We start from the raw sequence: 110521 nt of genomic DNA, 5'->3' as shown, positions 1-110521 counted from the left end.
GCGCGGCTGACGTCCATCCCGATCAACTCGCGCTCGACCGCCGCAGTCGAGAGCCGCTCGTCCCACAGCCCGATCGCTAGCGCTGTGAGGTTTGAGAGGTTGCGGGCAAAGGCCCGGGTCGATTGCGCGCGCGGGCCTTCGCTGCCGTCCATGTTGATCGGCAGGCCCAGCACGAAACCGACCGCGTTGCGCTCGGCCGCGATCGCGAGCAGCCGCGCCGCGTCGGCCTTGAACTGCTTGCGCTGGATGGTCTCGACGCCGGTCGCGAGCCGCCGGTCCGGATCGGAGACGGCGACGCCGATGGTCTTGGTGCCGAGGTCGAGGCCGACCAGCGCGCCGCGGTCGGGCCAATGCGGCGCGGCTTCGATCAGGGGAAGGATAGGGGCGGGCATGACCCTGCGCTTAGCACGCAGCCGCGCGCCGAGGCAAAGCCTGCCGGCGGGCGGGCCTCCATGCGAAAATGCCGATCAGGCGGCGATCACCCGATCGTCGCCGCCGAGGCACGCGACAAGGCCCTGCAACGGACTGTATTGGTGCGCGGAGCGGCGCTGGATGAACAGCGTCTGGACCTGCGCATGCTTCGGATTGAGCTTGTGGATATTGATGTCGCGCTGGACGTGGTCGCGTTCGACGACCGCGCGCGGCAACAGCGTCACGCCCATGTCGGCGGCGACGCAGCCGACCATGCCGTCGAGCGTGCCGAGTTCGAAACGCGCGGCCGACGGCCAGCCGAACTCGGTGAATACCTGTTCGAGGCGCTGCCGGTAGGTGCAGCCGGTGCGGAACACCAGTGCGGTCGGGCCCGATTCCGATGTGCCGGCGCGCAACGCGGCAAGCGATTTCCAGCGCTGCGCGGTGACGAGCACCAGTTCCTCGGTGAAGGCCGATGTTGCGGACAGCTCGGCATGCTCGATCGGACCGGCGACGAAGGCGCCATCGAGCGAGCCGTCAAGCACGGCGGCCACGAGATCGGCGGTCGGCGCGGTGCGCAAGGTCAGGCGCACCGCCGGATAGCGGCGGTGAAACTCGGCAAGCAGCGTCGGCAACCGCACCGCTGCGGTGGTCTCCATCGACCCGATCGACAGCGGGCCCTTCGGCTCGCCGTCGTCGCGCGCGGCGAGCACGGCTTCGCGCGACAGCGCTGCCATGCGCTGCGCATACGGCAACAGCCGGCGGCCGGCGCCGGTCAGCGACATGCCGCGGCTGTGACGCTCGAACAGCGCTGTACCGATCTCGGCCTCCAGCGCCTTGATGCGCTGGGTGACGTTGGACTGCACGGTATTCAGCTCTTCGGCGGCCCGGGTGATGCCGCCGAGCCGGGCGACCGTGGAAAAGGTGAGCAGGTCGGTCAATTCCATCAGGGACCACCGTTTCAATTTAGAGATGGCAGCGTTCTCTAGTATTCATTTTGACAGAATGTTAGGCCCGCTTAGGCTTGGAGTCCAGAACAGCAAGTCCAGAACAGGGAGCAAGCGCATGCCGATCAGCACCGAATTGACGGCGCGTCTGGGCACAGAACATCCGATCCTGGCGGCGCCGATGGCGATGATCACGGGGAGCCGGCTGGTGAAGGCGGTGAGCGAGGCCGGCGGCTTCGGCATTCTGGGCGGCGGCTACGGAGACAAGGCCTGGCTCGCGGCGGAGACCGCGGCGCTCAGGGGATTTCGCCGTCCGTTCGGCATCGGCTTCATCACCTGGAGTCTCGCCAAGCAACCCGAGCTGATGGACATCGCGCTGGAGGCGCGGCCGCGCGCGGTGATGCTGTCGTTCGGCGATCCCGCGCCGTTCGCGCCTGGTATCAAAGCCGCCGGCGCGCTGCTGATCTGCCAGGTGCAGAATGAGGAGATGGCGCAAGCGGCGCTCGATTGCGGCGCCGATATCCTGATCGCGCAGGGAACGGAGGCGGGTGGTCACGGCGCGTCGCGCACCACGCTCGACATTGTGCCTGCGATCATCGATTTCGCGGCAGGACGTGTGCCTGTGGTCGCGGCCGGCGGCATCGCTGATGGCCGCGGCTTGGCTGCGATGATGATGCTCGGCGCCTCCGGCGTGCTGATGGGCACGCGCTTCTATGCCAGCGTCGAGGCCGACGCGCCCGAGCAGGCGAAGCAGTTGATCCGCGCGGCCAAGAGCGGCGAGACGGTGCGCGGCGTGGTGATGGACTGGTCGCGCAAGCTGATGTGGCCGGCGCCGTTCACCGCGCGTTCACTTGCCAACGATCATTTGCGGCGCTGGTCCGGTCGCGAGATCGAGCTGATGCAGCGCGCGGACGAGATCGCGGTGGAGTATGCCGCCGCGAGGGAAGCAGGCAATTTCGACACTGCCGCGGTGTTTGCCGGCGAGTCCGTCGGCCTGATCCATGATATCGTTCCCGCGGCCGAGATCGTCGGCCGCATCGTCGCCGAAGCCGAGCAGTCGCTGCAGGGGCGGCGCAACTTTCTCTCCTCTTTGACCTGAACAAACGCGAGACACACCATGTGGCCGGACCGTCGATTGATCGATCGCTTCAAGACCGAATTCCCGATCGTGCTGGCACCGATGGCCGGCGTGATGGACGCGGAGCTGGTGATCGCGGTGGCGCAGGGCGGCGGGCTCGGCTCGCTGCCATGCGCGATGCTGTCGGCCGAGAAGGCGCGCGAGCAGGTCAACATCATCCGCCAGCGCGTGTCTGCGCCGGTCAACCTCAATTTCTTCTGCCACAAGGCGGTCGATGCCGATCCGGCGCGCGAGGCACAATGGCGGCAGCGGCTCGCGCCTTACTACCGCGAGCACGGCCTCGATCCTAACGCACCGATCAACGGGGCGAACCGTGCGCCGTTCGATGCGGCATTCTGCGCGGTGGTCGAGGAGCTGAAGCCCGAGGTCGTCAGCTTCCACTTCGGCCTGCCGGAGCCAACACTGTTGCAACGGGTGAAGGGGACGGGCGCCATCGTGATGTCGTCGGCGACGACCGTGAAGGAGGCGATCTGGCTCGAGGAGAACGGCGCCGACGTCATCATTGCGCAGGGCGCCGACGCCGGCGGCCATCGCGCCATGTTCCTGACCGATGATATTGCCGAGCAGCCGGGGACATTCTCGCTGCTGCCGCAGGTGGTGGATGCGGTGAAGGTGCCGGTCGTCGCGGCCGGCGGCATCGCCGATGGGCGTGGGATCGCGGCGGCCTTCGCGCTTGGCGCCTCGGCCGTGCAGGTCGGCACAGCCTATCTACGCTGCCCGGAATCCAAGGTGAGCGCGCAGGGCCGTGTTGCGCTGGCGCAGGCCAGCGATGAATCGACCGTCATCACCAATGTGATGACCGGCCGTCCTGCACGCGGCGTCGCCAATCGTGTGATGCGCGAAGTCGGCCCGATCTCGCCTGACGCGCCGGCGTTCCCGCACGCGGCCACTGCGCTCGGGCCGCTCAAGGCGGCTGCCGAAAAACAGGGCAAGGTCGATTTCACCAATCTGTGGGCCGGGCAGGCGGTTCGGATGGGCAAGGAGATGCCGGCCGCCGAGCTGACCCGCGCACTGGCGGGCGCGGCGCTGGCGCGGATGGGGGCGCTGTCTCAGGCCTGACGCGCGGCCTCGTCCCGGCTGATGTCCAGGTGCTCGGTCGCGAGCCTGCGATAATGCGCGGCCATTTCCTTGTAATGCTGCCGGGAAATCGGATCCGCGGCGCTTTCGGCGCGGCGTTCGAACATCTCGGCCTTTTCCTGCAGAGCCTTTGCCTGGGACATGGCTATTGCTCGCCCCGCTCAGACCAGGCAGGCCACGTATACGATTGCGATCCCGAGCACTGTGCCGATCGACCACAGAGCGGGGTCCCAGCCCTCCGACCGGGGGCGGCTTTCGAGCATTGACATGACGCGCTCCGAACTTTTCTGTTTGGAGGGAGTAGGCGCCGGCAATGTTTCCGGACAACTTCGTGGCGAGCACGAAGTGGTTTCGTCGCGGGGTTTTGCAGCCCCAATGCCCGCCCGGAAACGTCTCGACGGGGACAGCCGGGGGGCGGAAGCCCAGAAGGCGCGGAATTGGCGCGGTTGCGGCGCAAAACCGGCCTCTGCTATACGGCAGGCTGACCTTTCAGCCTGACCACCCGAGGCCCTATATAATGTCCGTAGATGCCACGACCGTCCGCCGCATCGCGCATCTGGCGCGGATCGCGGTCAGCGACGCCGAAGTTCCCCATCTCCAGGGCGAGCTGAACGCGATGCTGGCCTTTGTCGAGCAGCTGTCGGAGGTGAATATCGAGGGCGTCGAGCCGATGACCTCGGTGACGCCGATGGAGATGAAGAAGCGCGCCGACGTGGTCAATGACGGCGAGATCGCCGATGTCATCGTCCGCAATGCGCCCGATGCCGTGAACGACTTCTTCCTGGTGCCGAAGGTGGTCGAGTAAACAGCCCGATCGGATAAGTCCAATGTGTCTGCTCTGCGACGATGAGAAGGCCTACAAGGCCTATATGGACTTCCTCGATGCGATGGAGCGCAAGGGTAAGGTCGCCGATCCCAATGCGGCGATGGACGCCGTGCTCGACCATCTCGAGGCGCTCGATGCCGCCCGCGCCAAGGAAAATGCCAACAACCGGGCGCGCCAAGACGACCCCGCCAACGACAAAACCCTGTCTCCGTTCTTCTGCAGCCCGATCAATAAATGACCGATTTGACATCGCTGACGATCGCCGAGGCCCGCGAGGGCCTGGCGAGCAAGTCCTTCACCGCCGCTGAGCTGGCCGATGCGCATCTCGCCGCTATCGAGGCCGCGCGGGTGCTCAATGCCTATGTGCTCGAAACGCCTGACCGTGCCCGCGAGATGGCGAGGGCCGCCGACGAGAAGATAGCCAAGGGCGAGGGCGGACCGCTGGCCGGCATCCCGCTCGGCATCAAGGACCTGTTCGCGACCCGCGATATCAGGACCACGGCGTGCTCGAAGATCCTCGGCAACTTCATCCCGCCCTACGAGTCGACGGTGACCTCGCAGCTCTGGCGCGACGGCGCGGTGCTGCTCGGCAAGCTCAACAATGACGAGTTCGCGATGGGCTCGTCGAACGAAACCTCGTGCTTCGGACCGGTCACCAATCCGTGGCGCCGTGAAGGCAGCAACACCACGCTGGTGCCGGGCGGCTCGTCCGGCGGTTCGGCCTCGGCGGTGGCGGCGCTGCTCTGCATGGGCGCGACGGCGACCGACACCGGCGGCTCGATCCGCCAACCGGCCGCGTTTACCGCGACCGTCGGCATCAAGCCGACCTACGGCCGCTGCTCGCGCTGGGGCATCGTGGCGTTCGCGTCTTCGCTCGACCAGGCCGGCCCGATCGCGCGCACCACGCGCGACGCCGCGATCCTGATGCGCTCGATGGCCGGGCACGATCCGAAGGACACCACGTCGGTCGACATCGCGGTGCCGGACTACGAGGCCGCGATCGGCAAGTCCGTGAAGGGCATGAAGATCGGCATCCCCAGGGAGTATCGGCTCGACGGCATGCCTGCCGAGATCGAAAAGCTCTGGAGCGAGGGCGCGCGATGGCTGAAGGCGGCCGGCGCCGAGCTCGTCGAGGTGTCGCTGCCGCACACCAAATACGCGCTGCCGGCCTACTACATCGTGGCGCCGGCGGAGGCCTCGTCGAACCTCGCGCGCTATGACGGCGTGCGCTACGGACTGCGCGATCCCGGCAAGAACATCATCGAGATGTACGAGAACACTCGCGCCGACGGCTTTGGCGACGAGGTCCGCCGCCGCGTGCTGATCGGCACCTATGTGCTCTCGGCCGGCTATTACGATGCCTATTATCTGCGTGCGCAGAAGGTGCGGACGCTGATCAAGAAGGATTTCGAGGACTGCTTCGCCAAGGGCGTGAATGCGATCCTGACGCCGGCGACGCCGTCGGCGGCGTTCGGCATCGGCGAGAAGGGCGGGGCCGATCCGGTCGAGATGTATCTCAACGACATCTTCACGGTGACCGTGAACATGGCAGGCCTGCCCGGCATCGCTGTGCCCGCCGGCAAGGACAGCCAGGGCTTGCCGCTCGGCCTGCAACTGATCGGCCGTCCGTTCGACGAGGAGACGCTGTTCTCGCTCGGCGAGGTGATCGAGCAGGCGGCCGGCCGGTTCACCGCGCCAAAATGGTGGTGAACGATGGCGGATTTCCGCACCAGTCTCGCTGACGCTGCGCCTGACGACGCGTTGCCGCCACCGCTCGCGGCGCTGTGGTGGGCGAAGAAGGGCGATTGGGACCAGGCGCACCGCATCGTGATGAATGAGAGCGACGCCAATTCGGCCTGGGTGCATGCCTATCTGCATCGCGTCGAGGGCGACCTCGGCAATGCCGGCTATTGGTATCGCCAGGCCGGCCAGCCGGTCGCAAAGGACACGCTCGAGGCCGAGTGGGAGCGGATTGTTTCCGCGCTTTCGGCCTCGTGAGCGCGAGGCGCGGTGCTGAGGCACCGCGAGCATTAACCGTGTTTCGGCCGCCATGCCGCCGCCCAGATTGGCCGTGATAGGCTGGTGGAACCGGGCGGGGGCCAGTGGCAAAAGAGAGTATTCGTGCGTGGGTCGGGCATAGGGGGATGGCTGTCAGCACTGCTGGTGGCCGTGGTGGCAGCGGGCCTTGCCGGCTGCGCCTCCGTCTACAATCTGCCCGGCAATGTGCCGCTCGGTGCCGCGCTCGCTGACAACAGCAGCGCCCGCGAAATTCCACCTTACGAAGATGATCTGCTGCTCGCGCTGTCGTTCTCCGGCGGCGGCACGCGCGCCGCGGCGTTCTCGTTCGGCGTGCTGGAAGAACTCGACCGGGTGCGCTCCAGCGCCGCCGGCACCAAGACGCTGCTCGATCGCGTCGACTTCGTCTCCGGCGTCTCCGGCGGCTCGGTCACCGCCGCCTATTTCGGATTGAAGCGGCGCGCGGCGCTCGCCGATTTCCGCGAACGCTTCCTGCTGCGCAATGCCGAGGAGGGACTGAAGACCAAGATCTCGCTCGGCAATATCGGGCGCGCGCTGGGCGGCGGCGTCAACGACAGCCAGTTCACCGACTGGCTCGACCAGAACCTGTTCGACGGCGCGCGGTTCGAGGCATTGCCCGACGACCGCCGGCCGCGGGTGTGGATCAACGCCTCCGACATCTACAACCGCACGCCGTTCGTGTTCGGCAAGACCTCGTTCGACGCGTTGTGCAGCGACATCCGCTCCTATCGTGTCGCCGAAGCGGTGGCGGCATCCGCCGCGGTGCCGCTGGCATTCGCCCCGATCGTGCTGCAAACCTATCCCGGCGGCTGCGCCGCGCCGCTGCCGCCCTGGTACGATCGGGTGCGCAACGATCCGAACGCGCAACCGTTGCTGCGATCCTATGCCGAGGCCCAGGCCCGCTACCGCGACGGCTCGATGCGCTACGTCAAGCTGCTCGATGGCGGACTGGTCGACAATTACGGGCTGTCCGCGCTCAGCATCGGCTTGCTCGCCGCGCAGCGTCCTTACGAGCCGCTCGACGAGCGACAGGCGGCCAAGCTGAAGCGCATCCTGTTCCTGGTGGTCGATGCCGGCCGCGGCGTCTCCGGCGATTTCGTGCAGACGCTCGAAGGACCGAACGGCGTCGAGCTGGTGTCCGCGGCCGCCGACACCGCGATCGATTCCAGCGTGCGTTCGAGCTACGCCGCCTTCACGTCACTCGCCGGCGACTGGTCGGGCAAGCTGAAGCGCTGGCGCTGCGGCCTGTCGGCGGCGGATCGGAGCCGGCTCGGCGTCGGCCCCGGCTGGAAGTGCGGCGACGTCGCGATCTATGTCGAGCGGCTCGGCTTCGACCGGCTGGGACCGGAACGCGCCGGGATCCTGAACGCCATCCCGACCCGGCTGTCGCTGCCGCCGGAGCAGGTCGACCAGTTGATCGCGGGCGGCGCGGACGCGCTTCGCTCGAGCAAGGCCTACCAGCAGTTCCGGCGCGGGCTCTGATCCGCGTTCATGCGCTGGCGCCGGGCCCCAAGGGACTGCAAGGGGATAGGAAGCCGGCTTGACTGGCGCGGTTGGTTGCGCGAAGCCCAATCCATCCCAGATATCACCTATCCGGAAACCGAGATCCATGACCGCAGCTGCCGCCCCGCATAGACTGATCAAGAGCGCCACCGGCGATTGGGAGGTCGTGATCGGCATGGAAGTCCATGCCCAGGTCACCTCGAACTCAAAGCTGTTCTCCGGCGCGTCGACCGCGTTCGGCGGCGAGCCCAATTCCCATGTCTCGCTGGTCGATGCCGCGATGCCGGGCATGCTGCCTGTGATCAACGAGGAGTGCGTCCGCCAGGCGGTGCTCACCGGTCTCGGGCTGAATGCGAAGATCAACCTGCGCTCGGTGTTCGACCGCAAGAACTATTTCTATCCGGACTCGCCACAGGGCTACCAGATCAGCCAGTACAAGTCGCCGATCGTGGGCGAGGGCGAGGTATCGCTCGAGCTCGACGGCGGCCGCAGCGTCACCATCGGGATCGAGCGGCTGCACCTGGAACAGGACGCCGGCAAGTTGCTGCACGATCAGTCGCCGACGATGTCCTATGTCGACCTCAACCGGTGCGGCGTCGCGCTGATGGAGATCGTCTCCAAGCCCGACATCCGCGATGCCGAGCAGGCCAAGGCCTATGTCACCAAGCTGCGCTCGATCCTGCGCTACCTCGGCACCTGCGACGGCGACATGGAGAAGGGCAATCTGCGCGCCGACGTCAACGTCTCGGTGCGCCGCTACGGCGAGACCGCGTTCGGTACCCGCTGCGAAATCAAGAACATGAACTCGGTCAACTTCATCGGCCAGGCGATCGAGTACGAGGCGCGGCGTCAGATCGAGATCATCGAGGACGGCGGCACCATCGACCAGGAAACCCGGCTGTTCGATCCGAACAAGGGCGAGACGCGCTCGATGCGCTCCAAGGAAGAGGCGCACGACTACCGTTACTTCCCGGATCCCGATCTCCTGCCGCTTGAGTTCACCCAGTCCTTCGTCGACGGCCTCAAGGCGCAGCTGCCGGAACTGCCTGATCAGAAGCGGTCCCGTTTTATTACGGGCTTTGGCCTGTCGCCCTATGATGCGAGCGTGCTGGTCGCCGAGCGCGAGAGCGCAGAGTTCTACGAGACGGTGCTGTCGGGTCTTGCCGACAAGGCGCGCGACGGCAAGCTCGCCGCCAACTGGGTGATCAACGAGCTGTTCGGCCGGCTGAACAAGGAGAGCGTTGCGATCGCGGCCTCGCCGGTATCGGCACAACAGCTCGCCGCGATCGTCGATCTGATCGGCGAGGGAACGATTTCCGGCAAGATCGCCAAGGACTTGTTCGAGATCGTCTGGCAGGAAGGCGGCGATCCGCGCGCGCTCGTCGAGACGCGCGGCATGAAGCAGGTCACCGACCTCGGCGCGATCGAGAAGGTGGTCGACGACATCATCGCGGCCAATCCCGACAAGGTCGAGCAGGCCAAGGCGAAGCCGCAACTGGTCGGCTGGTTCGTCGGCCAGGTGATGAAGTCGTCGGGCGGCAAGGCGAACCCGCAGGCGGTCAACGACCTCTTGAAGTCGAAGCTCGGCATCTGACCGAACAGGACAATGATGTTGTCCTTGGCGCATGATCCAACCGGATCATGCTCTCGCGCGATCGCCTTTCGCCTCGTCGCGCGCGCGTGAACGCGGCGTGATCCCAGCTCACAGCCTCCCTCGACGGTCGCACTGACGCCCTCGGCGCCGAATCGGCGAAGCTGCGATTCGTTCGCGAAACCGGCTCGGATGACCGCAAACGAGGCAAAAGCCGTCTTTCCCACGAAAATTTTTTCGTTGCCAAAAATTACGACTCGGCGTCGGCGACGCGCCGCTTTTCGTCGCCGCCCGCGACTCAGCGCAACGACGATCGCGCATCGATCGCTTCAATGCGAATTCAATGAAAGCCTACAATACAAGGCATTTCCCGCAACGTTGACAAATGCCGATGTCGACAGCTGTTGCACTTCTTGCATCGTCGCGCGAATGCGTCGTCGATTTGAACGGCGGCGCGCGCTGTGCGCACTGCCACCGCTGCGTCAACACTTCCTTAAGCGGGACACTGTTTTTTTCGATCTGTTGGTGTATTCGGGAAGTAGTGCATATCGATTCCCGAGTGCACGCAGCGAAGTAGAGCCATCTCACATACTGGAGGGCAACATGGCTAAGAAGGCAAAGAAGGCGAAGAAGGTTAAGAAGGCGAAGAGCGCAGTGAAGAAGACTGCGAAGAAGACCCGCAAGGTCGCCAAGAAGAAGTAAGCCTCTCGCCTTGAGAGGATTGCCGGCGGCTTGACGCCGGCACGTCGCGAGAGCCAGCGGACGGACTGCTGAGAGGCACATCCCACCCAAGGCTCTGGCTGACGAAAGAGGGTGTCGGCGAGACATCAGGTCAAACGGCTGGATCGAATTTCGGAGAGGGCAACCTTCCCAAAACCGGTCCGGCAGAAGAAACAGAGATTTCTTCGTTCGGTGCGGGACCGGCTTGGTTCCGCAATTTCACCGGCGAGAATGCCGACTGAAATCTGGTCCTGACGTGTTCGCCGACCCCCTCGTTCCGGCGGCCTGCGCAGTCCGCGCCCCGCCAACCATTTTCCCATTTCCAGTTCTGGACCGACGTCAGGCTTTACGGCCTCGCGTTGCATGCGCGCGTGCACCCGGCTGCGCGCCGTTCGGTGGATCGCTCGCGGTCGTGCCACCCGTCCGTCAATCTCGAGACTGAGTGCGCGCCAGGGCCGTCGCGCGCCCGCGGGCCATTGTCCGCCATGGTTATCGTTGTCCGAAGCACCAGGGTAAACCGGCGTTTACGAATACGCAGAAGTGCCTGCGGCACAGGCACTTCTGCGATTCCGCCGGGCGCCCCCGGCGGCGCCGGTTTACATCCCGTTCATCGCGATACTTAAACCGCTCTTCAAATTTGATGGGCCATGATCATCCCAACAAGCCGGCAACCGGCGAGCGGTGATCCCTCGGGATCAACGCGGGGCATGATCAAGAGATCAGCCCGGGGATATCAGGGTAGTTGAACAGTGGACGGGGGCCGCGCTCGGGGGAGGGCGGCCAACAAGAAAAGGGGAATGACGACAATGTTTCAGGGGGTCATCGATCAGGATAGCGCTGTCCCGGTTGCCGCGACTGCAATCCAGGATGTGCTGTTCGAGCGCGGCATGTATTGGGCGAGCGGCCGCTCCGGCGTGGTCAACCTCGTCGCGGCGCACAAATGGTTCAACCTGGCGGCGCTCAAGGGACGTACCGACGCGATCGCGCACCGCCGCGAAGTCGCCGAGCAGATGTCCGATGTCGAGATCGCGGCTGCCCAGCGCGAAGCCCGCGCCTGGATGACGACGCATTAGGTTTCGTTTGGCGCGTTTTCTCCCCGCGAACCGGTAACCGCTCGCGCGAGAACGCTCAAGCTCAACAGCCATCGAGCCGGGAGCCTCGGCTCCCTTCGCTCCATCTAGAACCAGTATCGCGCAGCGTAGATCACGGTCATCACCGCTCCGGCCACGATCACGAACTGCCGGACGATATTGGCGGGAAGAACCCGGATCAGGTGACCTCCCGCGTAGCCGCCGGCCATGGCGCCGAGCAGCATCGCCAACGTCTCCGGCCATCGCACCGCTCCCTGCACGATGAAGATCAATGTGGCGGCGAGCGACACGCAGGTCGCGAGCAGGTTCTTCAACGCCTTGATCGCCCTGATGTCGTTGGGCTCCGTGACCGACAGCACCGCGGTCAGGATGACGCCGAGCCCGGCGCCGAAGAACCCTCCATAGACACATGCCAGTCCCAGCACGGCCGCGCTCGCGCGGGTCGAGGGCAGGGTCGCGGTCTTCTGCTGCCCGATGGTCCGGCTCTGGATCTGCGGCGCGAAGGCAAACAACAGCGTCGCGAAGCCGATCAGGGCCGGCACCGGCAGCACGAATAGCCGCTCGGGAAGCAGCAGCAGGACGCCGGCGCCGATCGCGCCGCTGAGCGTCGAGACGAGGACGAAGCTGATCGTGCGCGGTGTCGGCGGCGGCAGCTTGCCGCGATCGGCGAGCGCTGCGATCAGATGCCCCGGCGAGATCGCCACCGCATTCGATGCGTTGGCGATGACGGCCGGCAAGCCCGCCGCGAGCATCGCCGGAAACGTGATCAGCGTCGCGCCGCCCGCCAGGGCGTTGATGATGCCTCCGGCGATACCGGCGGCGAGCAGCAGAAGACTTGTCTGGATATCCATGCGTCACCCAATTCGAGGGTGAGCAGGCTAGCGGGCGGAGCCGCGGTCCGTCTGGAACGTCTGTGACGCCGCTTCAGTCGCGCCAATAGACGCCCGGTGTCGTGCCAAAGGTGCGGCGGAACAGCCGGGTGAGGTGGCTCTGGTCGGAGAAGCCCGCATCGGCCGCAACCGCAGCGATCGGCTCGCCCGCGCGCAGCAACTGCCGGGCAAGATTGAGCCGGGCGAGCAGGCGGAACGCATGCGGCGCGACGCCGAGTTCGCGCCTCACCATGCGGCTGAACCCTTCGCGGCTTCGCCCGAAGCCTGCGGCAACCGCGCCGATCGGCTCGAGGCTCTGCGTCAGGGCGGCGCCGAGCCTGGACCGGTTGACGAGCCCGGCTGATGGAGACGGCGTGCGCGAAAGCATGTCGTCGGCGATCTCGAGGATGTGCTCGGGCGATATCTCGCCGACGCGCTGCCAGCGCGCTCCGATGCCGATGACCCGGAGTGACGAGCAGGCGCGGCTCGCCGGAACATAGGCGTTCAGGCAAACCGTCTCCTCGTCCGGCATCGGCAGCGGTGCGTGCAACAGGCCCGCCGGGATGAGCGCCGCATGGCCGGCCGGTACCGTCACCGTTGCGCCATCGATGCGAAAGGCGCGTGAGCCCGACAGCACCAGCACGATTTGGCTTTCATCATGGAAGTGCGGCCTGAGGCCGAGCGAGCCGGCGCCGCGCCACGAAGCCAGCTCGACGATGTCGTCACGGTCTGCTCGCCGATAGTTCCAGGCATTGGTCATGGCGAAGCGGGGGGCACGGAGGTCTCGAACCGAGGAGGCGGTGATCCCCAAGCCTAGCACTGATGTCACCGACCGTCATGAGGCGTCACGGCCGTGCGATCGAGGCGATCGGCGAGGCCGTTCGCATCGTCGCGGCAGCGATCAGGGCCGCGACGAGGTTGGCGGCGGCGCTGATCACCACCGGAATGAAATAGCTGTGGCTGATGTCGAACGCGAAGCCCGCGGCGCTCGGACCGAGCAGCGTCCCGAACGCGACGCTGGTGTAGAGGATGCCGATGATGCCGCCGACATTGCGGCCGCCGAAATGGTCGGTGACCACGGCGGGCAGGATCGCCACCCAGCCGCCATAGAACACGCCGAACAGCAGCGCGAACACCGTGAGCGACCAGAAGCTGCCGGCCATCGCCCAGATCGCCAGCGAGACCGCCATGCCGAGATACATCGCGATCAGGAACGCATCGCGGCCGACCCGGTCGGCGATGCCGCCGAGGAAGAAGCGGCCGGCGGTGCTGCCGACGCCGATCATCCCAAGCAGCAGCACGGCGAGTGCCGGCGCCACCCGATGATCAACCGCAAACGGCACCAGGTGCACGAACGGCACGAACACCCCGAACGCGCTGATCAGGCAGGCTGCATAGAGCCCGGCGAAGCGCGCGGTCTTGACCGCGCCGCGGATCGAGACGCCGTGACGAAGCGGCGCGCCGGAGATTGCCTCAAGCGGATCGCCGTCCGGTCCGGTGCCGTAGCGGCGCGGGTCGTCGGCGATCAGCAGCGATGCGCCGATCCCGGCGACGGCGGCGACCACGCCCAGCACCACGTAGGCATCGCGCCAGCCGAGGCTCGTGATCAGCCAGGTCGCGAGCGGCGGCATCACCAGCGTCCCGACCCCGATCCCGCTGACCGCGAGGCCCGACGCAAAACCGCGCCGCTTGACGAACCAGCGCTGCACGGCGCCGAGCGTCGGGACATAGGCGCAGCCGACCCCGGCGCCGATCCCGATGCTATAGGCGGCATAGACCTGAAGGTTGGTCTGCGCCTGTCCCGCCAGCACCATGCCGAGACCGACGAGGGCCATTCCGAGGACGGCGAGCCTGCGTGCGCCCCAGCGATCCGCAAGCGGACCGGAGACGATGCCGAGACCGAAATACAGGAAGCCCGCGAAGGAGAACACCAGCGACACCGAGCCGCGCGAGGCGCCGAACTCCCGCTGCAGGGACTCGACAAAGGACGAGAACGTGTAGGCGCTGCCGAAGCCGATGAACGTCAGGACGAAAGCCGCTGCGACGACGACCCAGCCGTAGAACGGCTTTGCTCTTTGATAACCGGCGTGCATGACGGCGTTCCTCACGATCGTTCTCCCTTTGGTGTGCGACCGCCTGCCTTGGCGGGCGGATAGAGCAGCATCTGCGTGCAGCGAAACAGCGCGATGGTCTTGCCCGTCGCCTCGCTGCGGATCTCGGCATCCCAGACCTGGGTGGTGCGGCCGGCGTGAACGAGGTGCGCATCGCAGCTCACGACGCCTTCGCGCGCGGCGCCGATGAAGTTCGTCTTCAACTCTCCGGTGGCGAAGCCGATCGCGCCATCCGGCAAGGAGGCGAGGCAGCCGAAGCCGCATGCGGTGTCCGCCAACGCGACGATGCTTGCGCCATGCAGCAGGCCGTGCGGCGAGAAGTGCTTCGCGGCAATCTCGAAGCGGCCGCTGATGTGGCCGCGTCCGGCTTCGAGCCACCGGAAGTCGAGCAGTCCGGGCAGGCTGCCGACTTGCGATGCATTGATGCGATCGACGAGTTGGTTGGGATGGCCGTCTGCACCGGTCTCATGCAGAGCGAGTGTGTTTGGGGCCTCAATCATGTCCTGGTTCCATCAGTCCTGGCTTCATCAAGGAACCGAAAGCCGCTGGCGGGTGCCGGAACGAAAGATTAGATAATCTAATCTTCTTGGTTCGACTTTCTCTGCGTTGACGCGGCTTTCAGCATTAAGTTAGGCTGATTGAGCGCCTAGGCCCTCGGATTGGCAAACCAGATTTACTGCGCGATCGAGATTAGAAAATCTAAATCATGGAAAACCGGCTTCCGCCCCTGAACGCACTCAAGGCGTTCGAATCCGCGGCCCGCCATCTCTCGGTGAAGCTCGCGGCCGAGGAGCTGTACGTGACGCCGGGCGCGGTCAGCCAGATGCTCAAGACGCTGGAGGCCCATCTCGGCGTCAAGCTGTTCGAGCGGGTGCCACGCGGCATCTATCTCACCGACGCCGGACGCGACTATCTGCCGTCGATCCGCAACGCGTTTCGCCAGATCGCGGAGGCATCGCGCCGCGTCGCTGCATCCGTTGATGTCGGCACGCTGACGGTCAGCGTCACGCCGTTCTTTGCGTCGGCCTGGCTGGTGCCGCGCATGGCGTCGTTTCAGAGCACGCATCCGGAGATCGACCTGCAGATCGTCACCAGCAACACGCTGGTCGATTTCTCGCGCAGCGGCATCGACGTCGCGGTGCGCCATGGCCTCGGCCGTTATCCGGGACTGCGCAGCGACCGCGTCGTCACCGTCGAGATGGTGGCCGTCGCATCGCCCTCGCTGGTCGCGCGTCTCGGGCGGCCGCCGTCTCCCGGCGATCTTGCGACCTGGCCGCAGGTGCATGACGCCGATCGCAAGGGCTGGAGCCTGTGGTTTCAGGCCAACGGGATTGCCGAGGTGCGCACGCCGCGCGGACCCTCGTTCGACGACAGCGGTCTGCTGCTGAAGGCCGTGCTGACCGGGCAGGGCGCTGGGCTGCTGCCGGCGGCGATGGTCGCCAACGAGATCGAGAGCGGCGAGCTGGTCCAGCTGCTGGCGACCGCACATCTGGAGGAGTTCGCCTACTATCTCGTGTGCCCCGACAACCGCCAGGGGCTGCCGAAGATCGCAGCATTCCGGGAGTGGATCCTGGGGCCGATGGCGCAGTCGGCGCTTGCGGAGCGCTAGCTCTTCGCCCCGATGCCCTACCGATAGAACGCGTTGGGCGGTACGCCAAAATGCCTGCGGAACATCGCAGTGAAGGCGCTCTGGCTGGCATAGCCGGCATCGAGCGCGACATCGACCACCCGCGCGCCGCGTGCGAGCCGTTCAAGCGCGAACAGCAGGCGCGCCTGCTGACGCCATTCGCCGAACGTCATGCCGGTTTCCCTGGCGAACAGACGGTGGATCGTCTTCGACGTCAACCTCAAGCGGCGTGCCCACTGCTCGGCGGTCGAGGCATCGTCCGGACGAGCCAGCAGCGCCGCGCAGATCCGTGCGAGCCTTTGGTCGCGCGGCATCGGCAGGTGCAGCGGCAGCACGTCGACTTCGCGCAGCTGATCGAGCAGCACCCGCATCAGGCGCTCGTCTGAAGTCCCGGGCGCATAGTCCAGCGGCACTCGCATCGCGGCGACGAACAATTCGCGCAGCAGCGGCGAGACCGTGAACACGCAGCTGGTCTGCGGCAGGTTGGGCGCCACGGCGGCGTCGACGAACACGGTGCGGATCTTGACCGCGCCGCACATGCGGACCTCGTGCTCGAGATCGGCCACCAGCCACACCGCGCGATTGGGCGGCACCACCCAGGTGCCCTCGGCGCAGCGGACGATCATCACGCCTTCGATCGCGTAGAGCAGCTGGCCGCGCGGGTGCGCATGCAGGCCGGTCGACGCGCCGCTCGGGTAGTCGATCTCCATCGCCGCCATCGGCCGGGCCGTGGCGTGATAGTCGAGGTGCCGTGTGATGAGCTCGTCCAACACGTCTTAATCTCGCATGTCCCAATCTCGCTAGGTGCGGTCATTCTAGCGTGAGACGGACCACGGCGCGACGGGTAGTTGCTGGAGTCTCCTTCACCAACGCTCCGTCAGGTCATGCTCAAGAAGAATGCCGCACTTCTCTATCCCTTCGTTGCCATCGTGCTGTGGGCGGGCAACGTCATCGTCTCCCGTCTGTCGGCGCACACCATCGGTCCGCAGGCGATCACCTTCTATCGTCTGTTGGTCGCGGTCCTCCTGATGTCTCCGTTCGTGGCGCGCGCCGCCTGGCGCGATCGCGGCGCGATCTGGCCCCATCTCGGGCCGCTCGCGATCCTCGGCTTCCTGGCGATGTGCCTGTTCCAGAGCCTGTCGTATCTGGCGGCGGAGACCACGACTGCGACCAACATGGCTGTCTTCACCGCGCTGACGCCGCTCCTGACCGTCGGCCTCAGTGCAGCGCTGCTCGGCGAGCGGCCGACGCTCGGCATGATTTGCGGCGCTCCCCTGTCGTTTGCGGGCCTCGTCTATCTCGTCAGCGGCGGCGACTTGTCGTCGTTGCTGCAAAACGGCGTGCATGCGGGCGACGCCCTGATGCTGCTGGCCGCGATCGTCTACGCGCTGTACGGCGTGCTGCTGAAGCGCTGGAATCTGCCGATCACCGGCTGGCAGTCCACCTACATGCAGGCGCTGTGCGCGCTGGCCGTGATGTTTCCCGCCTTCCTTGCGACGCCGGCGCCGCTACGTCAGATCAACGCCGAGACGTGGCCGCTGATCGTCTATGCCGGTGGGCTGGCGTCGGTGGTGCTGCCGTTCCTGTGGATTCGCGGTGTCGCCCAGCTCGGTCCGAACCGCTGCGCGATTTTCATGAACCTGCTGCCAGTGCTGACCGCCGCGGCCGCGATCGTGATGCTGGGCGAGCCGGTGAGGTCATTCCATGTCATCGGCGGCGGCCTAGCGTTGCTCGGTGTCGCCTGCGCACAGGCGTTTCCCCGACCGCTGTTGCGAGCGGAGCGTGCTTGAGCGCGATGGAACGATTCTCCCGTCGATGTGACCGATCGTCACAGCAATGACTGATCGTGCCGGCCCAACTCACCGGTTCCAGACGCGGGAATGTTTCTAATCATTGCTGATTGATGTTCGATCACCGACGAATCGGCGTGCCCATAGCTCGCTTGGATGATGAGCTCTGCGTCGAGCGCGATCAAACTAAAGGATATCTAGCTTCTCACTTCGAGTCGTGAGGGTTTCCTGGTTTCATCGGTGGTCGTCTCGAGCGAGGCATGAACAAGAAGATCGCATATGGCACGCTTCTGGTTGGCGCGATCGTCCTGGTTTTGTTCGCGCACAAGATCAGAACCGCCGCGAATCTCCTGACGGAGACGCTGCTGTTCAGCGGTCAACGCACGGCTATGATCATCAACCGCCTGGACGCGCAGGAGCAGACCGCGAGCAAGCAAGAGCAGATTGCAAGCAAGCAGGAGCAGGCTGCAGGCAGGCAAGAGCAAGCTGTGGGCAGACAGGAGCAAGCTGCAAGCAGGCAAGAGCAGGCTGTGGGCAGGCAGGAGCAGGCCGCGGGCAGGCTTGAGCAGACTGCAAGTCGGCAAGAACAGATTGCTAGCAAGCAGGAGCAGACCGCAGGCAAGCAGGGGGAGGCTGCAAACAGGCTGGAGCAGACTGCAAGTCAGCTCGAGGAGACCGCAAAGAGGCTACGGGCGGACCTTGGTGTGGCGATCGATCGGCAGAAGCGCGGTCGGCCCGCGCCCGATCTGCAGGGCAACTCAATTCGCGTTTCGCTGCTCAAGAGCGAAGATGGACCGATGACGCCGGTCTCCATGACGAAAATCTCAGCGCGAGAGTTTCTCATCGCCAATTATCGGGACGTTTATCTGTTTGACCAGGATCAGCGCACCGCGGTCCCGCTCGAGATCGACCTCGAGCTCCCCGTCTGGAATCCGACGGCCGTGTTCTACTCGGCCTTCTATGATCGGATCTTCATCGCGAACTACGCCGGAGGCGACATCATCGTCGCGCAGCTTGAGCATACCGCGACCGGTGCGAGGCTTCGGGTCACCGAGCGCATTGCGGATATCGGAATCAAGGGCGCGGAGGGAGTGGCGATTTCGCGAGGAGGTCGATTTATGGGCGTGGCGGACTACGACGGCAACGTGGTCTCCATGTTCGAACGAGTGGATGATAAATGGGTTCCGCGCTGGAAGCGGGATCTGCTGGCCTCTCACGGCATCACGATCATCGGAGAAGAGGTCTTCGCCTCGGGCCAGGGGAGCATCGTCAAGCTGTCAATTGAAACCGGGCAAGAGCTCGCCAGGATTGCGAATATCGGCACTGAATCGATTCAATTCGCCACTTGCATCAACGAAGACGAGAGCTCGGGCGATCTGATAGGTTCGGATCCAATGGCCGGCGTCGTTTTCACGATGACGAAGGGCCTTCAGTTGAAGGACATATACGGCGCGAACGGTCCGACGTTTGCCAATCTGTCGGCGCCGTTCTGCGCCTATCGGGACAAAGACGCAGCTTATGTCTTGTCAACTTACCAGGACAGGATCGTCGCCATCGGCAACGCGGCTACGACGTCTTTCGAGTTCGGGTTGCCGCGATGGAAATACATCGCTGATCAATCGAGGTTTCGATATCCCTTCGTTGCCTCGCACGGATCCGTCCGGTTCGATGCGCCGAGCTACCAGATGTTCGATAAGACGGTGCGTGCTGCCTATGGTGCGTTGGCGGCGAGCGATGGCACGCTGCTGATGATGCCTGGCCGCGGAGACCTGTTCGGCGGCGAGTGGCCGTTCTACGCGACCGGCATAGCCAGCGATCCAAATTGGCTTGTCATCGTCTCCAATTCATCACCTAATGCAATTCTCTATAACCGCAAGACGGGTGCGCTCGGAGGCGTCACGATTGGCGAGTGGGACTGCTGGGCGCAAGCGAGTGAAATCCTGTGTCCATCGCGGCGCTATTCGATCGGCGAACTCTCTGCTGCCGGCGGCATGCTGGATCAGGAGGAAGAGGCTAAGATGGCGGGAGGTTGGGTTGGAAGTGCGATCCCGCTCCTGAAGTACTGGGCGGAATGGACACCGGCTCGCCCGGCTAAGGCAAATCATTAGACATCGCTCGCACTGCCGGCTCGCAGGAGCTGCGCGTGATCACTCGCAGGCGATACCTTGCTGATCTCGTGGTTTTGATCCCGTGTGAAAGGTCGGACGAGAATAGGGTGCCGCGGTCCGCGATCACTTGTTCGCGGAAACGGAGTGATCGCCATGCGTGTTGCCTTCCGAATTTCGTTACCTATTTCCCTGGCCTTGATGCTGCCCCTCGTGACCCTGTGCAGTGCGGCTGACGCCGCAACCGGGCATCACCGGCGCGTGCGACAGCACCTCATCTTCCATCCAAGCGAACAGGTCGTGCCGCCGGAGCGTTACGTCTATCCAGGCTTCGGGCCGATCCCGCCGGGCGAGAACAGGAATCTCGATCCATCGACCCGCGGCAGCGGCTGACGTCGGTCAGCGCTGCACCGACGCATCCAGCTGAAGGCCTGAGTGACCCGCCTCACATCGGTTGAGGAACAGTTCGACGAGAGTTCCGGCTAGGGCGATGCAATGGTGTGTCGGCCCAATGTGGAGGAGGGTAAATCATGCGTTCAATTACACTGAGCTTCGCCGTTGCAACTGCGATTGCTCTGTTCATGTTCGGTCAGTCCGCGTCTGCCGCCCCGATCGGAGCAGTCGTGAAGGCGTGCGACAGAACCGCAGGGTGCAACTACACCCTGAACAAGGCTGGAGACTTGTCGGGTTGCTCTTCGAAGGCCTGCTTCTACTGCCCCAATGACGGTAAGCGGCAGTGCATCGGGATCCAGTAAGGAAACAGGGGCCTGCTTGCAGCGGGCCCCTTCGTTTCCAAGACTCGGTGCCGCCCGGCCGGCGGAGATGGTGGGATACCTTCTCCGTCGAGCAGGACGCAGTCAAATGATCGGCTATGCTGCGTCGGTGACCGGCATGTGCTGAGAACTCCCGGTGACACGCTGCTCGAGCGTGGCGATGGTCCCCTTGAGATTGGCGTACCGCTCATTGAGCGACCTTGCCAAAATCGGGTACCTGGCGTCCGAGCGGTCATGAATTCCCGCGCGCGCCTCTTCGGTCGCGATGTCGGTTTCGATCTGCCGGCAAGCGAGGACAAGATCGGACAGCATCTTGCTGATCGTCGACTCCCGTCCGGCGCGTCCGCGAACTGTCTCATAACGATGGTGCATGTTCATGTGCGTGCTCCGAATGTCTGAGTTCGGCACACCGGGAACAGCCGGCGTCGAACCATTGACGGATGCATCGCAAATAGCCTGCCAATCGCGGCCCCGTAACAATACGGTTGGGTCTGGCACGGGAGTCGCTGCCGGGTGGCGTCGGTCTGACGGGCCGTAGACTAGTCTTTCCGCCACGCCGGAATGCAGGCGCCGAGCCTGGCGCGCTTGTAGTCGCGGGCCGCATCCTGATCTCCGGTCTGCTCGGCAAACCTGACCGCGGCGTCCATGTCTTGCGCGGCGGATGCGCTGTCGCAGAACAGGCTGTGAATTTCAGCCCGGTATCGATAGGCCCTGTAGTTCATCGGGTTGTACGAGAGCGCCAGATTGTAGTTGTTCTGCTCCTCACTGGCCACCCGGCGGGCCTCATCCGACTGGCTGTTGAAGTTGGCGAGGCGATTGAGCGACTGGAGTGATCCGAGCTCCATGTAACGCAGAGACATCGCGCCAAAACTTGCAGGCAGTGCTTCGTCCGACGATGAAGGTTGCTTCGCCGCGCTGTTCGCGCGCTCGATCTCGATCTTTTTGTACTTGATGGCGTTGTCGTAGTCCCGCAAGCTCTGGAACGTGCTCGATATCTCGCCGTTGATCGGCGCAAGGTAGGCGGTCGAGAGCCGTTGATCGCTCAGCAGGTTGAGGCACGCACGTATCTTTGCCTGCGCAGGCAAGACATCGCGACATTCCTTGTCAACGACGCGCCACTCGTCCCGTGAATGCAGCTTTGGCGGCGTCTGCGCAGCAGGCAGGACGATCGCCAGCGCGCAGCAGACCGCCAACCTGAGACTGCAAGTTCGGCCATCCATCTTGTTTCTTCGCCTTCAGCCCGATCTCGCTAGCCGGTGGCTTCTTCGTACAGGCTCCGTGACGATTTGATGCCAAATAATCGACCCGAGGGGAAGCCTGCTGCTTTCCACCTGGGCGTTACTCAAAGATGAGGCCGTCCGAGACTGGGAAAGACCGAACGGCCCCAGCCGGCCCGTAGGACCAAAATGGAAGAAATGGGCCGGCGCTCCAGCTACGGAGCTGCAGGGCTCGTGGTTTCACGGGCGACGTTCCCTGAAGGAAGCGGCCGCTTGCTACGAGCGCGCAGAGCCGTATTGACGACAGGTCGTCAATACAAACGCCGCCTTGCTGCATTGCCACTCGCTGCCAAGCGCAGCGCTGGAGACTTGCCGTGGAGCAGCAATGATCGCCAGCACAACAACCATGCAAGCCAGCGAAGTTGCGATGAGGAACCTGCCTGCCTTGGATGCGAAGCGCTGTCCCAGCAGCGGGCTCAAGTCGGCGGAGCGCCGAAGCTGGGCGTTACGCAAAACCTGGTCGAGATCCTGGAATTGAATGCCATCGTCGTGCTGCATGGCTTTACCCCGGAAATGTTCAGGTGAAAAACAGTGCGGCGATGCTGGGCGCGATTTGTTGCGTGCTCGCTTCGCGGCGCCGGGAATGATGTTTCATTCACGCGGAGGTGACTGCCGGCTCACACCCGGCGGGCCGAAGCCCGCATTTCTCCACGGAGATACTTGGACACCGTCGTTGGGCAGCCGGTTGTGTGGCTGGCGGAGAGGGAGGGATTCGAACCCTCGATACAGCTTGAGACCGTATGACGCTTTAGCAAAGCGTTGCCTTCAGCCACTCGGCCACCTCTCCGGTCGCGCCGATATGCCCGACTGGGCGCTGAGCCGCAAGCGGCAGATTCAGATTGCGACAAGGTGATTTAGGGGCAACTCGGCCGCCAGTCAGCCCGGAGCGGGCGCAGAGCCTCTATATAGAGCCGCGATTTGGCGGTGTAGGTCCGCCTGAGTGGAATAAATCGAAGACATAACAATGGGTTAGGTTGAATTTAGCGGAGCCTGCATGCTGCCGGTCGCAAGGCTGTTGAAAACCGGCCGCGCTGGCTCACTCCGCGCTGGTGCCGCGGTGCAGGTCGGCCTCGATCTGCAACCTGGTGCCGCCGCCGAAGCGGGCGCGGTAGACCTGCAGGTTCTCCATGATCCGCTGGACGTAGTTCCGCGTCTCCGAGAACGGAATCAGCTCGACCCAGTCGACCGCGTCGACCTTGGGGTCGCGCGGGTCGCCGTAGCGCTCGATCCACTTCTTCACGCTGCCGCGGCCGGCATTGTAGGCGGCGAAGGTCAGGATGTAGGAGCCGCGATAGTCCTCGAGCAGGCCGCCGAGCTCGGCCGCGCCGAGCATCGCATTGTAGACCGGGTCGGTCTTCATCCGGTTGAGGTCGAAGCCGATGCCGGCGCGCTTGCATACATAGCGCCCGGCGTCCGGCGTCACCTGCATCAGGCCGTAGGCCTGCGCCGGCGACACCACGGCCGGATTGAACGCGCTTTCCTGGCGCGCGATCGCGTAGACGACGCTCTGTTCGACTTCCGGCCCGACCTGGCGGAACGACGGAATGCCGTTCACCGGATAAGCATAGTGGTCGAACGGCAGCCCGCGGTTGAGCGCCGACTTGCCCATCAGCAGCATGCCGCGCGCATCGCCATGGCGTGCGGTGAGCTCGCCGAGACCGGCCAGCGCTTCCGGATCGCCATTATCGCCCATGTCGCCGAAGATCGGGATCGCGAGCTCGCGCGCGTCGATTTCATAGAGCAGTCCGACCGCACGCACGATTTCCAGCCGGTCGGCGCCGCGGCCGCGCGGCGCGCTGTTCAGCTCGATCTGCGGCAGGCCGAGTTTTGCGCGGGCGAGCTGGCCGTAATAGCTGGTGGATTGCTCGGCCGCGCGTGCATAGGCCGCGCGCGCCTCCTGGCCGCGGCCGGCGGCTTCCGCGGCGCGGCCCTGCCAATAGCCGGCACGCGCGAGCGCCGTCGGGTTGGTGCTGCCGACGCCGATCCGCGCGAAATGCTGGGAGGCGAGGGCGGGATCGTTGAGGAAGCGCAGCGCGATCCAGCCCGAGGTGAACTCCTGCTCGGTTTTGTAGATGTCGCGGGCCGGCAGCGCCGCGTCGCGCGCGATCAGATAGGCGGTACGAAACTCGTTGACGTCGATCATCTTGCGCGCCAGCAGGCGGCGCTCGACCCACCATTCGTCGGCATTGTAGAGCCGCGCGGGGTCCTTCGGCGCGCTCAGCATCAGCCGCGCGGCGTCCGTGAACTTCTCCTCGCGGCGGAGCAGCTGGATCTTGGCGAACAGATAGCCGGTGTCGCCGGACAGTTCGCTCGGCACCGCTTCGAGCAGCGCGCGCAGGTTCGAGCCCTTGCGGTTGGCGGCGATGCGCGCCCTGGCGAGCGCCAGATAGCCGGAGCCGAGGCGCTTGGCCTCGCGGATGCCGGCTGCCTCGTTGTCGGTGCCGTAGAGCATCGTATCCATGCGCGCCTTGTGGTCGGCGGCGGTCAGGAACGAGCCAAACATTTCGAGCGCGGTGGTTTCAGTCTCCTCGCTCATCCCGTCATTGCGCCAGGCTTCGCGGACCAGGCGCTCGGCGTTGCCGCGGTCGCCGCGTCCGAGCATGACCTTGGCGAGTGCAAGCCGGCCCTTGGCCGAGACCGGCGATTCATTCTGGAACCAGGCCCAGACCGTCGAGTCGTCGCGATGGTCGTCCCATAGCGAGGCCTCGATGCGGCGGCGCAGGAAGGTCTGCGAGGGCCAACTCGGATTGGCATCGAGGAAGGCGCGGTAGCGCTCGACCGAGGCGCCATTGTCCTCGCTGCGCAGGATCAGCCATTCGGCAAGCTTGCGCGCCACCGGATCGGAGATCGAAGCCTCGGCCTCGGTCGCGTCGGAGGGCCTGCGCTTGCGCAACAGCTCGACGACGCTGGCGAGCGCTTCCTTGTCCGACTGCGACGTCGACGATGTCGCGGCCACCGCCGCAGGCAGCACCGGCTTGCGCGCGATCGGCGCGGCATGCTGGCGGGTTGCCGGAACCAGCGCGGGGGCTGCAGTGCGGGCGGGGGCCGGCTTGTTGGTCGGCAGACTTCCTGTTGCAGCAGGAGTGGCCGGCTTGGATGCTGTGGTCTTGGATGCTGTGGTCTTGGGCGCCGTGCTCTTGGACTCGGTGGTCTTCGGAGCCGCTGCCTTGTGAGTGTCGCTCTTGGAAGCCGTGGCCTTGGAAGCCGCGGCCTTGCCGCCGGTCTTGGCACCGTCGCTCTTGGCCGCGCCGGACTTGGAAGAAGTCGTCTTAGTGGTGTCCGTCTTGGCTGCGCCGTGCTTGGTTTCGCCCTTCTTGGCGTCGCCGGTCTTGGGTGCAGCCGCCTTGGAAGCCGTGGTCTTCGGCGCTGTGGTCTTTGAAGCTGTGTCTTGCGCAGCCGGCTTTGCGGCTGGAGCATCCTCGGCGGCCCGGGCATCGGGCGTGATGGAGGCAAGGCCGATCATGAGCGCCAGGCTCGTCGCCAGCGCCGTCGACCGCAATGTGCCTGCGCGAACGGAACGGATCACAGAAGTCCTCTGCGGCCCCGAATCATCTGGTCGTTTGGGCCATGGGTTCTTATTTGATTGAAAACGTAGACAAAATACTAAGAAGCCTGCCGGTGCGGCTGTTTGCGCCAGCACAACGGCAAAATCGCGGCTGGAAGCGGTTTCGCGCGCCGCGGATTACCGTTGGGAATAGGTACGGTACGGCCCTTTCGCCTGTCGGCCAGACCCGATATGAATTGCCTTTCATGGCGTTTCGCATCAACCGGGTGCCGGTTGCACGGACGTAAAGCACGACAACAACAAGGGTCCGTCGACCTAGCCTTTAGCCTGAAGCGTTTGGAGGAAGTCCATGGCAGCCAAGACAAAATTCCGGGGATCATTCACTGCCTTGGTGACGCCCTTCAAAAACGGCTCGGTCGATGAGGCGGCGTTCCGCGGCCTTGTGAACTGGCAGATCGCCGAGGGCACGCACGGCCTGGTGCCGGTCGGCACCACGGGTGAGAGCCCGACGCTGAGCCACGACGAGCACAAGCGCGTGGTCGAGTGGTGCATCGAGGAGGCCAAGGGCCGGGTGCCGGTGATCGCCGGCGCCGGGTCGAATTCGACCAAGGAGGCGATCGAGCTCGCCGAGCATGCCGAGAAGGCCGGCGCCAACGCGGTGCTGGTGGTGACGCCCTACTACAATAAGCCGACCCAGGAAGGCATGTACCAGCACTTCAAGGCGATCAACGATGCGATCGGCATTCCGATCATCATCTACAACATCCCGCCGCGCTCGGTGATCGACATGTCGGTCGACACCATGAAGCGGCTGTTCGAGCTGAAGAACATCGCCGGCGTCAAGGACGCGACCGCCAGCATGGTGCGGGTCTCGCAGCAGCGCGCCGCGATGGGCGAGGACTTCAACCAGCTGTCCGGCGAGGACGCGACCATCATCGGCTACATGGCGCATGGCGGCCATGGCTGCATCTCGGTCACCTCGAACGTCGCGCCGCGGCTGTGCTCCGAGTTCCAGACCGCCTGGCAGAAGGGCGACGTCGCCACCGCGTTGAAGATCCACGACAAGCTGATGCCGCTGCATACCAACCTGTTCATCGAGAGCAATCCGGCGCCGGTGAAGTATGCGATGTCGCTGCTCGGCAAGCTCGAGGAGAAGCTGCGCCTGCCGATGGTGCCGGTCACCGAATCCACCCGCCAGGCCGTCCGCAGCGCCATGGTGCATGCCGGACTGATCAACTGAGCCGGGACGGTGCTGCCGTAAACAATGCCGTGCGCAATGTCGAACAGAAGGGAATGGGGATGCTGAAGGAATTCCGCGATTTCGCCATGAAAGGCAATGTCGTCGACCTCGCCGTCGGCGTGATCATCGGTGCGGCCTTCGGCGGCATCGTCACGTCATTGGTCAACGACATCATCATGCCGATCGTCGGCATGCTGGGCGGTCTCGACTTCTCCAACTATTTCATCCCGCTCTCCAAGAACGTGGTCGCCACCAACCTCGCCGATGCCAAGAAGCAGGGCGCGGTGCTGGCTTACGGCAGCTTCATCACACTGATCGTGAATTTCATCATCGTCGCGTTCGTGCTGTTCATGGTCATTCGCTCCATGAACCAGTTCAAGCGCAAGGAGGCGGCTGCGCCCGCCGAGCCGCCGAAGCCGTCCGCCGAGGTCGTGCTGCTGACGGAAATCCGCGACCTCCTCAAGAAGAGCTAAAGTGGCCGACAAGAACGAACGCCCAATCAAGGTTGTCGCCGAAAACCGAAAGGCCCGCTTCAACTACGCCATCGAGGACACCATCGAGGCCGGCATTTCGCTGACCGGCACCGAGGTGAAGTCGATCCGCAGCGGCAAGAGCACGATTGCGGAATCCTATGCGGATTCCAAGAACGGTGAGATCTGGCTGATCAACGCCAACATCCCGGAATATCTCCAGGCCAACCGCTTCAACCACGAGCCGAAGCGGCCGCGAAAGCTGCTGCTGCATCGCAAGCAGATCAACAAGCTGCTCGGGGCGGTCGACCGCGAGGGCATGACGCTCATTCCGCTAAAACTGTACTTCAACGAGCGCGGCCGTGCCAAACTGCTGCTCGCGGTCGCCAAGGGCAAGAAGCTGCACGACAAGCGCGAGAGCGAGAAGAAGCGTGACTGGTCCCGCGAAAAGGGCCGCCTGATGCGGGCGCGGGGGTAGCGTTCAAGTCGTCATTGCGATGACGACGGATGGAGATGGGCCGATGAGCCAAGGCAGCCTCACCGACGTCGACTGGAGCAAGATCCCGGCGCCGAAGGACGATGGTGGCGCGGCGCACCTTTCCGGCATGACGATTCCGCCTGTGACGTTGCGAGCGACCAACGACACGTCCGTGACGCTGTCGGCGCTTGCGGGCCGCACCGTGGTGTTCGCCTATCCGCGAACCGGCGAGCCCGGCAAGATCGGGCTGGTCGACGATTGGGACATGATCCCCGGCGCCCGTGGCTGTACGCCGCAGACCTGCGCCTTCCGCGACCTGTTCGCCGACCTGAAGGCGGCCGGTGCCGCCCAGGTGTTCGGACTGTCGACCCAAAGCAATGACTATCAGATCGAGATGGCGTCGCGCCTGCATTTGCCGTTCCCGGTGCTGTCGGACGAAGCGCTCGAACTCACGCACGCGCTGAAGTTGCCGACGATGTCGGTGGCGGGCCTGACCCTGATCAAGCGGCTCGCGCTTGTGATCGACGATGCGCGCATCACGCACGTGTTCTATCCGGTGTTTCCGCCCGACCGGAACGCGAGCGACGTGCTGGAATGGCTGAAGGACAATCCGCGGTAAGGACTAGCTGGAGCGGCCGTCGCAGGGAGCGCTGCTAAAATCTCGAAAACAACCCCATGCAAAGCAGCCGGCGGCGGCCGGCGTTCGGCCAGGCAACTTGACACGTCGGGCAACTCAGGGGTAGTTTTCTATTATTCCGAAAGTCGTGCGCGTCTGTCCCGCTGCATTTGCGGGCTTCGGATAGCGGTTTCGCGAAGCGGATGCCGGAGCAGGCGCTAGCCGAGTTCCTTGCGCACGGTCGCGAACACCTTGCGGAACATGTCGGTTGTCAGCACGCCGGTGTTCGTGTTGTAGCGCGAGCAGTGGTAGCTGTCGTAGAGCTTGTACTTGCCGATGCTATGCACGGCACCATGCACAAACGGCGCCGCGGCCAAGCGAACCCCCAGTGCCTTCAGGGTCGATTCGTGGGCGATGCGCCCCAGCAGCACGATGGCGCGAACGTTCGGCATCGCAGCGATGGTGGCGCTGAGGAACTGCCGGCAGGTGTTGATCTCGGCCGGCAGCGGCTTGTTCTGCGGCGGCACGCAGCGCACCGCGTTGCTGATCCGGGCGTCAACCAGCTTCATGCCGTCGTCCGGGCGCGCCTGATAGACGCCGCTGGCGAAGCCGTATTCGAGCAGGGTGGCGTAGAGCAGGTCGCCGGCATAGTCGCCGGTGAAGGGGCGGCCGGTCCGGTTGGCGCCCTGCATCCCCGGCGCGAGCCCGACGATCAGGAGCCGCGCATTCGGATCACCGAACGATTCCACCGGCGAGTTGAACCAGTCCGGTTGGCGCGCTCGGGTCTCTGCGCGGAAGCCCGCCAACCTTGGGCAGAGCTGACAGTTGCTGTCGGGACGCTGCGGTGCGGCGACGAGGTTACTCGTCGAAATCGTCATCGGCTCCCCGTGGGGCCATGGTGGTCGCGCGCTGCAGGAATTGCGGGGAGTGGTGACGTGGTTCGCGCGGGGCCGGGCGTTCGGACGGATCGCGGCCAAGCTTGGATTGCAGCTCGACGAGGTCGGTGAAGACGTCGGCCTGGCGGCGCAGCTCGTCGGCGATCATCGGCGGCTGGCTGGCAATGGTGGAGATCACGGTGACACGAACGCCGCGGCGCTGCACGGCCTCGACCAGCGAGCGGAAGTCGCCATCGCCGGAAAACAGGATCATCTGGTCGATGTGCTCGGCAAGTTCCATGGCATCGACGGCGAGCTCGATGTCCATATTGCCCTTCACCTTGCGGCGGCCGCTGGCGTCGATGAATTCCTTGGTCGCCTTGGTGACGACGGTGTAGCCGTTGTAGTCGAGCCAGTCGATCAACGGACGGATCGACGAATACTCCTGATCCTCGATGATCGCCGTGTAGTAGAATGCCCGCAGCAGTGTGCCACGACTCTGGAATTCCTTGAGGAGGCGCTTGTAGTCGATGTCGAAGCCGAGCGTCTTTGCGGTTGCGTAAAGATTGGCTCCATCGATGAAGAGCGCGATCTTGTTGGAAACAGGTGACGACATCAAAGTGTTCTCGCGTAGTTGTTAGTGTTCTTAGCGCAACGGCGATCAACCGCGCGCAATTTCCAGCGTTGCTGTCTAAAGTTCAGTGAATCTTTCCCCACGACAATCACCACCGCAATTATGGTGAGGCGAGGGCAAAAAGCCTAGACTTTTGACATTGCAATGAAGAGATTTACTTGTCCGGGACAGCAACCTAGCCATGTCGTCAGACGCTCCGGCCCTTCTGGCCCCGGCAGACCGGGTTATCAGAGCCTGTTGGGAAGGCAAATCACAAATTTTACCTTGCGAAACTGGGGCTAGCCCTATAACTAACCCTCATAACCTACATGTTCGGTCCCTTTTACCACGGAGCGCCTCGAGATGGCTCGCGTCACCGTCGAAGATTGCATTGATAAGGTCGACAATCGTTTCGACCTCGTCCTGTTGGCCGCACATCGCGCCCGGATGATCTCGTCGGGGTCGCAACTCACGGTTGATCGCGACAACGACAAAAACCCGGTCGTCTCGTTGCGCGAGATCGCCGATTCGACGATCTCGCCGGAAGACCTGAAGGAGGAACTGGTACACTCCCTCCAGAAGTTCGTCGAGGTGGACGAGCCCGAGCCGGACACTGTGCCGCTGATCGGTTCCGCCGGCGCCAGCGTCGATGCCGACGACACCGAGGTCGCGGTCGAGCGCATGACCGAGGAAGAACTGCTGAAGGGCCTCGAGGGCCTCGCGCCCCCGGAAGAGCAGCCCGAGGAAGACGAGTAAGCTCGTCGTTCAGCTCCCGGTTTCGTACCGATTTGAAAAAGGCCCGGACATCGCTCCGGGCCTTTGCTTTTGTTGACAATTTTGCTGTTACGGTGCGTCCTATGCGGGCGCGGGAAATTGAATGGTTCCAGGGCCCGCGCGGGGTGCAGCTTCACTCGAAAGCGCACTAGATTGAGCAAGAAGGGACGATCGGGTCCCGCGAGAGGCAGCGAGTTCATGGCGTATCGACGCCGCAGTTCCATCCAGATGCAGGCTGCAACCGAAACGGTCGCGGTGGCGCCGGCGTCGTCCACGGCGGAGAGGCCGGCCAAGCCGCGGACGCGCATGATGCGACAATATGACCTCGTCGAACGCGTCCGTTCTTATAACCCCGACACCAACGAGGACCTGCTCAACCGCGCCTATGTCTACGCCATGAAGGCGCACGGGACGCAGACGCGTGCCTCCGGCGATCCCTATTTCTCGCACCCGCTCGAGGTCGCGGCGATCCTCACCAATCTCAAGCTCGACGATGCCACGATCGTGGCGGCGCTGCTGCACGACACGATCGAGGACACCGAGGCGACGCGGGCCGAGATCGACCACGTGTTCGGCCACGAGATCGGCGCGCTGGTCGAGGGCCTGACCAAACTGAAGCGGCTGGAACTGGTGTCGCGCGAGGCCAAGCAGGCCGAGAATCTGCGCAAGCTGCTGCTGGCGATCGCCGACGACGTTCGCGTGCTGCTGATCAAGCTCGCCGACCGCCTCCACAACATGCGGACCATGGAGTTCATGCCGCCGGCCTCGCGCCGCCGCATCGCCGAGGAGACGCTGGACATCTATGCGCCGCTGGCCGGCCGCATGGGTATGCAGGAGATGCGCGAGGAGCTGGAGGACCTGTCGTTCTTCGTGCTCGATCCCGAGGCTTATGCGGTGGTGAAGCAGCGGCTCGATTCACTGGCCGAGCGCAACCGCAACCTGATCGGCGAGATCGAAACCCAGCTCTCCAAGAACCTGCAGAAGAACGGCATCACGGCGCGGGTGTTCGGCCGCCGCAAGCAGCCGTTTTCGATCTGGACCAAGATGGAGCGCAAGTCGGTCGGCTTCGAGCAGCTGTCCGACATCTACGGCTTCCGCGTCATCCTCGACGATGTCGGCGCCTGCTACCGCGCGCTCGGCATCGTCCACACCACCTGGCCGGTCGTGCCGGGCCGTTTCAAGGACTACATCTCGACCCCGAAGCAGAACGACTATCGGTCGATCCACACCACCGTGATCGGGCCGGGCAAGCAGCGCGTCGAATTGCAGATCCGCACCGAGGAGATGAACCAGATCGCCGAGTTCGGCATTGCCGCGCATGCCTTCTACAAGGAAGGCGCGGGCTCGCCGCATGAGCGGCTGAAGCACGAGTCCAACGCCTTCGCCTGGCTGCGACACACCATCGGCATCCTTTCCGAAAGCAGCAATCCGGAGGAATTCCTCGAGCACACCAAGCTCGAGCTGTTCCACGACCAGGTGTTCTGCTTCACGCCAAAGGGCAAGCTGATCGCGCTGCCGCGCAACGCCAACGTGATCGATTTCGCCTATGCCGTGCACACCGGCGTCGGCAACAGCGCGGTCGGCTGCAAGATCAACGGCAAGTTCGCGCCGCTGTCGTCCGAGTTGCAGAACGGCGACGAGGTCGAGGTCTTGACCTCGAAGGCGCAGTCGGCGCCGCCGTCGGCCTGGGAGGCGCTCGCCCGCACCGGCAAGGCGCGCGCCGCGATCCGGCGTGCCACCCGCGACGCCGTGCGCGACCAGTATGCCGGCCTCGGCCGCCGCATCGTCGACCGCCTGTTTGCCCGCGCCAAGATCGAATATGCCGACGACAAGCTGAAGGGTGCATTGCCCCGGCTCGCGCGCACCTCGATCGAGGAGGTGATGGCCTCGGTCGGACGCGGCGAGATCAAGGCTTCCGACGTCGCGCGCGCGATGTATCCCGACTACAAGGAAGAGCGGCTGGTGCGCTACGGTGCCAAGAAGGGGCTCGCCGCCAAGCTGAAGACGCAGACCCCGCCGCACCCGGCGCGCGCCGCTTCGGTGATCCCGGTGCGCGGCATCAATTCCGATCTGCCGGTGAAGTTCGCGCCGAACGGCGGCGCCGTGCCGGGTGACCGGATCGTCGGCATCGTGACGCCGGGCGAGGGGATCACGATCTACCCGATCCAGTCGCCGGCGCTGAAGGATTTCGAGGAGGAGCCGGAGCGCTGGCTCGACGTGCGCTGGGACATCGACGAGACCATGCCGCAGCGCTTCCCGGCGCGCATCCTGATCCACAATGTCAACGAACCCGGCAGCCTCGCCCAGATCGCGACCGTGATCGCCGAGCACGACGGCAATATCGACAACATCCACATGTCGCGCCAGTCGCCTGACTTCACGGAGCTGACCATCGATCTTGAGGTCTATGACCTCAAGCATCTCCTCGCTATCATCGCGCAGTTGCGCGCCAAGGCCGTTGTCGCAAAGGTCGAGCGCGTCAATGGGTAGGATGGATGCGCCGGCGAGCGGACGCGACGGCGTCCTTTGAACGGTTGCGCCCGCGCATGACAGGCTAGAATTGCAGGTTAGTGAAATGTCAAAGGCTGCTCCGCTCCGTCTTGGTATCAATGTCGATCACGTCGCGACGCTGCGCAATGCACGAGGCGGGGCGCGGCCCGATCCGGTGCGGCTGGCGCTTGCCGCGATCGCGGCCGGCGCCGACGGCATCACCGCGCATCTGCGCGAGGACCGCCGTCATATCCGCGACGAGGACATGGCGCGGCTCAAGGCCGAGATTTCCAAGCCGCTGAATTTCGAGATGGCGGCGACCGACGACATGCTGCGTATCTCGCTCGCGACCAAGCCGCACGCGGTCTGCCTGGTGCCGGAACGGCGCCAGGAACTCACCACCGAAGGCGGCCTCGACGTGGTCGGCCAGCACAATGCGCTGGCGCCGTTCATCGCGCGGCTCAATGACGCGGGCATCCGGGTCTCGCTGTTCATCGCCGCCGATCCCAGGCAGATCGAGATGGCGGCCAAGCTGAAGGCGCCCGTGATCGAGATCCACACCGGCGGCTGGTGCGATGCCGTGGTCGACGGCCACAAGGACAAGGCGGAGGCCGAATGGACGCGCATCGTCGCCGGCGCAAGGCTCGCGCAGGCGGCGGGGCTCGAGGTCCATGCCGGCCACGGGCTCGATTATGAGACCGCGGAGACGATCTCCGCGCTGCCGGAAATCCGCGAGCTCAACATCGGCTATTTCATGATGGGCGAGGCGCTGTTCGTCGGTATTGCGGAGACGGTGCGCGAGATGCGTGCGGCGATGGACCGCGGCCGCGGCAAGGCCGGCGCATGATCATCGGCATCGGCTCCGACCTGATCGACATCACCCGGATCGCGAAGGTGATCGAGCGCCATGGCGAGCGATTCCTCGACCGCATCTTCACCGACGCCGAACGTGCCAAGGCGCTGCGCCGCGCCAACAGCGAGAAGATGGTGGTCGCAACCTACGCCAAGCGCTTCGCCGCCAAGGAGGCCTGCTCCAAGGCGCTCGGCACCGGTATCCGGCGCGGGGTGTGGTGGAAGGACATGGGGGTGGTGAACCTGCCGGGAGGGCGGCCGTCCATGCACCTGACCGGCGGCGCGCTGGCCCGGCTCCAGGAACTGACGCCCGAGGGCATGCAGGCGCAGATCGACCTTTCGATCACCGACGACTGGCCGCTGGCGCAGGCCTTCGTCATAATTTCGGCGGTTGCCCCGGCCAGATGAGCGCGCGGCGCCGGAATCTGCCAGAAAACTTCAGCAAACTAAAAAATCATTGACATTTCAATGAATTGCGAAGTTTTGAGGCGGCGATTGATTGCGCCCCTGCGAACAACCGTCTAAAACGCCGCAGGGTATATCGAGCGAGACGCGGATTTCGGGTTTACGCCGGAATTTGCCCTCAAGATCAGAATCAAGGCCATTTTCCTCACGCGGGGGGCGAACGCCTCGCGTGGAGAGAACGTTCTGCCACCGCGTGGGCATCAGGGCCTGCGGGAATTGGGAAAGCAATGAGCGCGACCACCGGGACCAAATCTGAGAGCGGCTTGGGCGAAACCATCCGCGTCGTCATCCATGCCCTTCTGATCGCGCTTGTCATCCGCACGTTCCTGTTCCAGCCGTTCAACATCCCCTCCGGGTCGATGAAGGCGACGCTGCTGGTCGGCGACTATCTGTTCGTCTCGAAATATTCGTATGGCTACAGCCACTATTCGATCCCGTTCTCGCCGAACATTTTCTCGGGCCGCATCTTCGGCTCGGAGCCGAACCGCGGCGACATCGTGGTGTTTCGCCTGCCGCGCGATGACTCCACCGACTACATCAAGCGCGTCATCGGCCTGCCGGGCGACCGCATCGAGGTGAGGGGCGGGCTGCTCTACATCAACGATGAGCCGATCAAGCGCGAGCGGCTGAGCGATTTCGTCGGCGAGGACCCCTGTGGCTCGGCGGATGCCACCGCCCGGGTCAAGCGCTGGAAGGAAACGCTGCCGAACGGCGTCAGCTACGAGACGCTGGACTGCACCGACAACAGCTACATGGACAACACCATCGTCTACACCGTTCCGCCCGGGCATTTCTTCATGATGGGCGACAACCGCGACAACTCCACCGACAGCCGCTTCCTGTCGCAGGTCGGCTACGTGCCGTTCGAGAACATCATCGGGCGGGCCCAGATGATCTTCTTCTCGATCGCCGAGGGTGAGCAGGCCTGGATGGTCTGGCGCTGGCCGTTCGCGGTGCGGTGGAATCGCCTATTCTCCATCGTGCGATGAACGACGATACCGCAGCCATCAACGATCAAGCGCCGACCGGCGAGCCGAGCCCGACGCCTGCCGCCGAAAGCACAGCCGCGCCGAAGAAGCGGCGCAGCAAGGCTGCGAAGGCGGCTGAAGAGAAGGCGGCGATCGCCGGCACCGAGGCGCGTATCGGCTATACGTTCTCGGACGCCGCGCTGCTGACCACCGCGTTCACCCACGTCTCCGCGCTGAAGCCCGCCACTCGCAACCGCGCCGACAGCTACCAGCGGCTGGAATTCCTCGGCGACCACGTGCTCGGGCTGATCGTGTCGGACATGCTGTTCCGGGCGTTCCCGAAGGCCGACGAGGGTGAATTGTCGAAGCGGCTCGCGGACCTCGTGCGCAAGGAGAGCTGCGCCGACGTCGCCAAGTCGCTCGGGCTGCTCGAGGACATCAAGCTCGGCATGGTGAAGGCGGTCGAGGGCGCGCGGCTGCGCAAGTCCGTGCTCGGCGACATCTGCGAGGCGGTGATCGGGGCGATCTTCCTCGACGGTGGCTACGAAGCCGCGCGCCAGTTCGTCGAGCGCAACTGGACCGAGCGCATGCACAAGCTGCGCCGGCCGCTGCGCGATCCCAAGACCGTGTTGCAGGAATGGGCGCAGGGCAAGGGATTGCCTACACCGGTTTATCGCGAGGTCGAACGCACCGGCCCGCACCACGATCCGCAATTCCGCGTTGCAGTCGACTTGCCGGGCCTCGCCTCCGCCGAGGGCCTTGGCGGCAACAAGCGCGCGGCAGAGAAGGCAGCAGCATCCGCGATGATCGAGCGTGAAGGCGTCGGTACCAATGACTGACGAAGCCAAAGGGCAGGGGGACGCGACGCGCTGTGGCTTCGTCGCGCTGATCGGCGCCCCCAATGTCGGCAAGTCGACGCTGGTCAACGCGCTGGTGGGCTCCAAGGTCACCATCGTGTCGCGCAAGGTGCAGACCACGCGCGCGCTGATCCGCGGCATCGTGATCGAGGGCAACGCGCAGATCATCCTGGTCGACACCCCCGGCATCTTCGCCCCGCGGCGCCGGCTCGACCGCGCCATGGTGTCGACCGCCTGGAGCGGCGCCCATGACGCCGATCTGGTCTGCGTGCTGCTCGACGCCAAGTCGGGCATCGACGAGGAGGCCAACGCGATCCTGGCCAAGCTCGAGACCGTCGCGCATCCGAAGATCCTGGTGCTGAACAAGGTCGACCTCGTGCAGCGCGAGAAGCTGCTGGCGCTGGCGCAGGCCGCCAACGAGCGGATGCGCTTCGAGCACACCTTCATGATCTCGGCGCTGTCGGGCGATGGCGTCGACGATCTGCGCCAGACGCTGGCCAAGATGGTGCCCGCCGGGCCATTCCACTATCCCGAGGACCAGATGTCGGATGCGCCGATGCGGCATCTGGCGGCCGAGATCACCCGCGAGAAGATCTACAGCCACCTGCATCAGGAATTGCCGTATCAGTCGACGGTCGAGACCGACAGCTGGACCGACCGCAAGGACAAGTCGATCCGGATCGAGCAGACGATCTTCGTCGAGCGCGAGAGTCAGCGCAAGATCGTGCTCGGCAAGGGCGGCGCCACCATCAAGTCGATCGGCGCGCAGGCCCGCGCCGAGATTGCCGAGATCATGGGCGTGCCGGTGCATTTGTTCCTGTTCGTCAAGGTGCGCGAGAACTGGGGCGACGATCCCGACCGTTACAAGGAAATGGGACTGGACTTCCCCAAGGAATAAGAACCGGTCGCAATGAACGTGCCCAGGAACGTGCTGTGGTTTGAGGTGCTGCTCTATCTGTCGCTGACGCTCGACGCGTTGTCGGTCGCGTTCCAGGACCGCACGCCGACCCTCGAGAGAACCGAGCAGATGATCACGGGCGAGACCCTGACGGCCGGCTGCATGATCCTGCTGCTGGTGTATTTCGTCCGGCTCGCCGCGCAGCACCGCAAGAACTGGCCGCGCTGGGTGCTGGCCGCGATGCTGGTGATATCGGTGCTGTCATTGGCCCAGGTGATCGGCGACAGAGGCCTGGAGCTGGACAGCGCCATCGAGGTGGTGTCGTGCATCCTGACCACGGCCGGGCTGTATTATTCCTTCACCGGCGACGCCCAGGGCTGGTTCAACGCGTAGGGGCTCGTCGTTATCCCGGGCTTGCGCTTCGCTTCGCTCTGGATGTCGCGTCTGGCCGCTGCGCGCATCTTCGGAATCCTGCTAGACTTCACACATGGAGTGGACCGACGAAGGCATCGTGCTGGGCGTGCGGCGGCATGGCGAATCCTCCGCCATCGTCGAGCTCCTGACGCGCGAGCATGGCCGCCATCTCGGCCTCGTGCGCGGCGGTGCCAGTTCGCGGATGCGGCCGCTGCTGCAGCCCGGCAACAGCGTCACCGCGGTCTGGCGGGCGCGGCTCGACGAGCATCTCGGCATGTACACGCTGGAGGGGACGCGGCTGCGGGCGGCGACGCTGCTTGCCTCGTCGCATGCCGTCTACGGCGTCACGCATCTGGCTGCGCTGGCCCGGCTGCTGCCGGAGCGCGATCCGCATGAAGACATCTACGCGATGCTGGAGGGGACGCTCGACGATTTCGACGACGCGGGCGTTGCCGCCGTGCACCTGATCCGGTTCGAGCTCGCGATGCTGACCGAGCTCGGCTTCGGGCTCGATCTGGAGAACTGCGCGGCCACCGGGGAGACCACCGACCTGATCTATGTGTCGCCGAAGTCCGGCGGCGCGGTGTCGCGGGCCGCGGGCGAGCCGTGGCGCGACCGGCTGTTGCCGTTGCCGGCGTTCCTGCGCGAAGGCGAGGGAGGCGCCAACAGCTGGTCGGAGCAGGATCTGCGCGACGGCTTTGCGATCACGGGCCTGTTCCTGCTCCGCCACGTGCTGGAGCCCCGCGGCCAGGGCCATTCCGACGCCCGCGACGGGTTCATCAACGCCGTGGCCAGACGGCGAAGCCGACTGGCCGGGACATGAAGCGCTGACATTCCCGCGCCCCTGTCATGCAGCAGGGAACGAAATCGCCTCCTGGCGCGTTCCGCACCGTGGTTCCATCGAAGGGCGACCGATGTTTCTGCGGGGAATTGTCATTTCGGCGGCGTTGCTGACGCTGGCGCCGGACGCCAATGCCGGCGAGCAGGGGAGCGTCCTGCGACGCGTCTCCTGCACCGTGGTTCGCTATTACGTCGCGCGATATTCGGCCGCCGCGGCCGAAAGCTGGGCGAGAGCCCATGGCGCAACCGACGCCGAGATCGATACCGCCCGCCATTGCCTCAAGGAAGCGCCGGTGAGGACCGTGCGGACGGCCAACCAGACCGCGCAATAATTGCGCGAATCAGGTGAATCCGTGCGCGTTTGGCGTGATTCGCGGCTTGCCCGATTCAGCGCAAAAGTTTAACGCCTCCCCATGGGAAAGCGACAGACCCCGCCGGAAAAGCCGGCCGAAATTCACGAGGTGCCGCTGCGTGATGCGCTCGAGGAGCGCTATCTCGCCTATGCGCTCTCGACCATCATGCATCGTGCGCTGCCGGATGCCCGCGACGGGCTGAAGCCGGTGCACCGGCGCATCCTCTACGGCATGGACCTGCTCGGGCTCGACCCGCGCGCGGCATTCAAGAAATCGGCGAAGATCGTCGGCGACGTGATGGGCTCGTTCCATCCGCACGGCGACCAGGCGATCTATGACGCCATGGTGCGCCTGGCGCAGGATTTCTCCTCGCGCTACCCGCTGGTCGACGGCCAGGGCAATTTCGGCAATATCGACGGCGATAATCCGGCCGCCTACCGCTACACCGAAGCGCGCATGACCGAAGTCGCGCGGCTGTTGCTCGACGGCATCGACGAGGACGGCGTCGAGTTTCGCCTCAACTACGATGGCCAGTCGAAAGAGCCGGTGGTGCTGCCGGGCGGCTTCCCGAACCTGCTCGCCAACGGCGCGCAGGGCATCGCGGTCGGCATGGCGACCTCGATCCCGCCGCACAACGCCGCCGAGCTCTGCGACGCCGCGCTGCATCTGATCGAGAAGCCCGACGCCAAGTCGAAGGCGCTGCTGAAATGGGTCAAGGGGCCGGACTTCCCGACCGGCGGCATCGTCGTCGATTCCAAGGAATCGATCATCGAGGCCTACACCACGGGACGCGGCTCGTTTCGCACCCGCTCGCGCTGGACCCAGGAGGAGGGCGCGCGCGGCACCTGGGTGGTGGTCGTCACCGAGATCCCGTGGCTGGTGCAGAAGTCGCGGATCGTCGAGAAGATCGCCGAGCTGATCAACGAGAAGAAGCTGCCGCTGGTCGCCGACGTCCGCGACGAGTCGGCCGAGGATGTGCGGCTCGTGATCGAGCCGAAATCGCGCACCGTCGATCCGGCGCTGATGATGGAGTCGCTGTTCCGGCTGACCGAGCTGGAAAGCAAGATCTCGCTGAACCTCAACGTGCTGATCAAGGGCCGCATCCCGAAGGTGGTCGGCCTTGCCGAGTGCCTGCGCGAATGGCTCGACCATCTGCGCGACGTGCTGGTCCGCCGCTCCAACTTCCGCAAGACCCAGATCGAGCACCGGCTCGAAGTGCTGGGCGGCCATCTCGTCGCCTATCTGAACCTCGACAAGGTGATCAAGATCATCCGCACCGAGGACGAGCCGAAGCCGGTCCTGATCAAGACCTTCAAGCTCACCGAGATCCAGGCCGAAGCCATTCTCAACATGCGCCTGCGCAACTTGCGCCGCCTGGAGGAGATGGAGATCCGCACCGAGGATAAGGATCTGCGCAAGGAGCTGAAGGGCATCGAGGGGCTGCTCGGCTCCGAGACCGAGCAGTGGGCCAAGGTCGGCGAGCAGGTCCGCAAGGTCCGCGACATCTTCGGACCGAAGACGCCGCTCGGCAAGCGCCGCACCACTTTCGCCGATGCGCCCGAGCATGACCTCGCCGCGATCGAGGAAGCGCTGGTCGAGCGCGAGCCGTGCACCGTCGTGATCTCCGAGAAGGGCTGGGTGCGGACGCTGAAGGGCCATGTCGAGGATCTCTCGGGGCTTGCCTTCAAGACCGACGACAAGCTCGAGCACTCGTTCTTCGCCGAGACCACCTCGAAGCTGCTGCTGTTCGCGACCAACGGCAAGTTCTACTCGCTCGACGTGGCAAAGCTGCCGGGCGGCCGCGGCCATGGCGAGCCGATCCGCATGTTCATCGACCTCGAGCAGGACGCCGCGATCATTTCGCTGTTCGTCAACAAGGGCGAGCGCAAGTTTCTGATCGCGAGCAGCGAGGGGCAGGGCTTCGTCGTCAAGGAAGAGGACTGCGTCGGCAACACCCGCAAGGGCAAGCAGGTGCTCAATGTCGAGATGCCGAACGAGGCCCGCGCGATCACCACGGTGAACGGCGACACCGTGGCGGTGATCGGCACCAACCACAAGATGGTGCTGTTCGGTCTCGACCAGGTCCCGGAGATGGCGCGCGGCCGCGGCGTGCGGCTGCAGAAATACACCAGCTCGGAGCTCTCCGACGTTGCAGTGTTCGACTCCAAGGCCGGTCTGACCTGGAAGGACTCCGCCGGCCGCGAGCACAGCATGACCATGAAGGAACTGGCCGACTGGCGCGGCAACCGCGCCGACGCCGGCCGGCTCGCCCATGGCCTGCCGAAGTCGAACAAGTTCAATCGCGGCGTGGATTAACGCTGCGTAGGGCGGGTTGGGCGCAAGCCGTAACCCGCCGTTCTTGTCGCCGCGCGGTGTGATAGTATCCAGATTTCGCCGCGCTATAACCGTCGCCGACGAATTCGGGCGACGGTTGCCATGGCGCATAATCACGATCATGACCACGACCACGGTGGTCATTCCCACAGCGGGCACTCCCACGGCGGACACTCCCACGCGGGACATTCGCACGCGGGACATACCCATGCCGGGCACAGCCACGCGCCCGCCAGCTTCGGCACGGCCTTCGCGATCGGTGCCTCGCTCAACACCGCCTTCGTCATCGCGGAACTGATCTTCGGCTATTCCGCCAACTCGCTCGCCCTTGTCTCCGACGCCGTTCACAATCTCTCCGACGTCATCGCGCTGCTGCTGGCCTGGGCCGGCGCGTGGCTCGCCGGCCGCCGCCCGACCGACACCCACACCTATGGTTACCGTCGTGCCTCGATCCTGGCGGCGCTGTTCAATGCCGGGCTGTTGCTGATCGCGGTCGGCGGCATCGCGGTCGAGGCGATCAACCGCTTCCGCGAACCTGCGGAGGTCGCAAGCTGGACCGTGGTCTGGGTCGCGGCGCTCGGCATCCTGATCAATGGCGGCACCGCGCTGTTGTTCATGCGCGGCCGCGACAGCGACCTCAACGTCCGCGGCGCCTATCTGCACATGGCGGCCGATGCCGGCGTCTCGTTCGGCGTCGTGATCGCCGCGCTCTTGATCATGGCGACCGGCTGGCAGTGGCTCGATCCGGCGATCAGCCTCGCCATCGCGGTGGTCGTGCTGCTGAGCGGCTGGGAGCTTGCCCGCGACAGCGTCAACCTCGCGCTCGATGCGGTGCCCAAGGGTATCGACCTCAAGCGGGTGAGGGACTATCTCGCCGCGCTCGAGGGCGTCACCGAGGTGCACGACCTGCACATCTGGGCGATGAGCACCAGCGAGACCGCGTTGACCGCGCATCTGGTGCGGCCCGGCGGCCACGACGACGTGTTCCTGCATCACGTCTGCGCCGAGCTTTCGGAGCGGTTCAGCATTCATCACGCGACGCTGCAGGTCGAGATCAGCAGCGAGACCTGCCGCCTGGCGCCCGCGGAAACGGTCTAGGCTGCGGCACGCGCTCGCATTCAATTGATCGATTGCCTCATGCCGGCCTCTTCCGCGGTTGCGGACGAGACGGCACATTGCGGCTGCGCGCGCTGCAATAGCCGGCTCGATCAATGGAGGGCAACGTGAAGAAGGCAATCGGTCTTGCATTGTCGCTCTGGGTCGCGGGCGCGGTGCTGCCCGCGGACGCCCAGCCGGCGAAACCGGGCGTCGAGCGGCTCTATATCCTCAACTGCGGCGAGGGCGTTGCGGGCGATATTTCGCGCTGGTCGCCCGGCGTCAATGAAGGCAAGTCGATGGACTTCGTCGACAATTGCTACCTGATCAAGCATGCGCAGGGCTGGTTCCTGTGGGACACCGGCATTCCCGACGCGGTGGCTGCGATGCCGAACGGCCTTGCGCCGGCCGATCCCAAGGCGATCACGTGGCGACGGCCGAAGACGCTCGCCGCGCAGCTCGACCAGCTCGGGGTCAAGCCGTCGGACATCAAGGCGATCGCCGTCTCGCACACCCATCCCGATCATATCGGCAATGTCGAGCTGTTTCCGGCCGCGATGCTGTATGTGCAGAAGGCGGAGTATGAATGGCCGGGCGTCAACAACGCGCCACGCTTCAAGCCCGAGCATCCCGTCACCAAGCTCGAGGGTGATCGCGACGTGTTCGGCGACGGCAGCGTCACGATTTTGTCGACACCGGGCCACACGCCCGGCCACCAGTCGCTGCTGGTGAAGCTGCCGAAGACCGGCGCGCTCGTGCTGACCGGCGACGCCGTTCACTTCAAGGACAATTGGGACAATCGACGCGTACCGAGCCTGAACGCCAGCAAGGAGCAGACGCTGGCCTCGATGCAGAAGATCGCCGACACGCTGACGAAGGAGAAGGCGCAGCTCTGGATCAACCACGACAAGGTGCAGCGTGACGGACTGAAGATGTCGCCGGAGTTCTACGACTGAGCGGCCTTGGCGGCACTCGCCTTCGACCAGCCTCGAAAAATCTGTGCGGTCTCCTCGTCCATCGGAAAGAGGCTCTCGATCCGCAGTTCCTGCAACGTGACGTCCTGCGGCGTCCCCAGCGTCGCGATCGTGGTGAACAGCTGCAGGCGCGTGTCGCCCTTGCGGAACAGCATCGGCAGCACCGGTCCGGATGTTGAGGGTGGCGCAGTCAACGCGGCCTCGACGCCGTCATAGGCGAGCAGGCGCCTGAGCAATTCGGCCGTCGCCGACGTGCCGTCGGCGGCCGCATCGGCCTCGACGCTGCGGATGAAGTAGCCGGCGACCTCGGTCCAGTTGGTGAGGTGGGGCCGCAGCACGCCGGGCGCGACCAGCGCGTCGGCGAGATTGACCGGTGTGCCGGGCGCCAGCGGCCCGACCAGGAATTCCACCAGCCGCACCGCGCCCGCATTGGCGAGCAGCAGATTCCAGTGCCGGTCGACCACGACCGCAGGGAACGGCTCCTGCTGCGCCAGGATGAAATCCAGCGCGTGGCGGATCTGGACGAGCTCGGGCGCGGCAAGGTCGGTTTGCCGCCATACCGGCGCGAAGCCGGCCGCGACCAGCAGCGCGTTCTGCTGCCGCAGCGGCACATCGAGCGCCGCGGCAAGCCGGATCACCATGTCCCGGCTCGGCGCGGCGCGGCCGAGCTCGAGGAAGCTCAGATGGCGCTGCGAGATATCGGCGCGCCCGGCGAGCTCCAGTTGCGAGTGGCCCTTGCGTTGGCGCCACCAGCGCAGGCTGGCTGCAAAATCGCGCTGCGACATGAGTACCTGTCAGGTAGTTGCCGAAACGGTCTCGCCGGGCAAGATGCCACAAGCGGGCGCGAAACGCATCGGGTGCTGGATGGACGAGTGGATCGGCGTTGCGATTGCACTGGCCTCGAGCTGCCTCGGCGGCACGGCGGCGGCGATCACGCGGTATCTGGCCGGTAACGCCGACCCGATCACGCTTGCGATCCTGCGCTGGGCGATCGGTTTCCTCTGCGTGCTTCCCGTTGCAGTCCTGCTCGGGGCGAAATGGCCGCCGCGCGAAGATTGGCCGGCGGTCGCCGTGCTCGGCATCGCCTTCTTCGGCGTGTTCTTCGTGCTCTACAACATCGCGATGTCCTACACGACGGCGGCACGCGCGAGCCTCGCATTGGCGACGTTGCCGCTCTCCACCATGGTGGTCGGCGCCGTGCTCGGCATCGAGCCGCTGACGATGCGCAAATCGGCCGGGGTCTCGATTGCGGTGCTCGGCGTCGCCGCGGCGCTGGCATCGGGGCTGTCGGCGGCACCACCGGGGGCATGGCGCGGCGAGCTGATCATGGCGGCCGCGGTGCTCTGCATGGCGTTCTACAACGTGCTGTCGCGACCGTTCATCAGCCGCTCCAGCGCGCTCGGCTTCCTTGCCGTGGGCATGGGCGCGGGTACGGCTGCACTGGTGGCGGTCGGGGCGTTCACCGGCAGCCTGTCGACGCTGCGCGAATTCGGCGCATCGCAGTGGATCGCCGGGCTCTATCTCGGAATTGCCGGCGGCGCGCTGGCCTTCATCCTGTGGGTGCTGGCGCTCGAGCGGGCTTCACCGACCCGTGTCGCCAACACCATGACGGTCAATCCGATCGCGGCCGGGCTGCTGGCGAAGCAATTGATCGGCGAGCCGATCACGGCCAGTCTGGTCGTCGGCCTGATCGCGGTCTGCGCCGGAATCTGGATCGCGACGTCGGAGGCCAAACCGGCCTGATCAGCTGTGCGGAGCGGACGGCGTGGTCACCGGCGGGGCGGCCGGAACGTGTTTCGGCTTCAGCGTGCCGGCGTAGAACGACAGGGCGTAGACCAGGATGATGCCGCCAAGATAGACCCCATAGGATTGCGGCGGAGTGATCGCCCATCGCATGAGGCGTCGAATCGGATTTTGCGGGCCGGCATCGTTGTCCATGCGCTCCTTGTGCGCGAAGGCCGGGGCAAAGGGAAGCGGAATCGCCGGCTCAGGCCACGCTGTTCCCTGCGAAATGGTGAGGCGGGCGGCCTTGCAATACCACATGGGCATCCGCATCTGTCACGCGACGACCAGCCCTTCCTCCCGCACCGATTGCCCGGCATAATCAGCTGATGGAACTGACGCCCCGTTTGCGCCTCATGAATTGGCTGGTCCGCCAGGGTCTGACGGGCCTGCCTGAGAACGATCTGCTGCGCGGCTTCTGCGAGCGCTGCCGGGCCGCCGGCATGCCGTTGTCGCGGGCGATCGTCTTCATCGACACCTTGCATCCGATCTTCGAGGGGCGCGGCTTCCGCTGGAACGACGGCGAGAGCAACGAGGCCGACATCTTCGAATACGGCTCGACCAGCACCGGCGAGGCCAATCAGACCTGGCGGCGGTCGGCGTTCCACCACATGCTCGAAAACGGCCATGACGAGATGGTGATCGATCTCGCCGAGAGCCATGATTTCTCGATGATCGGTGAGCTTGCCGAGAAGGGCCACAAGCATTTCGCCGCCTTCGTGCACCGCTTCGGCGAGGCCGGCACGATCGGCGAGATGGACTGTTTCTATTCCTACTACACCACGCGCCATTCGGACGGGTTCGGCGACCTTCACATGTCGGCGCTGCGCGACCTGGTGCCGGTGCTCGGGCTTGCGATCAAATCCGCGGCGCAGGTCGAGATCGCCCGCACGCTCGGCCGGGTCTATCTCGGCCGCGAGACGGCGGAGCAGGTGCTGCGCGGGCGCATGCAGCGCGGCATCACAGAGAAGATCAAGGCCGTGCTGTGGTACTCCGACGTGCGCGGCTCGACCGCGATCAGCGAGCGCATTGGCCCCGACGAGATCATTCCGTTCCTCAACGATTACGCGCAGGCCTCGATCGACGCGATCCACGACGCGGGCGGCGAGGTGCTGAAGCTGATCGGCGACGGCGTTTTGGCGATGTTCACCAGCGAGAACATGGCAAGCGCCAGACGCGCGGCACTGCGTGCCGAGCACAGATTCCGCCATAACATCCGCGTGCTGAACGATCGCCGCGAGAACGAGAACCGGCCGACCACCACGGCCTATGTCGGCCTCCATGTCGGCGAAGTCTTCTACGGCAACATCGGCAGCGAGGACCGGCTCGACTTCACGGTGGTCGGGCCCGCCGTCAACGAGGTCAGCCGGATCGCCTCGATGTGCGCTTCCGTTGACCGCGAATTGCTGACTTCGACCGATTTCCGCACCGGGCTGGATGCCGCCGGCCGCAACTACCTGGTTTCCACCGGCCGTTTCGTGTTGCGCGGCATCGGCCATGCGCAGGATCTCTATACACTGGATCCGGCCGTGCCTGCCGACGAGGTCGTCGGCGGCAAGTATGAGCGGTATCTGGCGAGCTAGGCAGCCCCTTCCTCCGTCATTGCAAGCGAAGCGAAGCAATCCACGTCTCCCCGCGTGGAAGAATGGATTGCTTCGTCGCTTCGCTCCTCGCAATGACGGCTGAGAAAGCCCGGCCTAGCAGCGCGCCGGCTCGCCGACCATGTCGGGCTGCCGCGTCAGCGACACCGCGGGCGACAGCAGGATCACCAGCGCCTGGGCGGCGAAGATCGCGGCCGCGAGATAGAGGCAGGCCTCGGCGCCGTAGAACCCACCGACGATGGCGCCGAGCGCGGAGCCAAGCGGACGGGCGCCGTAGCTCATGATGTTGATCGCCGAGACGCGGCCGAGCAGCGAGGGCGGCGTCACCGACTGCCTGAGTGTGGTGGTCGAGATCACCCAGAGGATCGGACCGACACCGAGCAGGAAGAAGCCGAGGCCGGCGAGCAGCGGCGTTGCGATCCAGGTCGTCAGTGCCATCACCAGCGAGGCGACGAGGCCAGTCACCGGGCCGAGCCCGATCACGGTGCCGAACGCCAGCCGCTTCATCACCCGCGTTGCGAACAGCGCGCCGACCACCATGCCGACACCATACATCGCAAGCGTCGTGCCGACGCCGGTGGCACTGAGCCCGAGGTGGCGCACCGCATAAGGCACGAACACGGCGAGCAGCAGGAACGATGCGGTATTGAAGATGAACTGGGTGATGAACACAGGCCGCAGCAAGGCGTGATGCATCACGAACGCCGCGCCTTCCTTGATGTCCTGCAATGGATGGCGCCGCGGTGCGGGTGCACGCGCCGGCTCGTAGAGGCCGGCGAGCAGCACGACCGCGATCGCCGACAGCGCCGCGGCAAAGCCGAATGCGGGCGCGGCGCCGACCCAGCCGACCAGCACGCCGCCGAGCGCGGGACCGCTCGCGAACGCGACCGTGCGCGCGAGCTCGATGCGGGCATTCGCTGCCGGGAGTTGCTGCGATGTCACCAGCGACGGGACCAGGGCGGGCGCAGCGACGCTGTAGGCAACCGTGCCGCAGACCGCGATGAAGCCGAGCAAGGCGAGCAGCGGCAGGGTCATTGCGCCGAGCCATAGCAGCAGCAGGATCGCGGCTAGCGCCGCCGCGCGCAGCGCCTCGGAGCCGGCCATGACCCAGCGCCGCGACACGCGGTCGGCGAGCAGGCCGGCCGGAATCGCAAACAGGATGAAGGGCAGCGTCAGCGCGGTCTGCAGCAGGCCGGTCTGGCCTTCGCCGACACCGAGCACCAGCACGGCGACGATGGGCGCGGCCGCAAGCGCGATCTGCTCGGCCGACTGCGCGGCGAGGTTGGACCAGGCGAGGCGATTGAAGGTGGCCGGCAGGCGAGGCGTATCGGCGGACATGGCAGAATCCTTGGGGAAAATCGATCTGGCCATAGTGTGTGGTTGGAAGACGTCCGATCCCACCCGTTTCCCGACAACGTAAAAACAAAGGCCCGCCGGAAACGGCGGGCCTTATCGATGATGTCAAACACGATCGCGTTATTGCGGCGAGGGCGCGAGCTGGCCGGTGATGGTGCCGACCAATGTGGCAGGCCGGCTATCCTCGCCGTTCGCAGACGCCGGAGCCGCCTCGGCCTTGCGCTGCGCCAGCGCGCTGGTCAGGCTGGTCAGCGCGTCGGATCCGGCCGGGAAGCCCGCCTCCGAGAGGATCTTGTCGATCATCGGTTTGAACGCCGAGACCGACAGCAATTGCGCGGCGAGCCCGTCGCCGAGCCCGAGACCGCCATTGCCATGGCCGTTGGCGCCGCCGCGGCCGAGCATGCTGCCGGTATCGAAGATCCGGATGTCGGAGATCTTCTCGATCGGCTTCACCGCCTCGGCGAGTGCGCTCGGGATCACGTTGATGCGGGCGAGGTTGAGGTCGTAGTCGATCATCTCGGCGCTCAGCTTGTTGCGCGCCTCCGCCTTCAATGTCGCAACTTCTGCCTCGGCCTGACCGAGTGCCTTGACGCCGGCGGCGCGGGTGGTGGCTGCGTTGGCGTCGGCTTTCGCCAGCACGTTGGTGGCCTCGGCCTTGTTGGCCGCAGCCTGCTTCTCAGCTTCCGCCATCACCGTGATCGGCATTGCATTGGTCTCGGCAACCTTGCGCGCGGCGATCACGTTGATGATCTTGTCGCGTTCGGCGACCTCGGTGGCGCGGGCGGTGGTCACCTTTTCCTCGGCCGCGATCGCGAGTGCGCGCGCGGTCTCCGCGATGGTCTGGGCTTCCGACTGCTCCTTGCTCTTGGTCGCAACCGCGATTGCGGCTTCCTGCGCCACGATCTGCAGCTCGCGGTCGGTCTCAGTGGTGCGGCGCTTGACCGCGAGATCGGCCTCGATCTTGCGGGTGTCGCGGGCCTGGTTGGCCTCAGTCTGCTTGTTGGCGACCGCGAGCTCCTGCTGGATGCGGTATTCGGCCTCGTTCTGCAACGCGGTCTGCTCGACCTGCGCGGTCTGCGCGCGCATCGCGGCGGTCTTGTTGGCGATGTCGCGCTGCTGGGCGAGCTCGGCCTCGCGCTTGGTGCTTTCGATCGTCAGCGTGGTCTGCCGCGCAACCAGGTCCTGCTGGGCGATGTTGACCTCGGTGGTGCGCACGATCTGGTTGCGCTCCTGCTCGCGCTCCTTGGTGATCTTGGTCAGCGTGGTGAGACCGTGCGCGTCGAAGAAATTGCTCGGGTTGAAATGCTTGATGTCGCTCTGGTCGAGCCGGGTTAGCGACACCGATTCAAGCTCGAGGCCGTTGTTCTGGATGTCGGCGCCGACCGCGTCCTGCACCGCCTTGACGAACGTCGCGCGCCGCTCCTGCAATTCCTCGAGGTTCATGGTCGCGGCGACCGAGCGCAGGCCGTCGACGAATTTTGCTTCCACCAGCTCGCGCAGCTCGGCGGCGTCGTTGGTGCGGTTGCCGAGCGTCTGCGCGGCCAGGGCGATCGAGGAGCTATCGGGTTTGACGCGCAGATAGAACTCGGCGCCGATGTCGACGCGCATGCGGTCCTTGGTGATCAACGAGTCCGGACCGCCGCGCGCCACCTCGAGCCGTAGCGTCTTCAGGTTCACCGCGGCGGTGGAGTGGAAGATCGGCAGCACCAGCGAGCCGCCGTCGAGCACCACCTTCTGGCCGCCGAGGCCGGTGCGGACATAGGCCTCATCGCGCGTCGAGCGCTTGTAGAGTTTTGCGAACAGCAGACCGATGACGAGAATGGCAAGGACGCCGATGACGACGGGTATAGCAAGTTCCCACATGTGTTATGCCCTGTTGGAAGATTGTTGTTCGACGAGGTCGGAGGGAGCGGCAATCGCGATGAAGCCTTTGGCATCACGATCGACCAGCAGCACGCTGGCGCCGACCGGCAAGGCCTCGGACTCTGCGCTGGCACGCGCCGACACGGTGTGCCAGTTGCCGAAGACATCCTTGAGACGGACTCGGCCGGGCAGACCCTGATCGAGCGGGCCGACCGACACGGTCGCGACCTTGCCGACAAAGTCGCTGTCATTGACCGCATAGCTCTCGTCGCGGGGAATGATGCGGGCGAGGCCGCGGCTGCTGTTTCTGATCACGGGGAGGCTGCCGGCAGCAGCCACCAGCGCGGCAATGGAAACCGGGATGGCGGTGCCTACGGCATGCGCCAGTCCCTGAAGCAGAAAGCCTCCGATCGAGAATATGCCAAGTATCAGGATGATCAGGATCAGGAGGGGAAGCCGCCCGGCGTTGATCCAGAGAAACAGGCCACTGAGAGCATTGTGGCTCTCGGCTTCGACCGCGAACTCCTTGCCGATGAGTTCGCTGATCGAAAGTCCGACCATGGTGGTGAGCAACTCGATACCGCCAAGTGCCACCATGATCGCAGCCGCGACCGCAAAGGGCCGTACGTCGGGGGCGAGCAGGATGTCGCCAACTGCACTCATTTTTCTGACTTGATCCTTTCAAGCCGCGCCGCGATTTCCTTTTCGCGATGCAGGCGATCGAGTTCGTCAAGCTCCTTGTCGCCGAGCACGCTGGAAGCGGGAACACCGGTGACCCGGGCGATCGCCGCCATGGCGCGTTCAGCACTCAATGTATTGGTCGTCGATGGGCCCCGGCTGGTTTCGTCCTTGGCCTCGCGGATCAGACTTTGTTCGAGATCGGCCAATCGCGCTTCGGCCTCGCGGCGCGCACCGAGCATGGCCTGCAGCGCCTTGGTCTGCTCGTCGATTTCGAGCTCGATGAAATCCATCGCGCGTTCCAGCGCGATCACCTGCGACTCCAGGTCAATTTGCCGAGCGACCCCGGCGCGCGCGAGGTCCTCGCGACTTTCCGCAAGTGCGAGACGGATCTTCTCGTTCAGGCCAGCGGTTTCGGTATCCAGTTCTTCACGCCGCTTCTTCAGTCGGAATTCTTCGGCGCGCGACTTGCCGAGCGCATAGCGCGCTTCGTCGGCGCCGGCGTCGATCTCGCGGATCGCCTGTTTGACCAGCGCGACCTTGTTGTTGCTCTCGACATTGTCGATGGTCTGGCTCGCGATGGCGGCAAGAAGCCGGCCCATGCGTGCAAGGATGCCTTCGTGAAGCATGGTCTTCTCCTCCGGTTGTGCTGATTTCGATTTGACGGCGATGTGGATTTCGTAGCCGCGACCATCCGAGATCAAATGCGCCGGGAAGGGGCTTTCCCAGCCCGAGACATATCCCGGCACGTCGAACGGCACCAAGACACGTCCGCTGACAGTGCTAATGGTCAGTGAAGTTGGGCCCTTGATCGCGAACAACTTGTCGTCGAGCGGTATCCGGCGGACGGCGGCACCCGCGACGTAGTTGGCGCGGTCGCGCAGTCCGAGCGTCACGAGGCGCGCGGGCAGGCCGGTCTCCTTGCGGATTCGCTCATAGGCCTGGGCGTGCAGCGAGACGAGGTTGGCACCGACGGGAGCGACCTCGGCGAGGATTGCCATCATCCGGTCATAGGCCGCAAAGGTCGCCTCGATCGCCTCGATGCCTGAGGGGTCAGGGGTGAGGGCGTAGCGCAGCGTGGCGGTCGGCGTCTCGACGGGAAGCTTGATCATGGCTCTAACGTAAAGCACTTCCTCAGTGCTTTACAAGGCTGGCAGCCGGTATCATTTCCGTGATCCCAGATGCAGTTGCAAATGAGTTGCAATAACGGGAGAGATCGGCCATCCTGCGGGCATGGACGCTCGGACTCCTGACATGTCTTCCGTTTCCGTTCCCAACGCCGTGCCCGGCGGTTGGCGCGATGATGCCGGCCATGCGCGCAGCCTTCCCGAGGTGAACGCGACCGTTCAGGTGCCGAGCGCAGGCGTCTGGTGGCGCCGGCTGCTGGCCTTCGCCGGGCCGGGCTATTTGGTCTCGGTCGGCTACATGGACCCCGGCAACTGGGCCACCGATCTCGCGGGCGGCTCGAAGTTTGGCTACACGCTGCTGTCGGTCATCCTGCTCTCCAACCTGATGGCGATCCTGCTGCAGGCGCTTGCCGCGCGGCTTGGCATCGCCACCGATCGCGATCTGGCGCAGGCCTGCCGCGCGACCTATTCGCGGCCGGTGAACCTGCTGCTGTGGCTCGCCTGCGAGGCCGCGATCATCGCCTGCGACCTCGCCGAGGTGATCGGCACCGCGATCGCGCTGAAGCTGCTGTTCGGCATCCCCCTGATCGGCGGTGCGCTGCTGGCCGCGCTCGATGCGTTCCTTTTGCTGCTGCTGATGAACCGCGGCTTCCGCTTCCTCGAAGCCTTCGTGATCGCGCTCCTGATCGTCATTGCGGTCTGCTTCGTGGTGCAGATCGCCGCGGCCGCGCCGCCGATCGCCGGCGTGCTCGGCGGCTTCATGCCCTCGCGCGAGATCGTCACCAATCCGGAGATGCTCTACATCGCGATCGGCATCATCGGCGCTACCGTGATGCCGCATAACCTCTATCTGCACTCATCGATCGTGCAGACCCGCGCCTATCCGCGCACCGAGGAGGGGCGGCGCGACGCGATCAAATGGGCGACGACGGATTCCACCATCGCGCTGATGCTGGCGCTGTTCGTCAACGCCGCGATCCTGGTGCTGGCGGCCGCGACCTTCCACAAGAGCGGCCATTCCGACGTCGCCGAGATCGATCAGGCGTTCGAGCTGCTGTCGCCGCTGCTCGGCCTCGGCATCGCCTCGACGCTGTTTGCCGTGGCGCTATTGGCCTCCGGCCTCAACTCGACGGTGACGGCGACGCTGGCCGGCCAGATCGTGATGCAGGGCTTCCTCGACCTCAAGCTGCCCGACTGGCTGCAGCGGCTGGTGACCCGCGGCATCGCGATCGTCCCGGTCATCGTGGTCGCGGCGCTCTATGGCGAGAGCGGCACCGCGCGGCTCCTGGTGTTCAGCCAGGTCGTGCTGTCGATGCAGCTGCCGTTCGCGGTGATCCCTCTGGTGCGCTTCGTGTCCGATAAGCGCAAGATGGGCGCGTTCGCGATCTCGATGCCGGTTGCGGTGGCGGCGTGGATCGTCGCCGGGCTGATCGTGATCCTGAACGTGAAGCTGTTGTTCGATACGCTGTTCGGGACCTAGCGCGAACGCTAGTCCTGCGGCTCAGCCAGCCCTTCGCCTGACGCGTCGACGCGCAGCCAGCCCGACGGGGCGAGCCGCTGCTGCGGCAGGAAGCGGCCCTTGTAGTCCATCTTCTTGGAGCCCTCGATCCAGTAACCGAGATAGACGTAAGGCAGGCCCTGGCGGCGGGCGCGGGCGATGTGATCGAGGATCATGAAGGTGCCGAGCGAGCGGGCCTCAAGCCCCGGCTCGAAGAACGAATAGACCATCGACAGCCCGTCGCTGAGCACGTCGGTCAGCGCCACCGCCATCAACTCGTCGCCGCGGCCGGTGATGGCGCTGTCGGCATTGCGCTTGCGGTATTCGATGATCCGGGTCTCGACATGGCTGTCCTCGACCATCATCGCATAGTCCAGCACGGTCATGTCGGCCATGCCGCCGTTGCGGTGGCGGCGGTCGAGATAGGCCCGGAACACCGAATATTGCTCTGATGTCGGCACCGCGGTGCGTTGCTCGCCGATGATGTCGGCGTTGCGGGCGAGAACCTTGCGGAAATTGCGGGACGGGCGGAATTCGTTGGCGACGACCCGGACCGAGACGCAGGCCCGGCACTGGTCGCAGGCCGGGCGGTAGGCGATCGACTGGCTGCGCCGGAAGCCGCCATGGGTCAGCAAGTCGTTGAGATCGCCCGCTTTGTCTCCGACCAGGTGCGTGAAAACCTTCCGCTCGTGGCGGCCCGGAAGATACGGGCAGGGCGAGGGCGCCGTCAGATAAAACTGCGGGGTATCACGCGAGTGCTGGGTCACGTCTGATCGTCGGGCTCCACAAACAATACAGGCAGCCGAGTTAGCATCGCCCCCCGGAGGCTAACGGTCAATTGGTTTAGGCGGGCCTAATAGGAGGCCCGCGCGGCCGGGGATATCTGGGTCCGGACCGAGCTGTTGATAACGACGGTTCCGAGGATGATGTCGTGCAGCAGCCGGCGGCGGCCGTTGAACAGCCCGACCAGCAGCACCAGCGGCGACAGGAACGAGATCGTGACCCAGAACAGCACCGCGTGGGTGGCGCCGAGCACGAAATAGCCGCGGGCGCCGTACCAGGTACGCAGTTCCAGATCCATCATGCGCATGCCGATGGTGGCCGAGTGCTGGCCGCCGATCGAGGCGCCGTAATAGACGATGGCCCAGACGATCGACGCCGGCGACACCAGCCAGAACAGCGCCCAGCCGAGGCCGAGCGTGACCAGGCCAAACACGGCAATGAAGATCACGGCGAGAATCACCGGCACCGACAGCACCACGAGGTCGATCAGGAATGCAAAGACACGTCGGGTCAGCACGCCGCGGAACAGATCCGGCTCTATCGATGGATCGAACGCATGCGGGGGAACGCCGCCGTCATTGCGCCAGGCATCGTTGCGCCAGGTGCCGCCGTCATTGCCGTAGGACATGACCAACCTCCGATGAAAGTCCCGCGCAGGACATGGGAACAGCGGGCTCGCCTGCCAAGTCCGGGCGAACATTAACTAGCCGAAATATTCCGGCGATTCGGCGGCCGGTCTGTGCCGGGTTTGCGGGCAGGGCTTTGGTGCAGCAAACCAATGTTGCTGCGCCGGGGAGCCTGCTTCGCTCAGCGCTCCGCCTTGATCTTCTCGGCGGCCTTCGGCGCGAAATAGGTCAGGATGCCGTCGGCGCCGGCGCGCTTGAAGCCGACCAGGCTCTCCATCATCGCACGCTCGCCGTCGATCCAGCCATTGGCGGCGGCGCCTGCGATCATCGCGTATTCGCCGGACACCTGGTACACGAAGGTCGGCATCGCGAAATGGTCCTTCACGCGGCGGACGATGTCGAGATAGGGCATGCCGGGCTTCACCATCACCATGTCGGCGCCCTCGGCGATGTCGAGTTCGACCTCGCGCAATGCCTCGTCGGAATTGGCGCTGTCCATCTGATAGGTCCGCTTGTCGCCGGTTAGCGTCTTGGCCGAGCCGATCGCGTCACGGAACGGGCCATAGAAGGCCGAAGCGTATTTCGCCGCATAGGACATGATCTGCACGTCGCCGAAGCCGTTGTCGTCGAGCGCCTCGCGGATCGCGCCGATGCGGCCGTCCATCATGTCGGACGGCGCGATCACGTCGCAGCCGGCCTCGGCCTGGGTCAGCGCCTGCTTCACCAGCACCGCGACGGTCTCGTCGTTGAGGATCTTGCCATCCTCGATCAGCCCGTCATGGCCGTGGCTGGTGAAGGGGTCGAGCGCGACGTCGCAGAGCACGCCGATATCGGGAAACTCCTTCTTGATGGCGCGCACCGCCTGGCAGACCAGATTATCGGGATTGAGCGCCTCCGAGCCTTGCTCGTCGCGCAGCGCTGGCTCGGTGAAGGGAAACAGCGCGATGCAGGGGATGTTGAGCTTTGCGGCGCGCTCGGCATCGCGCACAATCTGGTCGACGGTGAGCCGATCGACGCCGGGCATCGATGCCACCGGCGTGCGGGTGTTGTGGCCATCGACCACGAACATCGGCCAGATCAGGTCGTCGGTGGTCAGCACGTTCTCGCGCACCAGCCGGCGGGCCCATTCCGACTTGCGATTGCGGCGCATCCGGATCGTCAGGTCGAGCGAGGGGGAGGCGAGGGCATCGGTCTGGCGCCGCGGTGTGTCGCGCAATTCGATCGGACGCCCGAATTTGATCGCCATGTCTTGTTCTCCCCGGGGACGGCTGGCCTGGACCTGATATAAGTCTATTTCTAGCACCTGACAGCGGCGCCGTCATTGCGCCCCAAGCGCCCTTGATTTGCCGCAACGGCAATTGATTTTGGGCTCCCGGCGGGCCAAGACTGCGCCATGAACCCCATTTTGCAGCTGCCATGCGGCGATTCGGATGTCTGACACCTCTGCACGCGATCAGGCCCGGGACAACGCCATCTCGGTGAGCGCGATCTCGTCGGACCGGATCGAGCCGGACGACAATGCGTGGACGCGGCGTCTCGTCATCTTCCTGCGCATCATGGCCGTCGTCTCGGTCGCCAAGGGCCTCTATCACTGGGCCCAGGTGACCGGCTTCGTCGGCGGCGAGGAGGAGGCCTTCGAGAACCAGTCGATGGCCTGGCAGACCGCCACGATCTATTTTGCCGTCATCGAGCTCGTCGCCGCCGTCGGGCTCTGGCTCGCGACGCCCTGGGGCGCCGTGGTGTGGCTGACCACCGTGGTGTCGATGGCGGTCATCGAGCTGATGTTTCCCGCCATCTATGGCGGCAGTCTCACCGTGGTCGGGCTCGAGGCCGTGATGCTCGCGGCCTATCTCGCTCTGGCCTGGATGTCGGCACGCGAACGCCCGCCATAGGCTCGCCCGCTGCGCCGGCCTGATGCTGTTGCCCGGCTGCGACAGGGCGACGAATTGCGGCCGGCGGCCGCCGATTCAAGACAGTCGTGCGCGCAACGAGAAGACAGCCTCGGTGGTTCTGCTAGGTGGATGCGACAGATCGCATCCTTTCGAGGCGCCCCGTTTCCGGAGCATCTCCACGGGACCTGCCGTCGGGATCCATTGCTCCGGATCTTGGTGCGTGTGCCGGCCGGCTTTGCGCGGGCCGACGGCGGAACCGGTCTCACCCACACCTGACGCTGACGGCTTGCGCGTATCGCGCGTGTCCCGCCGCGATGCACTCCGATAAAATTTTCAAAGAATTTTCCGGTAACCGATCGGTCACCGTAAAGGGTTCCCTCACACTCGTTACGCCGTCGTTTCGAATTCAGACGATGCTGTTTCCGAATGTGACAGGAGGGGCAGACGAAGCGTGAACAAAGGGTCTGCCACCGTCAATGAAAAGTTGCGAAAAGTCCTTGATCCATGGGCTTAATCCACGATTCACTGTCTTAAATTCATGATCTCTTTATTCTCTTATTTAAGCGGATATTCAAACGGCCCCCTTACGTTGGACCTATCAGGCGGGACACAAGTTTCGTCGAATAAAGTCGATAAAAACGACAAACAGGGGAAGTGTCATGATGAAAGCCGTTGCGACAACGGCGGCGGATGCCGCTGATCGCGCTGCCGGTCAAGCTCCGGTGCAGCCGCTCTATCTCGAAGCCCTGACTTTGGTGGAGCGGCTGCATCGCCGGCTCCTCGACGTCATCAAGGACGAATTCGATCGTCGCGGCCGCGCCGACATCAACTCGGTGCAGGCACTGCTCCTGTACAACATCGGCGACAAGGAACTGACCGCCGGCGAGCTGCGCACCCGCGGTTACTATCTCGGCTCCAACGTCTCCTACAATCTGAAGAAGCTCGTCGAGCTCGGCTTCCTCGATCATCAGCGCTCGCGCGTCGATCGCCGCTCGGTCCGCATCCGTCTGACTCCGCAGGGCCAGGAAGTCCGCAAGATCGTCGATGCGCTCTATCAGAAGCACGTCAAGACGGTGGAGCAGGTCGGCGGCATCTCGAACGAGGAGTTCGCGAGCCTCAACAAGTCGCTGCATCGCCTCGAGCGGTTCTGGACCGACCAGATCCTGTATCGCCTCTGAGCCTTCCTCTTTTCGCCTGATGGCCAAGCCGGCCGCTTGAGAAGACCGGCAGCCTTCCTCCAGTTAACGCATCGGTCATGCCCGGCCGATGCGTTTTTCATGTTGCACCTGCGAAAATAAATGGGCTCCGACGAGGAACCAACGTGTTCCCTGCGCTTTATCTGTTGCCCAACAGAGAGACAGGACATGCTGGTCGAGCGCGGGATCGAGGTACTGAATGTCGAGGTGGTCGGTGACGCCTACGCGATCGCCTCGAATTATCTGCGCAAATCCGGCGCGATTCCTGACACTTTCGCCACCAATGAGCGCCTGCTCGGTATCATCGTGAAGCTGTTCCAGCGCGGTGAGCTGAACCGGCTCCGCCTCGCCAACAAGGCGATCGCGAAGTTCGAGGCCGAGACGCTGGTGGTCGCCTGAGCGTCAACCCGGAGACTTCAATGGAAGCCGCTATCGATCGCATCATGCAGACGTACGATCTGCTGCTCAATCGCACGTCCGCTGCAAGCGACGAAGCGCGGGCGAAGGTGACGGAGTACGTGCAAACGCTGTTCGAGGCGGGCGAACGCGACACGCACCGGTTGACCGTGTGCGGCCTGACCTATCTGCGCCAGCTCGACGGCAGCACCGACCACGTGAAGGCCGGGTATACCGGGCTGTAGAACGTTGCTCGGCACCTCATTTGCTTCGCGCGCAATGAGACGGGCAGGGCCTCCGATTCAACCGTCAAACAGCCGCCCGGTGTCATCACCCGCGAAGGCGGGTGATCCAGTATTCCAGAGACAGTCGTTATTGAGCGGAGAGGCCGCGGCGTACTGGATCGCCCGGTCGAGCCGGGCGATGACAGTCGAGAATGGGGACACAGCTTCGCTACGCCCGTCACGTTGTGCCTAACTCGCCTCGGGGAGGGACGTCGTTGAGACGGCAACGGCGCGAGGTCAAAACTGGCGAGGTCAAAACTGGAACGGCGCCACCGAGACGGCCAGCTTTCCATCCGCTGATTTTTGCACCGTGAATTCCACCTCTTTCGATGCTTTGACGTCGCCCACGGAAACCGAAATTCCGCCGCTACACTGCAAAGTCCGCTTGTCCTTGCTCGTCGACGTCGTGACGATCCGCTCACCGAGAAGATATTGCGGCTTCGAATTCTCCTGGGGCGGTTTTGCCGTCGACTCCTTGGCCGCATAGTTGACCAGTGGATTGCGGTGATCGTCGGCAACGGCCTGTAGCACGGCCTTTCGGGTTTCGATTGAATCGCACTCGAGCTGATTGCCGCAACCGCTCAAGGCGATCAGAAGCGGAAAGCTCAGAACAGATCGCAATCGTAATGACATGCCAGACATCGCGAAGCTCGCATCCTTACTGCCTGGATCGATCAAGGACGAAGACGGCATGAAACAGCAGCCCGTCGTTAGTGCGGACTTCGATGGCAACGTCATGTTCGCCGCCGAAACGGCCGGCGTCTCGGGCGATGCCGGCCAGCGTGTTCGCGGCTTCGACTTTTGCCGCTCTCAGGTCGGCAAGATCCAACCCCTCTTCATCGGGGTATACATCGCCGTCGTCTCTGATGTCGAAGAAGTAGCGGGGCATTTCCATTGCTCCTCGCAATGGTGAGCAACAACCGTCCGATGGATTGTGTTCCTATTCGGGTGGCGGGAGTTCCGCCGACGACAGCCATTCGCTCATGTGAGCGGCCGTATCGGCCTGCAGGGTTTTCGGGAGTCCGGCAGGAAGAGCCCTTGCTCCCCGCGCTAGCTCTTGGCCTCTGCGAGAAGGCGATCTTCCAAGCGTTACGCCATCTGCCTTCAGCGCCGCCAGCGTTGCAGGCGTGTGCCAATGAACCGTCACTGCGTCCCGTCTGCGCATCGGTGAGCAGACGGGACTTCAGTGCTTACTTGCTCTCCGGCTTCCAGGTCGTGCTGGCCCGATCGTACTTGAAGCCTGGTGCAGCCTTCAGGCTGTCCTTGGTCTCGTCGAGTGTGAGCCACCACTTGTCGTCTTTCTTCTGAGACTTGACCGCCGTGTATGGCACGATCACGTCCTTTTCGCCGGCGCCGAGAAAGCCACCGACGCCGACGACGAGGCCGGTCACCTTGCCCGCCTTGTCGACAAGCACGTCGTCGATTGTCCCGATCTTGGATTCCTTCGGGTCGTAGACATTCTGCTTGTAATAGTTGGCGATGGTCCAACTCTCCGCTGGGGCGGAGGACATGGTTGTCGCCGCATGCGCAGCGGTAGCGAACGCCGCGGCTGTGATGCAGCCGATAGCAAAATTCCTCATCAGAGAACTCCTTGCCTGAAGACCATTTAGTTGGTGCTGCAGACCTTGACGGTCTTCATGCCGGTTTCGGCCTCGGAGCGGGTCTTGTAGATGGTGCCCGATGGGCTGACGACGGTGGTCGTCGTGTCGACCGGCTTCTGGTCGACGATCGTGCACTTCTTCGTCTTCACGTCCTGCACAACGTAGTATTCATCCGCCGCAAATGCCGGCGTGACAAAGGCGGCAAGCAACGATGCCGCGACAATTGCTCTAACGTTCATGTTCGACTCCTCCAATAGCCGTATCAATCGGCGGAGGTGGAACGGGAGGGAATGGCAATGGTTCCTAAGGCTGAACCGCGACCGCGCGCCATCACCCAAGAGCATCTTTAGGCGCGGCTCCGCCGTTTGCTTCACGCCGAAGGTGCATGGATGCGTTGTGCTGTTCGTTGCTGTCAGTGCGGCCCTGACCATGTCGCGCGTACGATGAGAGCGAGATGAGAGGACCAAGTGCACCCTGACATTCGGTCGCTGCGGGAGCTCGGTCTGAAACGCGAACGGAGTGAGGGAACAGCCGGATGGGTTGTGAATTTAACCTCCACTACTGGAGGAGGACACCATGGACTTCGGAAAAGGCGCTATCCTTTGGCTGCTCGGCGTTCCGCTGCCGATCATCCTGCTGATCGCATTGTTCTGGCACCACTAGGCGCGACATACTCCGGATGTGTTGCGAGGCTCTCGGCATCTGTCGGGAGCCTTTCGCATTTGGGTGGCGTTACGCGGTACACGAGATTCTTCGCAGGTCGAACGCGGGCTCAACGCAAGCGAAATGCGATCGGCCGGGTGCGGCGATTTGCTGCACGGCTTAGTTGGGCCGTGCGGCTTGCCGACGGCTGAGGCGAATGGTCGCTAGGGATACGCAGAAGTAATGTCGGCGAGCGATTCCCTGATCCGACGGGACCCGCGCTTTTCGACTGGCGCTGCGGCCACATGACCGGATGCAGCCAGCAATCGCCCGGCTGCCTCTGAAATCCAGGAGGAAGCCCTATGATCTCGTCCCGCATGCGCCTGTTCGGCGCGGTCGTCGCGCTGCTTGTCGGGGCGAGCGGTCCGGCTGTCGCTCAGCAACTCGAGCTCAAGCTGATGGCACCGGCGGCGCCCGGCGGTGGCTGGGATCAGACTGCGCGCTCGATGCAGCAGGCGCTGGTCGCCGCGGGCGTCGCACGCAGCGTCCAGGTCACTAACGTGCCCGGCGCCGGCGGCAGCGTCGGCATCGCGCAGTTCGTCAACGGCGCCAAGGGCGACGGCAACCAGATGATGGTGAACGGCTTCGTCATGGTCGGCGCGCTCGCCATGAACAAGTCGCCGGTGACGCTGGAGCAGGTGACGCCGATCGCGCGCCTCACCGAGGAGATCCAGGTCATCGTGGTGCCGGCGAATTCGCCGCTGAAGACGGCGCAGGATCTTGCTGCCGCGGTGAAAGCCGACATCGCCAAGGTGACTTTTGCGGGCGGTTCGGCCGGCGGCGTCGACCATGTGATGGCAGCGCTGTTCGCGGGCATGGTCGGGGCCGACGCCAAGAAGATCAACTACATTCCGTTCTCGGGCGGCGGCGAGTCGCTCGCTGCCATTCTCGGCGGCAAGGTCACGGCGGGGATTTCCGGCCTCAGCGAGTATGAAAGCCAGATCAAGGCCGGCAAGCTGCGCGCGCTCGGCGTGACTTCGGCGCAGCGTCGGCCCGGCGTCGACATTCCGACCTTCAAGGAGCAGGGCATCGATCTCGTGCTGGCGAATTGGCGCTCGGTGGTCGCGCCGCCCGGCATCACGCCGGAACAGCGCAAGACGCTGAGCGATGCCGTCGAGAAGATGGTGAAGTCCGACGCCTGGAAGGAGATCCTGAAGCAGAAGGGCTGGGATGATGCCTATCTCGGCGGCGATGCCTTCGCCGATTTCCTGAAGCAGGAGATCGCGCGGGTGACCGAGGTGCTGAAATCGGTCGGCCTCGTGAAATCATGACGCCGGACAGCAGTCTCGAACAAGCCGGCCGGCGGGTCGATCGCGCCGGTGTCGTGATCGCGGCCGCGCTGGCCGTGCTCGCTGCGGTGCTGGTGTGGGACGCGAGCAAGCTGCCGTCCACCACGATGTACGGCATGGGGCCGGAGGCGATGCCGATCGTCATTGCGATCGGCATCGTCATTCTGGCCGTCGGCAATCTGATCGATGCGCTGCGCGGCAAATTGCCGGCGCGGGAGCGCATGGATCCGAAGCCGGTATGGCTGATCGTCTGCGGCCTGGCGCTGCTGATCGCCATCATCGGCTGCGGTGGCGGCTTCATCCTCGCCACCTCGGCGCTGTTCGTCACCACATCGGCCGCCTTCGGCCGCCGCGCAGTCGCGGTCGACACCGCCATCGCGCTGGTGATCACGACGCTGATCTATCTGGCGTTCGACAAGCTGTTGACGCTGAGCCTTCCCGCCGGCCCGCTGGAGCGACTGCTGTGATGGATACCTTCGCCGCGCTGGCGCATGGCATGGCGGTCGCCATACAGCCGATGAATCTGCTCTACGCCCTGATCGGCGTGTTCCTCGGCACCGCGGTCGGCGTGTTGCCGGGCATCGGTCCGGCGCTGACGGTCGCGCTGCTGCTTCCGGTGACCTACAAGCTCGATCCCGGCGGCTCGCTGATCATGTTCGCCGGCATCTATTATGGCGGCATGTATGGCGGATCGACCACTGCGATCCTGATCAACACGCCGGGCGAGAGCGCGTCGATGGCGACCGCGCTCGAGGGCAACAAGATGGCCAGGGCCGGCCGCGGCGGCCCGGCGCTGGCGACCTCGGCGATCGGCTCGTTCGTGGCCGGCACCATCGCCACCATCGGCCTCGCGTTCCTCGCGCCATGGCTGGTCGACTTCGCTGTCAGGTTCGGACCGGAGGATTATTTCGCGCTGATGTGCGTCGCCTTCGTCACGGTCTCGGCAACGTTCGGCGACTCGCCGGTCCGTGGCCTCACCAGCCTGTTCATCGGCCTGACGCTCGGCCTCGTCGGCATCGACAAGCTCACCGGGCAGGCGCGGCTTGCCTTCGGCATTCCGGAGCTGCTCGACGGCGTCGAGGTGACGACGCTCGCGGTCGGCCTGTTCGCGGTGGGGGAGGCGCTCTATGTCGCCTCGCGCCGCCATCACGCCGAGGAGAAGCTCGAGCCGGTGCGCGGCTCGCTGTGGATGACGCGCGTGGACTGGCGGCGGTCGTGGAAGCCGTGGCTGCGCGGCACGCTGTTCGGCTTTCCGATCGGCGCGCTGCCGGCCGGCGGCGCCGAGATCCCGACCTTCCTGTCCTATTCCACCGAGCGGCGGCTGACCAAGCATCCGGAAGAGTTCGGCAAGGGCGCGATCGAGGGCGTCGCCGGGCCTGAGGCTGCCAACAATGCGTCGGCCGCGGGCACGTTGGTGCCGCTGTTGACGCTCGGGCTGCCGACCTCGGCCACCGCGGCGATGATGCTGGCGGGCTTCCAGCAATACGGCCTCAACCCGGGGCCGCTGCTGTTCGCCGAGCGGCCGGACCTTGTGTGGGGCCTGATCGCGAGCCTGTTCATCGCCAACGGCATGCTGCTGGTGCTCAACCTGCCGCTGGTCGGGCTGTGGGTGCGGCTGCTCGCGATCCCGCAGCCATGGCTCTATGCCGGCATCCTGGTGTTCGCGACCATGGGCACGATCGCAGCCAAGCCTTCCGTCGTCGAATTGTCGATGCTGGCGGCATTCGGTGTGATGGGCTTTTTGATGCGGCGGTTCGATTTCCCGATCGCGCCGGTCGTGATCGGATTGATCCTCGGACCGATCGCCGAGAGCCAGCTGCGCCGCGCGCTCGCGATCAGCCTCGGCGATCCCATGGTGCTGCTGCAAAGCCCGATCTCGGCAACGCTGCTCGGCGTCGCGGTGATCGCGTTGCTCGCGCCGTTCGTCCTCAAGGGACTCGGGCGGTTCAAGGCCAACGAGGATTAGGCCGCGGCTCGACGCTGCCAAACATTCGCGTGATCCGGAAATATCCGGACCGCAGTCCCGGTCTTCCGTTCAGCAACGTAGATGCCTCGCCCGCGCGGGGCTCAATCAAGGCGGCTGAACAATGAAGACCACGTACCTTCTGGCGGCGCTCCTGCTGGTGCCGTCGCTCACGACCCAGGCCATTGCTCACGAACGAACCGGTAAGGGCAGCGATCGCGCGCAGGTCGGCACCGGGCTGACAATTGGCGGCGGACTGCACGGCGACGGAATCGTCGGCCGCCAGATCGCGGCTCCGCCATGGAGTGCGGCCTGCACGAACGATCTGGGATCGCGTCAATGCGACGAGCCGATGTGGGTCTATGGCAGCCCCGACTATGTCGCGCAGTTCAGGAGTGCATTCTGACGCCGATCCGCGGCTGGGCAGCCGTGGCAAAACCTTCCATTTAAAAGGCCCGCTCCGGGGCTCGCATTTCGGAGCGGGCCAGTCTGGGCGCGGCAAAGCGTTGCCGCGGCGCGAACCTAGCGCGAGAAGCTGACACCACCCTGACGGCGGTGGAAAAGAAGAGGCGGCCGAACGCCGCCTCTCGATTAAAGTTTGTGAACGAAATGTTTCGCGGCGTGCTCACCATTTGTAGGCGAGGCTTGCCGTGATGCGCCGGCGGTCGCCGTAATAGCAGGAGCTGATGGTGGCGCAGCTCGCGACGTAAATCTTGTCCGTGATGTTCACGATATTGAGCGCCGCGCGCCAGTTGTTGCCCCATTCATAGTGCACGGCGAGGTCGCCGAGCACGACGCCCGGGACGCGCGCGGTGTTCGCGGTGTCGGCAAAGGACGAGCCGACATAGCGCACGCCGCCGCCGAGGCCGAAGCCCGTGAGCGGGCCGTCGCGGAAAGTATAGTCGGTCCAGACCGAGGCGAGCTCGCGGGGCGTGTTGGTCGGCACGGTGCCGATCAGCGCGGGATTGAGGTCCTTGCTGACGAACAGCTCGTAGTTGGTGTAGCTCGCCACCAGCTTGAAATCCCGCGTGATGTTCGCGACCGCCTCGAGCTCGACGCCGCGCGAGGTGACCTCGCCGTTCTGGGTCTGGAACAAGGTGTTGTTCGGATCGGTGGTCAGCGCGTTCTTGCGCTTGAGATCGAAATACGCGACGCCGAACCGTGCGTTCAGCCCAGCCGGCTCGTACTTGACGCCAACCTCGGATTGCTCGGAGGTTTCGGGCAGCAGCATTTGGCCGGCGGCATTGGTGCCGATCACCGGATTATAGCCGGTCATGTAGGACACGTAGGGCGCAACGCCGCTGTCGAAATTGTAGATCGCGCCGACGCGGCCGGAGAACTTGCTGTCGTCGCGGCCCTGGGAGGCGCCGATCCGGTTGTTGTTGGTAAGGTCAACCCAGTCCTGCCGACCCGACAGCACCACCGTCAGGCGGTCGAGCTTGACCTGGTCCTGGAGATAAAGCCCGGCCATGCCCTGGGTCAGATAGGCGTTCTGATACAGCGCGCCGCTGAACGGCAGGTTGTTGCCGTAGACCGGATTGAGCACGTTGAGGTTGGTGCCCGCGCCAAAGCCCTGGCGGTCGTCGATCCCGTAATATTTAAAATCGAGGCCGACCAGCGCGGTGTGTTGCAGCGCGCCGGTGGCGAAGCGGTACTCGAGCTGATTGTCGAGGTTGAGCTGGGTGGCGATGCCGCGGGTGTAGAAATTGCCGCGCGTGATGTCGGCCGCGGCCGGCGTCGTCGCGTAGCCGAGCCCGTAGAGGCCGGCATAATAGACGTCGGCGTGGGCGATGCGCGCGTTCTGGCGGAAGTCGACGTTGTCGGTCACACTCTTCTGGAACTGGTAGCCGACCATCTGCTGGTCGCGGCGGAACTGGTCGACGCCGGGATCGCCGGCGAACAGGCTGGTCGGAATCCGGCCGAACGGCGCGTTGGTGACGGTGCCGACATAGGGCAGGAAGTTGAGCGCGCGGGTGTTGCTGTGCGAGGCCATGCCGAACACGGTGAGGCTGGTGTCGGCATCGGGTCGCCACGTCACCGACGGCGCGAAGAAGAAGTTGTTGTCGTAGACATAGTCGGTCTGGGTGCCGCCGCCCTGGGCCTGGCCGACCAGGCGATACTGCACCTGGCCGCCAGCGGGCTGCGCCATCGCGCCGCCGATGTCGAACTGGGTGTAGGCGTTGCCGAAATTGTTGACGCCGGTCTCGATGTAGCGAATGGGCTCCGCTTGCGGCAGTTTGCTCACCGCATTGACGAGGCCGCCCGGCGCCGAGCCGCCATACAGGATGCCGGACGGACCGCGCAGCACCTCGACGCGCTCGAGGTTGAAGGGCTGCAGCTTCCAGCTCGCATAGGAAGTGTAGAACAGTTGCAGGCCGTCCAGGAACAGCGACTCGTTCTGCGCGGGGAAGCCGCGGATCATGAACCAGTCGTTGCGGAAATCGGCGCCATAGGTGCCGCCGATGACGCCCGGCGTGTAGCGCAACACCTCGTCGAACTTGCTGACGATCTTCTGGTCTCGGATCTGCTCGGCGCTGATGACAGTCACCGATTGCGGCGTCTGGATGATCGGTGTGCTGGTCTTGGTTCCGCTTGCGCTCTGCCGCGCCAGATAGCCGGTGACCGGACCGTTGGCGCGTTCGTGCCCGCCGGCTCCGCCGGCTGCTTGCTGTGCGGCTTGCGGCTGTGCTGCGACCGGAGCAGCGGAGGCGCGGCGCGCGGCGCTGCGCGCGCGCGTGGTCCGTTGCGAAGGCTGCTGCGATCGCGCCGCTTGCCGGTGCGACGGCGCATCGACCGTCACCGACGGCAATTGCGTCTGCGCGAACGCCTCGTCCGCCGCAGCAACCGAAAGCACCACCAACGCCGACGCAGCAAACCGCTGCGGCCGAATCCATCCGTCCGTCATTCAACGCCCCCGAAGAGAATTTTCTCCGGCGTCGTTATCACGATGATTTTCGTAAACAGCCCGCGCGCGCTTAGAAGCTATCGAAGCCGTGCGCAAAGCGTGCGGCTGTGGCTGTGAGACAACGGAGTACGACGCGCAATTGCACGCCTCGCGTGAGACGTTTGAATCGATCCAGTGTTGAACGATTCAAAGAACGATTCAAAATTCGTCTCGCGAGATCGTCTCGTGACACGATGTATGACGATAGACGCGTGAGGATCGAGAGCGGGGCAGGTGACGCAGTTCTGTTCTCAGGAAGTACGGGAGGGGACGAACGCCTCGGACCATGCCCGCGCGCGCAATCGGGAAGGATCCGTCACCCGCGGCTTGCCGTGTGCCGGGCCGGCCGGGCCGGAATCGGAGCCAGCGGCGGCGGGCCGGAACCGGCCCCGCGGGGCTGGCTCGTCCGGCTGGCAATCCCCGCCATCCCCACCATATCTGGCATAATTGACCGCTAGGGACCGCAAGCGCTTGGCCATTTTGGGGCGATGTGATAACGCTCTGAAACCAGCTTCGACCGCCACTCGTGACCGTCCGCATCCCGTGTAAAGGCTTGCGGCGGTGGAGATATTTCGCCGATGACCTCGTCCACCAACACCGCTTCCGCGCCCGATTCCTTCTTCTCGGCGACCCTTGCCGAGGCCGATCCCGAGATCGCCGCCGCGATCAAGGGCGAGCTCGGCCGGCAGCGCCATGAGATCGAGCTGATCGCCTCCGAGAACATCGTCAGCCGCGCCGTGCTGGAGGCGCAGGGCTCGGTGATGACCAACAAATACGCGGAAGGTTATCCGGGCGCGCGCTACTACGGCGGTTGCGAGTGGGTCGACGTCGCCGAGAACCTGGCGATCGAGCGCGCCAAGAAGCTGTTCGGTGCCGGCTTCGCCAACGTCCAGCCGAACTCCGGCAGCCAGATGAACCAGGCGGTGTTCCTGGCGCTGCTGCAGCCCGGCGATACCTTCATGGGTCTCGACCTCGCCGCCGGCGGCCATCTCACCCACGGCTCGCCGGTCAACATGTCCGGCAAGTGGTTCAAGGCCGCGCACTACACCGTGCGCCGCGAGGACCAGATCATCGACATGGACGAAGTCCAGAAGCAGGCCGAGCAGGTCAAGCCGAAGCTGATCATCGCCGGCGGCTCGGCCTATTCGCGCGCCTGGGACTTCAAGCGCTTCCGCGAGATCGCCGACTCGGTCGGTGCGTATCTGCTGGTCGACATGGCGCATTTCGCAGGCCTCGTCGCCGGCGGCGTGCACGCTTCGCCGGTGCCGCATGCCCACGTCACCACCACCACGACGCACAAGTCGCTGCGCGGTCCGCGCGGCGGCCTGATCCTGACCAATGACGAGACGCTGGCCAAGAAGTTGAACTCGGCGATCTTCCCCGGCCTGCAGGGCGGCCCGCTGATGCACGTCATCGCCGCCAAGGCGGTCGCGTTCGCCGAAGCGCTGCGTCCGGACTTCAAGGTCTACGCCAAGAACGTGGTCGAGAACGCCAAGGCACTGGCGGAGACGCTGCGCGGGCACGGCCTCGACATCGTGTCCGGCGGCACCGACAATCATCTGATGCTGGTCGACCTCAGGCCGAAGGGCCTGAAGGGCAACATCTCCGAGAAGGCGCTGGTGCGCGCCGCCATCACCTGCAACAAGAACGGCATCCCGTTCGATCCCGAGAAGCCGTTCGTGACCTCGGGCCTGCGGCTCGGTACGCCGGCCGCGACCACGCGCGGCTTCGGCGTCGCCGAGTTCAAGCAGGTCGGCGGCATGATCGCCGAGGTGCTGAACGCGCTGGCGCAGTCGCCGGACGGCAAGGCGCCGCTGGTCGAGGCCGCGATCAAGGAGCGCGTCAAGGCGCTGACCGATCGCTTCCCGATCTACCAGTAAGTTAAAGGGTCGCTGTTAGAGGTCCCGTCGGATGCGCTGCCCGAGCTGCAATTCTCTCGATACGCAGGTCAAGGACTCGCGTCCGACCGAGGACTCGGCCGTGATCCGCAGGCGGCGCGTGTGCATGGCCTGCAACTTCCGCTTCACGACCTTCGAGCGGGTACAGCTGCGCGAGCTGACCGTGATCAAGCGCAACGGCCGCCGCGTGCCGTTCGACCGCGACAAGCTGGTGCGCTCGCTGCAGATCTCGCTGCGCAAGCGCCCGGTGGAGTCGGAGCGGGTGGAGAAGATGGTCTCCACCATCGTTCGCGAGCTCGAAAGCGGCGGCGAGGCGGAGGTCTCCTCGGAGGCGATCGGCGAGATCGTGATGGAGCATCTGCGCCAGCTCGACGACGTCGCCTATGTGCGCTTCGCCTCGGTCTATCGCAATTTCCGCGAGGCCAAGGACTTTGAAGCAGTGCTCGACGAGTTGACCGGCGAAGAGGACCCGCGGCTCGCCACGTTGCGAAAATGATCTTTCGCATTCTCGAAGACCAGTTCGCGCAGAAATCCAAAGAGGCCAAAGCCGCCGATCTGCGCTTCATGCAGCTTGCGCTGGCGCTCGGCCGCCGCGGACTCGGGCGCACCTGGCCCAATCCGGCGGTCGGCGCCGTGATCGTCAAGGACGGCGTCATCGTCGGTCGCGGCTGGACCCAGCCCGGTGGTCGGCCGCATGCCGAGGTCGAGGCGCTGCGGCGCGCCGGCGACGCTGCCCGCGGCGCCACGCTCTATGTCACGCTCGAACCCTGCTCGCATTTCGGCCGTTCGCCGCCCTGCGCCGACGCCGTCGTCGCGGCCGGGCTTGCGCGTGTGGTCTCGGCGATCGAGGACCCCAATCCGGAGGTCGGCGGGAAGGGGCATGCGAAACTGCGCGCCGCCGGCATCGCCGTCGATGTCGGGCTGTGCGCGGCGGAGGCTGCGCGCGACCATGCCGGACATTTCCGCCGGATCACGGACAAGCGTCCGCATGTGATCCTCAAGCTCGCGGTGTCCGCCGATGACAAGATCGCAGCGCACGGCCACAAGCCGGTTGCGATATCAGGCGAGGCCGCGCGGACCCGCGTGCATCTGTTGCGCGCGCAGTGCGACGCGATCCTGGTCGGCATCGGTACGGTGAAGGCCGACGATCCGCTCTTGACCTGCCGGTTGCCCGGCATGGCTGCGCGCTCGCCGGTGCGCGTGGTGCTGGATCGCGCGCTGCGGATCTCGGGCGATAGCCGCCTGGTGCATTCCGCGCGCGAGACGCCGCTCTGGGTGATGACGTCCGATCTGGCTGAGGCGCCCGCCGCTGTGAAGCTCGGCGCCGCCGGCGCACAGGTGATCCGCGTTGCCGCCGGCGCGCCCGCGGGGCTCGATCTGCCTGCCGTCCTGCATGCGCTGGCCGAGAAGGGAATCACCCGACTGCTGGTTGAGGGCGGGTCTCGCGTGGCAAATTCTTTCGTGGCGGCCGGCCTTGCCGATGAAATCTGGCTGTTGCGCGGACCGGATGCGATCGGTGCCGACGGCGTTCCCGCGCTGGACGCATTGCCGCTCGACGCAATCACGCAGTCGCCCACCATCCGGCTTCGTGCTAGCGAAACCCTCGGCAAAGACAGTCTCAATATTTACGAGCGTGCGTGATGTTTACCGGAATTGTCACCGATATCGGTGAGATCGTTAGCCTGAAGCCCGTGGCGCAGGGGCAACTGCATCGGCTGCGGATCGCCTGCGACTACGACCAGACCACGATCGCCGACGGCGCCTCGATCGCCTGCAACGGCGTCTGCCTCACGGTTGTCGCTTCCGGCACCGCCGACGGAAAGACCTGGTTCGACGTCGATGCCGCGGCCGAAACGCTCGGCATGACCACCGCCAGGCACTGGGCGCAGGGCGGCCGGCTCAACCTCGAGCGCGCGCTCAAGATCGGGGACGAACTCGGCGGTCACATCGTGGCCGGGCATGCCGACGGCATCGCCACCATCGTCAAGCGCGACGATCTGCCCGACATGGCGCGCTTCGAGCTCAGAACCACCCGCGAACTGGCGCGCTTCATCGCGGCGAAGGGATCGATCACGCTGGACGGCGTCTCGCTGACCGTGAACACGGTCGACGACGTGACCTTTTCGGTGCTGATCATCCCGCACACGCTCAGTGTTACGACCCTGAGCGGCTGGAAGGCCGGCAGCGAGGTCAATATCGAGGTCGATCTGATGGCCCGCTACGCAGCGCGGCTGTCGGAGATGAAATAGCCTCGATCCGGCATTGCGGCCGAGACGGACGTCCCTATGTGCCAATTCGGCTCGGGCGACTGCCGGCCGGATGTCCCATGCATTGCTGACGAAGCCGACCTGAAAAATCAGGCGGATCGCGGTGACATCCGGGCCAGTATTGCCCTTGGCTTTACCGCCTGCTGCGCCTAAAACGCTGCACAAATCCTCCCCAAGTTCCGATTGGTTATTGCAATGGCTGACGCGCGGCGCGCACCCCTGAAGGACCAGACCGACATATCAGGCGCACGCGTCCTGATCGTCGAGGCCCGGTTTTACGACGACATCCAGGATGCGCTGCTGGAAGGCGCGCTGGCGGAGCTGAAGATCGCCGGTGCCAGCCACGACGTCATCACGGTGCCCGGCGCATTGGAGATCCCGGCCGCGATCGCCATTGCGATCGATGCCGCTGAAGCGAACGGCAAGCCCTATGACGCGGCGATCGCGCTCGGCTGCGTGGTGCGCGGCGACACCATCCATTTCGAAATCGTCTCGATGGAGTCCTCGCGCGGGTTGATGGATCTGGCTGTCAGCCGGAAATTCCCGCTCGGCAACGGCATCATCACCGTCAACACCGAGGCGCAGGCCTGGGCGCGGGCGCGCGCCAGCGAGTTGAACAAGGGCGGCGACGCTGCCCGCGCCGCGATCGCGATGCTGCGGATCAAACGCCGTCTGGCAAAGGCCTGACCATGGCTGAGAGCAACAAACCCGGCAAAGCCCCTGAAAGAAAGGCCAACCGGCGCGGCGCGGCTCGGCTCGCCGCCGTGCAGGCGCTTTACCAGATGGACATCGGCGGTGCCGGCATCAACGACATCTTCGCCGAGTTCGAGAGCCACTGGCTCGGCAACGAGGTCGAGGGCGAGAAATATCTGCCGGCGGAAGCGGCGTTCTTCCGCGACGTCGTCTCTGGCGTGGTGCGCGACCAGGCCAAGCTCGATCCCCTGATCGACGAGGCGCTGTCGAAGGGCTGGCCGCTGAAGCGGATCGACGCGATCCTGCGCGCGGTGCTGCGGGCAGGCTCCTACGAGCTCGAGCACCGCCGGGACGTGCCGGGCCGCGTGGTGGTGTCCGAATATGTCGACGTCGCCCATGCCTTTGTCGAGAAGGACGAGACCGGCATGGTCAATGCCGTGCTCGACCAGATCGCACGCCAGTTCCGCGGCGACGAGTTTGTGCGGAGCTGAACCGCATATTCCGCCGTCATCACCCGCGTATGCGGGTGATCCAGTACGCCGCGGCGGCTATTTTCAACAACAGCTTCCGCGGCGTACTGGATCGCCCGGTCAAGCCGGGCGATGACAGCTGAGGGGTAGGCGCACGATATGGCAGAGCGTCACGATAATCCCTCCGGCGAAGACTCCCTGATCGCGCGCTATTTCAAGCCGCTTGCGACCGATCCGGGCGCGTTCGGTCTCGACGACGACGCCGCCGCGTTGCGGGCGGCCGGCGAGGACATCGTGGTCACCACGGATGCCATCGTCGAGGGTGTGCACTTCCTCAGCAACGACCCGCCCGACACGCTGGCGCGCAAGGTGCTGCGGGTGAACCTCTCCGATATTGCGGCCAAGGGGGCTGTGCCCGCCGGCTTCGTGCTGACGCTGGCCGTGCGCAAGGCCGATGAGAGCTGGCTGAAGCCGTTCGCCCGGGCGCTTGGCGAGGACGCAGCCGATTTTGGCTGTCCGCTGCTCGGCGGCGATACCGTCGCCACGCCGGGGCCGCTGATGATCTCGATCACCGCATTCGGCCGGCTGCCGCAGGGCAAGATGGTGCATCGCGCGGGCGCGCGGGCGGGCGACCGCGTGTTCGTCACCGGTACGATCGGCGATGCCGCGCTCGGTCTCGACGTGCTCCAGGGAGGTCCGGTCGCGGCGGCGCTGGCGGACGATGCCGCCGGGCGGGATTTTCTTGCCGCCCGCTACCGTGTTCCGCAGCCGCGCAACGCGCTTGCCCACGCTGTCCGCGCCCACGCCAGCGCTGCGATGGATGTGTCCGACGGTCTCGCCGGCGATCTGGCAAAGCTTTGCGCAGCCAGCGGTGTGACGGCCGTGATCAACGTGCCGAGCGTCCCGTTATCATCCGCGGCCGCGGGGCTGCTCGCACGCAAGGCGATCGGGATCGAGACGCTGGTCGCCGGCGGCGACGACTACGAACTTCTGTGCGCCGTCCCGGGCGATCGCGCAGACGCGTTCCTGCGAGAGGCACGCCAGGCCAAGGTCACTGTGACCGCCATCGGCGGCCTCATTGCCGGTTCGTCACCACCGAGCTTCCTCGACGGGCAGGGCAGGGAACTGAAGTTGAAGCGCCTGTCCTACAGCCATTTCTAGCATTCCCGGCTGATAGCGCCGATTTTCCTTCTAAATTGCTGCCCATATCGGCTTTTTCGGCCACAGGTGGCGTTGCACAGCGGTAACGATTTTGGCAAGGTCGCGCCCGATTTGAGGCAATCCGTTTTGGGGAGGGTTGTCCTCGCAAAATAAGCGCCTGCCGCGCCCTAGCGGCACAAATAGGCGCGGGGGTTACATCAAGGATCTGAGGCAACATTCAATGACAGCTTTATGGTTGATTGTGCTCTGCGGGGCGCTTTCCATCGTCTACGCGATCTGGGCGACCCAGTCGGTTCTCAGTGCGGATGCGGGCAATGCGCGCATGCAAGAGATTGCAGGTGCCGTGGCCGAAGGTGCGCAGGCCTATCTGCGGCGGCAATACACCACGATCGGCATAGTCGGTATCGTGATCTTCGTGCTGCTGGCCTACTTCCTCGGCCTGCTGGTGGCCCTCGGATTTGCGATCGGTGCGATCCTGTCGGGCGCGGCCGGCTTCATCGGCATGAACGTCTCGGTGCGCGCCAACGTCCGCACCGCACAGGCGGCGACCACCTCGCTGGCCGGCGGCCTCGAGCTCGCTTTCAAGGCGGGCGCGATCACCGGCCTCCTGGTGGCCGGTCTCGCGCTGCTCGGCGTCACCATCTACTTCATGATCCTGGTCAAATTCATGGGTCTGGAAGCGGGCAGCCGCACCGTGGTCGACGCCATGGTGGCGCTCGGCTTCGGCGCTTCGCTGATCTCGATCTTCGCCCGTCTCGGCGGCGGCATCTTCACCAAGGGTGCTGATGTCGGCGGCGACCTCGTCGGCAAGGTCGAGGCCGGCATCCCGGAGGATGATCCGCGCAACCCGGCTACGATTGCCGACAACGTCGGCGACAATGTCGGCGACTGCGCCGGCATGGCGGCCGACCTGTTCGAGACCTATGCGGTGACCGCGGTTGCCACCATGGTGCTCGCGGCGATCTTCTTCGCCAAGACCTCGATTCTGGTGAACATGATGACGCTGCCGCTCGCGATCGGCGGCGTCTGCATCATCACCTCGATCATCGGCACCTTCTTCGTCAAGCTCGGCGCCAGCCAGTCGATCATGGGCGCCTTGTACAAGGGCCTGATCGCCACCGGCATCCTGTCGCTGGTCGGCGTCGCGGCCGTGATCAACTGGTTGATCGGCTTCGGTAAGCTCGAGGGCGTCGACTACACCGGCATGGCGCTGTTCGAGTGCGGCGTGGTCGGTCTGGTCGTCACCGGCCTGATCATCTGGATCACCGAATACTACACCGGCACCGACTATCGCCCGGTGAAGTCGATCGCGGCGGCCTCGGTCACCGGTCACGGCACCAACGTGATCCAGGGCCTCGCGGTCTCGATGGAGGCGACCGCGCTGCCCGCGATCGTCATCATCGCCGGCATCCTGGTCACCTACAGCCTGGCCGGCCTGTTCGGCATCGCGATCGCGACCGCCACCATGCTGGCGCTGGCCGGCATGATCGTCGCGCTCGACGCCTTCGGCCCGGTCACCGACAACGCCGGCGGCATCGCCGAGATGGCGGGACTCCCGAAGGAGGTGCGCAAGTCGACCGACGCGCTCGATGCGGTCGGCAACACCACCAAGGCGGTGACCAAGGGCTACGCGATCGGCTCCGCCGGTCTCGGTGCGCTGGTGCTGTTTGCGGCCTACAATCAGGACCTCAAGTTCTTCATCAGCGACCCCAGCGCCCACGCCTACTTCAAGGGCGTCAATCCGGACTTCTCCCTGAACAATCCCTACGTCGTGGTCGGCCTGCTGTTCGGCGGCCTGCTACCGTATTTGTTCGGCGCAATGGGCATGACCGCGGTCGGCCGTGCCGCCGGTGCGATTGTCGAGGAGGTCCGCCGTCAGTTCCGCGAGAAGCCCGGCATCATGCAGGGCACCGACAAGCCGGACTACGGCAAGGCGGTCGACCTGCTGACCCGGGCGGCGATCAAGGAAATGATCATCCCTTCGCTGCTCCCGGTGCTGTCGCCGATCGTCGTCTATTTCGTGATCTATGCGATCGCGGGCGGCGGCGCGGCCGGCAAGTCGGCGGCATTCTCCGCGGTCGGCGCCATGCTTCTCGGCGTCATCGTCACCGGTCTCTTTGTGGCGATCTCGATGACCTCGGGCGGCGGCGCCTGGGACAACGCCAAGAAGTACATCGAGGACGGCCACTACGGCGGCAAGGGCAGTGATGCCCACAAGTCCGCGGTGACCGGCGACACGGTCGGCGATCCATACAAGGACACGGCGGGCCCGGCGGTGAACCCGATGATCAAGATCACCAACATCGTGGCGCTGCTGCTGCTGGCGATCCTGGCGCACTGAGCCGCGACATCAAAGAATGCAAAGCCCCGCGGCGAAAGCCGCGGGGTTTTTGTTGGAAGAACCAGACGCGAACAACACGGAGAACAATCGATGTCGCTCTCATCCGCCCGCAACTACGCGCTGCGCGCTGCCAAGTCGCAGGATCAGAAGGAGGCCATCGAGCTGCTGTCGCAGGCGATCATGGAGCTTGCGATGTCGATCGAAGCCACCGACGCCAAGGTCAAGAAGATCAACAAGTCGTCGTAGCGCTGGCCGCACCGTGATCCCAAATGACGGCGGCGCCGTCACTTGACCTCCATCTGCAAGCCTTCCTTCTCGATGATGGCAGCGAATTTCTTCGTCTCGGCATCGACGAAATCGGAGAATTGCTGCGGCGTGCCGTAGTCGGCGCGGGCGCCCATGCCGGCGATGTTCTTCCTGACGTCGTCGCGCGTCAGCATCGCCTTGATCTGGCGGTTCAGCTCGTCGACGACGGGCGCGGGCGCAGTCTTCGGCAGGAACACGCCGAACCAGGACGCGACGTCGAATTTCGCCAGCTCCGGCGCGCCCTCGCGCATGGTCGGCAGGTTCGGAGCGGACTCGCTGCGCTCGGGGGTGGTGACACAGAGCCCGTTCAGCTTGCCGTCCAGCACCTGCGGCAGCGATGGATAGAGATTGTCGAACAGGATCTGGATGTCGCCGGCGAGCCCGGCCTGCAATGCCGGGCCGGCGCCGCGGAACGGGACGTGCGTCATCTTCAGCCCGGTCAGTTGCAGGAACCAGGCGCCGGTGAGGTGAGGGCTCTGCCCGGTGCCGGACGAGCCGTAGGTCAGCTTGTCGGGGTTCTTCTTCAGATAGGCGATCAGTTCGGGGATCGACTTGATGCCGGTCGATGGATGCGCCGAAACGATGTTCGGGATCCGGATCATGTTGGAAACCGCCTGCAACTGGTCGGCTTTGTAGGTCAGATTGCGGAAGATGCTGAAGGCGATCGCGTTCGGGCCGGGATTGCCGATCAGGATGGTGTGGCCGTCGCCCTTGCTCCGCGCGACCTCCGATGTGCCGATGGTGCCGCCGGCGCCCGAGCGATTCTCCACCACGACCGACTGGCCCCAAAGTGGCTGCAAATGGGCGGCGAGCAGCCGCCCCATCACGTCGGTCGATCCACCGGCAGCGGCCGGCACGACGATGCGAACCGTCTCGGTCGGCCGCCAGTCGCCGGCACCCAAGCTGGCGCGCGGCAGGATCGATGCGGCCGCCAACGCGGCCGTGCCGGACAATACCGTACGACGGGAAAAACTCTTGGCTCTCACGCGCTTACCCCCTGTTCAGGCTCTTGTTTGTGAGCAAGCCTAGGGGAGCGCTTGCCGGTCGGGCAAGCGCGACAACTTGGCGCAGCAAGTATCGCTCTGGTTCAGGCCAAGCGGAGAGCGCTTCGCTCGAAGCGCCCTAGTTGAAGCTCAGCAGCTTGAACAGCGGTGTCAGGTAGGACATTTCCTGGCCAGACGTCGGCGTGGACCGGCTGACGAAGTCGAAGATCTTGCCGTCCTTCAGGCCGTAATTGGCGAGCCGGCGCACCTGGCGGTTCTTGTCGAAATAGACCGCGATCACGCGCTGGTCGACCACCCGTTGATTCATGAAGGCAACCGGGCGCGAGGTCCGCTGCGAGATGTAATAGAACACCTCGCCGTCCAGCGTTGCGACCGTCGAGGGCGTACCAAGCACGATCAGCACCTGATCCTGGCTCGCACCGATCGGAATCTGCTCGAGCGCGCCATCGGGCAGGATGTAGCCCTTCTGGAATTGCTCACCGGCGCAGCCGCCGAGCGCGGCGCCGCAGACGAGGCCAACGACCGCGAGGGCGCGGAAGCGCATGAAGAACCCGCGCGCGGAAGCCACGCGAGACTGTCTTGGAAGAGTGTGGTTCATCGGCGGAACTGATCCGTCCCCTTGCATCGGCCGGAGCATTGACGTACCGGGCAGCTCAATGGATTGCAATCATGCCGAGCTCCAATGGACGAGCCCTCAACAGGCGTCCTTTGGGGGGCCGGCAGCCGGAACCCGCTATGCTTTGGCCGTTCAATCACTTCAAAAGACCCCGAGTGCCCGCGCGCAGCACCATTGAGACCATCTATGGCATGATCGTGACGCAGGCGCGAGAACCGTTGTTTTACCGTGACTTGGGTGTCCCGGACACGGTTAATGGCCGTTTTGACCTGCTTCTGATGCATCTGTGGATGGTGTTGCGGCGACTTAAATCCGTCGATGGCGGTGTGGAGCTGGCGCAGGCCCTGTTCGATCATTTCTGCATCGATATGGACGACAATCTCAGGGAAATGGGCGTCGGCGACCTCACGGTGCCGAAGCGCATGCAGGCGTTCGGTGAGGCGTTTTACGGCCGCACCGCGGCCTATGATCTGGCGTTGGCCGACAGCGGCGAGGCTCTGGCCGAGTCGTTCTGCAAGAACATCCTCAATGGTCAGAACATCGACAAGGCCCGCGAGCTGGCCGTCTATGCCCGGGAGGCACTGGCCGAACTGGCACGCGCCGACCGCGCGGCACTGACAGAGGGTAAATGGCGCTTTCCGACGCCACAGAAAGCGGGGAGTGCGGCATGAGCGGCGGCAGCACGGGACGGCCCGAGCGCGAGCGCGACCCCTGGCGGGTTCTCGTCAATGTCGCGCAGATCCCCGAGACCGGCTTGCATCGTGAGATCACAGCTGACGAGGCGGCACGCAAGGCGATGGCCGACGTCGCGGAGCTCCGGGACGTCATTTCCGCGCAGGCGCAGTTCGATCTGCAGCCCAAGCGCGACGGCAGCTGCCACGTCACCGGCCGGGTTCGGGCCCGGATCGGACAAACCTGCGTGGTGACGCTCGATCCGATCGAGAGCGAGATCGACGAGCCGATCGACGTGGTTTTCGCGCCGCCCGAGCAGATCCCGCAAATGGCCGATCTGGTCGACGACGCCGAGGAGAGCGACGAGGAGACGCCGGATCCGCCGGAGCCGATCGTCGGTGGCTTCATCGATATCGGCCGGCTTGCCACCGATGCGCTGTTCCTCGGCATCGACCCATATCCACGCAAGGTGGATGCGGTCTTTGAACAAGAGGTTGAAGCGCCTGACCCGGAAAATCATCCGTTCGCGGCGCTGAAGGCACTGAAGGGGCAGGCGGACGGCAAGAAGCCCAAGGGCAGCTAAGGGCGGCCGAGCGGCAGCCGATGTCACATTTACGGGGATGGCTCGCTGCGGAGCTGCGCGAATGGTGTTCGCGATCACTTCAAATAAGCGTCATAATACATTGAAATACAATGCATTTCTGATATATCTTAATGCACTTCGTGACGGTTCGGCCACTGCCTCGTTTGTGGTCAAGAGGTTGTGTCGGACCGCGGACACGCTATTGTCGCGGCCCGGCCGGGACGCGAGTTGGTGTTTCGTCGGGCGCCGTTGACGGCGGTGACTTCAAGCTCGCGGTCTTCGTCTGAAGGGCTGTGGGAGAGCAGGCTTCCGGGACGTTCATGCCTCATAAGGTTCGAATCGCGCTTGACGCCATGGGGGGCGATGTCGGCGCTTCCGTCGTCATTCCGGGCGCCGCGATTTCGTTGAGCCGTCATCCCGACAGCGAATTCCTGCTGGTTGGAGACCGTGCCCAGATCGAGCCGGAGCTCGCCAGGCATCCGGCGCTGAAGGCGGTATCGAAGGTGATCCATACCGACGTCGCCGTGAAAGGGGACGAGAAGCCGAGCCAGGCGCTGCGGCGGACCCGACGCGCCTCGTCGATGTGGCTCGCGATCGATGCCGTGAAGCATGGCGAGGCCGACGTCGCGATCTCCGCCGGCAACACCGGTGCGCTGATGGCGATGGGCAATATCAACCTGCGGACGCTGCCCGGGGTCGACCGTCCGGCGCTCGCCGCGGTGTGGCCGACGTTGCGCGGCGATTCCGTCGTGCTGGACCTCGGCGCCACGATCGGCGGCGATGCCCGCCATTTGACGACGTTGGCCGTGATGGGCAGCGCCATGGCGAGTGTGCTGTTCAACCTCGAGCGGCCGACCGTCGGCCTGCTCAACATCGGGTCCGAGGAGATCAAGGGCCACGAGGAAATCCGCGAGGCAGCCGGCATGCTGCGGGCGATGAACGGGTCCCAGTTCAATTATGTCGGCTTCATTGAGGGGGACGGGATCGGCAAGGGCGCTGCCGACGTGATCGTGTCGGAGGGGTTCTGCGGCAACATCGCGCTCAAGACCGCCGAGGGAACCGCACGCCAGATGTTCACCCTACTGCGCGAATCCATGTCGTCGAGCTGGCTGGCGCGGATCGGCTATCTGTTTGCCCGCGGCGCGTTCCAGAAGCTGCGCGACAAGCTCGATCCCAACAAGTCGAACGGCAGCATCCTGCTCGGCCTGAAGGGCGTCGTGGTCAAGAGCCACGGCGGGGTCAACGCGGAAGGCTTTGCCTATGCGGTCGATGTTGGCTATGAGATGGCCCACTTCGATCTCCTCACCAAGATCAATCAGATGCTTAATCGCGACGGCAGTGCGCTGGTGCAGGCGCAGACCGCGCAGGAGGCTGTCTCGTGACTGCGATACGTTCGGTAGTGCTCGGCTGCGGCTCCTATCTGCCGGAGCGGGTTTTGACCAATGCCGAACTGGCCAGCCGGATCGACACATCTGACGACTGGATCGTTCAGCGCACCGGCATCAGCGAGCGCCACATCGCGGCCGACGACGAGTTCACGTCGCATCTCGCGATCAAGGCGGCGCAGGCCGCGCTGGCCGATGCCAAGATCGACGCGCAGTCGATCGACCTGATCGTGCTCGCGACCTCGACGCCGGACAACACCTTTCCGGCGACCGCGGTCGCGGTCCAGCACGGGCTCGGCATCAACCATGGCGTCGCCTTCGACCTACAGGCGGTGTGCTCCGGCTTCGTGTTTGCGCTGACCACCGCCGACAATTTCCTGCGCGCCGGCCATCACAAGCGGGCGCTGGTGATCGGTGCCGAGACCTTCTCGCGCATCCTCGACTGGAACGACCGCGGCACCTGCGTGCTGTTCGGCGATGGCGCCGGTGCAGTCGTGCTCGAGGCGCAGCAGCATTCCGGCACGATCAATGATCCCGGCGTGCTGACCACGCATCTGCGCTCCGACGGACGCCACAAGTCGAAGCTGTTCGTCGATGGCGGTCCCGGCTCGACCAGGACGGTCGGCCACCTCCGGATGGAGGGCCGCGAGGTGTTCAAACACGCCGTCGGCATGATTACCGACGTGATCGTCGACGCGTTCAATGCCACCGGCTTCACCGCCGACGACATCACCTGGTTCATTCCGCACCAGGCCAACAAGCGAATCATCGACGCGTCGGCCCACAAGCTACATATTGCGCCGCAGAAGGTGGTCTTGACAGTCGACAAGCACGGCAACACCTCGGCCGCCTCGATCCCGCTCGCGCTGTCGGTCGCCGTGAAGGACGGGCGCGTCAAGAAGGGCGATCTGGTGCTGTTCGAGGCGATGGGCGGCGGCTTTACCTGGGGCTCGGCGCTTGTACGCTGGTGAGCGCTTCGCCTAAAGGTACGGATATTTCGTAAGGGTCTTTTCCAGCGTGCATGCTGGTCGCTGTTGACCATTGCGCGCTAAGCTTTTAATTTCAGTCAAGAAATTGTTCGCCGAGAGTGCGGGGCAGGCGATGACGACGGGAACCGGAAAAACAGTGACGCGTGTCGATTTGTGCGAGGCGGTCTACCAAAAGGTGGGTCTGTCGCGCACGGAATCGTCGGCGTTTGTCGAGTTGGTGCTGAAGGAGATCACCGATTGCCTGGAAAAGGGCGAGACGGTGAAGCTGTCCTCGTTCGGCTCCTTCATGGTGCGCAAGAAGGGCCAGCGTATCGGCCGCAATCCAAAGACCGGCACCGAGGTGCCGATCTCGCCGCGGCGCGTGATGGTGTTCAAGCCGTCGGCGATCCTGAAGCAGCGGATCAACGGCCATGTCGTCACCAATGGCGACGGCAGCAAGGCCGACTAGAGCGTTTTCAAGCGAAGTGGATACCCGGTTCGCGTGAAGAAGACGCGCCAGAACCAGAGTCTGGAGTCCCGTTCCGATTCAACCCGAACGGCGAGGCTACAGGCATTGAAGCCAGAGGAGCGGGCATTTGGACAAGGCGCCGGATGCGTTCCGTACCATCAGTGAAGTCGCAGATGAGCTCGATATTCCCCAGCATGTGCTGAGGTTCTGGGAAACGCGCTTCGCGCAGATCAAGCCGATGAAGCGCAGCGGCGGCCGCCGCTACTATCGCCCCGACGACGTCGACCTGCTCAAGGGCATCCGCCGGCTGCTCTACGGCGAGGGCTACACCATCCGCGGCGTGCAGCGGATCCTGAAAGAGCATGGCATCAAGTCGGTGCAGGGCATCGCCGACCAGACCGCCGCGGTCTCGTTCGGTGCGGTCGAGGAGGCGGTCGGCAACAGCATGGCCGAGCCCGACGACCTCGGGAGCAATGACGGCCTCGATTTCGACGGCGAGGAGGGCGACGGCGACGAGAAGGGCATCGACTACCGATTCGTCGATCCCGACGAGGATCCGATCCTTTCGACCTACAAGGCGCATGCCCAGCCGGGCAAGGCGTCCGCCGCGCCACCGGTGCGGCCGTCCGTTCCTTCAGCGGATCGGGAGCGGCTCGAACGCGCCCTGCAGGAGCTGGTCGCCTGCCGGCAAATGATCGATACGGCGATGAAAGACGGCTGATCCGGGAACCGGTGCCCGGATTGCAGCCTTCAAGGGCCTGCTCCGCCTTGCGCGAACGCAGGATCGCAGCTAATGGAACGGCATCGGAGCGTGGCGCAGCCCGGTTAGCGCACTAGTCTGGGAGACTAGGGGTCGGAGGTTCAAATCCTCTCGCTCCGACCAACAAAGACTTTGACCGGTAAGCCTTCCCGGAATTCGGGCTGGGAAGACAAGACGGAATGTCGCTGGGGCCCGCGCGCGGAACCGGCGGCGACCCCGCCAGGGCCGGCGGGATGGCGAAGTTCGAAGGCCTAGAATGCGCAACTCGTATCGGCCGCTTTTCCTATCAGCACACATTACCTGCAAGAAGCGCTGCGACGTCTCCTGAAGAATTCGCGATGGTTGCGCTCCGCGCCTCCAGCCACTTGCCTAATATATTGCATTGGCTTAATTCGGTTCGAACATTTGCGGGGGAGCCCATCGTGGGAACGGGGTTAGCAAAACGCTTGGCGGACGCGCTCGGTCCTCAAAATGGGCCGCAAGCCCTCGCTTTCCTGAATCAGGCCAAGCGGCATTTCAAGCAAGCTTGGCGTATTGGCCAGAAGGCCGCCGCCGAAGACCTCGCGCCATCGACAGCGCCCAAAGTACTTCAGCCCGAGCCATTTCGACACGGCGTCTACAACGATCTCCTTCTGCGTTCGCAGCTCGTGACGCAGTCAGAGCTTCTCGAGCCGAGGCTCCGCCGATGGGAGAATGAAAATCTCCTGCTTGATCGATATAGCGCGCTGAAGCGTCTCGTAGACGAGATGCCGCAGCCGCATCTCGCGAACTACGAGCTTTCCGTCCACGAGACCAAGGCGAGGATGGATCAGGTATACGCGCTTCCGCCCGACATCTGCATGGATCTGACTTCGGTCTGTAACATTCAATGCCGGTTCTGCAAGTATACGCACAATCACGTGCCCAAAGCATTTCTTCCCCTCGAACACATCAAGCAAATCGAGTGGTTTAAGTATGCCTGGTGGCTGAACTTCTCGGCCGGCACGGCTGAATCGATCATCCACCCCAAATTTTCTGAGATATTCAGCTACGTCCGGGACAACAACCCGCACCTCCATCTTTCAATACTCACCAATGGCCGTTCGCTTGTTAAGAAGCGCTTGGACGAGTTCTACGATCGACTGGACTATCTCTACGTGTCGATGAACGCGTCAAATCGCGAGGACTATGATCGGGTTATTCACCAGGGGGACTGGGAGAAGTTCTCCACGAATATGCGCGCGATGAAGCAGGCCCTGAACGGATCCAAAAGACCATTCGTCCAGGCCAATTTTGTCATGATGAAGTGGAACCTCGGCAGCGCCCTTCAGAATCTTGAATTTGCCGCCGAGAACGGCGCCCATATGGTGACGTTCATCCACTTCTATCCACACTACATTCCCGACATTCATGCCGGGCACGAGGAAGTCATCAACTCGAAATTCGGCTTCAGCGATTCGCTTTATTTTGACAAAGAGCGATCCGACGAGATGTTCGCGCGCGTCGTCGACCGGGCCAAGGAACTTGGTGTGCAAGTGCGCGTCCCGCCGCCTTTCTCGAAACAGACGCAGATCTATTTCGGCAATCGATGGGAAGACGAGGTTCCTGAGGAATGCGGTGAACCGTGGCGACATCTATTCCTGCTATGGGGTTGGAAGAGCCGCCGCGAGGAGGCGACCATTTGCTGCGGTCTCGCCGCGGATATTGGCGCTTACTTTGATCGCGAAGCCATTCGGACCACCTCGGGGCTGCGCGAGTTCTGGAATTCGCCGATCCTGCAGGCCTATCGACGTACCGCCAATGGCGACAACATGAATCCTGTTTGTGCGCAGTGCAGGAAGATCGACCGCTTTGATCCAGAAACCACCTACTGGAATCAGCGAGATTTCTTCAAATTCGTCGATTTGCCGGTCCCAGCTCATTTTGAGGAAAATTACGAAGGCTGAGCCTTCTGCCTGATTTCAGTTGAAGCCGAACTCAGGCGGGATGACAGCCTTGAGAGCTGTTGGCGGTTGATGAACCGCTGGTGCAACCGTCGCAGTCGCGGCCGAACTCCGGACCAACGCAAGCCAAGCCCCACCGCGACGCGCCAGGTCGAGGCCTTGGTCGGGTCAAGCGATGATCAGGAGCGCTATCCGCTCCGAAGCCGCATTGCCCAACACCAGCCGATCCATCACACCCAAGACGGCCTAAATGGGATTTGATTTCCGGCGGCTCGGGCCTCGCTTGCGCCCGGCCGTCAGGTCTCGAAATCCATCGCGGCGATCAGGCAGGCCTTTTCCAGGCGGTTGTTGAGCATCGCAAGCTTGCCGGTGAACTCGGCCAGCTCATGCTCGCTGAACTCCTCGAACACGGTCTTCTTGAACGCCTTGTGCTGCTCGGCGAGGCCCGCCAGGTGCTTTCGGGTCTTGTCGGTCAGCGACAGCCGGACCACGCGCGCGTCGGCCGGGGAGGGTGAGCGATGCAGCAGTTCCTTCTGCTCGAGCAGCTTCGACTGCGTGGTCACGAACGACGGATCGACGTGCAGCAGCTTCGACACCACGTTGATCGGCACGCCGTCATTCTTGTCGAGATCCGAGATCGCGATGAGAATCATCCATTGCGGGCCGCTGACGCCGAGCGCCTTGCCCCAGAGCTGGCGGACCCGTTCGAGATGCGAGTTGATGGACGAGATCTCGAGCGTAAAGCGCTTGATGATGTCGAGATGCTCGATGGCGCGCTGGCGCGCCTGATCCTTCCTGGTCACTGACACAGCTTCCCCTTCCCTAGGTGCCGACTCAGCTTTGTGCTGATTTATTTCTTGTTTCCCGCGTCGGCCGCGATGTTTTTTCCCGTAAGTCGCTCAGGAAGGCAAGTGAACGTAAAGCAATTATGATGCGTATGTGACGATTCGGTTTTTTGGGGTGCGACAAAATTACCTATGCAGGTAAGGGGCTTACGTCGAGCGTTGCTGGCGGGACACAGTGTGGCCTCATTCGTATTCCTGACTTTATAAACTATTTTGTTTGGCGAACTCGCCCATGCATATTGAACCCGGCGGTAGGGGAATCTCGATCGTCCCGTTGCGGTGATCGTTCAAGTCCGCCGCACTCCAGAGATTGATCTGCGGGTGCGGGGTTTGGGGAAAACGGTCTTGGACAATGCGGGAGGATCACGGGCCGCTCGCGACCCGGACTCTACGCATATGAGCAACTTGGAGGTTTAATATGACATTGGCGAAGAGCCTTATTCTGGGCTCGGCCGCCGCGCTGGTCGCGGTCGGCGGGGCACAGGCGGCTGATCTTCCCGTTAAGGCCAAAGCGGTCGAGTACGTGAAGGTTTGCTCGCTCTATGGTCCGGGCTTCTACTACATCCCCGGCACCGACACCTGTATCAAGCTGGGCGGCTTCGTCCGCGCTGACGTTGTCGTCAACGGCAACAGCGTCTACGGCCCGAACGTCAACGGCGCCAGCGGTGCCAACAACCGCTTCACCAACGGCTACACCTGGCGTTCGCGTGAAGACTTGAACATCGATACGCGCACCGCGACCGAGTACGGCGTGGTCCGCACCTATTTCGATGCAGTGTTCACCTGGACTTCCGACAGCTACACCGGTCAGGGCAACGGCTCGTCGATCTACTCGGCAATCGGCACCGCTGCGGCGCCGAACAACGCTGGCTCTGGTGGCGTTGCTGCCGGTTCGGTCGGCGTCTACTACGCCTTCATCCAGTTCGCCGGCTTCACCATGGGTAAGTCGGTCTCGCAGTTCGCTGCTCCCTGGAACGGTTATCCGGGCAACAACTACGACGGTCTCGTCGGTGGCGTGAGCACCACCAACGGCATCAACCAGTTCACCTACACCGCGCAGTTCGGCAACGGCGTCTCGCTGGCTCTGTCGGCGCAGGACCAGGTTGCCTACATGCAGGCTGGCGTGAACAACCTCGGCGTCGGCGGTGCTTACGGTTCGAGCGACTACGCCGGCACGATCGCGCCGGACTTCGTCGCCGCGCTCAAGGTCGATCAGGCCTGGGGTATCTTCCAGGCGTCGGTCGCCGCGCATGACAACCATGCTGCGTACTACGGCGGCACGGAGCTGACCGGTCATCCCGACGACAAGTGGGGTTGGGCGGGTGCACTGGCCCTGTCGATCAAGAACATCCCGACCGGACCCGGCGACACCATCAACGTCCAGGGCGTCTACACCGACGGTGCGACCCGTTACAACATCCAGGAACTGGCCAGCCAGTTCAGCTCGATCGCCATCTTTGGCAGCACGAACCTGGCGGGCGCCTATCAAAGCGTCGGCTTCGGCACGGCGCCCGATACGGTGTTCGGCCCTGGCGGCCAGCAGCAGTCGATCAAGACCTGGGGCTTCCGCGGCGCGTACACTCACAACTGGGATCCCTACTGGAACACCAGCTTGTACGGTGCCTACGCTGCGGTCATGTACAACGACACGGCGAAGTCGCTCATCTGCGGCGTTGGCGGCGTCGGTGGCACGTTCCGCACGGCCTTCGGTGGCGGCGCTGGCGTGACCAACTGCAACCCCGACTACAACATCGGACAGATCGGCGTGATCACCCGTTGGACCCCGGTCAAGAACCTGACCTTCTCGGCCGACGTGACCTACGTCCATCTCGATCAGAAGTACGCCGGCACGATCACCACCTCGTCGGCTGGTATCGGCAAGCCGACCGCGACCTACGAGCTGAAGGATCAGGACACTGTCCAGATGCTCTTCCGCGCTCAGCGCAACTGGTAATACCGGTTGATCTGATCTCGATCCAACAGAACCCCGGCAGGCAACTGCCGGGGTTTTTTCTTCGACCGGAACAGGTGGTGGCGGAAGACTGGCTGCGACATTTCGGTCCACGCGAAGAGCGAAGACGAGCCATGCGATTCATTGGCGGCAAACTTATTTACTTAGCTGATCTACTAAACTATATACGCCACGGCCAACACATTGAATGATGGCTCTTAGCGTCATGCTAAGCCTCCCAAACCTCCGGCAATGCCCTGCCGGAGGTTTTTGATTCATGGCCCGAGCCGGCGCCGGAGACGGAGACGTCCGCGGCCATCGCAAGCCGTCGTCTGCACAGCAGGCCGACAGCGCCGCGTCGATTCGACGCCGTCAAGATTTGACGGAATCGGTCCGCAGTGCATTCTCGTCATTCATGGGACGCTTCAAGAACAGCCGCCTGGCTCGGATGAGCAGCGGCCATTACTGCTTGATACGGGATCTCGGGCTGGTGAAGGGCGGCAAGGGATTGCGGCACCATGAGGTGGTCATCGACTTCTCGTGGCGGGGCCTGTTCAAGTTTGTCATGAGCGTCGGCGCCGCCGCGTTGCGGCGGCGCGCACCGGTTCGGATCGAGACAGCCGAATAGCGCAGAAGCGATCCCCGGAGTTGCCCGATCAATGGTGGTGTCACGCGCTACGCGCCAGTTCTCCAGGCGACTGCTGCGATTGCCGTCAGTCTTGTCGCGCCCAATCTGTTCACGATCTGCGCGGTCATCGTCTCCGGTTGTCGATGTCAGATTGTTCGCAACGCGGAATGATTTCGCGGCGGCATCCTCTGCTTCAATCTACCCGACGCGGCCCGACCGCACGTGAGGAGCGGGCACCGTTGCTGGGCGATAATTCGGTGATGTACAGTGCCTCAGTCAAACGGCCGGGAGTGCGATCCGCGCTCCAGCCGAAACCAAGAAAAAACGCAGGGAAGGAACGGATCTCACATGAAGGATTTCGCCGGAAAGATTGCCGTCATCACGGGCGGCGGCACGGGCATGGGGCGCGAGCTCGCACGCCAGCTCGTTGCCGAGGGCTGCAATGTCGCGATGTGCGACGTCTCGATGGAGGCGATGGCCGAGACCAAGCGGCTCTGCGAGGTCGAGAAGCTGCCGCAGGGCCTCCGCATCACCACCCACGTCGCCGACGTCTCGATCGAGGATCACTACAAGCGCTTCCGCGACGAGCTGATCGAGCAGCAGGCGACCGACAAGATCCACCTGCTGTTCAACAATGCCGGCATCGGTGGCGGCGGCAGCCTGTTCACCAACACCCGCGAGCAGTGGGAGCGCACCTTCAACATCTGCTGGGGCGGCGTCTATCTCGGCGTCCGCACCTTCCTGCCGCTGCTGGTGAAGGCCGACGAGGCGCATATCGTCAACACGTCGAGCGTCAACGGCTTCTGGGCCTCGGTCGGCCTCGGCGTGTCGCACACCGCCTACAGCGCGGCGAAATTCGCCGTGAAGGGATTCACCGAGGCGATGATCAACGATCTCCGCCTCAACGCACCGCATGTCAAATGCTCGGTCGTGATGCCCGGTCACATCGGCACCTCGATCGTGTCGAACTCGCGCAAGGTGCAGAACGGCTCCGATCAGCTCAATCCCGACGAGCTCAAGCAGGCGCGCCAGCGGCTGCAGGGGCAGGGCATCGACGTCGCCAAGATGTCGGACGCCGACATCCAGCAGCTCGCGCTCGATCGCGCCCGCATCTTCCACGACGAGGCGCCGACCACGGCGGCCGCCGCCGCCAAGATCATCCTCGACGGCGTCAAGGCCGATCGCTGGCGCATCCTGGTCGGCGACGATGCGCATATGCTCGACGAGCGCGTGCGCAAGACGCCGGAGCAGGCCTACACGCCGGAGTTCTATCAGGACCTGGTGGCGGCGACCGGCTGGAAGGTCGGCTGATCAACGCATCGGTTCTGACAGAGGTCGGAACCGATGCTCGCCGTGCCCGAAGCCCTAGCCGCGCATTGCACGCTGGCGCGATCCGGACTGATAGGCGAGACGGTAATGCCCTGAGCAATAGGGCATGCCGCCGAGCGGCGTGTTGCCGCAAAAGCAGAAATCGTCGGCGCCCGGGCTGCTGATCGGCCAGCGGCAGCGCTGTTCGCTCAGTTCGAACAGCGAGCAGTTGTTGGTGCTGACAATCGGCGTGTCCTCGGCGGGCGGTTCGTAGACTGCCTGCAGCAATTGCAACTGCTGCTTCGCGGTCGCCCGTTGCGCGGCGTGTGCGGCGGATTTCTTGCGCCGTGCCCGGCGTTCGTCCGGCGTCGTGCGCGTCAGGTTCAGCCGCGACAGCTTGCCGATGACCGCGTTGCGGCTGACGCCGATATTGACGGCGATGTCACGGCAGGAGAGGCCGGCTTCAAAGTAGATCTTGAGTTGGTCGACGCGCTCCGGCGTCCAGGTCTCTTGGTTGACAATCATCTGACGGTTCCACGTTCTGTGTTGAACCGCCGCGCGGACGCGTGCGCCGTCAGGGCGTGCGGCCGTTATCGCGGATTGCAAGCAACCCGTCCTTGATGGCGAGCCGAATGCCTTCCTCGATCAATGTCCGTGCAACGCCCGGGACGCTCGTGCCGTGGGTGCCCTGTCTCACCAGCTTCTCAAGATAACCAATGGTCGAGAGTGCCAGTGTGACCGGGACGCGGTCGGTTTCGGCCTTTTCCGTAGCCATGAGAAAATGCTTAACCTTGAACGCCTGTACTGAAAAGTATCTATTTAGAGTCTATTTAGGAATGCGGCGGTTCGTCAAGTCGCTGGCCGCAAAATGCGAACCGCCGCGTCGGAAGTCGCTTCCGGCGCGGCGTCGTGATCAGAATTTGTAGCGATATGAATGGGTTAAGCGCGTAACTCGACCTTGACCGGGAACTTCTTGAGAAGCCGCTCAGCGGTTTCGGCCTTGTCCGGAGGCGCGCTCACGCTCAGGTACAGCCCGCGGGACGGGTCGGTGATGGCCTCGACGCTGACTTCTGCGGATAGACCCTCCAGCGCCAACAGCTCGCGCGCGGCCTCGCCGGCGGCGATCTCGCGCAGCTTGGGCTTGAAGATCTTACCGACCGGCGTGACCGGCATTTCCGGAATCACCGACACCACGCGAGGCCGCGCGGGCGGCTCCAGGATGTTGTCCTGCACGAAAGCGGCGAGCGCGTTCGGATCGATCTCGGTGCCGGGCTGCGCCGAGACGAACAGCATCGGCACTTCGCCCGCATAGCTGTCGGGACGTCCGACCGCCGCGGCCAGTGCCACGCCCGGAAACGCCAGCGCGGCATCCTCGATCGCACGCGGGTCGATATTGTGGCCGCCGCGGATGATGACGTCCTTGGCTCGGCCCATGATGTAGACGAAGCCGTCGGCATCGATCCGGCAGATGTCGCCGGTGCGCAGCCAGCCGTCGCGGAACGCCTCTTCGGTCTGCTTCTTGTCGACATAGCCGGCGAACACCTGCGGACCTCTGGTCAGGAGTTCGCCGACCGGCGAGGGCCACGGCCCGGTGTGGAGTTTGCCGCCCTCGAGGATCGCGAGCTCGACCAGCGGATTGCGGGTGCCGACGCTTTCGGCGCGCGGCTTCACGCCGTGCACGTCATGGGTGATCGCGCCGGCGAGCTCGGTCATGCCGTAGAGCTGCTGGATGCAGGGACCTCCCCAGGTCGCGAGGTAGCGCCGCTCGATCTCCGGCGGGCAGATCGAGGCACCGGTGGCGGTGACGCGCAGGGTCGAGATATCGCTGTCTCCGACCGGAATATCAGCCAGCGCCCCGAGGATGGTCGGCACGTTGCCGGCGATGTTGATGCGGTATTGCTCGACGATCTGCCAGAAGTTCCGGACCAGCGCCGGATCGCGCGCGCCGGCAGGACCGGGGATCACCATCGTCGTGCCGGCGGATAGGCAATTGGCCGAGGTGCAGAACAAGCCGCCGACATGGAATAGCGGCATCGTGATCATCGCGCGCTCGCCGCGATGGAAGTCGAGCGCCATCCGCGAGGACACGGTGGAGGCGACCATCGCGCGGTTGGTCAGTCGCGCCACCTTGGGATGGCCTGTCGTGCCGCCGGTCGGCAGCATCACCGCGACGCGGTCGGCCTCGCTCATATCCCTGGACTTGCCGTAGTCGTCACGCCACGCCGGATCGGGCCGCAGCACCTCGCCGTCGAACGAGATCGTGCCGTCGAGCGGCACGGTCACGATGCGCTTGAGCGACGGCACCTCGCGCTGCAAGCCCTCGATCCGCTCATAGAGCCCACCCGGTGTGCCCGGTGGTGGTGCCAGCAGCAGTTTCGCGTTGATGGCATTGAGCTGGGCGACAATCGCTTCGCGCGTGAACAGCAGATTGAGCGGCTCGGCGACGCCGCAGGCTGCCGCGCCGAAGATCGCAACGATGCTTGCAGGACAGGCCGGCACCAGGATCGCCACCGCATCGTCCTTGCCGATGCCCTGGCCGCGGAAGTAGTTTTCGGCCGCCTTGACGTAGCCCATCAGTTGATCGTTCGAGATCACGACCGGGTTGGGATCGAGCGGCGAGCGCAGATAGATCGCGGCTTCTGCGTCCGGCGCGCCCTGCGGACCGCGGGCGATGAGATCGAGGATCCGCGGGCAGGCTGCGAGCGTCTCCCGCATCTCCTTGTCGCGCGCGGCCTCATCGGCCGGTGAAAGCCTGTCCTTCAGCATATCCGTCCCCGTCCATTTTTGTTCGTTGGGACCGGGATTGTATCGAGCCGCGCGCGCGGAGCACAAGTGCGGCTTATCGACCGTCCGTCAGCCGTGAACGACCGATTTGGCGATCATGCAGTGAATGCCCTTGGAGCCGTTGACCGTCTGGGTCACCCGCAGGTCGGCGGCCAGGCTGCACAACGTGTAGGCGTCCTCGCGGGACAGGTTGCGCTTCTCGCCGAGCAGCACGATCATGTCGCGCAGCGCCCGCACCACGCACTGGTCGAGATCGGGATCCATCGCCATGGTCATGTAGTGGTCGGCGGTCTCGGCGCGCGGATAAGCAAGCTTGAAGTCCTTGCGCAGAGTGAGGCGGAAGCGGCCGGTGAGCGCGGTCTCGATTGCGGTGACGCAGACCTCGCCGTCGCCCTGCACGCCATGGCCGTCACCGCAGGAGAACAGCGCGCCCGGCACGAACACCGGCAGATACAGCTTGGCTCCGGCCCCGAGCTCCTTGTTGTCGAGATTGCCGCCCATCGCGCGCGGGATCAGCGAGGAGATGCGGCCCCAGGCCGGCGGCGGCGAGACGCCCATCACGCCGAAGAACGGCTTCAGCGGCAGGTCGAGGCCCCAGGGCATGCGGCCGACCATCCGCGCGCGATCGAGCGGGATGTTGAGGATGCGGGTCTCGTGGAAGTCATCGGGCAGGGTGCCGGACAGCGGCTTGATCAGATTGTAGCCCCAGTCCTGACGCAGCTGGACGTCGAGGATATCGACCTCGAGCACGTCGCCGGGCTCGGCGCCGGCCACTGCGATCGGGCCGGTCAGGATGTGCCCGGGCACCATCCGCTCGTTCTTCGCATGGATATCGTCGAGCTCCGGCGGGACGTGGAATTTGCTTCGGTCGGGCACCACGTCGGCACCACCGCTGACGGTCTCGATCGTGACCTCGTCGCCGCTCGTGACGTTAAGGACCGGCTTCAGCTTGGCTTCAAAGAAGCCCCAATGGCAGGTTTCGGGACTGGACTTCAGGTGATGATGGGTCATGTGACGGCTTTTGATTAGTTTCCCAGCAGCGTATGACGCTGTAGCAGAACTTCGCAGAGGCTTCCCTTGTTTTTTGTGCTCTCCAAGACGCTCGGCATCATGCTGCTGCCGATCAATTTCCTGATCGGGATCGGCTTGATCGGCACCGTGCTGCTGCTGACGCGGTTTGCCCGTCTCGGCCGCAGGTTGACGGTGGCCTCGCTGCTGCTGCTCGCGATCTGCGGCTTCTCGCCGCTCGGCAATGTCCTGATATCGACGCTGGAGCAGCGCTTCCCGCCATGGGACGCCTCGCGCGGCGCGCCCGATGGCATCATCGTGCTCGGCGGCTCGATCGATGCCGATCTGTCGGTCGCGCATGGCACGCCTGTCGTGCGCAGTGCAGCCGATCGCGTCATCGCGGCGGCGGCGCTGGCGCGCAGGTATCCGAACGCGCGCCTCGTGTTCACCGGCGGCAGCGCGAACCTGATCTCGAATGATGCGCGCGAGGCTGACTATGCCGCCGAGATGTTCGAGAGCCTCGGCATTGCCAGGTCGCGATTGACCATCGAGCGCCGTTCGCGAAATACGGTGGAGAACGCCGAGTTCTCCAAGGCGCTGGTCGATCCCAAGCCGGGCGAGCGCTGGCTGCTCGTCACCTCGGCCTATCACATGCCGCGCTCGGTGGGTCTGTTCCGCAAGGCGGGATTCAACGTCGAGGCCTATCCGGTCGACTGGCGCGTCGGCAATGTGTTCAGCTTCGCGACGCTTGCGATCGAGGGCCTGTCGCGCACCGATCTCGGCACGCGGGAATGGATCGGGCTGGTGGCCTATCATCTGGCCGGCAAGACCGACGATTTGCTGCCGGGACCGGCGGCTCACTGACCTGCGACACGAGCTTGTCGCTTCCGCCGCTCAATCCGGCTAAAATCGACACAACAGGCGGCGCCAAGCCGCCGATCACGGGAGTTCACGCCATGCAACAGCAGACACCGCCGGAACAGTTCGATCTCGCCGCGATCGTCGCCGATCTGAACAATCTGCTGCGGCTGAAGACCACCGTCATCGGCATCAAGATGTTTGCGCGCGTCGAGGAGATGGAGGCGATCCCGAAGATCCGCCGTCCGTCGGCAGTTCACACCACGGACCAGATCGTCAGCATGGCCTCGCGGCTCGGCTGGACCGTCGGCATCACCGGGGACGACCTGGTCGGCGCGCAATGCCGCGCGGTGATAGGGCTCGCGCCGCAGGACGAGAAGTGGCTTGCCGGCGAGAACTACGTCGGCGTCTGGCACGGCACCGCCGAAGACGCGCGCAAGCGCCAGGAGGCGCTCGACGTGGTGCCGTACGGCCAGTACCAGGCGATGGTGGTGAGCCCGCTGACCAGCGGCCGTCTCAATCCGCCGGACATCTGCCTCGTCTACGCGACGCCGGGCCAGATGATCATCCTGATCAACGGGCTTCAGTATACGGGATACAAGAAATTCGAGTGGGGTGTGGTCGGCGAGACCGCTTGCGCTGACTCGTGGGGGCGGGCGCTGAAGACCGGCGAGCCGAGCCTGTCGCTGCCGTGCTTTGCCGAGCGCCGCTACGGTGGCGTGCCCGACGAGGAGATGCTGATGGCGCTGCCGCCGGCCCATCTAGTGAAGGCGATCGCGGGGATGAAGCAGCTCGCCAAGAACGGCCTGCGCTATCCGATCGCGCCCTATGGCATCCAGGCCGACGTCCGCGCCGGCATGGGGGTGTCCTACAAGAAATAGCGGCTAGCGTCATTGCGAGGAGCGATAGCGACGAAGCAATCCATCGCTCCGCTTACGCGGTGAAATGGATTGCTTCGCTTTGCTCGCGATGACAAAACGGGGCAATTTCGTTGTGTGGGAGCCTGATCCATGTCCTCGTCGAAACTCGACATCGTCGTCTACGGTGCGACCGGCTTCACCGGCCAGCTCGTTGCCGAGTATCTCGCGGCGCATTATCGCGACGGCAGCCTGAAATGGGCGATGGCCGGGCGCAGCAAGGACAAGCTCGCCTCGGTTCGTGACGCGATCGGCGCGCCGGCCGACACGCCGCTGATCGTCGCCGATGCCAGCGATGCCGCATCGCTGAAGGCGATGCTGGCGCAGACCAAATCTGTCATTTCGACGGTCGGTCCGTACCAGCTTTACGGCAACGAGCTGATCGCGGCCTGCGTGGAAAGCGGCACCGATTATTTCGATCTCTGCGGCGAGCCGGTCTGGATGCGGCAGATGATCGACAAATATGAGGCCGCCGCCAAGGCCAGTGGCGCGCGCATCGTGTTCTCCTGCGGCTTCGACTCGGTGCCGTTCGAGCTCGGCGCATTCTTCGTGCAGGAGGAAGCCAAGCGCGTGTTCGGTGCGCCGGCGCAGCGCGTCAAGGGCCGCGTGCGCGACATGCGCGGCACGCTGTCGGGTGGCACGGCCGCGAGCGCCAAGGCAACCTTCGATGCGGTCGCCAAGGATTTGAGCCTGGTCGCGATCCTCAACAATCCGTTCGCGCTGACGCCGGGCTTCGAGGGGGCGAAGCAGCCGCGCGGCAGCAAGCCGGCCTATGAGGAAGATCTGCACTCATGGACCGCGCCGTTCATGATGGCTCTGATCAACACGCGCAACGTCCACCGCTCCAACATGCTGATGGGCTTCCCGTACGGGAAGGACTTCGTCTACGACGAGATGGTCCTGACCGGCCCCGGCGAGAAGGGCGAGGCCAATGCAAAGAAGGTGATGGCGCTGAATTCCGAGAAGACGGGTCCCAGCGCGCCGAAGCCGGGCGAGGGGCCGTCCAAGGAAGAGCGCGAGAACGGCCGCTACGATCTGCTCTATCTCGCGGTCGCGCCCGACGGCCGTATGGTCCGCGCCGGCATCAAGGGCGATCGCGATCCCGGCTACGGCTCGACCTCGAAGATGATCTCGGAATGCGCGATCTGTCTGCTGCGCGACACGCCCGACGTCGCGCCGGGCTTCTGGACGCCGGGCGCTGCGATGAAGGGCAAACTGATCAAGCGCCTGGTCGATCACGCCGGGCTGACGTTTGAGGTGGAGAAGTAAGCTCTCGCCGCTTGTCCCAGCGTTATCGCCCGGCTCGCCCGGGCGATCCAGTACGCCGCGGCCCATCGGCTCAATAATGATTGCCTCTGGAATACTGGATGCCCCGCTTTCGCGGGGCATGACAGTGAGAGGCTACGCCGCCGCCCGCGGGTTGTACGCGTACATGAAGTCCATACCCTTGGATGACACCGGCAGCAGCAGCTTCAGGATGTGATCGCGCAGCCAGGCGCCGGTCGGGCTGAACTCGCGCTTGCTGTTGCCGTTGCGGCGGGCGATCGCCACGATCTTCTCGGCGCGCGGGCGCCGCTCGTGCTCGAAGGCCTGGAACGTCAGGCCGAGCTCCTGGCCGTCGCGCATCAGCATGCCGAGCCGCAGCGCGTCTTCCAGCGCGAGCGATGCGCCCTGGCCGGCATGCGGGCTGGTGGCGTGCGCGGCATCGCCGATCAGCAGCGTGCGCTTGCGCGACCAGGTCGGCAGCGTCGCGACGTCGAGCGTGTCGGTCACCACGATGTTCTCGGCGGTCGTGATGATCTCGGGGATCGGCGCATGCCAGCCGGCGTGGAAATCGCGCAGATGCTGCCTGATCGCATCCTGACCCTGCCGCCGCCAGGCCGTCGCGGTCATGCCGTGCGACGGCTGCGTGCTCCACCACATCGCACCGGTGTCCGGATCGGGGCTGCACAGGCCGTAGCCGAAGAAGCCGCTCTGGCCGAACGTGGTCTCCACCCTCTGGCCGATCGGGAGACGCTCGAACATGGCGCGCGGCACGAATCCGCCGAAGCCGATCAGCCCGGTGTCGAACGGCGTCGGTCCGTCCGGGATCACGTGCCGCCGCGCCGCCGAGTGCACGCCGTCGGCGCCGATCACGAAATCGCCTTCGGCGGTGCTGCCGTCGTTGAAATAGGCGATGACCGGCTGGTCGCCGCGGTCCTCGATCTTCACCAGCTTCTTCTCGAAGAACACCGAGACGTTGGAGCCCCAGGCCTTGTCGATCAGCGTCTCGTTCAACATCGCGCGGCACATGTTCACTGCGGGCTGGCCGAAGCGCTGCTGCATGTTCTGGTTGAGCGAGCCGAGCTTCTTGCCGCCCTGCGAATAGAAGTCGAAGGATTCCGCGATCGAGCCGTTGCGGATCAGTTCGTCGGCGAGGCCGAGCTCCGCCAGCACATGCATGCCGTTGGGCGCGATCTGCAAGCCGCCGCCGATGCCGGTGGAGTAGGGCCAGGCTTCATAGAGCTCGGCCTCGATGCCGGCGCGGGTCAGGAACATCGCGGTCACCGGACCTGCGATGCCGGCGCCGATGATCAGAGCTTTACGGGGACGTCTCGTCATGCCTTGCTCCATGCATCCGTGTGGGCTACGAAAGGTTAGTTGCTAATTATCTTAGTATATAAGATATTAGGCGAGTAAGATATAGGAGCAGCTTTGTCAAGTGCGAAGTCGCGCGAAGCGTTGATGCAGGAGCTCGAGGAGGCGATGCGCCGGTCGTCCGCGCAGGGTGTGATGTATGGCCAAGCCGTTGCAAACATGGCCGGAATTTCCAATTCCGACATGGAATGCATGGACATTCTGCACCTTGAGGGGCGGGTGACCGCAGGCCGGCTCGCCGAGGTCACCGGGCTGACGACCGGCGCGATCACCGGCGTGGTCGATCGTCTGGAGAAGGCCGGCTACGTGCGCCGCGAGCGCGACGAGAGCGACCGCCGCAAGGTCTTCATCTCGGTGGTGGAGGAAAGGGCGGCCGAGATCGGCAAGTTCTACGTGCCGATGCAGGAGGCGATGCTCAAGCTGTGGGGCAGCTACAGCGACGACGAGTTGCGGTTGCTGCTGCGCTTCGCCAATGACGGCTACAAGGGCGTGCTGGCGGCGACCGAGGCATTGAAGGCGGTGATCGACACGCCGCCGGAGCAGCGCGCCAGTCTCAAGCTTCCGCCGAAGTCTCGTCGCTGACCTCGAGCGATGTCGCGCGGGTGCGCTCGGCCGCCGCGTACATCCCCCACATCGTGCCGAGCATCATCCAGAAGTGCCGCCAGTGGTCGGTATCGATGATGAAGCTCTCGCCGGCGATGCCGAGGAACGCCGAGAAAATCGCCAGATAATCGCGCTGCCAGGACACCCGCCAGTAGATGTAGCGGAAGCCGATGACCGCGCTGACGAACACCAGCGCCGGATAGCAGATGCCCGAGATCCAGCCGCCCGACATGAAGGCGTTGAGGAAGGAGTTGTGGGTGTCCTCGGGGAAGTAGGTGTGGAACTGCAGGGGGCCGATGCCGAATGGCAATTCCAGTGCCATCTGGGCGCCGAGGATGTGGCGGCCGAACCGGCCGAAGCGGCCTTCGTCGTAGCTCTGGTCGAAGCTCGCGCGCTGCTTGAACATGTCGGCGACCGTGCCGATCGACAGCAGCACCGCGATCAGCGCAACGGCAAGGATCACGGCGATCAGCGTCATCACGATGATGCGCGAGCGCTGCGCCTGCGAGCGGCTGGTGAACACCATCAGCGCCAGCATGAAGGCCGCGGTGACAATCAGGCCACCCCAGGCGGCGCGGGAGAACGACAGCAGGATCGCGAGCGAGATGATGCCGAAGGCGATGGCGTTGCGGAGCGCCTTGCCGAAGCGGTCGGAAACCACGCTTTGCAGCGTGAACAGCGCCGGCAGGATCAGGAATGCGCCGAGCACGTTGGGATCCTTGAAGGTCCCGCGGGCGCGGTCATACAGCGTCAGCAGATCATAGCCGCCGGGCACCAGATGGAAGTAGCCGGCAATACCGGCGAGCGAGGCGATCATCGCACCGACGATCAGCCCGCGACGCAGCATGTCGAGCCGCGCCTCGGTGTCCTCCGACATCACCATCGCGAAGAAGATAACGGTGACGGCCATGTACCAAGACGTGAGGATCCAGTTCACCACCTCCGGCTTGTCGAGGAACGGCACCGCGCCGATGCTGTAGCCGACATTGACCACGATCAGCGCGAACAACAGCGGCATGAACACGAGCTGCATGCGCAGGCCGGTGGCGAAGAACAGCACGCAAGCGGTCAGCGTGACCAGTTCATACGGGCTCGGCTCGATGAACACGATGGCGATCGACGCGCCGGCGAGCCATATAAGCGCCCGCTGCAGCGCGAGCACGCCCGGCGGCGCCGATGTCAGCGATTGGGACGTCCCGGCTGTTGCCGCATAGGCCATCGGATACTCACGCAACGCAACAGACACAACATGACGCTCGCCTTGGTGACGGCGTCAGTGACGGCAATCGAACTCAGTACGCGTTCTCGTTCTTCGTAATCAGCGAGAACGGGGTCTTGAGCAGGATGTAGAGGTCGAACAGCACCGACCAGTTCTCGATGTAATAGAGGTCGTATTCGACGCGCTTCTGGATCTTCTCGTCGGTGTCGACCTCGCCGCGCCAGCCGTTGATCTGGGCCCAGCCGGTGATGCCGGGCTTGACGCGGTGGCGGGCGAAGTAGCCGTCGACGGCCTCGTCGAACAGGCGGTTCTCCAGCTTGCTCTGCACGGCGTGCGGACGCGGGCCGACCAGCGAGAGATTGCCCTTCAGCACGACGTTGAACAGCTGCGGCAACTCGTCGAGCGAGGTCTTGCGGATGAAGCGGCCGACGCGGGTGACGCGCGGGTCGTTCTTGGTCACGACCTTGGAGGCGGTCGGATCGGCCTGGTGGTGGTAGAGCGACCGGAACTTGTAGACGTCGATCCGCTCATTGTTGAAGCCGAACCGCTTCTGGCGGAACAGCACCGGGCCGGGGCTGTCGAGCTTCACCGCGAGCGCCACCAGCCCCAGCACCGGCAGCGCCGCAAGCAGAGCGAGGCCACCGACCACGCGGTCGAACAGCCATTTCAGCACCAGGTCCCAGTCCGTGATCGGCGCCTCGAACACATCGAGCGTCGGCACCTTGCCGACATAGGAGTAGGAGCGGGGGCGGAAGCGCAGCTTGTTGGTATGGGCCGACAGACGGATGTCGACCGGCAGCACCCACAGCTTCTTCAGCATTTCCAGGATGCGGGTTTCGGCCGAGATCGGCAGCGCGAACAGCACGAGGTCGACGCGGGTGCGGCGGGCGAATTCGACGATGTCGTCGACCTTGCCGAGCTTCGGGGAACCGGCGCAGGTCTCCATCGCGCGTGCGTCATTGCGATCGTCGAACACGCCGAGCAAGTGGATGTCGGTGTCGTCGTCGGCGTTGAGCGCCTCGATCAGCTGCTCGCCGTTCTGATCGGCGCCGACGATGATGGTGCGGCGGTCGAGCCGGCCGTCATGCGCCCAGGCCCGCACCATCGAGCGCAGCAGCAGCCGTTCGGCGATCAGGACCGCGAGGCCGACGCAGAAGAACGACGACAGCCAGACCCGCGACACCTCGCCGCCGAGCTTGACCAGGAAGGAGACGCCGATGAACAGCAGGAACACGAAAGCCCATGACGAGATCATCCGCGTCATCTGGCGGAGCTGGCCGCGGAAGATCTGCACCTGGTAGATGTCGGCCGCCTGGAAGCAGACCACAGCTGCCGCCGACATGCCGAGGATCGATGCGATGTATCCCCAGTGGATATCGCCGCCGGCGAGCGGCCTGACATAGGCGAGATAGAGCCCGACGCCGACCAGGCTGAGCAGCACGAAATCGGCGAGGCGAACCACGCCTGCGATCACGACCGGCGAGTAGGCGCCGCGAACTTTTTGATTGGTGACGGCGAGCGCGGCCGGCGACAGGCGGCGGCGGCGTTCGACCTGCGGCTGAGCGGCCGTCGCAGACGCAGCGGCATCCAGCATCGAGCGTGCGTTAAACGGTTCCACGAGTCCACGTCCATTCCTGCGCATGCAGATGGGCATCCGCGCGCAGCAGCGAAATTCCCCTTGACGTGACTTAAGGGGACAAATCGGAAGAAACGGTTACGTGTGCAAGAAGTGGTTAACGTTTGGCAAATGCGTCGCGATAGCCGGCCAGCACGCCTTCGACCATGGCGCTCTGCGAGAAATGTTCGGAAATCCGTTCGCGCAGCTTTTGCGCGCGCGCAGCGGTCGCGGCGGGATTATCGAGCGCGGCCTTGATGGCATCGGCCATCGCGGCGGCATTGCTGGGCGCGAACAGGGCGTCGGCGTGGGTGTCGAAGATCTCCGGGATGCCGCCGACATTGGCGGCGATCATCGGAATTCCCGCAGCGCCGGCCTCGATCACCACGTAAGGCATCGAGTCGCCGCGCGAGGGAACGACCAGCAGGCTGCCTTTCGAGAAGCCGAAGCGCGCCTTGACGTGGCCGATGAAGCGAACGGCATCGCCGAGCGACAGCCGCTTCACCTGCTCCTTGAGCCGTTCGAACTCCTCGCCGTCGCCGCCGAGCGTCAGTGTCACCGGCTTGCCGTCGGCGCGCAGTTTGGCGACGGCGTCGATCAGCAGATCGGCGCCCTTGATGCGCCGGAACTCGCCGACATAGGCGACGTCGGTGGCGTCGTCGGCCCTGGCAACCGGTTCGAATTCCTCCGAGGTGACGCCGTTGAAGACGCAGCGGACGAGCCCTGCGGGCTTGCCGACGGTGCGCTGATAGGTGTCGCGCGCGAATGCGCTCTCGAACAGGAACAGGTCGGTGCTGTTCATCAGCGTTCGCTCGAGCTGGCTGTAGAAGCGGCCCTTCCAGGTGTCGAGCGGGTAGTGCAGCGAGCCGCCATGCGGCGTGTAGACCCGGATCACCTTGTTCGACCGCCGCCGCAGCCGGACATAGGCGCCGGCCTTGGCGCCATGGCCGTGCACGACATCCGGCTTCAGCTTTCGGATCAGGCCGGCGATATGCGCCCAGACCATGAAGTCGGCGAAGCGCGGCTCGCGGCGGATCGCGACCCGGTGGACGCCGAGCTTGAGGCGGGGCTCGATCTCGGCGAGGACCGCGTCGGCACGCGTGCCGCCGGTCAGGCTGTCGGCGACGATGCCGACATGGTGGCCGCGCTCGATCTGGCCGTTGGCGACGTCGAGGATGTGACGGATGATGCCGCCGACCGGCGCACGGACGACGTGCAGGATGCGGAGCGGCTGGTCTTGATTGTGATCCTGCACCATCGATCAGAACCAGCGTTCGCCGACGAACACGGTGTCACCGGGGCCGATCGGCGTCCCGAGGGGAGCTGTGAAGCGGCCGGCGCCCGATGCATCGGTGTGGGTGAGGGTGACCTCGTCGCGCCTCGCGCGCGGCGAGAAGCCGCCGGCGATCGCCACCGCGCTCTCGACCGTCATGTTGGGCACGTAGGGATATTGGCCCGGGGCCTGGACTTCGCCGAGGATGAAGAACGGCCGGTAGGATTCGATCTCAACCGCCACCGACGGCTCGCGGATGAAGCCGTTGCGCAGCCTTGCGGTGATCTCGGCGGCGAGCCTGGCAGGGGTGCGGCCACGCGCCGGTACCGAGCCGATCAGCGGCATCGTGATCGCGCCGGCGGCGTCGATCGCATAGGAATTGGTCAAGCCTTCCTGGCCATAGACCACGACGCGGAGCTTGTCGCCGGGGCCGAGATTATAGGCCTCGCGCGACGGGGCAGGCTCGGCATAGGCAACCGGCCCGGCGAAGGAGGGCTGCCCGTACGCCATCGAATCGAGGGCCGGGTCGCCGGCAAACGGCGAGGTCCGTCCCATGCAGCCCGACAGCGCGAGCGCAGCAATCAGACAAACAAGGGGAGCGCGCAAATCGCGCATTTGAGGAATCCCACGAAATTACCGGCCCCGATTAACGGCACGCATGGTTAACAAAGCATGACGGAACGGTGGTGGCGGTCGCATCCGTCAACCGCGCCGATTAACCCAGCAGCAACCTTAATGGACTGTAATCGCCCGCATTGAGGTGGAATCGCGGCGTCCGCGGGAGTTCGTTATGCGTTTTGCATTCTGGCGTAGAGGCAAGGAAAAGGCCGTCGTGCAGCGGGCGCTGCCGAAGTCTGCGCCCGTCGCCGACGAGGTCGTTGCGAGGCCGGCTTCGCCGATGTCCGCTCCTGACGAGCCGGCGCGTACGGCTCCGGCAACCGATCTCGATCTGCATGTGCTCGGACGCGCGCTGGCGCGCAAGCGAGGCTGGATCGTCGTGCCGACGGTGCTGGTATTTGCGCTGTCGCTCGCTGCCGTCAACGTCGTGACACCGCGCTACAAGTCGGAAGCGCGAATCCTGATCGACAATCGCGAGAATGCCTTCCTGCGCCCGAATGGCGAGCGCGACCTCGAACGCACCTCGCTTGATGCCGAGGCCGTGACGAGCCAGGTGCAGCTCGTGATGTCGCGCGATCTCGCGCGCGACATCATCAAGAAGAACAAGCTCGCCGAGCGTCCGGAGTTCGATCCGGTGCTGCGCGGCTTCTCCCCGCTGAAGTCGCTGCTTGCGCTGTTCGGCATCGGCCGCGATCCGTTCAGTCTGACGCCGGAAGAGCGGGTGCTCGACGCCTTCTACGAGCGCTTCCAGGCCTATGCGGTCGACAAGTCACGCGTCATCGTGGTCGAATTCCAGTCGGAGGATCCTGATCTCGCCGCCCGTGTCGCCAACTCGATTGCGGACGGTTATCTCGTGCTGCAGCAGGCCGCTCGGCAAGACCAGGCCAAATCCGCCAGCACGTGGTTGCTCGGCGAGATCGACAAGCTGCGCACCAAGGTCGCCGACGCGGATTCGCGGGTCGAGGAATTCCGCTCCAAGTCGAGCCTGTTCGTCGGCACCAACAACATCCCGCTGTCGAACCAGCAGATGGGCGAGCTGAACACGCAGCTCAACAATGCCCGTGCGCTGAAGGCGGATGCCGAAACCAAGGCGCGGCTGATCCGCGAGATGCTTCAGAGCGGCAAGCCGATCGAGGCTTCGGAAGTGCTCAATTCCGAGCTGATCCGCAGGCTCGCCGAACAGCGTGGCACGCTGCGCGCCCAGCTCGCCGAGCAGTCGTCGACGCTGCTCGACAACCATCCGCGCATCAAGGAATTGAAGGCGCAGATCGCCGACCTCGACCGGCAATTGCGCGAGGAAGCCGGCAAGGTCTCCCGCTCGCTCGACAACGACGCGCGCGTCGCCGACGGCCGCGTCCAGGCGTTGCAGGCGAGCCTCGACCAGTCGAAGAAGCAGGCCGCATCGAGCAATGGTCAGGACGTGCAGCTGCGCGGGCTGGAGCGTGAAGCCAAGGCGCAGCGCGATCTGCTCGAAGCCTATCTCGCCAAGTATCGCGAGGCGACCGCCCGCGAGAACATCGAGGCGGCGCCGACCGACGGCCGCATCATCTCGCGCGCCACGGTCTCCAATACGCCGGCCTATCCGAAGAAGCTGCCGATCGTGCTGATCGCAACGCTGGCGACGCTGTTGCTGTCGTCAGGCATCATCATCACCGGCGAATTGCTGCGCATCTCCGCGCCAGGCGCGGTGGGCCGCGCCTTCGCGCCGGCCGCCGCAGTGATCCGGCGCCGCGAACCGGTCATGGAGACCGTAGCCGCGGACGAGCCGGCGCCGAGGCTGCCGCCTGAGCCCGAGCTCGCATCGCCGCTCGCACCCAGCCTTTCGCCGGAGCCTGACTTGGCGCCGGAGCTCGCAATGGCCTACGAGCCCGTCATCAGCGAGCCGCAGCCTGCGCCCGCCGTGACGGTCGACGAGATCGATGCGCTGGCCGAGCGTCTCGTTGCGGCCGGTCCCGCCGCCCACAAGGTCACGGTGCTCGGCCCGGCCACTGGCGAGAGCGTCACGTTGACCGCGCTGACGCTGGCCCGCCTGATGGCACGCCAGGCCAAGGTCGTGGTGGTCGATCTCGTCGCATCCTCGCCGGTGCTGACGGTGGCGACCGTCGATTCCACCGCGCCCGGCCTGGCCGAGCTGATGCAGGGTGAGGCGACGTTCGCGCAGATCATCACCAAGGATCGGCAGTCGCGGGTTCAGATCGTCAGCGCCGGGCGTCCGGGGTTCGATCGCGCGCACCTGCAATCGCCGCGGCTCGCGCTTGCGATCGATGCGCTGCTCCGGGTCTACGACCACGTGCTGCTCGACGCCGGCTCGGCCGTCGACCTGCCGGCCGAGTTGCTGACCGCGAAGGCGCAAGCCGTCGTCGTGCCCGACGCCGCAATGGCGCAGGATGCCCGCCATCAGATGGTCGATCAGCTCAGGGCCGTCGGCTTCTCCGAAGTGACGATGCTGAGCAAGCCCTGCGCGCCGTCGGAAACGGTCGCGAGGGGCCCGCGGGTGGTGGCAGCCTGACCGCCACCCTCAGTGCGCCAGCATCGGCTCGCGTGCGGCTCGCTCCAGCACCGGATCGATCCGCAGCCGGAGCGTGACCAGCGCGCCGATCAAGCCGACGACCGCGAGCAGCAGCAGGCCTGCCGTGAAGCCGCCGGTCAGGTCCTTCAGATAGCCCATGGCGAACGGGCCGGCGAAGCCTGAGAGATTGCCGAGCGAGTTGATTGCGGCGATGCCTGCTGCGGCCGAGGCGCCGTTCAGGATGCTGGCCGGCATCGGCCAGAACATCGGCGGCACCGCCGACACGCCGATCTGCGCGATACAGAGCAGGCCGACGATCAGAACGGGACTGGAGACCAGCCCGGCAAGGCCGATGCCGACGGCGGCGAGCACCAGCGCGCCCGCGACATGGTAGCGCCGCTCGCCGGTCTTGTCGGAATGGCGGCCGAGCAGCACCATGCCGACCGCACCGAACACGAAGGGCAGCGCGGCGATGAAGCCGGTCTGGGTGTCGGTGACGCCGAACGCCTTGATGATGGTGGGCAGGAAGAACGCGACGCCGTAGCTGGCGGCGTTCAGGCAGAAATAGACGAGGGCGCAGGCGAGGACACGCGAGTCGGTGAGCGACTGCATCACCGAAATGTGCTCCACGGCTTCCTTCTTCTGCCGCTCGATCTCGAGGGTGTTCTGCACCCACTTGATCTCGTCGGGCTGCAGCCAGTTTGCCTGGCGCGGGAAGTCGGGCAGCATCGCCAGCACCGCGAAGCCGACCAGGACCGACGGCAGCGCTTCGCAGATGAACAGCCACTGCCACCCGGTGAGGCCGGCGCCCGACAGGTTGAGCAGCAGGCCGGAGATCGGCGCCCCGATGATGCTGGAGATCGGGATCGCCAGCATGAACAGGCTGATGACGCGGGCGCGATAGATCGTCGGGAACCAGAGTGTCAGGTAGAAAATGATGCCGGGGAAGAAACCGGCCTCGCAGGCGCCGAGCAAGAGGCGCAGGAAGTAGAAGATCCACTCGTTCGAGAGGCCGCTCGCCGCTGACATCTGCGGGATGAACGCGAATGCCGCCGAGACGATTCCCCAGCTGATCATGATGCGGGCGATCCAGCGCCGCGCGCCGAATCGTTCGAGCAGGATGTTGGAGGGGACCTCGAAGAAGAAGTAGCCGACGAAGAACAGACCGGCGCCGAGCCCGTAGGCGGCTTCGCTGAGGCCAAGCGCGGTATTCATGTGCAGCTTGGCGAAGCCGACATTGACGCGATCGAGATAGGCCACGAAATAGCACAGGATGAGGAACGGGATCAGCCGTCGCATCATCTTTCCGATCGCGCGCTTCTCGACATCGTCGCTCATCGTTCCCATCCCTTTCTGTTTTCGATTCGGCGTACGCTGACTGCGCTGCCCAGGGTAGCATCTGGTGCACCCGCAGCGGTCCGTTGCCTTGCCCTAGCAAGTTGCCTTGCAATCCTTGCATTCATTCTTGTGTAATGAACGGCCGCGTGACTAATGGCATTTGGGAATGGAGCCACGGCGAAACTGTCATGATGCACCGCGGTATGATCGCGGGAACCCGAGTGTTTTCAGGGAAGTGGACACCGGATCGTGAAGACGCGTCGAGACAAGAAGCTGGAGCTCTGTTCGTTCCGATTGAATCGGACCGGACGGCACTTGCCGGGCAGGATGGTGACTGGCCGTGATCAATAATCTGAAATTGCGCCAGTTGCGCCTGCTGGTCGCGCTCGACAGCGAGCGCAAGCTTCAGCTGGCTGCCGAGCGCCTCAACATCACCCAGTCGGCGGCATCCAAGATGCTGGCCGAGATCGAGGCGGTGGCGCGGGTTCCGCTGTTCGAACGCACCGCGCGCGGCGTCGAGCCGACGGCCTATGGCTCGATCCTGATCCGGGGCGGCAGGAGCGTGCTGGCCGACCTCGACCGGGTCACCAATGAATTCGCCGGTTACCGGTCCGGCGAGCTCGGCACCGTGTCGGTCGGAACGGTCGCCAAGCCCAGCATCGACCTTGTCGTCGACGTCATGCAGTACCTCGGCGAGAAACTGCACCGGGTGAATATTTCGCTCGACGTCAGCACCAGTCCGCCGCTCGTTGCGCGTCTTCTTGCGCTTGAGCTCGATTTCGTCGTTGCGCGAATTCCGGCCGGCGTCGATCCCGGACAGTTCGACTATCACGAGATCGGCGCCGAGCAGGCCGGCTTGCTGGTTCGCGCCGAGCATCCGCTGGCCGCTCTCGACAGCGTCAATCTCGAAGACACGGTCGACCTGCAATGGATCATCCAGCCGCGGGAATCTTTCATGCGCCAAGGATTGGAGCGGCTGTTCTACAGCCGGGGCATCGCGCCGCCCCAGCGCATCATCAACACCGAGTCGTTCTTCGCGTCGATCGGAATTGCGGCGGGCATCGATGCGATCGTGCCGGTGCCGCTCCTGATCTTCGATCTGCTGGATCCGCAGCGCTTCAAGATGCTTCGCATCCGCGACCAGCTGATGCTCGAGAGCTACGGGTTGATCAAGCTGCGCAAGCGGGCGTTGTCGCCGGCCGCGATGCTGGTGTTCGATGCGATGATGCGGCTTGGCGTCGCGAGCGGCCGTGCGGCGCCGGATGGCTCGTCCGCGTAGCGTCACCCGAAGTCGTGTTCAGCGGAACATGCTGCGCAGGTTCTGCGCGATCTCGAACAGCGCCGGATTTTGCTTCACGGCGCGCTTGGCGCGGCTGATCGCCGAAAGCGCGGTGGCCGCCGGCTTGCCGCGCAGGCTGAGCGGAACGAAGCTGTCGACGATCGCTTCGTCGTCCTTGCAGAACAGCCGCTTGTACTCGTCCGAGCCGATGCCGAGATCGAAGGCGCGATAGTTCAGGCCGGCATGGCGATCGATGATGTCGCGCATCAGGATCAGGCCGGGGCTGAACTTCGAATTGGCCGACATCGTGTAGGTGTTGAACATCATCGAGAAGCGATGACCGTCGGAGACGCCGGCGAAGATCGCGATCACTTCCTCGTCGCACTCCAGCGCGTGGATGTCGATTGCATAGCCCTTGCCGTCGGCGCGCGGCGCGAGGCAGGCGGCGCGGATGAACTGCTCGATGCCCGGCTCGGCGAACACGTCGGGTAGTTTCTGCTCGGCCATGCGCTGCGGCTTGACGCGGAAGAACCAGTCGAGCAGCCGGCAGACGTCGGCGCTGTTGTCAGCGACATGGTAGCGATAGCCCGGCAGCGCCTGCAGCTTGCGCTCCTTGCCCTTGAGGCGGCGGCGGAATGAATTGCTGATCAGCGCGGCGGGTGCCACGCCGGGCTCGATGACCAGCAGCGGGCAGTCGTTCACCGAAGCCTGATGCGGCAGCAACACCATCGGATTGGGCTGGTCCTGCCAGCGCAGCGGCTGCTGGCACAGCATGAGCGCGTCGACGCGGGACCGCTCGGCGATCGATCCGATCAGGGCCGTGATGTCGGCTTCGGTCGCGTTGGCGGCGAAGTCGCGGTCGTACAGCGCCATGTTGAAGGTGGCATGCTTGCCGCCCATGAAGCTTGCGCAATTGGCGCCCAGGCGCTGCTCGACCGCGAGCGGCAACAGCAGCAGCGGACGGCGTTCGCTGTCATGGGCCACGACGATGAAGGGCCGCAGGCCTTCGCGCTCGCCGACCTGGCGTTGCCATGAGGCAAGAAAGTCGAAGCGCTGATAGGGCGTGTAGCTGTGTTGCGATGTCTCGAGGCTGCGCCAGGTCGCTTCGGCTGCAGTGAGATCGTGAAAGATGTCGACGCCGGCGACGCGGATTGCGTTCGGCCATGTTCGCGTGCCCGCCGTCTGGCCTTCAATTGCCGCAGCCATGGTCATCTCGGAACCCAAATTTTTTTAAGGTATTAATATACAGGTCTCGGCTGGGGCCGACCTTCGCAGGGAAATGTCAACAAAGAGTAATAACAATGCCTCGGGATGTGCCTGGCGGCGTGTGGGAACCGCCGGAACGGCAAGGACGGGTGGCGGGATCTTGGCGCCGGACAACGGGATTTTGCGGCGGGCTCGGGCCGAGCTCGCCTATTTCAGTGGCGCCTTCAGGTTGCGCGAACGCGAAGCCGGCGGCGCCGGGGTGATCCTCCGCTTCGCGCGTGTCCGTCCTGCCCATCGAGCCCGGTTCCAGCCGCTGAAATCCCAGGAGATCACGCCGGCATTCCTCGATCGCACGATCCGCGCGCTAAAGCGCTGGAGGTACGACATCGTCGGGATCGACGAGGCCTGCCGCCGCGCGGTGACCATGCCGGAGCGGCGCCGCTTTGCCTGCTTGAGCTTCGACGGCGCCAGCAAGGACATCGTCACGCATGCCTATCCCGTGCTTGCCTGGCATCGCGTCCCGTTCACGCTCTATCTGCCGACGGCTTTTCCGGACGGCGTGGGCGCGGCGTGGTGGCTGGTGCTCGAGGACATCATCGCCCGCGAGGGCCGCATCAGCCTTGTCATCGACGGCCGGGAACGTCATTTCGTGATCTCGGCCCGGTCGGACAAATACGAGCTGTTCGACTTCCTGTCCGGCTGGCTGCGCAAGCTGTCGCCATCTGATCTGTCCTATGCGGTGAACGATCTCGCACGGCGCTATTCGGCCGACGCCGCACAATTGTCACGCGGCGCATCACTCGACTGGCAGGATCTGGCGAAGCTCGCCGCGGATCCGAACGTGACGTTCGGCAGCGCCACGGTGAATTATCCGGCGTTGACCAGCCTGAAGGATAGCGACGCACAGCGCGAGATGGCGATGGGAAAGGCGGTCGCCGAGAGTGCGCTGCGGCGGCCGGTCAAGCATTTCGCCTACCCCTTCGGGGACCGCGAGGCATTCGCCCGTCCGCATGTCGTGATGGCGGAGGAGGCCGGCTTTACCAGCGCAGTGTCGACCATCTCCGGGGTGGTGCAGGCACAGGGACGCACCAACCTCCACGCACTGCCGCGCATCGCATGGGACGGCCGCGTGCGCTCATTGCGGATCATGCGGGTGCTGCTGTCGGGCGTGATGTTCGCGCCGGTGCGGCCGACGCGGAGCGCGCGGGAGCAGGGTGCGCTCTAAGCGCGATCGGGGCGCGACATCCAGGACACGATCGGCATCGCGGGCAGAACCCAGCCGAGCCCCGCGACGACGTAGAAGATCGCCTGCAGCAGGCCGGAATTGGCGAGCCACGGCGTCTGGGCCACCGTCATGCCGAGCAGCGACCACACCACGACCAGGATGAGCAGGAAGATGGTTCCAAGCAGTTTGCGGGTGCGTATGGCCATGACTTGATGTGTAACTCGTGATCCAGAGCGTCTTCAGCGGCGCTTGCGCCGCGGGCGCGCCGGACTATAAGGGGCTCGAAAATCCAATCAAGTCAGGGCGAAATGGCCGGTATTTCCGCAAAGACATCGCAGCTCCGCGCCGTCAGGGTATGGCTGCTCGCAGTTGCCGGACTGATCGCACTGATGGTGCTGGTCGGCGGCGCGACGCGGCTCACCGAGTCCGGCCTGTCGATCGTCGAATGGAAGCCGGTGACCGGCGCGCTCCCGCCGCTGACCGAGGCGCAGTGGACCCAGGCCTTCGAGGGTTACCGGAAGATCCCGCAATATCGCGAGCTCAACGCCGGGATGACGCTTGAGCAGTTCAAGACCATTTTCTGGTGGGAGTGGAGCCACC

At 64.7% G+C, this 110521-nt stretch carries 111 protein-coding genes and 2 tRNA genes (2 of these 113 running past the window's edge); 69 read left to right on the top strand and 44 right to left on the bottom strand.

Going from position 1 to position 110521, the window contains the following annotated elements:
* On the bottom strand, positions 1-392 hold the 5' portion of the coding sequence (gene ruvX / locus CK489_RS30740) for a Holliday junction resolvase RuvX (protein ID WP_095734971.1). Its footprint begins 91 nt before the window's first position; 392 of the gene's 483 nt are visible here — the first part of the coding sequence; the start codon lies at positions 390-392; its stop codon lies off the left edge, out of view.
* Between the two features lie 75 nt (positions 393-467).
* Positions 468-1358: a LysR family transcriptional regulator gene (locus CK489_RS30735; RefSeq protein ID WP_095734970.1), complete on the bottom strand. Its 891-nt coding sequence runs from the start codon at positions 1356-1358 to the stop codon at positions 468-470.
* A 58-nt stretch (positions 1359-1416) separates the two neighbouring features.
* Between CK489_RS30735 and CK489_RS30730 the strand changes: the two genes are divergently transcribed.
* Together CK489_RS30730 and CK489_RS30725 are read left to right on the top strand one after the other, a co-directional pair.
* Positions 1417-2457 carry an NAD(P)H-dependent flavin oxidoreductase gene (locus CK489_RS30730; protein WP_143278266.1) on the top strand — a complete coding sequence of 347 codons (1041 nt, stop codon included), beginning with the start codon at positions 1417-1419 and terminating at the stop codon, positions 2455-2457.
* Positions 2458-2475: 18 nt separating this feature from the next.
* On the top strand, positions 2476-3555 hold the full coding sequence (locus CK489_RS30725) for an NAD(P)H-dependent flavin oxidoreductase (protein ID WP_095734968.1): 1080 nt from the start codon (positions 2476-2478) through the stop codon (positions 3553-3555).
* On the opposite strand, the gene CK489_RS41520 is transcribed toward CK489_RS30725, so the two are convergent.
* Entirely contained in the window at positions 3546-3716 is a 171-nt protein-coding gene (locus tag CK489_RS41520) for a hypothetical protein (RefSeq protein ID WP_157860905.1), read from the bottom strand. The two genes, CK489_RS30725 and CK489_RS41520, sit on opposite strands and share 10 nt — an antisense overlap.
* Before the next feature lie 374 nt (positions 3717-4090).
* On the opposite strand from CK489_RS41520, the gene gatC reads away from it, so the two are divergent.
* From gatC to CK489_RS30690, 7 genes are all read left to right on the top strand, one after another.
* Positions 4091-4378, top strand: a complete 288-nt coding sequence (gatC, locus tag CK489_RS30720) for an Asp-tRNA(Asn)/Glu-tRNA(Gln) amidotransferase subunit GatC (protein ID WP_050627439.1) — start codon at positions 4091-4093, stop codon at positions 4376-4378.
* A gap of 22 nt (positions 4379-4400) precedes the next feature.
* The gene (locus tag CK489_RS30715; RefSeq protein WP_021078336.1) at positions 4401-4637 is read left to right on the top strand and encodes a hypothetical protein; all 237 of its coding nucleotides are present in this window, start codon (positions 4401-4403) and stop codon (positions 4635-4637) included.
* Complete coding sequence (gene gatA, locus CK489_RS30710) at positions 4634-6109, top strand: Asp-tRNA(Asn)/Glu-tRNA(Gln) amidotransferase subunit GatA (RefSeq protein ID WP_095734967.1); 1476 nt, start codon at positions 4634-4636, stop codon at positions 6107-6109. Before CK489_RS30715 ends, gatA begins: the two co-directional genes overlap by 4 nt.
* Positions 6110-6112: 3 nt before the next feature.
* Positions 6113-6397 (top strand): hypothetical protein, encoded by a 285-nt coding sequence (locus tag CK489_RS30705; protein WP_095734966.1) that lies wholly within the window; start codon positions 6113-6115, stop codon positions 6395-6397.
* Between the two features lie 159 nt (positions 6398-6556).
* Complete coding sequence (locus CK489_RS30700) at positions 6557-7918, top strand: patatin-like phospholipase family protein (RefSeq protein ID WP_095735192.1); 1362 nt, start codon at positions 6557-6559, stop codon at positions 7916-7918.
* Positions 7919-8045: 127 nt separating this feature from the next.
* A complete protein-coding gene (gene gatB / locus CK489_RS30695) occupies positions 8046-9533 on the top strand; it encodes an Asp-tRNA(Asn)/Glu-tRNA(Gln) amidotransferase subunit GatB (protein ID WP_095734965.1) in 1488 nt (495 codons plus the stop codon).
* Between the two features lie 1523 nt (positions 9534-11056).
* On the top strand, positions 11057-11323 hold the full coding sequence (locus CK489_RS30690) for a hypothetical protein (protein ID WP_050627436.1): 267 nt from the start codon (positions 11057-11059) through the stop codon (positions 11321-11323).
* Between the two features lie 104 nt (positions 11324-11427).
* Here CK489_RS30690 and CK489_RS30685 read toward each other — a convergent pair whose 3' ends face one another.
* From CK489_RS30685 to CK489_RS30670, 4 genes are all read right to left on the bottom strand, one after another.
* Positions 11428-12192 (bottom strand): sulfite exporter TauE/SafE family protein, encoded by a 765-nt coding sequence (locus CK489_RS30685; protein WP_095734964.1) that lies wholly within the window; start codon positions 12190-12192, stop codon positions 11428-11430.
* Between the two features lie 73 nt (positions 12193-12265).
* Complete coding sequence (locus CK489_RS30680; RefSeq protein WP_095734963.1) at positions 12266-12970, bottom strand: AraC family transcriptional regulator; 705 nt, start codon at positions 12968-12970, stop codon at positions 12266-12268.
* An 85-nt stretch (positions 12971-13055) separates the two neighbouring features.
* Positions 13056-14303, bottom strand: a complete 1248-nt coding sequence (locus tag CK489_RS30675) for an MFS transporter (protein WP_095734962.1) — start codon at positions 14301-14303, stop codon at positions 13056-13058.
* An 11-nt stretch (positions 14304-14314) separates the two neighbouring features.
* Complete coding sequence (locus CK489_RS30670; RefSeq protein ID WP_050627433.1) at positions 14315-14821, bottom strand: PaaI family thioesterase; 507 nt, start codon at positions 14819-14821, stop codon at positions 14315-14317.
* A gap of 206 nt (positions 14822-15027) precedes the next feature.
* Between CK489_RS30670 and gcvA the strand changes: the two genes are divergently transcribed.
* Positions 15028-15930, top strand: coding sequence for a transcriptional regulator GcvA (gene gcvA / locus CK489_RS30665; RefSeq protein ID WP_050627432.1), 903 nt, complete (start codon positions 15028-15030; stop codon positions 15928-15930).
* Between the two features lie 17 nt (positions 15931-15947).
* On the opposite strand, the gene CK489_RS30660 is transcribed toward gcvA, so the two are convergent.
* Positions 15948-16721, bottom strand: a complete 774-nt coding sequence (locus CK489_RS30660; protein ID WP_245350553.1) for an AraC family transcriptional regulator — start codon at positions 16719-16721, stop codon at positions 15948-15950.
* Between the two features lie 111 nt (positions 16722-16832).
* Here CK489_RS30660 and CK489_RS30655 point away from each other — a divergent pair, with 111 nt between their 5' ends.
* From CK489_RS30655 to CK489_RS30645, 3 genes are all read left to right on the top strand, one after another.
* Positions 16833-17738 (top strand): DMT family transporter, encoded by a 906-nt coding sequence (locus CK489_RS30655; protein WP_095734961.1) that lies wholly within the window; start codon positions 16833-16835, stop codon positions 17736-17738.
* 260 nt (positions 17739-17998) lie between these two features.
* Entirely contained in the window at positions 17999-19846 is a 1848-nt protein-coding gene (locus tag CK489_RS30650; protein WP_050627430.1) for a YncE family protein, read from the top strand.
* Positions 19847-19999: 153 nt separating this feature from the next.
* Positions 20000-20236, top strand: coding sequence for a hypothetical protein (locus CK489_RS30645; RefSeq protein ID WP_095734960.1), 237 nt, complete (start codon positions 20000-20002; stop codon positions 20234-20236).
* A 476-nt stretch (positions 20237-20712) separates the two neighbouring features.
* Here CK489_RS30645 and CK489_RS30635 read toward each other — a convergent pair whose 3' ends face one another.
* The 5 genes from CK489_RS30635 to CK489_RS30615 all read right to left on the bottom strand — a co-directional run bounded on the left by CK489_RS30635 (position 20713) and on the right by CK489_RS30615 (position 25356).
* Complete coding sequence (locus CK489_RS30635; protein ID WP_050627428.1) at positions 20713-20994, bottom strand: hypothetical protein; 282 nt, start codon at positions 20992-20994, stop codon at positions 20713-20715.
* A 161-nt stretch (positions 20995-21155) separates the two neighbouring features.
* Complete coding sequence (locus CK489_RS30630) at positions 21156-21809, bottom strand: hypothetical protein (protein ID WP_245350552.1); 654 nt, start codon at positions 21807-21809, stop codon at positions 21156-21158.
* A gap of 300 nt (positions 21810-22109) precedes the next feature.
* Complete coding sequence (locus CK489_RS30625; protein WP_095734957.1) at positions 22110-22391, bottom strand: hypothetical protein; 282 nt, start codon at positions 22389-22391, stop codon at positions 22110-22112.
* Between the two features lie 196 nt (positions 22392-22587).
* A tRNA-Ser gene (locus CK489_RS30620) sits at positions 22588-22680 on the bottom strand.
* 249 nt (positions 22681-22929) lie between these two features.
* Positions 22930-25356: a transglycosylase SLT domain-containing protein gene (locus CK489_RS30615; RefSeq protein WP_095735190.1), complete on the bottom strand. Its 2427-nt coding sequence runs from the start codon at positions 25354-25356 to the stop codon at positions 22930-22932.
* Positions 25357-25747: 391 nt separating this feature from the next.
* On the opposite strand from CK489_RS30615, the gene dapA reads away from it, so the two are divergent.
* From dapA to CK489_RS30595, 4 genes are read left to right on the top strand one after another with little or no spacing between them, the layout of a single operon-like run.
* Entirely contained in the window at positions 25748-26638 is an 891-nt protein-coding gene (dapA, locus tag CK489_RS30610) for a 4-hydroxy-tetrahydrodipicolinate synthase (protein WP_095734956.1), read from the top strand.
* A gap of 59 nt (positions 26639-26697) precedes the next feature.
* Positions 26698-27111 carry a large conductance mechanosensitive channel protein MscL gene (mscL, locus tag CK489_RS30605; RefSeq protein ID WP_050627484.1) on the top strand — a complete coding sequence of 138 codons (414 nt, stop codon included), beginning with the start codon at positions 26698-26700 and terminating at the stop codon, positions 27109-27111.
* 1 nt (position 27112) lies between these two features.
* A complete protein-coding gene (gene smpB / locus CK489_RS30600; protein WP_050627425.1) occupies positions 27113-27586 on the top strand; it encodes an SsrA-binding protein SmpB in 474 nt (157 codons plus the stop codon).
* Positions 27587-27629: 43 nt separating this feature from the next.
* Positions 27630-28205, top strand: a complete 576-nt coding sequence (locus CK489_RS30595) for a peroxiredoxin (protein ID WP_095734955.1) — start codon at positions 27630-27632, stop codon at positions 28203-28205.
* A gap of 215 nt (positions 28206-28420) precedes the next feature.
* Here CK489_RS30595 and CK489_RS30590 read toward each other — a convergent pair whose 3' ends face one another.
* Together CK489_RS30590 and CK489_RS30585 are read right to left on the bottom strand one after the other, a co-directional pair.
* Entirely contained in the window at positions 28421-29080 is a 660-nt protein-coding gene (locus tag CK489_RS30590) for a uracil-DNA glycosylase (RefSeq protein ID WP_050627423.1), read from the bottom strand.
* On the bottom strand, positions 29061-29693 hold the full coding sequence (locus CK489_RS30585) for a LabA-like NYN domain-containing protein (RefSeq protein ID WP_016844002.1): 633 nt from the start codon (positions 29691-29693) through the stop codon (positions 29061-29063). Before CK489_RS30585 ends, CK489_RS30590 begins: the two co-directional genes overlap by 20 nt.
* A gap of 360 nt (positions 29694-30053) precedes the next feature.
* Between CK489_RS30585 and rpoZ the strand changes: the two genes are divergently transcribed.
* The 13 genes from rpoZ (at position 30054) to CK489_RS30520 (ending at position 42986) form a co-directional block, all read left to right on the top strand.
* On the top strand, positions 30054-30446 hold the full coding sequence (gene rpoZ, locus CK489_RS30580) for a DNA-directed RNA polymerase subunit omega (protein ID WP_016844003.1): 393 nt from the start codon (positions 30054-30056) through the stop codon (positions 30444-30446).
* 216 nt (positions 30447-30662) lie between these two features.
* A complete protein-coding gene (locus tag CK489_RS30575; protein ID WP_095734954.1) occupies positions 30663-32954 on the top strand; it encodes a RelA/SpoT family protein in 2292 nt (763 codons plus the stop codon).
* Between the two features lie 85 nt (positions 32955-33039).
* Positions 33040-33801, top strand: coding sequence for a pyridoxine 5'-phosphate synthase (locus CK489_RS30570; protein ID WP_050627422.1), 762 nt, complete (start codon positions 33040-33042; stop codon positions 33799-33801).
* Positions 33798-34214: a holo-ACP synthase gene (acpS, locus tag CK489_RS30565; RefSeq protein WP_050627421.1), complete on the top strand. Its 417-nt coding sequence runs from the start codon at positions 33798-33800 to the stop codon at positions 34212-34214. Before CK489_RS30570 ends, acpS begins: the two co-directional genes overlap by 4 nt.
* A 284-nt stretch (positions 34215-34498) precedes the next feature.
* Entirely contained in the window at positions 34499-35260 is a 762-nt protein-coding gene (gene lepB, locus CK489_RS30560) for a signal peptidase I (RefSeq protein WP_050627420.1), read from the top strand.
* Positions 35257-36078 carry a ribonuclease III gene (gene rnc / locus CK489_RS30555; RefSeq protein WP_050627419.1) on the top strand — a complete coding sequence of 274 codons (822 nt, stop codon included), beginning with the start codon at positions 35257-35259 and terminating at the stop codon, positions 36076-36078. The genes lepB and rnc overlap by 4 nt, the downstream gene beginning before the upstream one ends.
* Positions 36071-36994, top strand: a complete 924-nt coding sequence (gene era, locus CK489_RS30550) for a GTPase Era (RefSeq protein ID WP_050627418.1) — start codon at positions 36071-36073, stop codon at positions 36992-36994. The genes rnc and era overlap by 8 nt, the downstream gene beginning before the upstream one ends.
* 12 nt (positions 36995-37006) lie before the next feature.
* The gene (locus CK489_RS30545) at positions 37007-37387 is read left to right on the top strand and encodes a cyclin family protein (RefSeq protein ID WP_050627417.1); all 381 of its coding nucleotides are present in this window, start codon (positions 37007-37009) and stop codon (positions 37385-37387) included.
* A gap of 94 nt (positions 37388-37481) precedes the next feature.
* Entirely contained in the window at positions 37482-38231 is a 750-nt protein-coding gene (gene recO, locus CK489_RS30540) for a DNA repair protein RecO (RefSeq protein WP_095734953.1), read from the top strand.
* Between the two features lie 91 nt (positions 38232-38322).
* Positions 38323-38580 carry a hypothetical protein gene (locus tag CK489_RS30535; protein WP_050627415.1) on the top strand — a complete coding sequence of 86 codons (258 nt, stop codon included), beginning with the start codon at positions 38323-38325 and terminating at the stop codon, positions 38578-38580.
* Between the two features lie 81 nt (positions 38581-38661).
* Positions 38662-40917, top strand: coding sequence for a DNA topoisomerase IV subunit A (gene parC / locus CK489_RS30530; RefSeq protein ID WP_095734952.1), 2256 nt, complete (start codon positions 38662-38664; stop codon positions 40915-40917).
* A 120-nt stretch (positions 40918-41037) separates the two neighbouring features.
* Positions 41038-42033, top strand: a complete 996-nt coding sequence (locus CK489_RS30525; RefSeq protein ID WP_095734951.1) for a cation diffusion facilitator family transporter — start codon at positions 41038-41040, stop codon at positions 42031-42033.
* A gap of 113 nt (positions 42034-42146) precedes the next feature.
* The gene (locus CK489_RS30520; RefSeq protein WP_095734950.1) at positions 42147-42986 is read left to right on the top strand and encodes an N-acyl homoserine lactonase family protein; all 840 of its coding nucleotides are present in this window, start codon (positions 42147-42149) and stop codon (positions 42984-42986) included.
* Here CK489_RS30520 and CK489_RS30515 read toward each other — a convergent pair.
* On the bottom strand, positions 42977-43789 hold the full coding sequence (locus CK489_RS30515; protein WP_095734949.1) for a helix-turn-helix domain-containing protein: 813 nt from the start codon (positions 43787-43789) through the stop codon (positions 42977-42979). The two genes, CK489_RS30520 and CK489_RS30515, sit on opposite strands and share 10 nt — an antisense overlap.
* Before the next feature lie 79 nt (positions 43790-43868).
* Between CK489_RS30515 and CK489_RS30510 the strand changes: the two genes are divergently transcribed.
* Positions 43869-44747, top strand: coding sequence for a DMT family transporter (locus CK489_RS30510; RefSeq protein ID WP_095734948.1), 879 nt, complete (start codon positions 43869-43871; stop codon positions 44745-44747).
* On the opposite strand, the gene CK489_RS30505 is transcribed toward CK489_RS30510, so the two are convergent.
* Complete coding sequence (locus CK489_RS30505) at positions 44748-44942, bottom strand: hypothetical protein (RefSeq protein ID WP_095735189.1); 195 nt, start codon at positions 44940-44942, stop codon at positions 44748-44750.
* Between the two features lie 173 nt (positions 44943-45115).
* Here CK489_RS30505 and CK489_RS30500 point away from each other — a divergent pair, with 173 nt between their 5' ends.
* On the top strand, positions 45116-46369 hold the full coding sequence (locus tag CK489_RS30500; protein WP_050627410.1) for an adenylate/guanylate cyclase domain-containing protein: 1254 nt from the start codon (positions 45116-45118) through the stop codon (positions 46367-46369).
* Positions 46370-46483: 114 nt separating this feature from the next.
* On the opposite strand, the gene CK489_RS30495 is transcribed toward CK489_RS30500, so the two are convergent.
* From CK489_RS30495 to CK489_RS30480, 4 genes are all read right to left on the bottom strand, one after another.
* Positions 46484-47725, bottom strand: coding sequence for an MFS transporter (locus CK489_RS30495; protein ID WP_095734947.1), 1242 nt, complete (start codon positions 47723-47725; stop codon positions 46484-46486).
* Positions 47726-47863: 138 nt separating this feature from the next.
* Positions 47864-49606 carry a flotillin family protein gene (locus tag CK489_RS30490; RefSeq protein ID WP_095734946.1) on the bottom strand — a complete coding sequence of 581 codons (1743 nt, stop codon included), beginning with the start codon at positions 49604-49606 and terminating at the stop codon, positions 47864-47866.
* Between the two features lie 3 nt (positions 49607-49609).
* Positions 49610-50269 (bottom strand): OB-fold-containig protein, encoded by a 660-nt coding sequence (locus CK489_RS30485; RefSeq protein ID WP_050627407.1) that lies wholly within the window; start codon positions 50267-50269, stop codon positions 49610-49612.
* On the bottom strand, positions 50266-51396 hold the full coding sequence (locus CK489_RS30480) for a PspA/IM30 family protein (protein ID WP_095734945.1): 1131 nt from the start codon (positions 51394-51396) through the stop codon (positions 50266-50268). The genes CK489_RS30485 and CK489_RS30480 overlap by 4 nt, the downstream gene beginning before the upstream one ends.
* Before the next feature lie 121 nt (positions 51397-51517).
* Between CK489_RS30480 and CK489_RS30475 the strand changes: the two genes are divergently transcribed.
* Complete coding sequence (locus tag CK489_RS30475) at positions 51518-52891, top strand: Nramp family divalent metal transporter (protein ID WP_095734944.1); 1374 nt, start codon at positions 51518-51520, stop codon at positions 52889-52891.
* Positions 52892-52899: 8 nt separating this feature from the next.
* Here CK489_RS30475 and CK489_RS30470 read toward each other — a convergent pair whose 3' ends face one another.
* The 3 genes from CK489_RS30470 to hemB all read right to left on the bottom strand — a co-directional run bounded on the left by CK489_RS30470 (position 52900) and on the right by hemB (position 55564).
* Positions 52900-53676: an arginyltransferase gene (locus CK489_RS30470; protein ID WP_021078378.1), complete on the bottom strand. Its 777-nt coding sequence runs from the start codon at positions 53674-53676 to the stop codon at positions 52900-52902.
* 86 nt (positions 53677-53762) lie between these two features.
* Complete coding sequence (locus tag CK489_RS30465; RefSeq protein ID WP_050627404.1) at positions 53763-54320, bottom strand: RDD family protein; 558 nt, start codon at positions 54318-54320, stop codon at positions 53763-53765.
* Between the two features lie 179 nt (positions 54321-54499).
* The gene (gene hemB, locus CK489_RS30460; RefSeq protein ID WP_050627403.1) at positions 54500-55564 is read right to left on the bottom strand and encodes a porphobilinogen synthase; all 1065 of its coding nucleotides are present in this window, start codon (positions 55562-55564) and stop codon (positions 54500-54502) included.
* Positions 55565-55748: 184 nt separating this feature from the next.
* Here hemB and CK489_RS30455 point away from each other — a divergent pair, with 184 nt between their 5' ends.
* The 4 genes from CK489_RS30455 to CK489_RS30440 all read left to right on the top strand — a co-directional run bounded on the left by CK489_RS30455 (position 55749) and on the right by CK489_RS30440 (position 58047).
* Entirely contained in the window at positions 55749-56210 is a 462-nt protein-coding gene (locus CK489_RS30455) for a DUF6163 family protein (RefSeq protein ID WP_050627402.1), read from the top strand.
* Between the two features lie 659 nt (positions 56211-56869).
* The gene (gene ldtR, locus CK489_RS30450; RefSeq protein WP_024583358.1) at positions 56870-57388 is read left to right on the top strand and encodes a transcriptional regulator LdtR; all 519 of its coding nucleotides are present in this window, start codon (positions 56870-56872) and stop codon (positions 57386-57388) included.
* 186 nt (positions 57389-57574) lie between these two features.
* Positions 57575-57805 (top strand): hypothetical protein, encoded by a 231-nt coding sequence (locus CK489_RS30445; protein ID WP_050627401.1) that lies wholly within the window; start codon positions 57575-57577, stop codon positions 57803-57805.
* A 20-nt stretch (positions 57806-57825) separates the two neighbouring features.
* Positions 57826-58047, top strand: coding sequence for a hypothetical protein (locus CK489_RS30440; protein WP_021078384.1), 222 nt, complete (start codon positions 57826-57828; stop codon positions 58045-58047).
* A 291-nt stretch (positions 58048-58338) separates the two neighbouring features.
* Here CK489_RS30440 and CK489_RS30435 read toward each other — a convergent pair whose 3' ends face one another.
* The 4 genes from CK489_RS30435 to CK489_RS30420 form a co-directional block, all read right to left on the bottom strand.
* The gene (locus tag CK489_RS30435; protein ID WP_143278265.1) at positions 58339-58728 is read right to left on the bottom strand and encodes a hypothetical protein; all 390 of its coding nucleotides are present in this window, start codon (positions 58726-58728) and stop codon (positions 58339-58341) included.
* A 16-nt stretch (positions 58729-58744) separates the two neighbouring features.
* On the bottom strand, positions 58745-58975 hold the full coding sequence (locus CK489_RS30430; protein WP_095735188.1) for a DUF6894 family protein: 231 nt from the start codon (positions 58973-58975) through the stop codon (positions 58745-58747).
* A 301-nt stretch (positions 58976-59276) separates the two neighbouring features.
* A complete protein-coding gene (locus CK489_RS30425; protein WP_050627399.1) occupies positions 59277-59666 on the bottom strand; it encodes a PRC-barrel domain-containing protein in 390 nt (129 codons plus the stop codon).
* A gap of 26 nt (positions 59667-59692) precedes the next feature.
* Complete coding sequence (locus CK489_RS30420) at positions 59693-59926, bottom strand: hypothetical protein (RefSeq protein ID WP_050627481.1); 234 nt, start codon at positions 59924-59926, stop codon at positions 59693-59695.
* Between the two features lie 765 nt (positions 59927-60691).
* On the opposite strand from CK489_RS30420, the gene CK489_RS30415 reads away from it, so the two are divergent.
* The 4 genes from CK489_RS30415 (at position 60692) to CK489_RS30400 (ending at position 64047) form a co-directional block, all read left to right on the top strand.
* Positions 60692-61660: a Bug family tripartite tricarboxylate transporter substrate binding protein gene (locus CK489_RS30415; RefSeq protein WP_095734942.1), complete on the top strand. Its 969-nt coding sequence runs from the start codon at positions 60692-60694 to the stop codon at positions 61658-61660.
* Positions 61657-62145, top strand: coding sequence for a tripartite tricarboxylate transporter TctB family protein (locus tag CK489_RS30410; RefSeq protein WP_095734941.1), 489 nt, complete (start codon positions 61657-61659; stop codon positions 62143-62145). The genes CK489_RS30415 and CK489_RS30410 overlap by 4 nt, the downstream gene beginning before the upstream one ends.
* Positions 62145-63644, top strand: a complete 1500-nt coding sequence (locus CK489_RS30405) for a tripartite tricarboxylate transporter permease (RefSeq protein WP_095734940.1) — start codon at positions 62145-62147, stop codon at positions 63642-63644. The genes CK489_RS30410 and CK489_RS30405 overlap by 1 nt, the downstream gene beginning before the upstream one ends.
* 121 nt (positions 63645-63765) lie before the next feature.
* Positions 63766-64047 (top strand): hypothetical protein, encoded by a 282-nt coding sequence (locus tag CK489_RS30400; RefSeq protein ID WP_095734939.1) that lies wholly within the window; start codon positions 63766-63768, stop codon positions 64045-64047.
* A 219-nt stretch (positions 64048-64266) separates the two neighbouring features.
* Here the strand turns inward: CK489_RS30400 and CK489_RS30395 are convergent, their stop codons facing one another.
* A complete protein-coding gene (locus CK489_RS30395) occupies positions 64267-66546 on the bottom strand; it encodes a TonB-dependent siderophore receptor (protein ID WP_095734938.1) in 2280 nt (759 codons plus the stop codon).
* Positions 66547-67163: 617 nt separating this feature from the next.
* Between CK489_RS30395 and glyA the strand changes: the two genes are divergently transcribed.
* The 9 genes from glyA (at position 67164) to CK489_RS41915 (ending at position 75661) form a co-directional block, all read left to right on the top strand.
* Positions 67164-68465, top strand: a complete 1302-nt coding sequence (gene glyA, locus CK489_RS30390; protein WP_095734937.1) for a serine hydroxymethyltransferase — start codon at positions 67164-67166, stop codon at positions 68463-68465.
* A gap of 31 nt (positions 68466-68496) precedes the next feature.
* Entirely contained in the window at positions 68497-68979 is a 483-nt protein-coding gene (nrdR, locus tag CK489_RS30385; RefSeq protein ID WP_016844999.1) for a transcriptional regulator NrdR, read from the top strand.
* Positions 68976-70124, top strand: a complete 1149-nt coding sequence (gene ribD / locus CK489_RS30380; protein ID WP_095734936.1) for a bifunctional diaminohydroxyphosphoribosylaminopyrimidine deaminase/5-amino-6-(5-phosphoribosylamino)uracil reductase RibD — start codon at positions 68976-68978, stop codon at positions 70122-70124. The genes nrdR and ribD overlap by 4 nt, the downstream gene beginning before the upstream one ends.
* Entirely contained in the window at positions 70124-70732 is a 609-nt protein-coding gene (locus CK489_RS30375) for a riboflavin synthase (RefSeq protein ID WP_095734935.1), read from the top strand. Before ribD ends, CK489_RS30375 begins: the two co-directional genes overlap by 1 nt.
* A 213-nt stretch (positions 70733-70945) precedes the next feature.
* The gene (ribH, locus tag CK489_RS30370; RefSeq protein WP_050627390.1) at positions 70946-71437 is read left to right on the top strand and encodes a 6,7-dimethyl-8-ribityllumazine synthase; all 492 of its coding nucleotides are present in this window, start codon (positions 70946-70948) and stop codon (positions 71435-71437) included.
* A 2-nt stretch (positions 71438-71439) separates the two neighbouring features.
* Positions 71440-71934: a transcription antitermination factor NusB gene (gene nusB / locus CK489_RS30365; protein ID WP_095734934.1), complete on the top strand. Its 495-nt coding sequence runs from the start codon at positions 71440-71442 to the stop codon at positions 71932-71934.
* A 138-nt stretch (positions 71935-72072) separates the two neighbouring features.
* On the top strand, positions 72073-73074 hold the full coding sequence (gene thiL / locus CK489_RS30360) for a thiamine-phosphate kinase (protein ID WP_095734933.1): 1002 nt from the start codon (positions 72073-72075) through the stop codon (positions 73072-73074).
* Positions 73075-73294: 220 nt separating this feature from the next.
* Positions 73295-75415 carry a sodium-translocating pyrophosphatase gene (locus CK489_RS30355; protein WP_095734932.1) on the top strand — a complete coding sequence of 707 codons (2121 nt, stop codon included), beginning with the start codon at positions 73295-73297 and terminating at the stop codon, positions 75413-75415.
* 90 nt (positions 75416-75505) lie between these two features.
* On the top strand, positions 75506-75661 hold the full coding sequence (locus CK489_RS41915) for a hypothetical protein (RefSeq protein ID WP_167528976.1): 156 nt from the start codon (positions 75506-75508) through the stop codon (positions 75659-75661).
* A 38-nt stretch (positions 75662-75699) separates the two neighbouring features.
* Here CK489_RS41915 and CK489_RS30350 read toward each other — a convergent pair whose 3' ends face one another.
* Both CK489_RS30350 and CK489_RS30345 read right to left on the bottom strand, forming a co-directional pair.
* Entirely contained in the window at positions 75700-76707 is a 1008-nt protein-coding gene (locus tag CK489_RS30350; protein WP_095734931.1) for a Bug family tripartite tricarboxylate transporter substrate binding protein, read from the bottom strand.
* Between the two features lie 136 nt (positions 76708-76843).
* Positions 76844-77269, bottom strand: coding sequence for an outer membrane protein assembly factor BamE (locus CK489_RS30345; protein WP_050627480.1), 426 nt, complete (start codon positions 77267-77269; stop codon positions 76844-76846).
* Between the two features lie 191 nt (positions 77270-77460).
* Here CK489_RS30345 and CK489_RS30340 point away from each other — a divergent pair, with 191 nt between their 5' ends.
* The 8 genes from CK489_RS30340 to CK489_RS30305 all read left to right on the top strand — a co-directional run bounded on the left by CK489_RS30340 (position 77461) and on the right by CK489_RS30305 (position 84103).
* Positions 77461-78012: a ubiquinol-cytochrome C chaperone family protein gene (locus CK489_RS30340; RefSeq protein ID WP_095734930.1), complete on the top strand. Its 552-nt coding sequence runs from the start codon at positions 77461-77463 to the stop codon at positions 78010-78012.
* Positions 78009-78596, top strand: coding sequence for a YceD family protein (locus CK489_RS30335; protein ID WP_095734929.1), 588 nt, complete (start codon positions 78009-78011; stop codon positions 78594-78596). The genes CK489_RS30340 and CK489_RS30335 overlap by 4 nt, the downstream gene beginning before the upstream one ends.
* 320 nt (positions 78597-78916) lie before the next feature.
* Positions 78917-79978: a phosphate acyltransferase PlsX gene (plsX, locus tag CK489_RS30330; RefSeq protein WP_050627384.1), complete on the top strand. Its 1062-nt coding sequence runs from the start codon at positions 78917-78919 to the stop codon at positions 79976-79978.
* On the top strand, positions 79975-80952 hold the full coding sequence (locus tag CK489_RS30325; RefSeq protein WP_050627383.1) for a beta-ketoacyl-ACP synthase III: 978 nt from the start codon (positions 79975-79977) through the stop codon (positions 80950-80952). The genes plsX and CK489_RS30325 overlap by 4 nt, the downstream gene beginning before the upstream one ends.
* Before the next feature lie 130 nt (positions 80953-81082).
* Entirely contained in the window at positions 81083-81418 is a 336-nt protein-coding gene (locus CK489_RS30320; protein ID WP_035631661.1) for an integration host factor subunit alpha, read from the top strand.
* A gap of 127 nt (positions 81419-81545) precedes the next feature.
* Entirely contained in the window at positions 81546-82139 is a 594-nt protein-coding gene (locus tag CK489_RS30315) for a MerR family transcriptional regulator (RefSeq protein ID WP_050627382.1), read from the top strand.
* An 84-nt stretch (positions 82140-82223) separates the two neighbouring features.
* Positions 82224-82301: transfer RNA gene (locus tag CK489_RS30310), tRNA-Pro, on the top strand.
* A gap of 56 nt (positions 82302-82357) precedes the next feature.
* On the top strand, positions 82358-84103 hold the full coding sequence (locus tag CK489_RS30305; protein ID WP_095734928.1) for a radical SAM/SPASM domain-containing protein: 1746 nt from the start codon (positions 82358-82360) through the stop codon (positions 84101-84103).
* A gap of 293 nt (positions 84104-84396) precedes the next feature.
* Here the strand turns inward: CK489_RS30305 and CK489_RS30300 are convergent, their stop codons facing one another.
* Positions 84397-84909, bottom strand: a complete 513-nt coding sequence (locus CK489_RS30300; RefSeq protein WP_050627380.1) for a MarR family winged helix-turn-helix transcriptional regulator — start codon at positions 84907-84909, stop codon at positions 84397-84399.
* A 454-nt stretch (positions 84910-85363) separates the two neighbouring features.
* On the opposite strand from CK489_RS30300, the gene CK489_RS30295 reads away from it, so the two are divergent.
* The 3 genes from CK489_RS30295 (at position 85364) to CK489_RS30285 (ending at position 88835) form a co-directional block, all read left to right on the top strand.
* Positions 85364-86899: a porin gene (locus tag CK489_RS30295; protein WP_095734927.1), complete on the top strand. Its 1536-nt coding sequence runs from the start codon at positions 85364-85366 to the stop codon at positions 86897-86899.
* Between the two features lie 445 nt (positions 86900-87344).
* Positions 87345-87524, top strand: a complete 180-nt coding sequence (locus tag CK489_RS30290; protein WP_095735187.1) for a hypothetical protein — start codon at positions 87345-87347, stop codon at positions 87522-87524.
* Between the two features lie 348 nt (positions 87525-87872).
* Positions 87873-88835, top strand: a complete 963-nt coding sequence (locus CK489_RS30285) for an SDR family oxidoreductase (protein ID WP_050627378.1) — start codon at positions 87873-87875, stop codon at positions 88833-88835.
* Between the two features lie 54 nt (positions 88836-88889).
* On the opposite strand, the gene CK489_RS30280 is transcribed toward CK489_RS30285, so the two are convergent.
* The 4 genes from CK489_RS30280 to CK489_RS30265 all read right to left on the bottom strand — a co-directional run bounded on the left by CK489_RS30280 (position 88890) and on the right by CK489_RS30265 (position 92627).
* On the bottom strand, positions 88890-89357 hold the full coding sequence (locus CK489_RS30280) for a GcrA family cell cycle regulator (protein WP_095734926.1): 468 nt from the start codon (positions 89355-89357) through the stop codon (positions 88890-88892).
* A gap of 49 nt (positions 89358-89406) precedes the next feature.
* A complete protein-coding gene (locus tag CK489_RS30275; protein WP_016844973.1) occupies positions 89407-89607 on the bottom strand; it encodes a hypothetical protein in 201 nt (66 codons plus the stop codon).
* A 164-nt stretch (positions 89608-89771) separates the two neighbouring features.
* On the bottom strand, positions 89772-91598 hold the full coding sequence (locus CK489_RS30270) for an AMP-binding protein (protein ID WP_095734925.1): 1827 nt from the start codon (positions 91596-91598) through the stop codon (positions 89772-89774).
* Between the two features lie 87 nt (positions 91599-91685).
* Positions 91686-92627: an acetamidase/formamidase family protein gene (locus CK489_RS30265; protein WP_095734924.1), complete on the bottom strand. Its 942-nt coding sequence runs from the start codon at positions 92625-92627 to the stop codon at positions 91686-91688.
* Between the two features lie 66 nt (positions 92628-92693).
* Here CK489_RS30265 and CK489_RS30260 point away from each other — a divergent pair, with 66 nt between their 5' ends.
* From CK489_RS30260 to CK489_RS30250, 3 genes are all read left to right on the top strand, one after another.
* The gene (locus tag CK489_RS30260; RefSeq protein WP_095734923.1) at positions 92694-93488 is read left to right on the top strand and encodes a YdcF family protein; all 795 of its coding nucleotides are present in this window, start codon (positions 92694-92696) and stop codon (positions 93486-93488) included.
* A 92-nt stretch (positions 93489-93580) separates the two neighbouring features.
* The gene (locus tag CK489_RS30255) at positions 93581-94363 is read left to right on the top strand and encodes a DUF169 domain-containing protein (RefSeq protein ID WP_021079093.1); all 783 of its coding nucleotides are present in this window, start codon (positions 93581-93583) and stop codon (positions 94361-94363) included.
* Positions 94364-94492: 129 nt separating this feature from the next.
* Complete coding sequence (locus CK489_RS30250; protein ID WP_095734922.1) at positions 94493-95668, top strand: saccharopine dehydrogenase family protein; 1176 nt, start codon at positions 94493-94495, stop codon at positions 95666-95668.
* 132 nt (positions 95669-95800) lie between these two features.
* On the opposite strand, the gene CK489_RS30245 is transcribed toward CK489_RS30250, so the two are convergent.
* Positions 95801-97000: an FAD-dependent monooxygenase gene (locus tag CK489_RS30245; RefSeq protein ID WP_095735186.1), complete on the bottom strand. Its 1200-nt coding sequence runs from the start codon at positions 96998-97000 to the stop codon at positions 95801-95803.
* 123 nt (positions 97001-97123) lie between these two features.
* Between CK489_RS30245 and CK489_RS30240 the strand changes: the two genes are divergently transcribed.
* Entirely contained in the window at positions 97124-97618 is a 495-nt protein-coding gene (locus CK489_RS30240; RefSeq protein ID WP_198961074.1) for a MarR family winged helix-turn-helix transcriptional regulator, read from the top strand.
* On the opposite strand, the gene CK489_RS30235 is transcribed toward CK489_RS30240, so the two are convergent.
* The 4 genes from CK489_RS30235 to CK489_RS30220 form a co-directional block, all read right to left on the bottom strand.
* Positions 97590-98858 (bottom strand): O-antigen ligase family protein, encoded by a 1269-nt coding sequence (locus CK489_RS30235; RefSeq protein ID WP_095734920.1) that lies wholly within the window; start codon positions 98856-98858, stop codon positions 97590-97592. The two genes, CK489_RS30240 and CK489_RS30235, sit on opposite strands and share 29 nt — an antisense overlap.
* A gap of 73 nt (positions 98859-98931) precedes the next feature.
* Positions 98932-100476 carry an undecaprenyl-phosphate glucose phosphotransferase gene (locus CK489_RS30230; protein ID WP_050627359.1) on the bottom strand — a complete coding sequence of 515 codons (1545 nt, stop codon included), beginning with the start codon at positions 100474-100476 and terminating at the stop codon, positions 98932-98934.
* 115 nt (positions 100477-100591) lie between these two features.
* A complete protein-coding gene (locus CK489_RS30225) occupies positions 100592-101731 on the bottom strand; it encodes a glycosyltransferase family 4 protein (RefSeq protein ID WP_095734919.1) in 1140 nt (379 codons plus the stop codon).
* Positions 101732-101734: 3 nt separating this feature from the next.
* A complete protein-coding gene (locus CK489_RS30220) occupies positions 101735-102361 on the bottom strand; it encodes a polysaccharide biosynthesis/export family protein (RefSeq protein WP_095734918.1) in 627 nt (208 codons plus the stop codon).
* 175 nt (positions 102362-102536) lie between these two features.
* Between CK489_RS30220 and CK489_RS30215 the strand changes: the two genes are divergently transcribed.
* On the top strand, positions 102537-104873 hold the full coding sequence (locus CK489_RS30215) for a GumC family protein (protein WP_095734917.1): 2337 nt from the start codon (positions 102537-102539) through the stop codon (positions 104871-104873).
* A gap of 9 nt (positions 104874-104882) precedes the next feature.
* Here the strand turns inward: CK489_RS30215 and CK489_RS30210 are convergent, their stop codons facing one another.
* Positions 104883-106220, bottom strand: coding sequence for an MFS transporter (locus tag CK489_RS30210; RefSeq protein WP_050627355.1), 1338 nt, complete (start codon positions 106218-106220; stop codon positions 104883-104885).
* A 331-nt stretch (positions 106221-106551) separates the two neighbouring features.
* Here CK489_RS30210 and CK489_RS30205 point away from each other — a divergent pair, with 331 nt between their 5' ends.
* Positions 106552-107490, top strand: coding sequence for a LysR family transcriptional regulator (locus tag CK489_RS30205; RefSeq protein WP_050627354.1), 939 nt, complete (start codon positions 106552-106554; stop codon positions 107488-107490).
* Positions 107491-107508: 18 nt separating this feature from the next.
* Here CK489_RS30205 and CK489_RS30200 read toward each other — a convergent pair whose 3' ends face one another.
* Complete coding sequence (locus CK489_RS30200) at positions 107509-108702, bottom strand: GNAT family N-acetyltransferase (RefSeq protein WP_095734916.1); 1194 nt, start codon at positions 108700-108702, stop codon at positions 107509-107511.
* 154 nt (positions 108703-108856) lie between these two features.
* On the opposite strand from CK489_RS30200, the gene CK489_RS30195 reads away from it, so the two are divergent.
* Entirely contained in the window at positions 108857-109921 is a 1065-nt protein-coding gene (locus CK489_RS30195; RefSeq protein WP_095734915.1) for a polysaccharide deacetylase family protein, read from the top strand.
* Here the strand turns inward: CK489_RS30195 and CK489_RS30190 are convergent.
* A complete protein-coding gene (locus CK489_RS30190; RefSeq protein WP_076857838.1) occupies positions 109918-110127 on the bottom strand; it encodes a DUF2842 domain-containing protein in 210 nt (69 codons plus the stop codon). The genes CK489_RS30195 and CK489_RS30190 overlap by 4 nt on opposite strands.
* A 102-nt stretch (positions 110128-110229) precedes the next feature.
* Here CK489_RS30190 and CK489_RS30185 point away from each other — a divergent pair, with 102 nt between their 5' ends.
* Positions 110230-110521, top strand: the start of a protein-coding gene (locus tag CK489_RS30185; RefSeq protein ID WP_095734914.1) for a COX15/CtaA family protein. Its footprint extends 794 nt past the window's final position; the window shows 292 of its 1086 coding nt (coding positions 1-292); the start codon lies at positions 110230-110232; its stop codon lies beyond the right edge, outside the window.

The organism is Bradyrhizobium sp. UFLA03-84 (genome assembly GCF_002289535.1).
In the GTDB taxonomy this organism is placed as follows: Bacteria; Pseudomonadota; Alphaproteobacteria; order Rhizobiales; family Xanthobacteraceae; genus Bradyrhizobium; species Bradyrhizobium viridifuturi.
Note: the sequence above shows the minus strand (reverse complement) of the source record. Positions and strands in the feature narration are given on the sequence as shown.

Excerpts from the sequence above, each read along its gene's own strand:
- CK489_RS30735 (WP_095734970.1), bottom strand. The coding sequence starts at position 1,358 with ATGGAATTGACCGACCTGCTCACCTTTTCCACGGTCGCCCGGCTCGGC.
- CK489_RS30730 (WP_143278266.1), top strand. The coding sequence starts at position 1,417 with ATGTTAGGCCCGCTTAGGCTTGGAGTCCAGAACAGCAAGTCCAGAACA.
- CK489_RS30725 (WP_095734968.1), top strand. The coding sequence starts at position 2,476 with ATGTGGCCGGACCGTCGATTGATCGATCGCTTCAAGACCGAATTCCCG.
- CK489_RS41520 (WP_157860905.1), bottom strand. The coding sequence starts at position 3,716 with ATGTCCCAGGCAAAGGCTCTGCAGGAAAAGGCCGAGATGTTCGAACGC.
- gatC (WP_050627439.1), top strand. The coding sequence starts at position 4,091 with ATGTCCGTAGATGCCACGACCGTCCGCCGCATCGCGCATCTGGCGCGG.
- CK489_RS30715 (WP_021078336.1), top strand. The coding sequence starts at position 4,401 with ATGTGTCTGCTCTGCGACGATGAGAAGGCCTACAAGGCCTATATGGAC.
- gatA (WP_095734967.1), top strand. The coding sequence starts at position 4,634 with ATGACCGATTTGACATCGCTGACGATCGCCGAGGCCCGCGAGGGCCTG.
- CK489_RS30705 (WP_095734966.1), top strand. The coding sequence starts at position 6,113 with ATGGCGGATTTCCGCACCAGTCTCGCTGACGCTGCGCCTGACGACGCG.
- gatB (WP_095734965.1), top strand. The coding sequence starts at position 8,046 with ATGACCGCAGCTGCCGCCCCGCATAGACTGATCAAGAGCGCCACCGGC.
- CK489_RS30690 (WP_050627436.1), top strand. The coding sequence starts at position 11,057 with ATGTTTCAGGGGGTCATCGATCAGGATAGCGCTGTCCCGGTTGCCGCG.
- CK489_RS30685 (WP_095734964.1), bottom strand. The coding sequence starts at position 12,192 with ATGGATATCCAGACAAGTCTTCTGCTGCTCGCCGCCGGTATCGCCGGA.
- CK489_RS30680 (WP_095734963.1), bottom strand. The coding sequence starts at position 12,970 with ATGACCAATGCCTGGAACTATCGGCGAGCAGACCGTGACGACATCGTC.
- CK489_RS30675 (WP_095734962.1), bottom strand. The coding sequence starts at position 14,303 with ATGCACGCCGGTTATCAAAGAGCAAAGCCGTTCTACGGCTGGGTCGTC.
- CK489_RS30670 (WP_050627433.1), bottom strand. The coding sequence starts at position 14,821 with ATGATTGAGGCCCCAAACACACTCGCTCTGCATGAGACCGGTGCAGAC.
- gcvA (WP_050627432.1), top strand. The coding sequence starts at position 15,028 with ATGGAAAACCGGCTTCCGCCCCTGAACGCACTCAAGGCGTTCGAATCC.
- CK489_RS30655 (WP_095734961.1), top strand. The coding sequence starts at position 16,833 with ATGCTCAAGAAGAATGCCGCACTTCTCTATCCCTTCGTTGCCATCGTG.
- CK489_RS30650 (WP_050627430.1), top strand. The coding sequence starts at position 17,999 with ATGAACAAGAAGATCGCATATGGCACGCTTCTGGTTGGCGCGATCGTC.
- CK489_RS30645 (WP_095734960.1), top strand. The coding sequence starts at position 20,000 with ATGCGTGTTGCCTTCCGAATTTCGTTACCTATTTCCCTGGCCTTGATG.
- CK489_RS30635 (WP_050627428.1), bottom strand. The coding sequence starts at position 20,994 with ATGAACATGCACCATCGTTATGAGACAGTTCGCGGACGCGCCGGACGG.
- CK489_RS30625 (WP_095734957.1), bottom strand. The coding sequence starts at position 22,391 with ATGCAGCACGACGATGGCATTCAATTCCAGGATCTCGACCAGGTTTTG.
- CK489_RS30615 (WP_095735190.1), bottom strand. The coding sequence starts at position 25,356 with ATGATCGGCCTTGCCTCCATCACGCCCGATGCCCGGGCCGCCGAGGAT.
- dapA (WP_095734956.1), top strand. The coding sequence starts at position 25,748 with ATGGCAGCCAAGACAAAATTCCGGGGATCATTCACTGCCTTGGTGACG.
- mscL (WP_050627484.1), top strand. The coding sequence starts at position 26,698 with ATGCTGAAGGAATTCCGCGATTTCGCCATGAAAGGCAATGTCGTCGAC.
- CK489_RS30595 (WP_095734955.1), top strand. The coding sequence starts at position 27,630 with ATGAGCCAAGGCAGCCTCACCGACGTCGACTGGAGCAAGATCCCGGCG.
- CK489_RS30590 (WP_050627423.1), bottom strand. The coding sequence starts at position 29,080 with ATGACGATTTCGACGAGTAACCTCGTCGCCGCACCGCAGCGTCCCGAC.
- CK489_RS30585 (WP_016844002.1), bottom strand. The coding sequence starts at position 29,693 with ATGTCGTCACCTGTTTCCAACAAGATCGCGCTCTTCATCGATGGAGCC.
- rpoZ (WP_016844003.1), top strand. The coding sequence starts at position 30,054 with ATGGCTCGCGTCACCGTCGAAGATTGCATTGATAAGGTCGACAATCGT.
- CK489_RS30575 (WP_095734954.1), top strand. The coding sequence starts at position 30,663 with ATGGCGTATCGACGCCGCAGTTCCATCCAGATGCAGGCTGCAACCGAA.
- CK489_RS30570 (WP_050627422.1), top strand. The coding sequence starts at position 33,040 with ATGTCAAAGGCTGCTCCGCTCCGTCTTGGTATCAATGTCGATCACGTC.
- acpS (WP_050627421.1), top strand. The coding sequence starts at position 33,798 with ATGATCATCGGCATCGGCTCCGACCTGATCGACATCACCCGGATCGCG.
- lepB (WP_050627420.1), top strand. The coding sequence starts at position 34,499 with ATGAGCGCGACCACCGGGACCAAATCTGAGAGCGGCTTGGGCGAAACC.
- rnc (WP_050627419.1), top strand. The coding sequence starts at position 35,257 with ATGAACGACGATACCGCAGCCATCAACGATCAAGCGCCGACCGGCGAG.
- era (WP_050627418.1), top strand. The coding sequence starts at position 36,071 with ATGACTGACGAAGCCAAAGGGCAGGGGGACGCGACGCGCTGTGGCTTC.
- CK489_RS30545 (WP_050627417.1), top strand. The coding sequence starts at position 37,007 with ATGAACGTGCCCAGGAACGTGCTGTGGTTTGAGGTGCTGCTCTATCTG.
- recO (WP_095734953.1), top strand. The coding sequence starts at position 37,482 with ATGGAGTGGACCGACGAAGGCATCGTGCTGGGCGTGCGGCGGCATGGC.
- CK489_RS30535 (WP_050627415.1), top strand. The coding sequence starts at position 38,323 with ATGTTTCTGCGGGGAATTGTCATTTCGGCGGCGTTGCTGACGCTGGCG.
- parC (WP_095734952.1), top strand. The coding sequence starts at position 38,662 with ATGGGAAAGCGACAGACCCCGCCGGAAAAGCCGGCCGAAATTCACGAG.
- CK489_RS30525 (WP_095734951.1), top strand. The coding sequence starts at position 41,038 with ATGGCGCATAATCACGATCATGACCACGACCACGGTGGTCATTCCCAC.
- CK489_RS30520 (WP_095734950.1), top strand. The coding sequence starts at position 42,147 with ATGGAGGGCAACGTGAAGAAGGCAATCGGTCTTGCATTGTCGCTCTGG.
- CK489_RS30515 (WP_095734949.1), bottom strand. The coding sequence starts at position 43,789 with ATGTCGCAGCGCGATTTTGCAGCCAGCCTGCGCTGGTGGCGCCAACGC.
- CK489_RS30510 (WP_095734948.1), top strand. The coding sequence starts at position 43,869 with ATGGACGAGTGGATCGGCGTTGCGATTGCACTGGCCTCGAGCTGCCTC.
- CK489_RS30505 (WP_095735189.1), bottom strand. The coding sequence starts at position 44,942 with ATGGACAACGATGCCGGCCCGCAAAATCCGATTCGACGCCTCATGCGA.
- CK489_RS30500 (WP_050627410.1), top strand. The coding sequence starts at position 45,116 with ATGGAACTGACGCCCCGTTTGCGCCTCATGAATTGGCTGGTCCGCCAG.
- CK489_RS30495 (WP_095734947.1), bottom strand. The coding sequence starts at position 47,725 with ATGTCCGCCGATACGCCTCGCCTGCCGGCCACCTTCAATCGCCTCGCC.
- CK489_RS30490 (WP_095734946.1), bottom strand. The coding sequence starts at position 49,606 with ATGTGGGAACTTGCTATACCCGTCGTCATCGGCGTCCTTGCCATTCTC.
- CK489_RS30485 (WP_050627407.1), bottom strand. The coding sequence starts at position 50,269 with ATGAGTGCAGTTGGCGACATCCTGCTCGCCCCCGACGTACGGCCCTTT.
- CK489_RS30480 (WP_095734945.1), bottom strand. The coding sequence starts at position 51,396 with ATGATCAAGCTTCCCGTCGAGACGCCGACCGCCACGCTGCGCTACGCC.
- CK489_RS30475 (WP_095734944.1), top strand. The coding sequence starts at position 51,518 with ATGGACGCTCGGACTCCTGACATGTCTTCCGTTTCCGTTCCCAACGCC.
- CK489_RS30465 (WP_050627404.1), bottom strand. The coding sequence starts at position 54,320 with ATGTCCTACGGCAATGACGGCGGCACCTGGCGCAACGATGCCTGGCGC.
- hemB (WP_050627403.1), bottom strand. The coding sequence starts at position 55,564 with ATGGCGATCAAATTCGGGCGTCCGATCGAATTGCGCGACACACCGCGG.
- CK489_RS30455 (WP_050627402.1), top strand. The coding sequence starts at position 55,749 with ATGTCTGACACCTCTGCACGCGATCAGGCCCGGGACAACGCCATCTCG.
- ldtR (WP_024583358.1), top strand. The coding sequence starts at position 56,870 with ATGATGAAAGCCGTTGCGACAACGGCGGCGGATGCCGCTGATCGCGCT.
- CK489_RS30445 (WP_050627401.1), top strand. The coding sequence starts at position 57,575 with ATGCTGGTCGAGCGCGGGATCGAGGTACTGAATGTCGAGGTGGTCGGT.
- CK489_RS30440 (WP_021078384.1), top strand. The coding sequence starts at position 57,826 with ATGGAAGCCGCTATCGATCGCATCATGCAGACGTACGATCTGCTGCTC.
- CK489_RS30435 (WP_143278265.1), bottom strand. The coding sequence starts at position 58,728 with ATGTCTGGCATGTCATTACGATTGCGATCTGTTCTGAGCTTTCCGCTT.
- CK489_RS30430 (WP_095735188.1), bottom strand. The coding sequence starts at position 58,975 with ATGCCCCGCTACTTCTTCGACATCAGAGACGACGGCGATGTATACCCC.
- CK489_RS30425 (WP_050627399.1), bottom strand. The coding sequence starts at position 59,666 with ATGAGGAATTTTGCTATCGGCTGCATCACAGCCGCGGCGTTCGCTACC.
- CK489_RS30420 (WP_050627481.1), bottom strand. The coding sequence starts at position 59,926 with ATGAACGTTAGAGCAATTGTCGCGGCATCGTTGCTTGCCGCCTTTGTC.
- CK489_RS30415 (WP_095734942.1), top strand. The coding sequence starts at position 60,692 with ATGATCTCGTCCCGCATGCGCCTGTTCGGCGCGGTCGTCGCGCTGCTT.
- CK489_RS30410 (WP_095734941.1), top strand. The coding sequence starts at position 61,657 with ATGACGCCGGACAGCAGTCTCGAACAAGCCGGCCGGCGGGTCGATCGC.
- CK489_RS30405 (WP_095734940.1), top strand. The coding sequence starts at position 62,145 with ATGGATACCTTCGCCGCGCTGGCGCATGGCATGGCGGTCGCCATACAG.
- CK489_RS30400 (WP_095734939.1), top strand. The coding sequence starts at position 63,766 with ATGAAGACCACGTACCTTCTGGCGGCGCTCCTGCTGGTGCCGTCGCTC.
- CK489_RS30395 (WP_095734938.1), bottom strand. The coding sequence starts at position 66,546 with ATGACGGACGGATGGATTCGGCCGCAGCGGTTTGCTGCGTCGGCGTTG.
- glyA (WP_095734937.1), top strand. The coding sequence starts at position 67,164 with ATGACCTCGTCCACCAACACCGCTTCCGCGCCCGATTCCTTCTTCTCG.
- nrdR (WP_016844999.1), top strand. The coding sequence starts at position 68,497 with ATGCGCTGCCCGAGCTGCAATTCTCTCGATACGCAGGTCAAGGACTCG.
- ribD (WP_095734936.1), top strand. The coding sequence starts at position 68,976 with ATGATCTTTCGCATTCTCGAAGACCAGTTCGCGCAGAAATCCAAAGAG.
- CK489_RS30375 (WP_095734935.1), top strand. The coding sequence starts at position 70,124 with ATGTTTACCGGAATTGTCACCGATATCGGTGAGATCGTTAGCCTGAAG.
- ribH (WP_050627390.1), top strand. The coding sequence starts at position 70,946 with ATGGCTGACGCGCGGCGCGCACCCCTGAAGGACCAGACCGACATATCA.
- nusB (WP_095734934.1), top strand. The coding sequence starts at position 71,440 with ATGGCTGAGAGCAACAAACCCGGCAAAGCCCCTGAAAGAAAGGCCAAC.
- thiL (WP_095734933.1), top strand. The coding sequence starts at position 72,073 with ATGGCAGAGCGTCACGATAATCCCTCCGGCGAAGACTCCCTGATCGCG.
- CK489_RS30355 (WP_095734932.1), top strand. The coding sequence starts at position 73,295 with ATGACAGCTTTATGGTTGATTGTGCTCTGCGGGGCGCTTTCCATCGTC.
- CK489_RS41915 (WP_167528976.1), top strand. The coding sequence starts at position 75,506 with ATGTCGCTCTCATCCGCCCGCAACTACGCGCTGCGCGCTGCCAAGTCG.
- CK489_RS30345 (WP_050627480.1), bottom strand. The coding sequence starts at position 77,269 with ATGCGCTTCCGCGCCCTCGCGGTCGTTGGCCTCGTCTGCGGCGCCGCG.
- CK489_RS30340 (WP_095734930.1), top strand. The coding sequence starts at position 77,461 with ATGCTTTGGCCGTTCAATCACTTCAAAAGACCCCGAGTGCCCGCGCGC.
- CK489_RS30335 (WP_095734929.1), top strand. The coding sequence starts at position 78,009 with ATGAGCGGCGGCAGCACGGGACGGCCCGAGCGCGAGCGCGACCCCTGG.
- plsX (WP_050627384.1), top strand. The coding sequence starts at position 78,917 with ATGCCTCATAAGGTTCGAATCGCGCTTGACGCCATGGGGGGCGATGTC.
- CK489_RS30320 (WP_035631661.1), top strand. The coding sequence starts at position 81,083 with ATGACGACGGGAACCGGAAAAACAGTGACGCGTGTCGATTTGTGCGAG.
- CK489_RS30305 (WP_095734928.1), top strand. The coding sequence starts at position 82,358 with ATGTCGCTGGGGCCCGCGCGCGGAACCGGCGGCGACCCCGCCAGGGCC.
- CK489_RS30295 (WP_095734927.1), top strand. The coding sequence starts at position 85,364 with ATGACATTGGCGAAGAGCCTTATTCTGGGCTCGGCCGCCGCGCTGGTC.
- CK489_RS30290 (WP_095735187.1), top strand. The coding sequence starts at position 87,345 with ATGAGCAGCGGCCATTACTGCTTGATACGGGATCTCGGGCTGGTGAAG.
- CK489_RS30285 (WP_050627378.1), top strand. The coding sequence starts at position 87,873 with ATGAAGGATTTCGCCGGAAAGATTGCCGTCATCACGGGCGGCGGCACG.
- CK489_RS30280 (WP_095734926.1), bottom strand. The coding sequence starts at position 89,357 with ATGATTGTCAACCAAGAGACCTGGACGCCGGAGCGCGTCGACCAACTC.
- CK489_RS30275 (WP_016844973.1), bottom strand. The coding sequence starts at position 89,607 with ATGGCTACGGAAAAGGCCGAAACCGACCGCGTCCCGGTCACACTGGCA.
- CK489_RS30270 (WP_095734925.1), bottom strand. The coding sequence starts at position 91,598 with ATGCTGAAGGACAGGCTTTCACCGGCCGATGAGGCCGCGCGCGACAAG.
- CK489_RS30265 (WP_095734924.1), bottom strand. The coding sequence starts at position 92,627 with ATGACCCATCATCACCTGAAGTCCAGTCCCGAAACCTGCCATTGGGGC.
- CK489_RS30255 (WP_021079093.1), top strand. The coding sequence starts at position 93,581 with ATGCAACAGCAGACACCGCCGGAACAGTTCGATCTCGCCGCGATCGTC.
- CK489_RS30250 (WP_095734922.1), top strand. The coding sequence starts at position 94,493 with ATGTCCTCGTCGAAACTCGACATCGTCGTCTACGGTGCGACCGGCTTC.
- CK489_RS30245 (WP_095735186.1), bottom strand. The coding sequence starts at position 97,000 with ATGACGAGACGTCCCCGTAAAGCTCTGATCATCGGCGCCGGCATCGCA.
- CK489_RS30240 (WP_198961074.1), top strand. The coding sequence starts at position 97,124 with ATGCAGGAGCTCGAGGAGGCGATGCGCCGGTCGTCCGCGCAGGGTGTG.
- CK489_RS30235 (WP_095734920.1), bottom strand. The coding sequence starts at position 98,858 with ATGGCCTATGCGGCAACAGCCGGGACGTCCCAATCGCTGACATCGGCG.
- CK489_RS30225 (WP_095734919.1), bottom strand. The coding sequence starts at position 101,731 with ATGGTGCAGGATCACAATCAAGACCAGCCGCTCCGCATCCTGCACGTC.
- CK489_RS30220 (WP_095734918.1), bottom strand. The coding sequence starts at position 102,361 with ATGCGCGATTTGCGCGCTCCCCTTGTTTGTCTGATTGCTGCGCTCGCG.
- CK489_RS30215 (WP_095734917.1), top strand. The coding sequence starts at position 102,537 with ATGCGTTTTGCATTCTGGCGTAGAGGCAAGGAAAAGGCCGTCGTGCAG.
- CK489_RS30210 (WP_050627355.1), bottom strand. The coding sequence starts at position 106,220 with ATGGGAACGATGAGCGACGATGTCGAGAAGCGCGCGATCGGAAAGATG.
- CK489_RS30200 (WP_095734916.1), bottom strand. The coding sequence starts at position 108,702 with ATGACCATGGCTGCGGCAATTGAAGGCCAGACGGCGGGCACGCGAACA.
- CK489_RS30190 (WP_076857838.1), bottom strand. The coding sequence starts at position 110,127 with ATGGCCATACGCACCCGCAAACTGCTTGGAACCATCTTCCTGCTCATC.